This is a genomic window from Streptomyces showdoensis (assembly GCF_039535475.1).
In the GTDB taxonomy this organism is placed as follows: Bacteria; Actinomycetota; Actinomycetes; order Streptomycetales; family Streptomycetaceae; genus Streptomyces; species Streptomyces showdoensis.
In genome coordinates this window covers 1-111,270 of sequence record NZ_BAAAXG010000016.1, presented here as the reverse complement: position 1 = coordinate 111,270, position 111,270 = coordinate 1, and the positions used below count along the sequence as shown (strand labels likewise).

The following is a 111,270-nucleotide window of genomic DNA, read 5'->3' as shown; positions in this document are numbered from 1 at the left end:
GCGCGGAATCCGTGTCGCGCAGCGGATCGAGCACCATGAAGCCATGGATCGTGCCCTGATAGCGCAGGGAGACCACCGGCACGCCGGCCGACCGGAGCAGGTCCGCGTACGCCTCGCCCTCGTCGCGCACCACGTCGGCCTCGCTGGTGACCACCAGCGCCGGAGGAAGTCCGGCGAGCTCGTCGAGGGAGGCCCGCAGCGGTGACGCGGTGGCCAGGCTCCGCTGCCGTGCGTCGGGCAGGTACTGGTCCCAGAACCGGCGCATCGTCGCCCGGTCCAGGAAGTAGCCGTCGGCGAACTCCCGGTACGAGGGGGTGTCGCAGGCGGCGTCCAGGACCGGGCACAGCAGCACCTGCCGCAGCAGGCGCACCCCACCGCGCTCCTTGGCGAGCAGGGTCAGCGCCGCCACCAGGTTCCCGCCCGCCGAGTCGCCCACGGCGACCATCCGGCCGCCGTCCAGGCCGATCTCGCCGCCCTGCGCGCAGATCCAGCGCGCGACCGCGTAACACTGCTCGACGGCGACCGGATACCGCGCCTCCGGGGCGCGCGCGTGGTCGACGAACACCACGGCCGCGTCCGCGCCGAGGGCGAGGGCCCGCGCCAGGCGCCGGTGGGTGTCGGCGTCGCCCAGGGTCCAGCCGAGCCCGTGCAGGAACAGGACGACGGGGGAGCGCACCGGAGGTGTCGGCCGGTCGGACCACCTGAACCCGCACGTGACCCGTCGGGCCACCCGGCAGGGCGTACCACTCCGCTTCGGTGGCCTCCTCGTCGAGAGCGCCGGGGTCGGCGTCCCCCTGGAGGAGTGCGAGGCTGCGCAGGGCATCCTCCGGGTTCTGGGCGGGCGCCGGCCGAGGGCAGGCATGCCGGTCCACGAAGGCGCGCGTCGTGCGGTCCAGGACCGGGGGCCGGGAGGACGGGGGATCGAAGTCGGTCACGCACGGTCTCCTGCCGTCGGGGCCTGAAGCGAAAGGGACGTCCGGAACGCAGGTTCCCGGCCGGACGCGGGCACGCGCCGGAACGACGCCGGATCACCGGAACGCGCCGGAACGCGGCGCACCGCCCGTGGCCCGAGGAGGGCTGCACCGAGCAGGGCCGCGTCGCCGCGGGCACGGGTCGGCCGGCGCGGCTCCGAGCGGGGACCTTACCCGCTGGAACGCGGGAGGTCAGCCCCCTGGTGCTCGCCGTCTCGCGCGGCCCCGGCGTCCCGGTCCGTGCGCAGGGAGCGCCATTCGCGCGGGGGACACGCCGTATTCGGCGCGGAAGGACCGGCTGAAGTGGGCGGGGTTGACGAAGCCCCACCTCTGGGCGACGGCGGACACGGTGGGCGTCGTCCTGCCGCGGCGGGCCAGTTCGCGCCGGCACTCCTCCAGACGCCGCCGCCGGACGAACTGCCCGACCGTCGTTCCCTCACCCTCGAACAGCCGGTGCAGGTAGCGGACCGAGATCCGGTGCTCCCGGGCGATGCGCTCCGGCGACAGGTCCGGGTCGCCCAGGTTCCGGTTGATGTGGTCGAGGACGCGCAGCATCAGGTGGCTGCGCCCGTCCGACTCCGTGCCCCCGTGGTGGGCGCGCTCCGCGATCAGCGTGGAGAGGAGGTCGACGACGTTCCCGGCCAGGCGGTTCGCGACCACCTGCGGGTAGCGGTCGGCGCCGGACGAGGCCAGCGTGGCCAGGAACGGCAGCAGCATCGCGCCGACCCCGTCCGCCGTGCCGATGGCGCTGCCGGTGACCCGTCGGACGTCGTCGTCCGGCACGCCCAGCGTGCGGCGCGGGAGCTGGAAGACGTGGGTCGCGAACCGCTGCGGATAGTCGACGGAGTACGGCCGGGTCGTGTCGCACACCACCAGCTCGCCCTCCGCCACCTCGGCCCGCCTGCCGTCCTGGACGACGGTGGCCGTGCCGGAGATCTGGACCGCGACCGACACCAGGGCCTCGGACGACCCGGCGATCAGCGCCGGCGTACGGCTGACCCGCTCCGCGTCCGCCTCCATGGTGCACACCTGGAGGTAGCCGAGCCGGCCGGAGGCGATCCGGCCGTCGAACGGTCCCTCGCCCCGGGGAGTGACCGTCAGCGGCACCAGCGCCCTGCTGACCGCGTCGTTCCAGTACGCGACCTTCTCCCGGTCCGGCACGGAGGCGGTCGTCAACACCAAGCTCAAGTTGCTCTCCAGTCAGGGGAATCGACTCAGGAGCGCGACCGGGCCGCACGCCGGGGCCCGGGCTCCCGCCCACACCGACCAGCCAAGCAGCGGGCCTTTTCCCCCTCCAGGCAGAACCACAGGCAGAACCGGCAGAACCGGCAGGACCCGCCGAACCGCCGGAACCGGGAGAGCCGCCGGGACCGGCGGAACGGCCGGTCCCGCGGGCAGCCGTGGCAGCCCTGCACGCACGGTCAAGATGCCGTGCGTGCAGGGGCAAAAGACTCCGCTCCCCGGCTCGTAGCGTGACGGCGTCCGGTGCCGGAAGGCGGCGCCGACCAGCCGATTCACAGCAAGGAGACACCCCATGCCGTACATCACCGTGGGCCAGGAGAACACCACCGCCGTCGAGCTCTACTACGAGGACCACGGCACCGGGCAGCCGGTCGTCCTCATCCACGGCTTCCCGCTCGACGGGCACTCGTGGGAGCGGCAGTCCGCCGCGCTGCTCGACGCCGGGCACCGGGTGATCACGTACGACCGCCGCGGCTTCGGCCGTTCCTCGCAGCCGACCGCCGGCTACGACTACGACACCTTCGCGGCGGACCTGAACACCGTGATGGAGACCCTCGACCTGCGCGACGCCGTCCTGGTCGGCTTCTCCATGGGCACCGGCGAGGTCGCCCGTTACGTGTCCACGTACGGTTCGGCGCGCGTGGCGAAGGTCGCGTTCCTGGCCTCGCTCGAGCCGTGCCTGCTGAAGAGCGACGACAACCCGGACGGCGTGGCCCCCAAGGAGTTCTTCGACGGAGTCGTCGACGCGGTCAAGGCCGACCGCTACGCCTACTACACGGCCTTCTTCCAGGACTTCTACAACCTGGACGAGAACCTGGGCACCCGCATCAGCGAGGAGGCCGTCCGCAACAGCTGGAACACCGCGGCCCGGGGCGGCGCCTTCGCCGCGTCCGCCGCACCGGCGACCTGGTACACACCGACTTCCGCGCCGACATCCCGGCCGTGGACGTGCCCGCCCTGATCCTGCACGGCACGGCCGACCGCATCCTCCCGGCCGAGGGCACCGCGCGCCCCTTCCACAAGGCGCTGCCGTCCGCCGACTACGTCGAGATCGAGGGCGCCCCGCACGGCCTGCTGTGGACCCACGCGGAGGAGGTCAACACGGCCCTCCTCGCCTTCCTGGCGAAGTGACGCGCCACGGACGCCGGTCCGGCGGCGGGGTGAGCGCGTAGCGGGCCCCGGCCGGGCGGAGAGCCGGACGCGCGCGCCGGACCGGGCCGGCGACGCGTGGACACAGCGCGACGACGGGCCGGGAACCCTGCGGTTCCCGGCCGTCGTCGCGGTCGATCGCGCCGCGGCGCGGGCCCTCAGCTCAGGGTCTTGACCGCGGCCGCGTCGTACGGCTTCAGCTCGTCGGTCCGGCCCGCGAGGACCTTGGCCGCCCACTCGGGGTCCTGGAGCAGCGCCCGGCCGACCGCGACCATGTCGAACTCGTCGCGCTCCAGACGGTCCAGGAGCTCGTCGATGCCCTGGACCGGCGCGCCCGCGCCCGCGAAGGCGTGGATGAAGTCGCCGTCGAGGCCGACCGAGCCGACGGTGATGGCGGGAAGGCCGGTGAGCTTCTGGGTCCAGCCCGCCAGGTGAGGTCCGAGCCGTCGAACTCGGGGATCCAGTGGCGGCGGGTGGAGGCGTGGAACGCGTCGACACCGGCGGCGGCCAGCGGGGTCAGGATCGCCTCCAGCTCCTCCGGGGTCTCGGCGAGCCGGGCGTCGTAGGCGTCCTGCTTCCACTGCGAGTAGCGGAAGAGCACCGGGAAGTCGGGCGAGACGGACGCGCGGACCGCGGCCACGATCTCGGCCGCGAACTTCGTACGGGCCACGGGGTCGCCGCCGTACGCGTCGGTGCGCCGGTTCGTCCACCGCCCACAGGAACTGGTCGATGAGGTAGCCGTGGGCGCCGTGGAGCTCGACGCCGTCGAAGCCGATGCGCTCGGCGGCCGCGGCGGCCTCGGCGAAGGCGCCGATGACGTCGTCCAGGTCGCTCCGGGTCATCTCCTTGCCCGTGCCCTCGGTGCGTCGGTGCGGATGCCGGACGGGCCCCATGGCCGGGGCGTCGGGGTAGGGCGCCTGGCCCTGCTGGCGCACCATGCCGATGTGCCACAGCTGCGGCACGATCGTGCCGCCCGCCGCGTGCACGTCCTCGGCGACCTTCGCCCACCCCGCCAGCTGCTCCTCGCCGTGGAACCGCGGCACGCGGTCGCTCTGCCCCGCCGAGTCGTGGCCGACGTACGTGCCCTCGGTGACGATCAGGCCCACGCCGGCGGCGGCACGGCGGGCGTAGTACGAGCGGACGTCCTCGCCGGGCACGCCACCGGGGGAGAACATGCGCGTCATCGGCGCCATCACGATGCGGTTCGGGACGGTGAGGCCGTTCAGGGCCACGGGCCGGGAGAGGATCTCGGCCGCGCGGGAGGCGGGGGACGCGGTGGCGGTCACAGGGGCGCTCCTTATGGCGTTTACTTGACAACCTTGATGCTTGAGAACTTCATGCAATACTGAAGAAGGTAGAGCCACATATTTGAGATAGTCAAGTTTCTCGGGATACTGTTGTCCCATGACAGAAGCTCCGCGTGCGCAAGCGCCCGTCGACACCGACCGGCTCATGGAGCAGCTCTCGATGTCCTGGGGCGTCTACCTCGGCGACTTCACCGTCGCGGCGGCGAGCGAGAACCTCACCGCGAGCCAGGCCAAGGCGCTGACCGTGCTGCGCCGCGGGCCCGCCGCGATGCGCGCGCTGGCCGAGACCATGACCTGCGACGCCTCCAACATCACCGGCATCATCGACCGGCTGGAGAAGCGCGGCCTGGTGCGCCGCGAAGCCGACGCGTCCGACCGGCGCGTCAAGAACGTCATCCTCACCGCCGAGGGCGAGCGCGTCACCGACGCGATCCGCGCGAGGATGCGCACCACGCAGGAGGGGCTGGACGGGCTCGGCGCCGAGGAGCGCGACTCCCTCTGCCTCCTCCTGGAGCGCGTCTTCGGCTGCCGCCCCACGCCCTGACCGGGCGGCCTGCGCGGGTTCGCACAGGCCCCCCGGTCACGCCGGTCGCCCCTCGATCCGGTCACGTGGCCATCCGGTCACCCGGGCAGGGCGTCCGGATCGCGGTCAGTGCTCGCAGAGGGAGAACTCCCGCTCGTAGAGCTGCTCGTTGTGCTCGTCGACGAAGAACTTGCGCTCCCGCATGAGCTCCTCGCGGTACTGCTCGGCCTCGGCGAGCGTCATGGTCGAGCTCTCGGCCCAGGGCTGCTGCGGCGGCACGTCGGCCGTCGACACGATCCGCTGCGACGGGTCGACGAGGAAGAACGCGAGGATCTTCCGGTGCCCCGGCCGGGTGGGGTCGGCGAGGCGGAACGAGCCGACTCGGTGCTGCAGGACGTTCGGGAACGCGAGGCAGCGGCCCGCCGGGGTCGACGCGGACCCCAGCCTCTGGTTCAGCGCGTCCTCGTTCTCCAGGCCGTAGACCTCCCGCATGCCGTCGTCGTCGCTCTGCTCGTACTCCGGGTCGTCCAGAGCGCTGCGGAACCCCAGCCGGCTCTCGGTGATGTTCTCGCTGTCCCAGTAGAAGAGGCCGGTCGAGACGATCCGCTCGTTCAGCATCCCCTCGACGTGCCAGGAGCCGCCGGCGTACTCGGGCTTCTCGGGAGTGAGGTGGATGGAGGCCACCTTGACGATGACCTGGAGACGGCGACCGCGCAGGTCGACGCGGGCGGACGCGTCGGGCCGCTCGGGCGCGGTGAACACCGGGGCGTCCGGGACGACCGGGCGACGGTTCTCCCACCACTCGTCGTACGCCTCCGACCAGGCCTGACTCGCCTCCTCGTAGGCCACGTCGTCAGCGAAGGCGGTCCTGTTCGGGCGCACCGGCGCGGATCCGTACCAGCCCCAGGGGTCGGCGTCGATCCGTACGGGCCGCGGGTGGCGCAGGTCGGTGAGCACGTTCTCCAGGAGCGGGCGCATCCGGGCGAAGACGTCCGGCAGGACCGCGAGCAGGTCGCGGTGACGCTCCGGGTGCACGTTGTTCACGTACGACCCGAAGGTGACCCCGCCGTCCTCGTCGACGTCGACCTCCGTCGGCAGCCACTGGAACCTCTCCGAGAACTCGTACTTCGCATAGCGTTCCGCCGGATTCCGCCACGCCTCCTCGGGCGCCCCGCTCACCTCGCGGACCAGGCAGAACAGTGACGGGTGCACCAGGTCCAGGACCTGCCCCTCGGAACCGGGATGCCAGTCGCGCTCCTCCTCGGGGACCTCCTCCAGCACCCGCACCGCCTCGCGCAGCCGTGCCCCGAGCGCGTCGTCGACGAGCGCGTCCGACTGCCACACCCCGTCGACGGCGGACACCTCGACCCCGGTCCGCGCGTCCCGCAGGGCGGCGTAGTGCGCGAGTTCGTCCAGCACGTAACGGACCTGAGCCTCGGTCAGGCCCTGGGCGATCGCCTCCTCGGTCCACCGGGCGACGATCCCGGCGTCGTTCCGCTTGTCGAACCAGTCCGCCTTCGCCCGGATGTGCGCGCTGCACCGCATCATCTCCAGTTCCCGCAAGGTCCTGGGCGGCGTCACGAACGGCCGGGAACGAGGCGAGTGGAAGGGCAGCGGGAAGGGGGGACAGCGCGGTCAATTCTCTCGGTCCTCTGCATCGGTGTGCGGCGACGGGAACGATCGAACACCCCGTCGACTCTGATCGCCGTCAGCATGGCACGAGGAACTGACAACGAGTCCGGCCGGGGCGTACGCGGACACGGCCGGCCGGGAACTCGCCGGCGCCCCGGGGCGGGCACTCCTCGCCTGCGCGAGGTGATGACAGCTGACGACCTGTTGTCCACCACGACACGGCCCGCGGCGAACCGATCGAACTCACCGACACCGGCCTGCGCCGCTGGAAGCCCGCCCGCCCGGCAGCCTGATACCTCCCCGGGACTCGGAGCCGGGGACCGGTCCGTGTGATCAACGGCAGCCGACCAGCCCTTTGCGCCCCCGCCGCGCCCGTGCGACGGGGTGAGCTCCGACTCCCGCGACGCGATGCCGGGCGCGCCGATGAGTTTTCGGGGTGTGGCCGGTCTGTAGGGGTATGAAGACTCAGACGCTTGAGACGGCCGGCGCGGACCTCGTCTATGACGTGCGCGGGCCGCTGCCGACCGCTGATGGACGACCGCCGCTGCTCATGATCGGGCAGCCCATGGACGCCGCCGGCTTCGCCGCGCTCGCGGCGCGCCTTCCCGAGCGGACGGTCGCCACGTACGACCCGCGTGGGATCGGCCGCAGCACGCGCAAGGACGGGCGGGTGGACCACACGCCGCAGGTCCAGGCCGATGACGTGCACGCCGTCATCGAGGCGCTCGGGGCCGGGCCGGTCGAGATGTTCGCGAGCAGCGGGGGCGCGGTCACGGCGCTCGAGCTCGTGGCGAAGTACCCGGGGGACGTGACCACCCTGGTCGCGCACGAGCCGCCGCTCCTCACGCTCACGCCGGACGGCCCGGCGGCCGTGCGGGCGCGGGCTGATGTCCGGGAGGTGTACGAGAAGCGGGGATGGGGGGCCGGCATGGCCGCGTTCGTGGCGATGACCTCGTGGGACGGCGAGTTCACCGACGCGTACTTCGCGCGGCCGGCCGCCGATCCGGCCGCGTTCGGACTGCCCGTGGGCGACGACGGATCGCGCGACGATCCGCTGCTCTCCGACCGGTCGTGGGCCGTCAGCGGCTACCGGCCCGATGCCGAGGCGATCGCCGCGGCGCCGACCCGCGTCGTGATCGCGGTGGGCGAGGAGTCCGGCGGCGTGCTGACCGGACGCACCTCCGTCGCGACCGCCGAGCTGCTCGGGCAGCGGGTGACCGTGTTCCCGAGCCATCACGGCGGCTTCGCCGACGCGGAGTCCGGCTATCCCGGGAAGCCGGACGAGTTCGCGCACCGGCTGCGGGAGGTCCTCGACGGCGCCTCGTGAGCCGACCGCCCGAGGGACGTCGACCCTGCCGGTCCTCGGCCGGTCCGTCGGCGCCGCACCCGGTGACGAGCCGGGTGCGGCGCCGACGGCGGAGGTACCGGGGCGGCGGCCCCGGTACCTCCTCAGGTCACTGCGCGGCCAGGCGCGGCGTGCGCGAGGGCGTCGTGCGGCGGTTGCCGGTCTTCTCGAAGGCAGCCGCGAGGGACAGCAGGGTGTTGTCCTCGTAGGCGCGGCCCGCGAAGGTCAGGCCGACGGGCATGCCGGTGTCCGTCATGGTGCCCATGGGCACGGTCACGGTCGGGATGCCGAGGTGGCGGGGGACCAGGTTGCCGTTGGCGACCCAGACGCCGTTGCGCCAGCCGAGGTCGGCGGACGCCTCGTTGACGTCCATGTCCGCGGGGCCGACGTCGGCGACCGCGGGGAAGACGACCGCGTCCAGGCCCAGGTCGTCCATCCACAGCTCCAGGTCGACGCGGCGCGTCTCCTCCAGCCCGCGCAGCCCCTGCTCGAGGAGCGGCATGTCGGCGAGGGACGCGTACGGGCGCTCGCGCACGAAGCGCGGGTAGTCGCCGATCGTGTCGTCGAAGCCCTCGTACCGGTCCGGCAGCTCGCCCTCCTGCTTGGGCCAGATGCGGGTGGCGTCGACGTCGGCCAGGCTCGACAGCGCCGGGTCCCCGTTGGCGCGCAGGAAGTCGTCCCAGGCCCAGGCGGACAGGTCCTCGATCTCGAAGGTGAGGTACGCGCGGCTGACCAGCCCGCGGGTGAACAGCGAGGGCGCTCCCGGGCGGTCGGACTCGTAGTTCGACACCACGGGGAAGTCGACCTCGACCACCTCCGCGCCGGCGGCCTCCAGGTCACGGCGCGCCGCCTCCCACAGCGCGATCACCGAGGGGCGCGTGACGACGCGCTGCCCGGTCTGGCCGCCGATGCCTCCGTCCGGGTTCGTGCCGGCCTCGGGGTCGGCGTTGATGTACATCCTGGGGACGCCGACGCGCTTGCCGGCGAGCGCCTCGGACGCCGCCCCGGCGTCGGCGGGGGCGAGCGCCGGGTACGAGTCGGGCCGCACCTGCGACGCCGAGGGCAGCTGCACCCACGGCTGCGCACGCCACAGGTCCCCGCGCGTGTCGGAGTCGTCGGCGACGATGACGTCGAGCAGTTCCAGCAGGTCGGCCATGGTGCGGGTGTGCGGGACCACGACGTCCATCGTCGGTACGAGCGGCCAGTTGCCACGGACCGAGATCACGCCGCGGCTGGGGGTGTAGGCGCACAGGGCGTTGTTCGAGGCCGGGGCGCGGCCCGAGGACCAGGTCTCCTCGCCGAGGCCGAAGGCTCCGAACGAGGCCGCGGTCGCGGTGCCCGAGCCGTTGGAGGAGCCGGAGCCGTACGCGCTGGTGAGCCACTCGGCGCTGTACGGGCTCTCGGCGCGGCCGTACACACCGCGCTGCATGCCGCCGTTCGCCATCGGCGGCATGTTGGTCAGGCCGATGAGGACCGCGCCGCCGGCGCGCAGCCGCTCGATCGCGAAGGCGTCGCGCTGGGCGACGAGGTGCTCGAACGCCGGGGAGCCGGACGCGGCCGTGAGCCCCTCGGCGAGGTAGCTGTCCTTGGCGGTGTACGGGATGCCGTCCAGCGGGCCGAGCGTCTCGCCGCGGGCGCGGCGCGCGTCGGAGGCCTCCGCCTCCGCCCGGGCGCGCGGGTTCATCACGACCATCGCGTTCAGCGCGGTGGCCGTGCCGGGCCGGTCGTACGCGTCGATCCGCGCGAGGTAGGCGTCGAGCAGCTCGACCGAGGTGGTCTCGCCCTTCTCCAGCGCCGCGCGCAGGTCGGCGATACAGGTCTCCACGACATCGAATCCGCGCGTCATGTGGGTGTCTCCCGGGTGGTGGGTCATACAGGCAGGCCGCCGGCGGTGGGGCGGCCGCACACGGGCGGCCGCCCCACTCCCAGCACTCTAACTAGATTTTCAGTCTAGACTAGTGGTCTAGATGGCCGGAACCTAGACTTCGGAGTCTGGATTTTCGGAACCGAAGGTGAGCTCATGCCGACGTCAGAGACCGGGCCCGCCCTGCCCGACCGCCCCTCCCCGCCGAAGGGCGTGACCGGGGCGGCGGACGCCGGGAGCCGCGGCGCCTCGCGGCCCGCGGCCCGGGTGCCGACCGACAGGAAGCGCCAGCCCAGCGGGGACGAGGCGCGGGGGCGGGCCATGCGGGCCGCCATCGGCCTCATCGCCGAGAAGGGCACGGCGGCCCTGCGGATGTCCGACATCGCCGCGCGGGCCGGCATGAGCACCGGGCACATCCTGTATCACTTCGGCAAGAAGGACCGGCTCCTGCTCGAAGTCCTCGCCTGGAGCCAGGCGGACCTCTGGGCCCGGTTCCAGGAGGCCGCCGACCGGGCCGCGTCCCCCGCCGAGAAGCTGGACCTGTTCGTCCGCTTCTACCTGCCCCGCCACCAGGGCGACGATCGCTACGCGCTGTGGACGCAGGTACTGGCCCAGCGCCACGACGAAGCGGGCCGGCACGTCCTCACCGAACTGCTGGACGGCTGGGACGAGCGCCTGGAGGCCATCCTCCGGGAGGGCCGGGACCTGGGTCACTTCGCCGACGTGGACATCCCGGAGTTCACCATCCGGGCCGTGGCCATGCTGAGCGGGATCTCCGAGGACGTGATGTTCGGCCGGTCCCGCTGGCAGCACGCCTCCGCGCACGCCTTCGCCCTGGCCGCCCTCGAACGGGAGCTGCGTCCCACCGGGCAGGGCTGACGGGACGCGGAGCGGCCGGCCCCCGACCCCGGGTGACGGGGCGCGGCCGACGCGGCCGGGCCGGCCGCGCCGCCGCACGGAGCCGAGCCCCGGCGTGGACGCGCCCCGCCCGTACGGACACCCGTCGCCGGTGATCGCCGTCCCGGGGATCGGTGCTCCCTGCACCTGGGGCCCGGTGGACGGCGTCCGCCGCCCACCGGGCCCACGGCCGTCTCAGGCCGCCGGGGGTATCACCACAGTCCGCGCATCCTGGAGACGAGGGCGCCGGCGAGGCCGAGGCCGGTGCCGTAGGCAAGGCCGCGGAGGAAGTGCCCGACGGCGGCGTAGCACTGGAGCCGGAGGTACGGGCCGAGGCGGCCGTAGCGAGGCGCGGGGCGACGCCTGGAGGACTGGTGAGGGGTGCGCCTTGTCCGGGGCGTGTGCGGATCCGGCCAGGTCAGCCTCAGTATGGGCCCGGACGCGGTTTCCGCGCCCACCCCTTCGGCAGTGCTCGACGCGGCGCTGGTCAGTATCGGACTGCTCGCAACGGAACTCATGCCCGCATCAACCGGCCTCCAGGCGCGGTCGATGCGGACGCCCTCCGCGTTTCACCCCTCGCGGGGGTCCTCTTCCCCGACACGGGGGAACTTCCTCGTCCATCCGTGGCGGAGCGCATCCGGGGCGGCCGTCCCGCGCCGGCCGGGGACGGCGGTATCGGTGCTCCGGTGTTCTGGGACTCCGGGTCGCCGGGGCTCCGGGTCTCCAGGGCTCCCGGGCTTCAGGGCCCCCGGGTCAGATCCGGGGCAGCGGCTCCGGATCCACCAGGACGCAGCGGGTGCCCGTGTAGATCGTCGGCATGCAACGGTTGCAGTGGACGCACAGCGACGTGCTGCTCGTACCGGCCCGGTAGCGGTTGACCAGGTCGGGCTCGCGGAGCAGGGCGCGCCCCATGGCCACGAAGTCGAAGCCCTCGGCCATGGCACGCCGCGCGGTGGCGAGGTCGGCTATGCCGCCGAGCAGGATCAGCGGCAGGTCCAGTTCCGCGCGGAACTGCCGGGCCGAGTCCAGCAGGTACGCCTCCTCGTAGGGGTACTCGATCAGGAAGCGTCCGCCCAGCGCCAGCACGCCGAGGCGCTGGGGCCGCGGGAAGGTGGCCGCGAAGTCCCGTAGGGGCGCGCCGCCGCGGAAGAGGTACATCGGGTTGAGCAGGGAGCTGCCGGCGGTGAGCTCCAGGGCGTCGACCGTGCCGTCGTCCTGGAGCCAGCGGGCGAGCTGCAGGCTCTCGTCGAGCCAGATGCCGCCGGGGACGCCGTCGTCCATGTTCAGCTTCGCGGTGACGGCGACGCGGTCGCCGACGGCGTCGCGCACGGCGCGGGCGGCGTCCCGAGCGACGGTGGCCCGGTTGGCGAGGCTCCCGCCGTACCGGTCCCGGCGTCGGTTCAGCCGGGGGCTCAGGAACGCGCTCGCGAAGTAGTTGTGCCCCAGATGGATCTCCACGGCGTCGAAGCCCGCGTCGACCGCGAGCCGGGCGGCCTCTCCGTGCGCCGCGATGATCCGCTCGATGTCGGACTCGGTGGCCGCCCGCGTGGTCCGCATGCCGAGCGGACTGAACCGGCGGGTCGGGGCGAGGGCCGGGCGCCGGTTGGAGGCGGCGTTGGCGACCGGTCCGGCGTGCCCGATCTGCGCCGCCACGGCCGCTCCCTCGGCGTGCACGGCCTCCGTCAGCCGGCGCAGCCCCGGAACGGCCTCGGGCCGCATCCAGATCTGGCGCCGCTCGGTCCGTCCCTCCGGGGCCACCGCCAGGTACGCGACGGTCGTCATGCCCACCCCGCCGGCGGCCGGCCCGCGGTGGTAGTCGACCAGCCGGTCGGTGACGAGGCCGTCGGGGGTGGCGCCTTCGAACGTGGCCGCCTTGACGATCCGGTTGCGCAGGGTCAGCGGGCCGAGCCTCGCCGGCGCGAGGACATCGGGTGCGGCGGGTGCGGCGGGTGCGGCGGCCACGCCGGGCACGTCGGGTACGGCGGGAACGTCACGAGGCACTCGGGTGACCATCGGTCAGGCATCCTTCCTGAGCGGGACGGTGGGGCGAGGGCGCGTCGGTTCGAGTCCGCAGGAGAGCACAGTCTCCCCGCACTGTCCATCACGCGTGACCGACGGGTACGCGCACCCTCCGCGCCATTCCGCCAGGACGGTCGTCGTCGGTAGTCTCGGGCGATGACGCAGACTCTCGCCCCCGCTGTCCGCGCCCGGCTCCTCGCCCCCAACATCTGGTACGTCGGCACGGTGTGCCTCGACGGCGCCCCGCAGGTCAGCCCGATGTGGGTGGACCTGGAGGGCGAGGGGAAGCTGGCGTTCAACACGTCCGTGGGCCGGGTGAAGGAGGAGAACCTCCGCAACGACCCCCGCGTCTACCTCTCCCACGTGGACGCCGCCGATCCGTACGACCGCGTGCAGATCAGCGGCGTCGTCTCCCGCTTCGTCGAGGGCGAGGAGGCGCACGAGCGGATGGACCGGATGGCACACAAGTACCTGGGCTGCGAGCGCTATCCGTGGATCATGCCGGGGGAGCGGCGGGTCGCCGTGATCGTGCGGCCGGTCAAGGTGCGCCACATCGTCGGAGTGGAGCGGTTCCGCCCCGGCGGCCCCGTCCCCGCCCCCTGACGCGGCAGGCGGATCGCGGCCGCCGCCCCCGGGCGCGCCCCTACTTGATCAGCGCGTTGGCCACCGCGATCGCCAGCCCGATCGTCGCGTCCGCCAGGCCCACGAGCACGGCCGACCGGCGCCGGTAGCCGGATCTCAGGGCGGCGAAGGTTCCCCAGGCGCCGAGCAGCAGGGTGTTGAGCGTGAGCCCAAACGTCGTGACCGGCGCCTCGCTCCAGTCCGCCGCCCCGGCGACCAGGAGCAGGGCCACGGTGGGCAGGACGGCGACCACCAGGGGCCACTCCTCGCCCAGCGCGGTCACCAGGCGCCGCCAGCGCACGGAGGCGCTGCCGGTGTGGTGGGCGGCCATGTGGTGCGCGTACCCGTGCACCAGACCCGCCGCGATCGCGGTGACCAGGATCCACAACGCGTCGTAGACCGGGGTGAAGCGTTCACCTTCGCTCTGCAACGCCGCGAGCAGTGCGCTGGCCAGGACGGTGCCGTAAATGCCGCCGAACATCCAGTTTCGCATGCTTGGGAACGGTACGGGATATCGGCCGGCGACCTGAACCGGCCGTTATCCCCGCTTTATGTAGGCGTCTTCTGCATGCGTCCTTGTTCATGCGTCCTTGTTCATGCGTCCTTGTTCAAGCGTCGAGCACCGCGCTTCGGTCGCCGTGGCCGGACCGTCCCGTCCGGCCACGTCCCGCCGGACCCTCCCGCCCGGACTCAAGCCGCCTCGAAGGTGCGCAGCAGATCCGCCGCGACGCTGACCGCGATCGTGGCGGGCTCCTTTCCCGCGATGTCCGGCAGGCCGATCGGCGTCTTGATCCGGTCGATGACGGCGTCGTCATGACCGCCCTCGGTGGCGAGGCGCTTGCGGAACCGCGACCACTTGGCCGCCGACCCGATCAGCCCGATGGAGCCGAGATGACCGGTGCGCAGAGCGGCGTCGCACAGCGCGGCGTCCTCGGCGTGGTCGTGGGTCATGATCAGGACGTGGGTGCCGGGCGGCAGTGCCTCCAGGACCTCCTCGGGCAGCAGCGGCGTGTGGTGCACCCGCACCCGGGCCACCGCGTCGTCGAGCACGGCGAGCCGTTGCGCGGTGAGGGTGTCGGCGCGGCTGTCGATCAGGTGGAGGTCCAGGTCGTGGCGGGCCAGGATCCGGGCCAGTTCGAGACCCACGTGCCCGCCCCCGAAGATCGCCACCGCCCGCACCACCGGGAGGGGTTCGAGCAGGACGGACACGGTGCCTCCGCAGCACTGCACCCCGTGGCGGTTGGACACCTTGTCGTTCAGGGCGAAGTCGATGAGCTCCGGCTCCGGCGCGGCCGCGGCGATCATCTCCCGGGCCCGGTCGATCGTGACGGCCTCCACGTTGCCTCCGCCGATCGAGCCCCAGGTCTCGGTCCGCCCGACCACCAGCTTCGCGCCGGCGTTGCGCGGGGCGTGGCCGCGCACGGTCGCGACGGTCACGAGCACGCCGGCCTCCCGGCGTGCCCGCAACCGCGCGACCGCGGCGAACCACGTCATGTCAGGCACCGCTCAGCGCTTCCGCGCCGGCCCGCGTACCGTGCCCGGCACCGCTTCCCGCACCGAATCCGACCCGTTGCCCGGCACCGCCCCGGGCGGCCTGGACCGCCCAGTACACCGCTTCCGGGGTCGCGGGCGAGGCCAGCTCGACGCCGGTCCCGTCCGGCCCGAACGCCGCCGCGGCCTGCCGCAGCGCCTCCCGGACGCAGAAGGCCAGCATCAGCGGGGGCTCGCCCACCGCCTTGGAGCCGTAGACCGCGCCCTCCTCCGCCGCGTTCTGCAGCAGCGCGACGTGGAACTCCTCGGGCATCTCGGAGAAGCTCGGCAGCTTGTACGTGCTCGCCGCCTGGGTCAGCAGGCGCCCGCGGTTCGGTCCGTCACCGGCGTCCCAGCGCAGGTCCTCCAGCGTGAGCCAGCCCGCGCCCTGCACGAAGCCGCCCTCGATCTGGCCGATGTCGATCATCGGGGAGAGGCTGTCGCCGACGTCGTGCACGATGTCCACCCGCCGGATCCGGTACGCGCCGGTGAAGCCGTCCACCTCCACCTCGGCCGCGGCGGCGCCGTGCGCGAAGTACTTGAACGGAGTGCCCTGGAACGACTTCGGGTCCCAGTGCAGCCCCTCGGTGCGGTAGAAACCGGCCGCCGACAGCTGGACGCGCTGCATGTACGCGGTCCGCACCAGCTCGTCCCAGCCGAGCTCCGCGTCGCCGCCCAGGCCGCGCGCGACGCCCTCGACGATGCGGACGTCCGCCGCGCTGGTCCCGAGCCGCGTCGCGGCCACCTGGAGCAGCCGCTCGCGCAGTTGCTCGCAGGCGTTCTTCACCGCCGCCCCGTTGAGGTCCGTTCCCGCGCTGGCGGCGGTCGCGGAGGTGTTGGGCACCTTGTCGGTGCGGGTCGGCGCGAGGCGCACCTTGTGCAGCGGGATGCCGAGCGTCGTGGCCGCCACCTGGAGCATCTTGGTGTGCAGGCCCTGGCCCATCTCGGTGCCGCCGTGGTTGATCAGGACGGACCCGTCCTTGTAGATCAGCACCAGCGCGCCGCCCTGGTTGAAGGCGGTGAGGTTGAAGGAGATGCCGAACTTGAGGGCGGTGAGCGCGAGGGCCCGCTTCGTGTGCGGGTGGGCGGCGTTGAAGGCGGCGATCTCCCGCTGCCGGTCCGCGACGGCGCCGTTCTCCTTGACCTGCTCCCAGACGGCGGAGATCCGTTCCGGCCGGACGACCGGCTGCCCGTACGGCGTGCACTGGCCCGGCCGGTAGAAGTTGCGCTCCCGCAGCTCGGTCGGGTCCAGCCCGAGCAGCGGCGCGCACCGGCCCATGATGTCCTCGATCACCAGCATGCCCTGGGGGCCGCCGAATCCGCGGAAGGCCGTGTTGGAGACCTTGTTGGTCCGGGCGATCCGGCCCGTGACGCGGGCGTTCGGGAGCCAGTACGTGTTGTCGATGTGGCACAGGGCGCGGGCCACCACCGGTTCGGACAGGTCCAGGCTCCAGCCGCCGTCCGCGGTGAGCGTCGCGTCGAGCGCCTGGATGCGGCCCTCGGCGTCGAAGCCGATCCTCCAGGAGGCGTGGAAGCCGTGCCGCTTGCCGGACATCGTCAGGTCCTGGGTGCGGTTGAGCCGGACCCGGACGGGCCGGCCGGTCAGCCGGGCGCCGAGCGCGGCGACGGCCGCGAATCCGTGCGGCTGCATCTCCTTGCCGCCGAAGCCGCCGCCCATGCGCAGGCACTGGACCGTCACCTCGTGACTGTGCAGGCCGAGGACGTGCGCGACGATCTCCTGGGTCTCGGAGGGGTGCTGGGTGCTGCTCTGGACGAAGACCTGGCCGGCCTCGTCGATCAGGGCGAGCGCCGCGTGCGTCTCCAGGTAGAAGTGTTCCTGGTCGGAGAACTGCAGCTCGCCGGTGAAGACGTGTGCCGAGTCGGCGAATCCGGCGTCCAGGTCGCCGGTCTCCATCACGGGCCGGGCGCCGTGGAAGCTCTCCGCCGCGATGGCCTCGGCGAGGGTGATCAGGGAGGGCCGTTCGTCGAGGTCGACCTCGACGGCCGCGGCGCCGAGCCGGGCCGCCTCCAGCGTCTCGCCGAGCACCCAGGCGACCGCGTGCCCGTGGAACATGACCTCGTCGGGGAAGAGGGGTTCGTCGTGCTTCATCCCGGCGTCGTTGACACCGGGCACGTCGGCGCCGGTCAGGACGCGCACCACCCCGGGCACGGCGAGCGCCGGCGCGGTGCGCAGCGCGGTGATCCGGCCGTGGGCCTTCATGACCTGCACCGGGTAGGCGTGCAGGACGTCCTTGGTGCGGTGGATCAGGTCGTCGGTGTAGAGGGCGGTCCCGGTGACGTGCGGGGTCGCGCTCTCGTGCGGCAGGGAGAGGCCGACGACGGGCTTCTCGGGGCGTTCGGACAACTGGCTCATGACGACACCGCCTCGGTGGTTCGCGCGTACAGCTTCAACAGGCTCTGGCCCAGCATCGCGGAGCGGTAGGCGGCACTGGCCCGGTGGTCGTCCATCGGCGTGCCCTCCTCCCGCAGCACCGGCGCGGCGGCCTCGACGGTCTCCGCGGTCCACGGCCGGCCCTCCAGGGCCGCCTCGGTCGCCAGCGCCCGGATCGGGGTGGCGGCGACGCCGCCGAGTCCGATCCGCGCCGTGCGGACGATCCCGTCCTCGACGTCGAGCGCGAAGGCGACGGCCACGCTGGAGATGTCGTCGAACCGCCGCTTGGCGATCTTGTGGAAGGCGGTGACCGGCGACAGCGGCAACGGCACGCGGACGGCACGGATCAGCTCGCCCGGCCGGCGCACGCTCTGCCGGTAGCCGGTGAAGTACGCGGCGAGGGGCACCTCGCGCTCCCCGTCGGCGTCGGCGAGCACCAGGGAGGCGTCGAGCGCGAGCAGCACCGGCGCGCTGTCACCGATGGGGGAGCCGGTGCCCAGGTTGCCGCCGAGGGTGGCCCCGTTGCGGATGAGCCGGGACGCGAACTGCGGGAAGAGCTCGGCCAGCAGCGGCACCCGGCCGCCCAGACGCCGTTCGATCTCGGTGAGGGTCAGCGCCGCCCCGAGTTCCAGGACCTCCGGCCCGAAGCGCAGTTCGCGCAGCTCGGGGAGACGGTCGACGGCGACCACGCAATCGGCGCGCCGGGAGCGGATGTTGACCTCCACACCCCAGTCCGTTGAGCCGGCGACCACCACCGCGTCGGGCCGCTCGCGCAGCAGCCGCAGTGTCTCGGCCAGGGTCTCCTTGCGGACGAACACGCCGCCGCCCTGGGCGTACGAGGTGGCCACCGGCGCGGGCGGAGCCTCGTCGCGGCGCCGGGCGAGGGGGTCGTCGTCGGCGGGCGCCCCGACGGCGAAGGCGGCGTCGCGGATGGGCCGGTACCCCGTGCAGCGGCACAGGTTGCCGCTCAGCGCGTGCAGGTCGAAGCCGTTCGGGCCGTGCTCGGCGTCGCAGGCGGTGCCGGGGCCGGTGCCGGCGTCCGAGCCGGTGTCGTCCCCGCTGCCGGCGGGGGAGCCGGGGCCGGCGAGGGCGCGGCGGCCGGGCCGGTAGTACTCGGCGGCCATGCTGCAGACGAACCCCGGGGTGCAGTAGCCGCACTGGGAACCGCCGCGGACCGCCATCTCCTCCTGGACGGGGTGCAGGGTGGACGGGGTACCGGGGGCCCCGGGGGTGGCGAGGCCTTCGGAGGTGACGAGTTCCTGGCCGTCGAGGGCCGCCGCCGGGACGAGGCAGGCGTTGACCGCCACCCAGTCGGTGGGCTTGTCCACTCCCGGGCGGGCCACCAGCACGGAACAGGCACCGCACTCGCCCTCGGCGCAGCCCTCCTTGGTGCCGGTCAGGCCGCGCTCGCGCAGGAAGTCCAGCACCGTGGTGTGCGGCGGCGCCGGAGCGAGGGGTGTCTCTTCCCCGTTGACGGTGATGCGAGCCTCTACCACGACGGTCCCCCGATGAGGTGCGAGATGGGTGGATGGGTCATGTTCGCCAATGTGGGCAGCTTTCTGTGCTCGGACGCGCCGCAGGACCGGACAGGACCGGACCGGACCGGACAGGGCAGGGCAGGGCAGGACAAGGGTGGGCCTGGCCGGGCGCGGAACGGCACGCGGCCGAGGCGTGCCGGGAAGGCCGAAGGGGGGCACCCGAGGGTGCCCCGGGGCGGGAAGGGCTGGACGGCGCGGTCAGCAGCCGTGGGCGATACGCCCGTGGACCCAGGCCGCGGTGTGGGCGAGGCGACCGAGGTCGGAGCAGGTGTTCATCCGGGGTCGCCTCCTCGCGGTCGTCATGGGTCGATGTCGACCGCAAGTTAGTGCCCGAAGATCACAGCGTCAAGAGCGGTCCGGGCGGTGGCGTCCTCCGAAGGGCCGTGCGCGGCCCTTCGGAGGACGCCACCGCCCGGAAACGGCGGAGAGTCGATACGGCCGCGCGACCAGGGGGCGCGGGGCCGTCGGGGTCATGGCGCGGTCTGCTTGCTCAGCTCCAGGAACCACGGGTCGTCCGGGACACGGAACTCCACCGTTCCCTCGCCGGTCGGGTAGAGCTGGATGCCGTTGGCCTTTCCGGGACCCAGGTCGTCGACGGTCAGGTAGACGAAGTCGCTGGCGGAGCTGTCGACGAACTCCCACCGCCCCCTGAAGTCGGAGGGCTCCTCGGAAGGTTCGGTCGACAGGGACGTGGCGGAGAACGTCCCGTCGGTACCGAGCGTGATCTCTCCGCCGCTCTTGTCGTCGCGGTACCGCCCGGGCAGGTCGTCGGGGTCGGCGGAGTACGCGCACCCCGAGACGAGCACCGAGGAAACCGCCAACACGGTGCCGAGCCACCGTACGCCTCGTCCTTTGATCATCACGGGCGCCAGCGTAACGAGGCTCGGCGTGGTCGTTTCCGCGCCCCCCGGTGCCCGCATCCCGCCGCCACCGTGTTACGGACCGGGATCCGGCCCCTCCGGAAGGGCGAGCAGCAGGGGCGAACCCAGCCGGGCGTCCGGGTGCATGCCGAGCAGATGGTGCACCACCCCGGACAGGCCGGGCATCAGACCGGGGGTGAACGCCTCCTTGGCGAGACCGCCGACCGGGCCCCGCTGTTCGATTCCGGTGAGCAGTTCGCCGTCCGCCTGCGCTGCCGACGGCCCCTCGTGCCCGTCGAGGGCGCGCAGGCGGTGCAGGAGTTCCGACAGGCCGAGGTCGCCGTGGCACAGGGTGTGGCTCCAGCCGAAGCCCTCGCGGAGGCCCGCCGGGCCCGAGCGGAGCGCCGTGCGCAGGTGGCGCGGATCGCCCGTGCGGGCGTGGAGGTCGATCGCGGCCAGCCCGATGCCCGTGCTCCCGTGGCACCAGGCGGTGGGATGGTCCACGTCCCCGCCGATCCGCGCGTCGGCCCAGGCGGCCGCCTCGGGCTCGTACAGCGACTCCTCGAAGTCATGGGCCAGGGAGCCGAGTTCCAGCCATCGCCTCCGGTCGGCCCGGCTCCCGGCCGCGGAGAGGCCGAGCCGGGTCAGCGCCCACCCTGCCCCGGTGGCGCCGTGGGCGAACCCGCCGATGCCCTCGGGGAACATCACGGTGGACCACCGCGCCCCGCGGTCGTTCACGACGGCCGTCCGTTCCAGCTGCCGGCCGGCCTCCGCGGCGATGTCCAACCACCTCGACTCGCCCGTGAGTTCGGCGAGATCGAGGAGCGGTACGGGGACGCCGGCCGCGCCGCTGAGCACGTCCAGCGCCCGGTCCTCGGCCAGGACCTCCGGAGTCAGCAGCGCGGCTCTGGCGCGGGCCCGGTCCAGCAGCCCGGGCGTCCCGAGGAGGCGGTGCAGCGCGGCCCAGGTCCACACCTGGGAGGCGATGCCGGTGAAGCCGCCGAGCTGACGGGTCGGCGTCGTGTCCTCCGTGGCGGCCAGCACCTCCAGGGCGCCGGCCAGGACGGACTCGACGCCGTGCACCCGGTCCGCCCGGCCGGCGCGCTGCTCCCGCAGGTACGCGGCGAGCGCGACGGCGACACCGCCCTGCCCGGTGTAGAGGTCCGCGCCGAGCGGGCGGATCGCCCAGCCGTAGTCGGTGAGCACGGGACTGATCCAGGTCGCGGTGGCGTCGGTGCCGCGCACGGCGGCCGCGCAGACGGTCCCCACCGCTTCGGCCGCCAGGGCGCGGCGGCGCCGGTCCAGGTCCTCGGCGTGGGGGGAGCGGGCGGGCGTCCGCACCCGTCCGGGAAGGCGGCGCTCGTTCAGGTAGGCGCCGACGAGTGCGCTGCGGATGGTGTCCCGCTCGCGTGCGAGGTCCGCGTCCCGCCACCCCGCGAGGAAGGCGGACGACACCTCCGCGTCCACCTCGGTGTCGAACACGGGGACGTCTCCGACCAGGAGGTCCGCGATCTCCAGGTCGATCACCGCCGGCTCGCGGGGCGCGCCCGGCGCGGCGAGGGCGTTGCGGTGGAGGATGTCCCGGGCCCGCGCCCGGGCGGCGTCGGGGTCGTGCAGCGAGGCGGGGTGCCAGAGCATCCGGCCGATGTCCGTGTACGTCTGGGTGGGCCGGCGGATCCGGCGCACCCGGCAGCCGTCGAACCCGCCGACGAGCCGCCCGAGTTCACCCCTCGCGTCGAGCTCGGCCAGGGCTGCGGTGACCGTGTCGAAGCCCGCCAGCACCCGGTCCCAGTGGCGGATCAGTACGGGCTCGGGGCTGGGGTGGTTGCCGGCCGGCGGCAGCTCCACCTCGTCGACCTCCAGGCGCGCGCTGTCCAGCCCTCCGTCGGCGATGACGGGGACGCGGATGCGCGGCTGCTGCCCGGGCAGGCCGCCGGCCGCCGAGAGGTCCACCCCGGCCAGGGCGTAGCCGTCGGTGCGCAGGGGGAGGATGCCGGTCCGCAGCACGGTGGTGCGGATCGTGCGGGCGGCCCGGTCGACGGCGTCGCCGCGCCCGCTCGGCTCGACGTCCACGTCCGGGGTGAACAGGGCCTCGGCGTCGACCACGACGGGCACCGGGCCGTGGGCCACCAGGTTCTCGGCGTGCAGGTCGGTCCCGCCGAGCAGGCGCATCACCGCCAGCCAGCCGCCCAGGCCGCGGTAGAACCGGGCCAGCTCGGCCTCGTCCCGGCAGTAGCGGTGCCCGGTGAACTCGGCCCAGCCGTAGCCGTCCCGGACCACGACCCTGGGCACACCCAGGTCCCCGGCGCCGGGGACGGCCTCGACGAAGGCGCGGAGGGCGGCGTCCACCTCCACGGGCCGCGGCTTGTACATGACGGCGGTGTCCTCGAAGGCCAGCCGGGCCACGGCCCGTCCGCCGTGGTGGGTGTCCCCGCGGGCGAGCTCCAGACCGCGCAACGGCCCCGGATCGGCGCCGAGCAACTCGCTGACGGCCTGGCGGTCCGCGGCGAACCGGCGCCCCAGCTCCACGGCCCCTTCGACCAGCAGCCGTCCGGAGGCGAGGGCCCGTGGATGGAGCGCCGGGTACCGCCGGCGCAGCGCCTCGCCGAAGCCGGGGCCGCAGGCGCGCGCGAGGAAGGCGTCCCAGCGTGCCGCCGGGTCGGCGCCCGGCAGTTCGCCGGCCAGGGAGGCGGCCCGCAGTTCCAGGAGGAGTACGCGGTTGAGCCGGAGCTGGAGGGTACGGCGCAGCGCGTCGCGCGTCGCCGCGCGCAGCACCTCGCGCTCGCCGGCCGCCAGCCCGGTGATCTGCGGCACCCGCCGGTCCAACTCCCCGAACAGAGGCGCTGCGAAGGTGTCCGCCGGACCCGCGAACCAACCGTCGGGGGCGGTCCTCCGGCCGCGCGGTCCGCTGCCACGGGTTCCACCATGCTGAGTCCTCTCCTGACGGCCGGGGCGGAGTGCCGCGCACCGGGCCGGCCGGACCACGCGGGCCGGCCGGCCCGGACCCGGGGAGCCCGTGGCGGGTTCCCCGGGGTGGTGCGTGTGCTGGGGTGCGACGGCTCGTCAGCAGCAGTAGCTGTGCCAGGAGCCGGTACAGCTGCTGCACCCCGTCAGCAGGGCCTCGGTGCCGTCGGTGAGCGCGGCCTCGCCGGCGGCGCCGCCGACGTAGAGCGGGCCGGCCGGGTTGTCGGCGCCGAAGGCCGTCTCGGCGCCCTGGAGCCAGGCGGTGACGATGTCGTCCGTACGCGTCGTGGACATGACAGGCATGGATTCCTCCTGTGATTCGCCGGAATGGCGCAGGCCTCCAGAATCCACCGGAGGCACACCATCCGGGATCCGCCAGAACCGGCCAATCACCCGACGGCGGTCCACACGGCACCACACCGTCCCGCCCGCGGCCAGACGCCGCCGACACACCGCTGCCGACGGACGATGGCGCCGGAGACACACCGTGGTCGCGGGCTTCCGCCCCCACCGGACCACCGAACCCGACCCCACCACCGCCCGGCCCCGGACGCACGGCGCCCCCGCCCGTCAAGGCCCGCGGTCCACGTACATCCGGCCAAACGCCGTCCGCCAGGCGAACACCCCGGCAGCCCGGCCACCGGGCGCCGACCCGCCATCCGGAAGAACGGCGCGTGAGCCGACGGACGGGTACGGGCGGCCGCCTAACCCTCCGGGAGCAGCTCGGGCATGCCTCCCACCAGGACCACGACCCCCACCACCTCGCCGCCGTCGGAGCGGCCGACCCAGACGGGAAAGGTCCCGTCCCCGGTCGTCGCGAAGGCCGCCAGCTCGCCGCCGGAGGCCCGGTCCCGGGCGCGCAGGAGGAACATGGCGTCGTCGAAGTCCTCGTACACGGACGGGTCCGGGTCCGGGTCTCCGTGGATCAGGCCCTTCTCGAACAGCGCGAGGAGCGGCTCCCAGGCGCCGGCGTCGGCGAAGCAGCCCGTAGCGCCGTCGGTGTCGAAGCCGAAGATCTCGTTCTCGCGGAGCAGACGGGGGTCGTCGTCGAGGCGCCGGGCCATCTCCCAGGTCGCGACGGGGGCCTCGCCGACGCGCACGCGCACGGCCGTGGTGTCCGTACGCGTGACCTCCTTCCCCTCCCATGCGCAGGGGTAGCTGTGGCGGACCTGCGCCTCCTCCAGCACGTACTCCCCGGGCGGCAGCGGCACTGTGATGTGCGGCCCGTCTCCGTGACCGATGTCCGGCCCCGAGACGGCCAGCAGCCCGCTCGGCACGCACAGCGTGCCGATGCGCCTGGGCTCGACGACGGTCATCTCCGGGTGGTAGCCGTCGGTCACGCGGACCCCGGGCCGGAACAGCTCGCCGACGGGCCCGGGCCGCGCGGGGCGGGGAGGGCGCCAGCAGCCGGCCGGCGCGGGGCCGCCACCGCCGTCGGCCGCCTCGCCTACCTCGAAGACCAGCGGTTCCGTCAGCCCGTGGACCCGGGCCGAGAGCAGCGGCCATTCCCCGAAGGCGGGCCGTTCCGTCCAGCGCTCGTCGTCGCGCACCCTGGGCACGGTCACGGAGGAACCGCCGCGCCCGCCCTCGCGTTCCTCCGTCCGCCGGCCCTTCCCGTCCGGGAAGAGCTCCACGGTGACGCGCGGACACGAGGCGTCGAACTCCGGCATCTCGGGGCCGGTGTACCTCCAGGCGACGGTGCACCGGCACAACAGCCGTGCAGGGTCGTCCAGCAGTCGCATGTCCACCTCGTGGGTGCGACGGCCCCGGGCGTCGTAGACCCAGAGCCCGACGTAGTGGTCCCGCCAGCAGACGAGCCGGACCTCCAGCGGGGCAGCCCGGCCCGCCACCCGGTACACCGCCACGTACGGAAGCCCGGAGGCATCCCGCTCGCGGGCCTCCTCCGCCGACATCGGCCGCCAGGGTCTGCGGGTCTCCAGGTCCCACGCCCGCGCGTACCCCACCTCGACCACCATCGCCGCTCCCCGCTCCCGTTCCCATGCCGAGCCGCAATCTAACGGCCGCCTGTGACAACGGCCCTGTCGGGCGTGGCCCGGTCACGCGCCCCCGCTCCGCCGCTGCCGGCGGACGGGGTGGTCGTCGCGGGCGCCGGTGAGCCAGGAGCCGTCGCCCAGAGGCACGAGTTCGTACGGGTCGGCCGCGTCGACGGAGATCTCCTCGCCGGGCGTCCCCGTGCGGACGTCGACCAGGTGGTGGCGGAACCACTCCTCCTCGTCCGGGCCCTCGCCGCCCAGGGTGACGAGGGCCAGGTCCGGGGTCAGGTAGCCGCCGCTCCACTCCACGAACGTCTCCTCCGGGTCGTAGCCGAAGGCTTCGGCGGACAGGGTGAAGAGAACGTCCCCGCTGGGATGATGGTGGAAGGAGACGTCCGCCTGGCCGTGGTCGACGGTCATGAACTGCCGACCGTCCGGCGCCAGGCCGATCAGGCAGCGGTCCGGCCACGGGTAGGTCACCCAATCCGGCTCGCCCGAAGCTCCCGCCGCGGCCCGGAGGATGACGGAGCCGTCCTGGCCCTCACCGACGTTGAGGTAGATGCTGCCGTCCACCGGGTGCACGTACTGGAAGGCGCCGTGCCCGACGGTCTCCAGCGCCCTGCGGGCCAGGACCGCGCCACTGTCGGCGTCGTGCACCACCCACTGGTCCGCGTCCCCGCGTCCCGCCATCGCGTCGGGCCGGTAGACCCACACGCTGCGTCCGTCCAGCGAGAGCGCGCAGCCGGGCCGGTGAAGGTGGGCCCGAGCCGAGGGCGGCTCGAAATCGGACGCCCACACCAGGTCACCGGCACGTGTGAGGCACACGACGCCGTTGAGCGTCGTGTACACGGCTCGCTCCAGATCGGGCCCGACCACCGACTCCACGACCTCGTCTCCGGGCCGCGTCCGGAACACCGCGACGGGCTGGAGCACGCCGAGCGTGCCGGAGTCCGGCACGTACGCGTGGATCGCCCCGTCGTGATGGCGTGTGATCACGTGCGAAGGCCGCGAGGGAATCATGCGCCGAGGCTAACGCCCGGCTCGGACAGCGTCCCCGTCCTCTCAGGGGCCGTACGTGTTCCGGCAGAGCACGGGGATGCCGTACGGGATCCGGACGCGCTCGGCGTCCCGGCAGAGCCGGGCCATGTCGGCGGGCCGGGACCCGGGGCCGCCGGCGGTCTGCCGGTGGGGCCGAGTCTTCGCCCTGCCCTGCGGGCTCTCGGGTGCGGGCTTCGCCGGCTTCGGCGTCCTGCCGGCCGGGCGCCGCTCCGACCGGGGGAGCGAGTGGTGCGCCGGGGGCCGGGCGGCGGGGCGCTCGCCGGCCGCAAGTCGGCCGGGTACGGGTGGCGGGACCGCCGGAGGCGTGGCCGGAAGGGGGCCGGCGGCATCGAGGGCCTCGCGGGGCGCGGCCTGCGAGGGCATCGGCCACTCGCCGGGCAGGGGAGCCGGTGCCCGGTCGGCCGCGGGAGCGAGTGCGGCCGGTGGACGTACGGCGGCCGGGGTGGGGCTGGGGACGGCGACGCAGCCGGTCAGGGCGAGCGACAAGGCGCTGAGCAGGAGCATTCTGCGGCAGGGGTGCATGGGGCCACGATCGCGGAGCGCGGATCGGGTGGGCCGAAGGCCCGCGGCCGGTCCACCGGGACGAGTGAACCGGCGACGGGCCCGCCCGGAACGGCCGGCCGTCGTCACGCGCGGTCCGCCGCGACCGGCGGTCAGCCGATCCGTTCCGCCAGGGCGACGATGATGCCGGACGGCCCGCGGAGGTAGCAGAGCCGGTAGACGTCCTTGTACTGCGCTACCTGCCCGAGGAGTTCGGCTCCATGGGGGCGCAGACGGGCGATGGTGTCGTCGATGTCGTCGACGGCGAACATGACCCGGTGCAGGCCCACGGTGTTCGGCGGAGGGGCCTCCGGTCCGCTCCTGATCGCCGGGGGAGTGTGGTAGCGCGCGAGTTCCAGCTTGGCGTTGCCGTCCGGGGTCCGCATCATCGCGATGTCGCTGCGGATGCCGTCGAGGCCCACGGCCTGGTCCGCGAAGCTGCCGTCGATGTGCGCCGCTCCTTCGAGCTCCAGGCCCAGTTCCGTGAAGAAGGCGACGGCGGCGTCCAGGTCTTCGACGACGATGCCGACGTTGTCCATCCGCTGAAGCGTCATGACGGTTCTCCCTCTGCCGTGCGCGGCCCCTCAAGGCCCCAGGTATACCGAGGACGGAGCCGACGGTCCCGTCCCGACACCCGCGAAGCCGCCGGGTTTCCCCGGCGCGCCCGACATCGGCGCGACCCGGTCCCTACGAAGCCCGCTCCCAGCCGCGCCGTGCCGACCGGCCCGTCGGCCGCTTCGGGTCGCGCCGGCGGTAGACCACGTACGGTCGGGCCAGGTACTTCACCGGCGCCGAGAACATGTGGACGAGGCGCGAGTACGGGATCAGCGCGAACAGCGTGAAGCCGAACAGGATGTGCAGCTTGAAGGCGAGCGGGGCGCCGGCCATGAGGTGGTAGTCCGGGGTGAAGGTGAACAGGCCGCGGAACCAGACCGAGATGCCCTCGCGGTAGTCGTAGCCGCCCGTCTGCCCGGTGGAGTTCAGGACCGTGGCGGTCAGGCCCAGCACCATCGCGCCCAGGAGGAACGTGTACATCAGGTGGTCGCTCTTCAGCGTCGCCTTGCGTACGGCGGGAACCTTGAAGCGGCGGTACACCAGGATCCCGATCCCGACGGCTGCCGCGGCGCCCGCGACCATGCCGGTGGACACGGCCAGCAGGTGGTACGCGTGGTCGCTCAGGCCCACGGCGTCGGTCCAGCTCATCGGGATCAGCAGGCCGACGACGTGCCCCAGCACCACGAACAGCATGCCGAAGTGGAAGAGCGGCGAACCGATGCGCAGCAGACGCGACTCGTGCAGCTGCGTGGAGTGGCTGGTCCAGCCGAACGCGTCGTAGCGGGCCCGCCACACCGTGCCCGCGATCAGCAGCGCGACCGAGACGTACGGGAGCACGCCCCACAGGATGAGGTCCATCAGGTCGTCCGCCTCTCGGGTGCGGGTGCGGGTGCGGGTGCGGGTGCGGGTACGGCGGCTGCGGGTGCGGCACCGGGCGCCCGCGCGGGTGCGGACGGCGCTCCGGCGCCTCCGGGCCACGGAAGATCGGCGACCCGGCTCCCAGGCAGGTCCTCAGGCGGTTCGAGGCCCGGGCCGAAGGGCTCCAGGGCGGTGCCCGCGCCCACCAGTTCCTGGGGCGGCCCGTTGCGGGCCAGCGCCTTCGCCTCCGCCTTCGTGGCGGGCGATGCCCCGGGCAGCGTCGTGCAGACGGCCTCCAGCACCGCGGCGTACGGACTCCCGGTTTCGATCAGGGCCAGCCGCAGCAGTTCCAGCCCGGCCCGGTGCTCCTGGAGCAGTTCGGTGCCGGCCTCCTCGCGCAGGGCCGCGAACTCCAGGGCCGCCGGGAGGAAGTCGGGCAGCTCCTCGCTCGTGAACTCCAGCCCGAAGTCCCGGTAGATGCGCTTGAGCCGCACCAGGGAGAGACCGCGGCGGCGGGTGTCGCCGTCGGTCCACCAGGTGAGGTAGAGGCAGCGCCGGTTGCGGGTGTCGAAGGTGCCGGTGTACTCGGCGCACAGCTCGATCGGACCGAGGGAGCCGGTGTGGCCGAGGAAGCCGTCGAGCAGGGCGGCGGGTCCGGCGGGTGCCCCGGCGAGGGTCGCGCGGAGTGCGGGGAGCTCGTCGTGGAAGCCGTCGCCGGGGTACTGCAGGACGCGGGCGGCGACCAGCCGGACCAGGGCGTCGCCGCTCAGCGGGCGCGCGGTCACGAGACCCTCCTGGTGGGGCCGAGGTTGAGCATGACGCGGGGCTCGGGCCGGTCGCCGACCGGGCACGGCGCGTCCAGCGGATGCGTGTCGGCGAGCGCGTCCGCCTCGGCGCGGGCGGCCGAGGGGACCACGAAGCGGTCCTCGATCTTGGCGATGGCGAGGAGCCGGAACATGTCCTCCATCTCCGTGCCGGTCAGGCCGACGGCCCGCGCGACCGACTCGTCCGGCCGCTCGCCGAGGTTGATCGCGCGCATGTGGGCGCGCATCGCGGCCATCCGCCGCAGCACCGCCTCGACGGCGTACGTGTCGCCCGCCGTGAGGATCTCCGCGAGGTACTCGACGGGGATGCGCAGCGCGTCGATGGCCCCGAAGAGGTTGCCCGCGTCCTCGCCGTCGCTGCCGGTGGCGGCGACCGCCTCGACGACGGGGGAGAGCGGCGGCACGTACCAGACCATCGGCATGGTCCGGTATTCCGGATGGAGGGGGAGGGCCACCTGGTAGGTGGCGATCAGGTCGTAGACCGGGGAGTTCCGCGCGGCCTCGATCCACTCGTGCGTGATGCCGGCGGCCCGTGCGGCGGCGGCCACGGCCGGGTCGTGCGGGTCGAGGAAGCAGTCCACCTGGGCGGGGTAGAGGTCGTGCTCGTCCTCGACCGCCGCGGCCTCGCCGACCTTGTCGGCGTCGTACAGCATCACCCCGAGGTAGCGCATGCGGCCCACGCAGGTCTCGGAGCAGACGGTCGGCATGCCGACCTCGATGCGCGGGAAGCAGAAGGTGCACTTCTCGGCCTTGCCGGTGGCGTGGTTGAAGTACACCTTCTTGTACGGGCAGCCGGTCACGCACATCCGCCAGCCGCGGCAGGCGTCCTGGTCGGCGAGGACGATGCCGTCCTCCTCGCGCTTGTACATGGCGCCGGACGGACAGGACGAGACGCACGCCGGGTTGAGGCAGTGCTCGCAGATCCGCGGCAGGTAGAACATGAAGCTCTGCTCGAACTCGAAGCGGATCCGCTCGCCCACCTCGTCCCGGATCTTCTCCACGACCGGGTCCTTCGGCGCGTGCGCGGGGGCGCCTCCGAGGTTGTCGTCCCAGTTCGGGCCCCATGCGATGGTGTCGACGGGCTCACCGGTGATCTGGGAGACCGGGCGGGCGGTGGGCAGGTCGTCGCCCGCCGGCGCCTCGGTGAGGTTCTTGTACTCGTAGGTCCACGGCTGGTAGTAGTCGCCGAGCTCCGGCAGGTGGGGGTTGGCGAAGAGGCCGCCCAGCTTCTTCAGCCGGCCGCCCGCCCTCAGCCGGAGCCGGCCCGAGCGGGTCCGCTCCCAGCCGCCCCTCCACTTCTCCTGGTCCTCCCAGCGGCGCGGATAGCCCTGGCCGGGGAGGGTCTCGACGTTGTTGAACCAGACGTACTCGGTGCCCTGCCGGTTGGTCCACGCCTGCTTGCAGGTGACCGAGCAGGTGTGGCAGCCGATGCACTTGTCGAGGTTCATCACCATCGCCACCTGGGCCATGACACGCATCAGAACTCCACCTCCTGGGAGCGGCGGCGGATGACCGTCACCTCGTCGCGCTGGTTGCCGGTCGGGCCGAGGTAGTTGAAGGCCCAGGTCAGCTGCGCGTAACCGCCGACGAGATGGGTGGGCTTGAGCATCACCCGGGTCAGCGAGTTGTGGATGCCGCCGCGGCGGCCGGTCTTCTGCGTCTTCGGGACGCCGACCGTGCGCTCCTGCGCGTGATTCATGTAGACCGTCCCCGGCGGCATCTTGTGGGAGACGATCGCGCGGGCGGTGACCACGCCGTTGCGGTTGACCGCCTCGATCCAGTCGTTGTCGGCCACCCCGATCGCGTCGGCGTCCTGCGGCGACATCCACACGGTCTGGCCGCCGCGGCCGAGCGTCATCATGTAGAGGTTGTCCTGGTACTGGCTGTGGATCGCCCACTTGTTGTGCGGGGTCAGGTACCGGACCGCCACCGTCCGCTCGTCGACGACGCCGAGCTCGGGTTCCCCGTACAGGGCGTGCATGTTCAGCGGCGGCTTGAAGACGGGCAGCGACTCGCCGACCTCGTGCAGCCAGTCGTGGTCGAGGAAGAAGTGCTGACGGCCGGTGAGGGTGTGCCAGGGCTTGAGGTGCTCGGTGTTGACGGTGAAGGCGGTGTAGCGGCGCCCGCCGGCCTCGCTGCCGGACCACTCCGGCGAGGTGATCACCGGGACCGGGCGGGCCTGGGTGTCGGCGAAGGTGATCCGCTTGCCCTCGGCCTCCGCGGCCAGATGGGCCATGGGCGTGCCGACCTTCTTCTCCAGGGTCTCGAAGCCCTGCGTGGCGAGGCGTCCGTTGGAGGTGCCGGAGAGGGCGAGGATCGCCTCGCAGGCGCGCCGCGCGGTGTCGAGGCGGGGCCGGCCGTCGGCGACCCCGCCGCGGACCAGGCCGTTCTTCCTGCCGAGGTAGGCGACCTCCTCCGTCACGTCGTACGTGACGGCCTTCGTCGTCACGCCGAGCCCCTCGGCCAGCGGGCCGAGCGCGGCGAACTTCTCGCCGACCGCGCCGTAGTCGCGCTCGACGACGCTCAGGTCGTACATCGTCCGGCCCGGCACCGGCTCGCACTCGCCCTTCGACCAGTCCAGCGCGACCCCGCCCGGCTGGGCCATCTCGCCGCCCGGGGTGTCGTGCTGGAGGGCGGTGGCGACCAGGTCCCGGCGCACGCCCAGGTGCGTCCCGGCCAGCTCGCCGAAGCGGCGGGCGAGCGCGAGGAAGGCGTCGTAGTCGGAGCGGGCCTGCCAGGGCGGGTCCACGGCCGGGGTGAAGGCGTGCAGGAAGGGGTGCATGTCCGTGGACGACAGGTCGTGCTTCTCGTACCAGGTCGCCGCCGGCAGGACCACGTCGGACAGGAGCGTCGTGGACGTCATCCGGAAGTCCATGCTCATGAGGAGGTCCAGCTTCCCCTCCACGTCCTCGTCCCGGTACGCGACGTCCCTGGGGGTGCAGCGCGGTCCGTCCTCGGGCAGGTTGGAGTGGGTGCCGAGGAGGTGCTTGAGGAAGTACTCGTTGCCCTTGGAGCTGGAACCGAGGAGGTTGGCCCGCCACACGTTCAGCACCCGCGGCCAGTTGCGCGGCGCGTCCGGATCCTCACCGGCGAAGCCGAGCGATCCTTCCTTCAGCCGCCGGACCGCCTCGGCGACCGGGTCCTCGGCCGCGCCGAGGTCGAGCGGATTGCGGTCGAAGGTCGGGTACGAGGGCATCCAGCCCATCCGCGCGCTCGCCGCGAGGCAGTCGGCGCCCGTCATGCCCGCGAAGGCGCCCGTGCCCAGCGGGGAGGCCAGCGCCTCGGCGGGCAGGGTGTCGTACCGCCACTGGTCGGTGTGCAGGTAGAACCAGGCGGCGCCGATCATCTGGCGCGGCGGACGCGACCAGTCGGAGGCGGCGGCGAGGGTGGCCCAGCCGGTGACCGGCCGGCACTTCTCCTGGCCGACGTAGTGCCCCCAGCCGCCGCCGTTGCGCCCCTGGCAGCCGGTGAGGGTGAGGAGGGCGAGGAAGGAGCGGTAGATGGTCTCGGAGTGGAACCAGTGGTTGGTGCCCGCGCCCATGAGGATCATGCACCGGCCCCGCGACTGCTCGGCCGTCCGCGCGAACTCCCGTGCGACACGCGTCGCCTGGGCCGCCGGGACCGAGGTCAGCGTCTCCTGCCAGCCGGGGGTCCCGGACTGCGAGGCGTCCTCGTAACCCGTGGGCCACTCACCGGGCAGACCCTCGCGCCCGACTCCGTACTGGGCGAGCATCAGATCGAAGACGGTGGTGACGAGCCGGTCCCCGATCCGGCGCACGGGGACCCCGCGCCGCACCCAGGCGTCCGGCGCGTCGTCCTCGAAGCGCGGAAGCAGGACCTCGGCGCTCGCGCCGGAGCCGGAGGCCGCGCCGTCGCCGTCGCCCTCGCCGAGGAGGGAGAGCCGGGGCACGGTGTCCCCGAGGTCGAGGTTCCACTCGGGCGTCTCGCCGCTGCCCCAGCGATGGCCGAGGGTCCCGTTCGGGACGACGGGTTCGCCGGTGGCGTCGTCGACGAGGACCGTCTTCCACTCGGCGTTCTCGACGTCCTGGCCGAGATCGGCGGCGGTGACGAACTTCCCGGGCACCAGCCCGCGTTCCGTCTCCCTCAGCGACACGAGGAAGGGAAGGTCGGTGTACGTGCGCACGTAGTCCGCGAAGAACGGCGTCTGCCGCTCGACGAAGAACTCCTTGAGGATCACATGGCCCATCGCCAGGGCCAGCGCCCCGTCCGTGCCGGGGTGCGGGTGCATCCACTCGTCGGCGAACTTCGTGTTGTCCGCGTAGTCGGGGGAGACGGCGACGACCTTCTGCCCCCGGTAGCGGGCCTCCGCCATCCAGTGCGCGTCCGGCGTACGGGTGACGGGGACGTTGGACCCCCACATCATCAGGTACGCCGCGTCCCACCAGTCACCGGACTCGGGTACGTCGGTCTGGTCGCCGAACACCTGCGGCGAGGCCACGGGCAGGTCGGCGTACCAGTCGTAGAAGCTCAGCATGGGCGCGCCGATGAGCGAGTGGAACCGGGCGCCCGCCGCGTGCGAGGCCATCGACATCGCGGGGATCGGCGAGAAGCCGGCGACGCGGTCCGGGCCGTGCTCCTTGATCGTGTGGACGTGAGCGGCGGCGACGATCTCGACCGCCTCCTCCCACGTCGCCCGGACCAGCCCGCCCTTGCCGCGCGCCCGCTGGTAGGACCGGCGGCGTTCCGGGTCGCCCTGGACGTCGGCCCACGCGGCGACGGGGTCGCCGAGCCGCTCCTTCGCCTCGCGGTACAGCGACAGCAGCGTGCCGCGCACGTACGGGTGCCGGACCCGGGTGGGGGAGTAGGAGTACCAGGAGAAGGACGCGCCCCGGGGACACCCGCGCGGCTCGTACTCCGGCCGGTCCGGGCCGACGGACGGATAGTCGGTGGCCTGCGTCTCCCAGGTGATGATCCCGTCCTTGACGAAGACCTTCCAGCGGCACGAGCCGGTGCAGTTCACCCCGTGCGTCGAATGCACGACCTTGTCGTGACTCCACCGGTCCCGGTAGAAGGCCTCACCCGCGCGCCCACCGGTCCGGTGCACGGTCCGCAGATCCTCGGACACCTCGGCCCGGGCGAAGAAGCGGCTCGCCCTGACGAGCTGCTCCGCGGGGTCCTGACGCTTGTGCACGGCGACGCTCCAGGCCGAAATCGACGATGAGCTTCGACGCTACGCCCGCGGAATGCGCGGATACGGTGACAAAGGTCCCGTGCGCGTATGACTAAATCCCGGGATTTCCGGGCCCGATCGGACCCTGATCCGGCCGCGGGGCCAGGCCGGCGGACCGAACGGAGCGGCCCCGCACCGGAACTCCGGTGCGGGGCCGCCGTCCACTCCTGCCCGCTCTGTGCCCGGCGCGGCTAGTGCCGCGAGGCGCCCCGGCCGCGCTTCCGCCACAGCAGGGCCGCGCCCGCCGCCGCGAGGAGTGCGGCGAGTCCGGTGATCAGGCCGACCGGGGTGCTGGAACCGGTGTCGGCGAGGTTGCCGCCGCCCGAGCCGCCACCGTTCGTTCCCTGCTCGCCCGGCCTGTTCGGGGCGGGCGTGGTGGCGGGCGGCGTGGTGGACGGGTGGCCGCCGGGCTTCGACGGCCCCGGGGTCGGGCCGGTCGGGGTCGGCTTGGGCCCCGCCTTGCGTACGGCCGTGTCACCGCCGAGCAGGCTGGTGCCGGACTCCTTGTAGCCGAGCACCTCGGCCCGGGAGCCCTTGGTGACGTCCGACAGGTTCGGCTTCTCCGCGGCGAACTGGGTGCGGGTGATGTTCTTCTTGGGCGACTTGGAGAAGTCGACGCCGCCGACGGTCAGCGTGTAGACGTACTCGCCCTCCTTGTACTCGTACTTGTAGTCGCCCTCCATGAACGACTTGCGGTAGTTCTTCCAGACCTCGTACGAGTCCCACTTGGCGCCCCGGATCGGCCAGCGGCTCGCGTCGTCGCTGCCGATGATCCGGTGGAACTCGCCGGGCTTCTTCGCGTCCTGCTGCTTGACCCACTCGGCCGCCACGCGGGAGGCGTAGACGCGCCGCAGGTCGGCGTAGGCCGGGCCCTCGGCGATCTTCTTCTCCACGATCGGGACGAGGAGCCGCTCGACGAGCCGCTGGTTGTGCTGGATCTCCGCCTCGGTGAGGGTGCACTGCTCGCCCGGCGGCTGGGTCCTGGTCTCCTGCGGGACCGAGTTGACCTTGAGCGGCGCGTCCAGGATGAAGATGCCGCCGTCCTGCTCGCGCACCTTGGCCGGCTGCGGGGTGATCCAGTTGCGGATTCCGTGCAGGCAGATCCGGTTGTTCTTGTGGGTCAGGTTCTTCCAGAACTCGGCGCCCGCCGGGGTCTTGGGGTCCATGGCCCGCGAGAAGTCGTGTTTCATCTCCAGGTCCGCGTCGAGCAGCACCCGCCCCGCGTCGGTCTTGCCGAAGGCGCGGTCCATGATCCGGTCCGGCTCGTCCGGGTTGAGGTTCACCCAGAACTTCTCCGGCTTGAGCGCCAGCCAGGTGAAGAAGGCGTCGGACGCCATCTGCGCCTTCTCCTTGCCGCCGAAGCCCGGGTTCTCCTCCTCGTCGGTGTTCTTCGCGGAGAAGGAGTAGTTGAGGCTGCCGGTCTCGTTCTGACCGACGTACCGCAGCTCCAGGCTGGTGAAGTCGACGCCGCCGGGGCCGCGCAGGGCGTTCTTGCCGTTCTGCTGGAACGGGCGCGCCGCCTCCTGGCGCCGCCGGACGTCCTCGGGCGTCGGCATGGAGCGGCTGATCAGGTCGTTCCCGGCACCGGTCGACGGCCTGGCCGGGTTCGCGGAGAACAGGCCCGGGAACCGGGACTTGTACTGGTTCCCCGGGGCGTACGGGGCGGGAGTGGCGCCGTGCCGGTAGTAGTCGATCCCGGCCGCCCGGTACATGGCCTTGATCTTGTCCGTGGGGTCCTGGCCGTGGATGTAGACCACGCGCCAGCCGCGCCGCACGAGTTCCGCGTCGACCTTCAGCTGACCGGGCTTGGGGTCGATGCCCGACTTGAACTCGTAGACGGTCTTGGTCCGCGGGTCGACCGCGTCGAAGCGCCGCCCGTTCGGTCCGACGACCTTGTCGCCCAGCACCTGCCGCAGCTCCTTGTCGAGCCGCGGGTCGATGTCCCGCAGGTAGGTCTCGCACAGCCAGTTGACGCCGCCGAGCTTGAAGTGGCGCACCACCTCGCGCTCGTAGCCGCCGCCGCGCCGGTTGCGGGCGTTGTTCTCGATGTAGACGTCCTGCAGCCAGAACTCGAAGTTGCCCTTGTACGGGTTCCGGCTCGCCTGGCGGTTGTTCCAGGACGCGAACGCGTGCTCAGGGGTGCCGATCTTGTACTTGCCGGTGTCCGTGCCGTACTTGGCGACGTCGCCCGGCACCTTCAGGTCGGTGACGTTGAGCGTCGGCTGCTCGAAGTCGTAGAAGAGCTTCTCCGCGTCGGGCGTCTGCCACTGGTCCGGCCCGGCCGGCTTGTAGCCGGGCAGCGTGTTGCGCGGCGGTTCCGTCGGGCTGGTGCCGAACTTGTCCTGGCAGCGCTTGACCGGAGCGGCCTGGGCCTCCGGCTGGGCTCCGGAGAGCCCCACCGGCAGGCCGACGGCGAGCAGGGAGGTGCCGAGCACGACCGCCGCGAGGCGGACGCGCAGGCGCCCCGGTGGGGTTGATATGTGTGAACTCACGGTTGCTGATCCCTCATGGGGGCAGAGGAGTCGTCGTGTCACGGGCGGTGCACGGCCCCCGTTGCTGTCACCACCCCGGAACGCCCCACCCTAGGCCGCCGATGCCCCCTTGGCGCGAGCATTACAGGGCTGCAACTGTGAAGTTTCTGTGGGAAGTTGGTCCTGACGATCAGCCGAACCACACGTCGTTCAGGTCCGCCGCGGCCCGCTGGGTGCGCCGGACCCGGAACAGCGAAGGTCGCAACCGCGACCGGTCGCCGTCGGTGACCTGCCGCCCCAGCGCCAGCAGCCCGTACGCGTCCCAGTCGACGTACCGCGGCTCCTCGGCCAGGTCGACGTCGGCGTCGCCGTGACCGTCCGGGTCGACACCGAGCGCACGCAACTGCCCGGCCGGGTCGCCGCTCACCGTCCACTCCTCGTCGTCGCCCCAGCCGCCCCACCCGCAGCGCCGGCCCGCCCGGCAGGTCGAGCAGGAACTCGCGGTACTCCTCCCCGGCGTCGAGCCGCACCGACCCGGCGATCCGCGCCTCCGGATGCAGCGCCCGCTGCCGGTCCACCTCCTCGGCCATCGCCGCCACCACGGCGTCCCCGGCGAGCGCCGGGTCGACGACGAGCACCGTCCCGCCCCAGCACCCGACGGCGACGACATCGAGACCGGCCCGGGTCTCGGGCGCAGGCAGCCGGTCGAGCCCCCGCGAGGGCAGCTCCTCCAGGACCTCCGCGACCGTACCGAGCGACTCGACCACCCGCCGCGCCCACTCCGGATCGTGCGGCGGCGCCTCGGGACCCGCGTCACGGGTGAACGGCGGGAAGAGCAACAGCAGTTCGTAGTGGCCCCACTTGTCCACCGGGGTGTCATCCGTCATGCCCGCCACGGTACCGACGACCGGCCCGGGGCCGCCGTTCCCCTCGCGGTACGGTGCTGTCATGCCTCGATCAGCCACCACCGGTCCCGTCGTGCCTCCCGTCACCGCGGACGACGTCGCCCTCGCCGTGCGGCTCGCCGCGGAGCTGCTGCGCGGGGCACCCGAGGCAGGGTGGGGCGGAAAGGCCGGCTCGCTGTCGTGGGACTGCTGGGAGACCGCCGAGCACCTCGCCAACGACCTCCTCTACTACGCCGTCCAGCTGGGACCGCAGACCCCACCGCTGGACACCCACGTGCCCATCGCGTTGAGCCGCAGGAGGCCGGACGGACCCACGGTCTTCATCCACGCGGACCGTGACGCGGGCCCGGCCGGCCTGGTGCAGGTGCTGGAGGCGTGCGGCGCGCTGCTGGTCGCCATGGTGCGCACCACGCCGTCCCACGTCCGCGCCCACCACGCCGCCGGGGTGGCGGACCCCGAGGGCTTCGCGGCGCTGGCGCTGCAGGAGACGCTGGTGCACATGCACGACCTGGCCGAAGGCCTCGGACTCGCCTGGACCCCGCCCTCGGACCTGTGCTCACGGGTGCTCGCCCGCCTCTTCCCGGAGGCTCCGGACGGCGCCGACCCCTGGCCCACCCTGCTGTGGGCCACCGGCCGCGCCGCACTGCCCGGGCGCCCGCGTCTCATCACGTGGCGCTCGGACAGCACGGCGCGGTCCTAGGAGCGACCGGCCTCGGCCGCGATGCCCGCCCACGCCTCGGGCGGTGACGAGGGGTCGGTGACCAGCGGGTTCAGCGGAGCCGGGTGCCAGTGGCGACCCTCGGCCCGCTCGGCCGAAAGGTATCGTCGAGTGGTTTTGATCTACTCCGCTCGGGCCCGGTCGGCGCACGCCGGCTCCGCTTCCGAGCGGCTCGACCAACGAGGAGGGGGCCACTCCATGCGGAGACGCAAGGCGTTCACTCTATTGCTGGCGTTGCTGGTCGCACTGGGGGTGGTGCAGCCGGCCGTGGCCGACGCGCCGTCACCGAGCACCGCACCGGTCGTCCGGTTCCTGAGCTACAACATCTGCGGAAACAGTGACAACAAGGACGCCTGCTCTCTGACCCGGGAGGTCGAGCAGCGGCGTGACAAGGTGGTGCAGGAGGCACGCGCCTGGAAGGCGGACCTGATCTTCCTGCAGGAGGTCTGCCGCCAGCAGTACGACGGGATCCTGGGCTCGCTCATGCCGGAGGGGTACGACGGCTACTTCGTCCCCACGCTCACCCGCTCCGACGTGTGCAACGTGAAGGGCCTGAACGGTACCGTCACCAACGGTGCGTACGGGATCGCCGTCCTGGCCAAGGGGCCCCTCACCGGTGGCACGGGCGTGCGCCTCGACCCGGACGACGCCTACACCAACACGTACTCCGGCCCGGAGGAGTGGTACGCGGCGTGCGTCGAGGCGAGGATCCAGTCCGTCAGGACACGCGCCTGCTCCGTCCACCTCTACCCCCAGTACGCGAAGACCAACGAGCACCCGGTCGTCCCCGCGGACATCAACGCCACGCAGGCGAAGAACCTGGCCGCGAACCCCTGGCTGAACGCGGGAACCCCCGTGGTGCTGGGCGGCGACTTCAACCCGGTCAACCGCAACACGGGCGGTAGCAGGGCGAACGCCCCGCGGTCCTCGGACCTCGACCCGTTCTACCGCCCCGCCCTGGGCGGGACGGGACGCTTCATCGAGACCGACGAGACGGACGCCGACCACTTCGACTGCGCGGCACCGCTCCCGGGCAACTGCCGGTCGGGTGAGTTCACGAACTACGACGCCAGCCGCGGCTCGCAGGCCAAGCTGGACTACGTCTTCGTCGACGAGGCCCACTTCAAGAACGTGGCAGCCGACGCCAAGGAGCGCGACCCCCGCATCTCCGACCACTATCCGTACCTCGGAGCCGCGACGTTCTCGCACTGCAACAACCCCGCCGACGGCAAGGCCGACATGCTGCGCCGCGACGCCGCGGGCGACCTGTGGAGGCACTTCGGCCGCGCGGACGGCAAGATCGCGGCCGACCCGTGCAAGATCGGTGTCGGGTGGGCCGGCATGCAGCACATCGCCCGCACGGGAGCCGCGGGCGCGGGGGGCGTCGAGAACCTCTACGCCATCGACGGCGCCGGCAACCTGCGCTTCTACCCCGGTGACCCCACCGAGCTGTACTTCCGGGCACCCCGCACCCTCGGTGGCGGATGGGCCGACGTCCGCACGATGGCCGTCAGCCCCGACTCCGACGGCGACGGCAACCCCGAGCTGATCATCCGGCGCGACAACGGAACCCTGTGGCGCGTCCCGACCCGGCAGGACGGCACCGTCGGCACCCCGGTGAGCCTCGCCGGCGCCGAAGGCTGGGGTACGGGGACCTACGACACGATCCTGGCGCCGGGCGACATCGACGGCGACAGCCGCCCCGACATCCTCGCCCGGACCCCGGCAGGCGACCTGTTCCTCTACGCCGGCCGGACCGACGGCACCCTGGCGGCCCGCACCCGGATCGGAACCGGCTGGAACATCTACAACACGATCGTGGCCCCGGGGAACTTCGACGGCGACGGCAACGGCCGCCCGGACCTCCTCGGCCGCAAGCCGAACGGCGACGTCTTCTTCTACGCCGGCACCGGGAACGCGGCCGCACCCTTCGTGAACCCGCCGTGGCCCCACCAGAACGCCGACCGGAGCGGCTGGGGCTTCGACCCCACCGACCTGCTCTTCTGACGCGACCCGCCACTCCTTGCGGCTGACCCCGTACGCCGCAAGGAGTGATCGGGCCACCGGGCTCCGCCGGCTGCGGGCCAAGACACCTAGGCGCCCTTCAGGGCCTTGATCACGTGGTCGAGATCCGGCGGCATGACCGCGATGGAGATCTTTCCGTCGGAAGACTCGCATTCCACGATCCGGGAGGCCGGATTGATGGACATCCCTTCGCGCATGGACGGCGAGCGCAGCTCGGCCTGACGGAGATCGGCCGGCAGAGCGGTCTCCTTCCTGCCGAACGAGGGCTTCCAGACGAGGGGGCCGGCCCCGATCAGCAGACGCCCCGCCTTCCAGCGGGATCCCCGCTCGGCGAACTTGAGCATGCAGTGCACCCCGGCCTGCTGTCCGGAGGCGATGGCGCTCGATCTCTGCTGCTGCTTCCGGTGTATCAGCCATCCGACGAGGGCCGCGCCGGCCATGCCCACCACTACTTCGATCACTCGGTCATTCAACCAAACGGGGCGCGGCACGGTGCCGGGCCGGGTGGGCCGGCCCGCGGCCTACCAGCCTTCGATCACGTCGCGGGCGGTGGCGAAGGCGCCGCCGCCCCGGCCTGACCAGGCCTTCAGGGTCCCGGTGGTGTCGTCCCGGGCAAGGATGTCGGCGTGGCCGTCGCCGTCGAGGTCGGGGACCGCGGTGGTCTGGCCGAAGTTCCAGCCGCCGGTGACGGTGGTCGGGGCCTCGAAGTAGCCGCCCTTGTTGTGGATCCAGATCCTGAGGCGGTTCGTGGCGGGCTCACGGGCGATGATGTCGGCCGCGCCGTCGCCGTCGAAGTCCGCCGCGGTGGTCTGGGTGAGGTTCCAGCCGCCGGTGACCTGCCACGGGCCCCGGAACGTGCCGGTGCCGAGGCCGGACCAGATCTTCAGGTTGCCGGCGCTGTCGCGGGCGATCAGGTCGGTCGTGTGGTTGCCGTCGAAATCGGCGGCGGTGGTCTGGGTGAACTCCCAGTGCTCGGTGACCGTCGTGGGCGCGTTGAAGGACCCGTCGCCCCGGTTGGTCCACATGCGCAGGGTGCCCCTGGGAGGTGCGTTCTCATCGACGGGGCCGTCGTAGCGCGCGAGGATGTCCGCCTTGCCGTCGCCGTTGAAGTCGCCGGCGACGGTCTGGGAGAAGTGCTGCCAGCCGTGGGCCACGTGGGTGGGAGCGGCGAAGGTGCCGTCGCCGAGGCCGAGCCGCAGCTGCAGCGCGCCCGTAGGGTCGTGCCGGGCCAGGATGTCGGAGATCGCGTCGCCGTTGAAGTCGGCGGACACGGTTTCCCCCATCGGCAGCGGCACGCCGTGGGAGCGGTCGGCGAGGGTACGGGCGAGGAGTTCCGTGCCTGCGTCGTTGAAGTGCAGCCAGTCGGTGTCCTTCTCCTTCTCCGTGATCGCGTACGTGCCTCGCAGCGCGTAGGGGTCGTCCGTGTCCCGGGTGGCGCGGTCGAAGTCGACGAAGGCGTCGATGTCGCCCGTGGTGCGGATGTACGCGTTCACCGACTGGCGGACCGCTTCGTGGACGCGGAAGTTCGAGGACGCGTGGAGGGCGGGGTAGGCGGTGTAGCCGGAGAACCCGGGGATGGTGGCGACGGTGACGCGGATCCCGCGTGCGCGTGCCTGAGCGGCGATCTTCTGGATGCCTTGCGTGATGTCGGCGGCCGACGATCCCTCGTGGACGATGTCGTTGACACCCTCGTAGAGGACGACTTCGCGGACGTTGGGCTGGGCGAAGACGTCACGGTCGAGGCGGCTCAGCGCACTGGGTCCCTTGACGTTGTCCGGGGAGGTCTCGAAGTTCCTGAGGAGCCGGTTGGAATTGATGCCGGCGTTGAGGACCCCGCTGCCGTCGCCCTTCGCCCTGAGGAAGGCCGCGTAGAAGTCGGGCCAACGGCGGTTGGCGTTCGTGGTGCTGTGCGCGGCATCGGTCTGGGAGTCACCGAGGGCGACGACGGTTCCGGGGTTGTCGCCGGTGGCGACGTCGATTCCGCTGAGCAGCCCCCAGAAGGTGAGGTCCTTCCGGGTGAAAGCCGCCTCGCTCACGTCAGCGGTGTGATCACCACCCTGCCAGGCGGTGGTGTACGAGGTCGCTTTGGCGTACCCGTGATAGGCGAACATCTTCACGGACGTCGGCAGGTGATAGCTGACGAGCAGGTTCTTCCCGGCCGTGACCGGGAAGGGAACCGGATCGCTGACGAGCTCGCCACCCGCGGGAATGATCGCCTGCCGGCTGCCACGGAAGGTCAGGGTGGCCGGAGTCTGCGTGGCGCTTCCCCCGGTGGCCTGGGTCGCCACGGTGACGTGCCCGAGCCTCAGGGGACTGGGGGAGAAGGTGTTGGCGAACCGCAGGCGGGCCGTCGCACCGCTCGTATGGGGACTGACGACCATGCGGAAGGTCTGGTTCGTCCAGTCGGGATATCCGTCCCCCATCGTGGTCGTGGTGTACGCGGAGCTGAAGGCCGTGCCCCAGCTCCCGGTCCAGAAGCCGCCGCCGGGCGCCGCCGGGGTGCTCCGCACCGCGGCGGAGAAGACGTGGAGGCGCCTCGCCCCGGTGGCGGCCGGCAAGGTGACGGCGTCGACGGTCTTGCCCGCGGCTATCGGCACGGTGACCGCGTACAGCTTCACCGGGGTGGTGCCGCGCGCCGAGCGGCTCAGGACGACGGCGGCCTCGACGGAGCTGCCCTTGGCCCAGTCCCCGATCTCTTCGAGCTCGTAGGCCGAGGTGGTGCCGTCGCCGTAGTGCACGGTCCCCGAGCCGCCCCCGGCCTCCTGGTCACCGGTCGCGGTGACCAGGAGACCGAGGGCGTTGCCCGCGCCGGACACGGGGACGGTCTGCCCGTCGGCGACGATGTTGTCCGGCCGGCCGGGCGCCACGTCGGGGAGGGTGTAGGTGGTCGCGTTGACCGTGACGCTCGCACCGCGGGTCCAGCCGGCGGCGTTGAGCGCATCGGCGGACAGGCTGTTGCCCGCGCCGTCGAGGTCGGCGATGCCCGGATCGGCGTTCGTCGCGATACCGGCGTTGTTGAAGGCGCTGCTGAACGAGGGATAGACCGCGTCCGCGGCGCTCGCGGGGGTCGCCACGACTCCGCCGGCGGTGAGACCGAACGCGAGGGCGGTCGCGACCGCCCTCGTCCTCGCGCCTCCGAATGATGTGCCTAGCATGACAAGAACTGCCTTTCGTCGCTTCGTCGACAGCGCGGCCGCCGCTGGTGCGGGGCCCGTCGGCGAAGGGCGGGTGGCGGAGACCGGCCGTCGCCCTTACCGGCGGCGTCGGTTGCTCAGGGCCCCCGCGGATCCCCGTACGAGGCCCGGCTGAACTCGCCGTGACCTCCGGAACAGCCGTACGCCGCACGGGGCGACGACCTGCACGTCGGCTCGGCCGCGAGTCAGGCTACCGCCGATCATGGACGAGGAGGTCGGCGAGGTGGTGGTCGCGCGGCGGCGCGCCGGCCCTCGGTGCGCGACGACCGCACCCCGCGTCGGCGCATGGAACCCCGGCCGGTGCCGGGGCCGCCCGTCGCGGGGGTTCCCCTGTGCGGGGAGCGGCGGGATTCTGGCCGTATGAAGACGACGGGGCGGGTCATCGCGCGGTGGGTGTGCGCGGGAGCAGGGATCTGGGTGGCGGCCGAGGTGGTGGACCGGTTACGGGTCGCCCCGGATGTGGCCGGCCTCGACCGGGTGGTGGCGGTGGCGGTGGTCGCGGCTGTGCTCACAGCCGCCGTCGCGCTCGTCCCCCTGCCCCTGCAGCGGTGGCTCGGGCGGGCCGTCGCCGCCGACCAGCGCAGGCTGGCCGAGGAGTTCGACAACGGCTCCGACGCGCGGTTCCTGGCGCTGATCGGCAGGCAGTTCGCCTTCGCCGGGCTCGGGCTGCTCCTGTCCGTGTTCGTGATCGCCGTGGTCGGGCCGGTCGGACTGTGGGCCGGGATCAAAGGGGCGGCCGGGCTGGGGTTCGACGTCGAACTCGGCGGAGGTGCCCGCGAGTTCGTGGCGGCGGCACTCGTGGTGGCAGCGGTGCAGCGGGTGTTGCTGCTCGTGCTCGACATACCGGTGAAGCGCCGCACCGCCGCGGCGCTGCGCGCCCTGGCCGGCTACCTCGCCTGTCTGGGCGGCCTGGCTCTCGCCGTGCTGTGGCTGGACGGCGTGACCGCCGACACCCCGCAGTGGACGGCCCTCACCGTCGTCGTCGCCGTCTTCCAGCTGCGCCCGGTTCTGTCGCTGGCCCTCCCCCTGCCGGGGGTCGCCTCGTTCGTCCTGGTAACCGTCAACGCCCTGGTGCTCGGGCTCATCGCCTGGCTCACCGGTCTGCTGGACATCGCGGGCTTCTGGCCGCTGGCCGGGACGGCCGCCCTGATGTGGGCGGCGGAATGGCCGGTCCGCCTGGTGTCGGCGGTGGCCGAGGCCCGCAGGAACCGGCAGTCCCCGCAGCCGCCGCCCGACCCCTTCTGGCCCGACAGCCAGATGCCGCACGCGCCGCTGTACTGACCGGTCACGGACCGTGCCGCGGGCGCCACCTCGGTAGTCACTCGAATGGGTGCATCCGAATGGTGGTACCGGACCGGGCGGCCCTACGGTCGGTGGAGATCTCGTTCCGAGACAGGGGGCCGGCAAGGAAGGTCAATCATGAACCGACTTCGCACCCTCGCCGTCGCGGCCGTTCCCGCGGCGTTGCTGATCGGCCTGGCGACTCCGGCTTCCGCCGCGGCCGGGCCGCAGGCGCCGGCGATACCGGCGGCCAGCTGTTACAGGCCGGGAGCCGATCAGGTCCTCACGGCCCAGGAAGGCATCGCGCTCGTCAGCGCCTGCAAGGCCAAGCGCGACGACCCCTCATGGCACTGGATGGGCAACTACGGCTCGGTCTACGACGTGGTCAACGTGGCCAACAGCAGGGGCGTCGGCCCCGGCGGGCTGGTCACCATACCGAACGCCAGCGGCGGCGGCCTGATCCCCACGTTCATGTACTACTGAACCGGAGACCGGGAGCGATCACCGGTAGACCGTCGACGCACCATCGAACGTGTGGCCACGGACACGGCGGGCAGTCTTCTACGGATCACGGAGCCGCCTACGCTCCGCGATCCTCGGAGGAGACGCATGCCCGTCGTGCCCGCGTCCGCGGTCGACCCGGCCCGGGGCGTGAGGCATCACCCTCCGGGTCGGCACCGATGACGGGGGACGCGGGTGGGAGGACCGGGGGATCAGGCGGCGCTGCGGTGTCCGGGATCGAAGCTGGAGTTCGACGGCCACACCCTGACCGTGACGCGAGGGTGGTGCCCCGCCCCCGGTCCGCGCACGCGGCGCTTCCGGCTCACGGAGATCGTCCACGCTGCCGCGCACACCCCGGACCATGACCACGAAAGCCCGCTGGGCTACCGCTTCGTCGTGGAGACCACCAGGCGGACCCGTCCGTACCGGGTCTGGTGCCGGCGGCCCTTCGCCATCCAGGAGACGTCCCGTACCCGGCACTCGCCGCGCCTGGTCCACGTCATCGCGAGAGCGATTCGGCAGGCGCAGACCGAGCGGCAGCGCGCGGTGCCGGCCGTCACGTACGGCCTGGGGCCGTGGCCGGAGGAGACCCGGCGCGAGATAGGGCACCGCGCACCCGGGCCGGAGGAGCCGGCCCCGCGAGGTGACCACCGCGCGGCCGTCGAGGAGACCCTGGCCGACTGGCGCGGAGAACCCCGGCCCCACCCCCTCGGCCGCCCGGCGTCCCGTACTCCGCCGTCGACCGAACCGCCCTGGCCGACCTCGCACCGCCCCGGCTTCACCGGCCCCACGCCATGCCGCGCCCTCGTCGACGGACTGGACGCCCAGGCGGGAATCGAGGCGACGCCCCAGCGGCAGACGTACCTCGCGGAGCTGATGCACGGCGCCCGAACCCCCTTGCGGGAGGCGCACGAGGACCGTACCCCCCTGCGTAGACGACTCCTGAACGGCTGGTGACCGTGCCGGCGCGCACAGCTCGTACGCAAGGCGTTCCCGTCCCGCCCGGGACATGTCGATCGGAAGGAAGAAACGTGTTACGAAGTCTGGTGACCGCGACGCTCGTCGCCACGCTGGCCGCCACCTCACTGGGCGCTGCCCAGGCCGCGGAGATCTCGCCCCCGGACGCTAGGTCGGGCCCCGTGATGCACCTGCTGCCGTACCCCGAGGGGCACGTCGCGGCCAACGCGGAGCTGATCAACGACGCGGGGCAGATCGTCGGTTCGACGACCGACGGACGCGGGACCTACACGGCCACGCGATGGGACGCGGACCTGTCCATCACGCCGCTCAAGGCGCTCGACGGCACCGGCACGCTGGTCATCACCAAGGCGCTGGCACCCGACGGCACCGTCGCGGGGGCCGCCGACACCGGCGACCGGGTCGACCACGCCGTCACCTGGGACGCGTCGGGCACGCCGAAGCGCCTCCAAGAACCGGCCGGCTACGTGAACAGCACCGCCAACGACATCAACGCCGCTCACGTCGCCGTGGGCGTGGCGTCGGACAACAGGGCGGCCCGCGCCGTCCGCTGGGGACGCGACGGACGGGCCACCCTGCTGCCGCTGCCGCCCCTCACCGGCTACAGCGAGGCCCTGTACGTCGACGACCGGGGCGTGGCCTACGGCTGGGCCAGCAACAGCTCGGGCGCCAACAAGCAGGCCGTGCGCTGGGACACCTCGGGCAACGTGACGAGCCTGGGCACCTTCGGCGGCCAGTGGTCCGAAGTCCGCGACGTCAACGACCAGGGCACCGCCGTCGGCTCCGCCGGCGCGCCCGGCTACGAATCCTGGGCCGCCGTCGCCCCGCCGTCCGGCACCTACCAGCAGCTGCCGGGTGGCGTCCACGCCAGCACGGCCTTCGCCGTGAACAACCACGGCGACGCCCTGGGGGCCGTGAACGCGCAGCGCGTGCTGTGGAGGAACGGCGCCATGACCCCGCTGCGCCCCCTGCCCGACACCCGGTCCCTGGAGGCGTACGACCTCGACGACTCCGGCAGGGCGGTGGGCAAGTCGGGCGACTTCGCCACGGTGTGGGACACGGGCGGGGCACCGACCGCCCTGCCGACGGGGCCGAGGGTCGACTACAGCTACGGCTTCAGGATCAACAACTCGGGCCAGGTCCTCGGATGGGCCTCCACCTGGGACTACGGCAGGCAGGCCGTCGTCTGGCGCTGAGCCGGGGCGGAGAGCCGAGGCGGGGCGGGACGCCGAGCGAGCCGCCGGCTCGTGAACCGGCCCGCCGCCGCGAGGTCAGCGCTCGTACGGGTTGCTGCCCGTCGCCTTGACGGACGTGCGGGTGCGGCCGGTGTCGGATCCCGGGCGGACGGCCGGGGTCCCGGCCGTGCACCGTCGCTGTTGATCACCACCGGGATTCGGCGTACGTGCGCAGCATGTGATGCACGTCGCCCATCGTGCCGTGCCCCGGGCTGCGATGGCCGGTGAGTCCCTGACTGATCTCGTCGAGAACGGCACGGCCGCGTCCGTCTCCGCGTGCGGCCAGTGCGCCGGCCGCCTGGATCCGCACGTCGATGCCGACCTCCGCGTCGTCGAGGCGGTCGGCGAGCACGCCCCGTAGGGCGGGTGTGTCCACTCGGGAGCGGTACAGGGCATGGATCGCGGTGGTCCGGACGGCCGGTTCCGGGTCCCCTGCCAGGTGCAGCACGGCGGTGAGGATCCGCGGCTCGACGTCGTCGCGATGCGCTAGGGAGCCGACGAACGCACACGTGGCCGTTCGGCGCACCTCCGGGTCCGGGTCCGCGGCACGCCGGAGCAACGCCGTCACGAGGTCGCGGTCCAGCTCTGCCACGGGGCGTACGAGGGCACCCGCCGCGGCGTGCACGGCCGCCCTCCTCACCGCCGCGTCCGCGTGCGCGAGGTACGGCAGGGCAGCCAGGTGATCGTGCCAACCGTGCATCGACAGGGCGTGCAGCACGGTCTTCAGCGCGTACGTGTCCCGCTCGGTGCCGAGCAGCGGCCGGAGGAACGCGACGGCAGCCTCCGAGAACGCGCGCTCGCTGTCCTCGTCTTCGTCGTCCGAGACGTCGAGGCCGAAACCGAGGTTGAGAAGGGCGTCGAGAGCGAAGCGGCGACCGGCGAGCGACGGTGCGTCCTGGGCGCGGGCGCCCGCCCAGTCGAGGAGTGCGCGGCCGCCGCGCCGGGCGATGACCAACAGCGACTCCTCCCAGTCCGCGTGGCCAGGATCAGCGTGCACCAGCGCACGCGCCATCAACTCGTCCGGGGACGTGACGATGCCGAGGTCGAACTCCACCATGCTGATCACCGCCCGGCGGGCTTCCGGACCGGCGGGGTCGGCGGCGAGGGCCGCCTCGGCGACGCGCAGCGCACGCCGGCGGAGCAGCAACCCCGCGTCCGTCCCACTGAGCAGGCATCGCAGCACCTCGACGTGGCCGCGCCCGGCGGCCCACCCGACCGGGTCGACACCACCTGACCACGGCCGGGAGGCGTCGACGCCCCGCAGACCGACGAGTTCGCGCACCGCCTCGGCACGACCCGCCCGGGCAGCGGCCTCCAGCAACGCGATGCCCTCAGGGCCCGCGAGTTCCTCATCGGAGACATGGTCGAGGAGCTGGGCGAACTCGGCCTCGTCGCCGTCGGTGAGGGCACGGGTCAGTGCAGTGCGGTCCATGCGCGCGAGTCTGCCGGGAGGAGCCTGCGCCGTCGAACGGATTCCCGCCGGCACGCGTCATCGCGTCGAGCCGCACGCGATCCCCGAGCGGCACCTCAGACGAGGCTCGTCAGCAGCTCCGCGAAGCCACGAGGCCGGCTGAAGTACCCGACGTGCGGGGCCGCGAGCGTGTGCACGTCGAAGGGATGGTGCGGGGTCAGTGCGTCGGCGGTGCGGATCATGTGGGCCTGGACGGCCGGGGGAAGGCTGCGGTCGTCGGAGAGCCGCACGTGGCTGTGCGGCACCCGCCCCCACGTCTCAGCCCGGACCGACGCTCCCGGCTCCAGCGCCGAATCGGTCTCGTCCGGGTCCAGGGAGTCGAGCGGCAGCCGGAACTGGTGGTCGGTCGAGTCGGCCATGATGGCGGCCTTCAACGCGGCGAACAGGCCCGGATCGGCTTGCACCGCACGCCAGTTGAGCCGAACGACGCCCGGGTCGCCTGCACGCGGCACGGCGATCCGCGCCACTGCGGCGTCCAGCAGGTTGTCGTCGGCCACGTCCCACGGCTCGGTGAGCATGGCCGGATCGGCGAGACGGAGCGCGGACAGGTAGACCACCCGGTCGAGCAGGTCCGGTGCGGCGTTGGCCACGGCGCTGATCGTCAGCCCGCCGAGGCTGTTGCCGACCAGCACGATCGGCCCCGACGCGGCGAGCCGCCGCACGATGCCCACCACATGGCGGACGTTGTCCGCCAGCGTGACACCGCGCAGCGGGGACGGTGCGGCGGCGAGTGCCGCCACGTCCTGGGGCTGCTGGTAGTAGGCGGCCGGGAGGTCGGCGAGGTCGCCGTGACCGGGCAGGTCGACGGCGTGCGAACGGTACCCGAGCAGGGCCGGCTCGTTCTGCAGCGGTCCCCAGGACCGGGCGTTGCCGGAGCCGCCGTGAACGCATACGAAGCCCTTTGCGGAACGCGGCGCCCCGGAGCGGTGCTCAGCACCCGATGGGCCGCCACGTTTGATCTGGCTCAGGCAGAGCGAGAAAGTGGCTGCCGTGAGCGCCGGGGCTTGAGTCTCCAGCGGGGGGAGACCTGAAGGTGGGGACATGAACGGCCGCACTCTCTACTCCATCGGCGAGCTGGCCCGGCGAACCGCTACCACCGTCAAGACCATCCGGTTCTACTCCGACTGCGGGCTCATACCGCCCACCGACCGCAGCCCGGCCGGCTACCGCCTCTACGACGACGGTGCCGTCGCACGCCTGGAGCTCGTCCGGACCCTGCGCGACCTCGGGCTGGACCTTGCCGCCATCCGGAAGGTCATGGACCGGGAAGTCACGCTGTCGGAAGTCGCCGCGACACACGCCGAGGCGTTGGACGTGCAGATCCGGGTCCTGCGGCTGCGGCGCGCGGTCCTGACCGCCGTGGCGAGGCGTGGCTCCACCCCTGAGGAGACGAATCTGATGCACAAGCTGGCACAGCTGTCCGAAGCGGAACGCCGACGGCTGATCGACGACTTCCTCGACGCCGCCTTCGGCGGCGTGGGAAGCGGCTCGGAGTTCGCGGGGGTCATGCGCTCGATGACCCCGCACCTGCCGGACGACCCCGATGCGGAGCAGGTCCAGGCGTGGGTCGAACTGGCCGGAATGGCCGAGGACCCGGATTTCCGTGCCCATGTGCGGCGGCTCGCGGAGGACCAGACGGCCGGACGCATTCCGGACACGCCCCCCAGCAGGCAGAGCGACGTGGCCGCGATCGTCCGCGACCTCGTCTCCCCGGCCGTGGCAGCCGGGATCGAACCGGCCTCACCCCGGGCCGACCCGTTCGTGTCGGCCCTGATGACCCGCTGCGCACCTGTCCTCGAACGCCGGTGCGACGCCGAGCCCCAGGGGCAGCTCCTGACCCTTCTCGAACGCATGAATGACCCGCGCAGAGAGCGGTACTCCTCGCTGCTCGCGGTGATCAACGGCTGGCCCGGCCCCGAGAGCCTTCAGCCGGTGCTCGACTGGTCCATCCAGGCCCTGCGGGCCCGGAGAGGGCGATGACGGGGCGGTCGCGGGACGGCATCGACCGGATCGATCCGATCACGCCGATCGCAGACCGAAGCGCTGCTGCCTACGATCCGGCCATGAACCCTTCTCTCACCCTCGATGCCGCCGCGACACCGACCGCTCCCGCGCTCACCCTCCGCCCCTGGTGCGCGGAAGACGTCGCCGCGCTGGTCGACGCGTATCGGGACCCGGATCTGCGGCGTTGGACGACCACCCCCATCGAGGGCACGGACCAAGGCCTGCGATGGGTGCGGGACCAGGAGCAGGCCTGGGCCGCGGGCACCAGGTTCGCCTTCGCCGTACTCGAGAAGGCCCTTGACGCGGAGCCGCCGCGGCTGGTGGGCAACGTGGTGCTCAAGGGAGCCGGATCCGGCGGGCCCTCCGCCGAGGTCGGCTACTGGACGGCAGCGCCGGCGCGTGGACGAGGCGTGGCCCCGAGAGCCCTGGAAGCCCTCACCGCCTGGGCCTTCGACACCTTCCGAACGGAGGGCCTGAACCGCCTTGAACTCCTCCACCAGGTCGACAACCCGGCGTCCTGCCGCGTGGCCGAGAAGAGCGGCTACACGTTCGACAGCACCCTGCCCGCGGCTCCTCCCTCCTACCCGCGCGACGGACACCTGCACGTACGGCACGCGGCTGCCTGAGCCCGTTGCGCCCCGCTCCACGAGACGCCGCTCGGCAGGCGCACTACGATGGCCGCCGCAGAGCCGGAGGGGGACACGTGGACCAGTCGAACGGCCCGCGACCGGAGCCAGTCTGGTTGGTGGCCGCGAACGTCGTGGCATGGCGCCGATGCGGAGTCGGCGGCCAGGAGCTGCGCCCCGGGACGAAGTGTTTCAAGGGCGGGGCGAAGGTGTACGTCGCCGACGCCTACTGGGGTCCGGGGGGTGATCGGATCACGTCCGTGGGACGCGAGCGGCACACCGGGCGGTGGGTGGTCATCGACATCGCGACGCGCCACCTCCACAGCTTCCGGCCGAAGCTCGTTCACACGCCGCGGGTCCTGCACCGACTGCGAGAGGCCCGACGCGCACGTGGGTTCAGCTCGGCGGAATACGCGGCGGACGTCTCCGCGACGCTGGAGCGGTACGCATGCCGGTACCGAGCCGGGATGGCGCCGTACGCTCCTCACCCGGACCGATGCCTGTGTCACGCCTGCCTCACCGGTGAGGCAGGGTGACGCGTGCGCGTGGACTCGGCATCAACCCGCCCCAGGGCCCGGGCGAGGCGACCATCGCGCCGCGGCCCGACGGACAGTTCGATGTCTTCCAGGAGATGATCTCCAGGTTGCCGCCCCAGCTGATTCCTTCGACCACCCGGTCGGCGTGGTGCCAGGACCACCCCTCGGCGGGTTCCATCTCCGGTTCCGAGTCGCAGGTGTGCGGGTCCTCCCAGGGGCGGTTGACGTCCCCGGAGGTGCTCGGCGGAGTGAGCTCGTACGCCCCCGACGTGAACAACGCCACCCGGAGGGAGTCGGCGGTCGACGGGTGCATCGCGCCGGCCGTCCGAGCTCGACCATCACCGAGGCGCCGTGGTAGCCGACGATGCCCAGGTTCCGCAGGAACAGCAGCAGGTTGGTGTTGTCGCTGTAGCCGATGAACGGCTTGGGGTGGGCACGGAGAAGATCGGGGTCGAGGTGGATCCGTCATCCGACGAGCTCAGGAGCCGACGGCCCTGGCGCCGCGGGGATTGTTCCAGTGCTTGATCTTCAGCGGCCTTGCGCACCGGCTCGCCGCCGTCGCTTGCCCAGGGACGCGGCGGCATCCGCAGAGACGCTCGGCCGATCCGCTCCAGAAGCGCGCCCGGGGCGCGCCCGGGTGCTTCGGGATCATGGGCGTGGTGCTGCGCACGACGAGCCCGCCGAGATGGAGATCCCCGTGGATGAATAGAGTCAGAGGCATGGCGACACCAGTGCTTCAGGCAGTTGAGGCGAACGGCACGACCTGGGACGACCCTTCCGAGGACCAGCTGCACGACCTGTTGGCCGACATGAGTCTCGGGTCACGGTTCGTCGTCGTGCGGCGGCTTGACCGGGAGCCCGCGGATCAGCACTACATGCAGGTCTATCTCAACGACGACCTGAGCTACCAGGTGGAATACCGTGAGGGTGGGCCGGACAGGCACTTCCAGGCATGGGTACCCCGCACGCACGAGGTCTTCGCGGTGGAACCCGTGGCCCAGGTGCTCCAGGGCTGGGCCTGCGGGCGACCTGGCTGGCGTGACGCTCTTTCCTGGGTTCCGTGGTCACCCGCGGAGTCATGCGCCCGTCACCATCCCTCCACGGCCACTCGTTGATCGCTCCCACCAGAACGGTCGCTTCGTAGCGGACGGCTGGATGGGCCTGGGCTGCCGCCGTCGAGCAGGTGCCGGTGCCGGGCCGCGGCTCAGGGGGCATCCGTGTACACGGGCAGGCGGGAGACTCCGCCGATCAGTGACCCGCCGGGGAACGGCAGCGCGGTGGCGGGTTCCGCGAGCCGCAGTGCCGGCACCCGGCCGGCCAGGGCGCCGATCGCGGTCCGCAGTTCGAGCCGCGCGAGGCCGGCGCCGATGCAGTGGTGCGGCCCGTGCCCGAACGCGAGGTGGGGGCCCGGCGGGCGGGTGATGTCGAAGCTGTCGGGCCGGTCGAAGACGGCGGGGTCGCGGCCGGCATGGGCGTGGGAGGGGACGACCGCCTCCCCGGCCCTGACGAGGGTCGCCCCGACGGTCACGTCCGCCACGGCCAGGCGCGGCAGTCCCACGTCGGCGATCGTGTCGAAGCGGAGGATCTCCTCGACGGCGGGTCCGAGGAGCCTCCGGTCGCGGCGGAGGGCCTGCCACTGGTCCGGGTGGTTGAGCAGCGCCAGGACGCCGTTGGTGAGGGTGGCGGCCGTGGTGGCGTGCCCGGCCACGAACAGGTTGACGGCCGTGGCCAGGAGCTCCGGCCGGCTCAGCCCACCGCCCAGGTGGGCGTCCCGCAGCCGGTGGAACAGCCCGCCCGGCACCAGGGCATCGCCCCCGCGCGCCGGGAAGAACAGCCCCTCGTAGTGGGCGCGCAGCGCCAGGTGCCCGGCCCGGGCCTGTTCCGGCGGCAGCGCGGTCAGCGACAGCTTCCGGCGTGCCCAACGGGCCAGCGGAGCACGTTGTACGGAGCTGACGCCGAGCACGTCGAACAGGACGGCCTCGGCCAGCGGGAGCGCCACCGTCGCGAGCAGGTCGACCGGCGCCCGCCCGGCGCCCGCGGCGAGGAGCCCGTCGAGCAGCCGGCCCACATGGCGGTCGACCGCACCGGCGAGCCCGTCGACGCCGTCGTGGCGGAACGCGGGCGCGCAGAGCCGCCGGACCCGCGTGTGGTCGGGCGGATCGAGCCCCAGGAGGCTGGGCTCCTCGAGGTCGGCGAGGGTCCAGCGGGGGCCGCCGGGCGTGCTGAGCATGGCCCGGCGACTGAGCCGGCGGTCGGTCAGGACCCGTACGACGTCGGCGTGGCGCACCGCGAGGTGGGCCGGATCGCCGCTGGGCAGGGTGATGCGGGCCAGGCCCGGCTCGGCCAGGAGCCCGGTGTGCGGCAGCGGCGAGAGACAGTGCTCCCGGTCGAAGGGGTAGGGCAGGCGGTCGCGGTGCGGGGAAGGTCCGGTCATGACGACGCCTCCATGGTCTGCGGTGCGGACGGTGGACCTGCCGCGGGCAGGCCGCAGGCCGCGCGGGGGTGGAGGTGCGGGGGACGGGGGTGGTGCGCGAGGTGCTCGCGCCAGAGCCCGCGCACGGCCTGGTCGACGGGGAGCCCCAGCCAGGCCAGAACGCGGGCCGTGGTCCCCACCGGATCGGCCACCAGATCCGTGAAGCGGACCGGCAGACACCGGTCGGCGACCGACGGGTCGCCGGTGAACGCGTACAGCCTCGCGAGACCGGTGCGCGTGGCGGCGGGTCATCTCCCGGCCGATCTCCACGGGGTCGACCCCGGCGCTGCGCCGGCGCCGGGCCGCGACCACCAGCCCGCAGACGGAGCCGATCGCCTCCTCGACGTCCCGTTCGAGGACGACGAACCGCGCGCCGGGGTACACCCGGTCCAACGAGGGCAGATGCCACAGGTGCGAGGGGCTCTTCAGGACGAGCCGCGCGCCGGCCGGGGCCGGACGCCGGGCCAGCACGTGGGCGAGTTGCGCCCGGTGGAGCTCGTACGCGGACGTCAGATCCTGCGCCAGGAGCCAGGAGGCGTAGCTCGGGACGCGGTAACTGAGCAGCCCGAGGACGCTGTTGCGGAAGTCCGCGTTCATCAGGTGCTCGCACTCCTCCGGCTCGTACGCCCCGGTGGGGTGGACGCGGGCCAGCTCGGGCGCCGTCCGGTGCAGGTCGGCCACGTACCGCTCGGCCTCCGCGACCGGATCGCCCGCCCCGACGGCTCCGGGCGGAGCGACCGGTGAGAGGAGCTCCCACAGGCACGGCGCCCGCAGTGCCGGATGGAGGGCGAGCAGCCGGTGCAGCACCGTGCTGCCGGTCCGGGGCAGCCCGACGAGGACGACGGGCGGCCGCTGCTCCACGGCGGATACGGCGGGCACGGGGCGCGCGTGCAGCCACAGGCGGGTGCGCAGCGCGCGGAGGAGGGTGCCCCGTACCTCGGCCCGACCGGCCGGCTGTGAGCGCGGCCTCGGTCTCCAGCGCCGATACGAGCAGGTCCAGGGCGGGTACGTGACCGGGGGCGCCGAAGTCGTCCAGACCGGCGCCGCGCACGGCCTCGGCCCGTAGGACGTCCGCGTCGAGAGGCTCGGCCCACCCGTCCCGGTCACCGTTCCCCTCTCCCGCGGGCCCTCCTCGCACCGGCCGCCCGGCGATCACGCCGTGCCCCCCGGCCGCTCACGGGACCCGGCACGAGCCGTCCACAGCTCGGCGATCCGGTCGACGACGCCACGCACCCCGTCCCGTTCCACACGCGGATTGATCACGCACAGCCGGAACACCCGACGGCCGCCCACGCCGACGGGGACGACCATGGCGCGTCCCTCCGCCCGCAGATCACGGCAGACCTCCTCGACCAGCCCGTCGACCTCCGCCGGACTCCGCGGCGGGGCGTCGGCCGGCGGAACCCCCCGGAAGGTGACGACAGCCAGCGAGGGCCCCGTGACCACCTCGAACTCGGGCCGGCAGCGGATGTACGCGGCGGTGTCGTCGGCCGTCCGCATGCCGCGCTCCACGGCGGCACGGAAGGCGTCCGCGCCGAACACCTTCAGCGACATCCACAGGCGCAGCGCCCGGAACTCCCGCGTCTGCTCCACCCCCCACTGCAGGTAGTCCACCTCCCCGTCTCCGTCAGCGGTGGCGCCCGCCTCCAGATAGCCGGGGAGGGCGACACCGAACGCGTGGCCCCAGGCGGGCGGGGTCGCGGAGCAGCACGCACCCCGTTCCGGCGGGCTGGAACAGCCACTTGTGCGGGTCGACGCTCACCGAATCCGCCGCGTCCAGGCCCGCCAGCGCGGCACGACCGCGGGCGGTCAGCGCGGCGGGCGCGCCGAAGGCGCCGTCCACGTGCAGCCACAGGCCCTCGTCGCGGCAGAAGGCGGCCAGTTCGGGCAAGGGGTCGACGTCTCCGGTGGCCGTGGTGCCCGCGTTGGCCACCACGAGGAAGGGCCGCAGCCCGTCGCGGCGGTCCCGGGCCACGCGGCGGACCAGGTCGGCCACGGGGATCCGCCGCTGTGCGTCCGCGGGCAGGACCCGGACGCGGTCCCGGCCGATGCCCAGGACGTGGAGCGCGCGGGGGACGGAGAGGTGCGTCTGATCGGAGAAGTAGGCCGTGGCGCCGGGGGCCTCCGTGCCCACGAGGGCGTCGCGGGCCGCGGTCAGGGCGGTCAGGTTGGCGGTCGAGCCCCCGGACACGAACAAGCCCGAGTACCGCGGGGACAGCCCCAGCAGCTCGACCAGCCATCGGACGGCGGCCGACTCGATCGCGCTGGAGACCGCCCCGGTGAACCGCCACCCGGTCGGCACCGCGAACCCGGCGGCCAGGGCGGCGCCGAGCACCCCGGTGACGGTCCCGGGGGAGGGCACGAACGCGAGGAAGTCCGGGTGGTCGGGGTGCGCGTTGCCCTCGCGCAGCAGCCGGCCGACAGCGTCCACCAGGGCGAGCGGATCGCCGGCGGCCGCCTCCGGCAAGGGCTCCCCACGCAGCCCGGCCGCCAGCCCACGCGCCCCGGGCGAAGCCACCGGAAGGGCCCGTTCGACCGCGCGCCCTTGCGTCGCCCGTTCCTTCCCCGCCCCCTGCCCCGCCGCGTCCCCGTGCTCCGAGACGAGCTCCCAGACCCGGCGCCCCAACTCGGCGACCACGTCCGCGGGCAGGGTGAGCGACCCGTCCACCACGCCGCTCGCCGCGGCCGACCGCAGCTGCTGCGGCGGTCGGCCACCCACGAGGTCAGGCACGGCGACCAGCTGCCCGGAAGTCACGCATGGCGTCCATGGAGTCACACTGTGATGCCTGCGCGGCGAGGCGACAAGGCCGCGTGGACGTGCGCCGGCCCGGGCGTCGCGGCTCAGCGCCTCGTCTCGTACCTGGTCAGGACCACGCCGCCGGGAAACGTCCGGGTCTCCACCAGGTTCAGCTTCACCCAGCCGTCCAGCGCGGTGAAGAACGGCGTGCCGCTGCCCACCAGGACCGGATGGGTCGCGATCGCGTACTCGTCGACGAGCCCCGCGCGCACGGCCGCCCCGGCGAGCGTCGCGCCGCCGATGGTCATCGGGCCGCCGTCCTCGGCCTTGAGCCGGGTGATCTCGGCGAGCGCGTCGCCGGTGACCAGGCGGGCGTTCCCGTCGACCTGGTCGAGCGTCGAGGAGAACACCACCTTCGGCGTGTCACGCCAGTTCCGCGCGAACCGGATCTCCGCCGGGGTGGCGCCGGGCTGCTGGTCGCCGGTCGGCCAGTAGGCGCTCATCGTCTCCCACAGCTTGCGCCCGTAGAGGGTCAGGTCGCTCTGCTGCTCGTAGTCGAGCCACCACTGGAACAGTTCCTCGCTCGGCGGTCCGCTCCAGCCGATGTCGTCGCCGGGCGCGGCGATGTAGCCGTCCAGGGTCAGGTTCATGCCGTAGATCAGTTTCCGCATGGCCCAGCCTTCAGTCCGTCGGTGTCCGGATATGCCGACCCGGCGTCGCGGGAAACCCGCCGGCGCGCCGTCCGGGGCTCGCCGGGGGTCCTCGTGCCCCCGCGCCGTCGTGGAGTGCTCGTCGACTCGGGCGAGGCGTCCGATCTCGGCCCCACCCGCGCGAAGAATGCCACGGATACGAGACTGATCGCGGGTGGCAACGCCGCTGCGCGGGCGACGCCGTCGGCGGCCCGGCGGTGAGACCGACGTCTACGCCGTGTCGGCCGGGACGCCGAGCAGCTCCGCGACCGCGGTGAGCGTCGACCCCAAGGGGAGGGCGACCCGGGTGACCGCGTGGGCGTCCCCGCGTGTCGGATCCCGGTTGACGATCAGCACCGGCTTGCCCGCCTCGGCGGCCTGACGGACGAAGCGGAGCCCCGACATCACCGTCAGCGAGGAGCCGAGGACCAGCAGTGAGGCGGCCTCCCGGACCAGCCGGCGGCAGTGTTCGACGCGGTCCGGAGGGACGTTCTCGCCGAAGAACACCACGTCGGGTTTGAGGATCCCGCCGCAGCTCTCGCAGGGCAGCACCCGGAAGCCCGCGACCTGCTCGTCGTCGAGGTCGGCGTCACCGTCGGGGTTGATCCCGGCGGCCACCGGCGCGAAGCCCGGGTTGGCCTCCTCCAGGCGTCGGGCCAGCTCGCGGCGCGGGCTGCGGGCGCCGCACGCGAGGCACACGACCCGGTCCAGGCTGCCGTGCAGCTCCACGACCCCGTCGCTGCCCGCGGCCTGGTGCAGGTTGTCCACGTTCTGCGTGATGACGCCCGAAAGCAGGCCCCGGCGGCCGAACGCGGCGACGGCCCGGTGCCCGGCGTTGGGGCGGGCCCGGCCGAAGGTGCGCCAGCCGAGGTGGCTGCGCGCCCAGTACCGGCGCCGGGCGTTCGGAGCTGCGAGGAAGTCCTGATAGGTCATCGGGGTGTGCCGGCTCAGGCTGCCGCCCTCGCCCCGGTAGTCGGGGATCCCCGATTCCGTGGAGATCCCCGCCCCGCTCAGCACCAGCACCCCGCCCCGACCGAGAGCGTCCGCGATCGGCCGCGGATCCGTGGTGCCCGGCGGCAGACCGGCGGGCGGCGTCCAGGTGAGTGTCGGGCGCATGCGCATACTGACAGGGTACGGACGGCGCACCCGGAACACCGCGACCCGTCCCGACCCGCCAGGCCTCCGCGTGCGGAAACGCCCCGACGTACGCCCCGACGTACGCCCCGACGTGGCTCTGGCAGTGATCCGGTTCGGCTACCTGGCGTCGCCTGCCGGGGCCGGCAGGCGGGACCTGGCGATGTTGCGGATGCGCCGGGTGCGGCCGCCCTCGGCCAGGGTCGCCAGGATGGTCACGGCCGATGACTCCTCTGCAGAGCGGAGCTGGAGCCAGTTGGAGGCGACGAGCAGGGTCTCGGCATCCCATGGATCGCCCAAGGTCATCGCCCGCAGCAGAGTCCACTCGCGCAGGCGCCGGGCAGAAAAGTCGTCCACCGCCACGGGACCGGTCAGCTCCCGGCACCAGGAGGGATAGCCGGGGTCCGTGAGCAGTTCAGCGGCCCGTCGGTCGAGGTACTCGCAGACGGCGCTGTTCGCCATGCCCGCATCGGGGTCGGTGAGCACACGGGTGACGAGGGCGGCTGCGTCCTCGTCGGACACCTTGTCGAACACCTCGCGGTAGCGGGCAAACCGCACGTGCTCGTCCGGTTCCCAGTCCGGATCGTCAGCCGAGGCCGCGTCGCCCAAGGTCATCGTTCCCTTTCGGCCTATGGAAGAGAGAAGCCTGCCACCACCGTGGTGGCTGAGCACCCATCGAACCATGACGATCTTCGGCTACGGAAGTCTTGCCAGAGACCCCGACGTACGCCCCGACGTACGCACCGACGCGCCGGAGCCCCCACCTGCCCGGGCGGGCGCCCGGCCGCGAGGACCCGCCCGCCCCCGGACGCGCCGCGGCGCCGTGCCACGGGCCCTCGACCGTGGCACGGCGCCGCCGCCCCCCCCCCGTGCGCCGGCCCCCTCCGGCGGGTTCTGTTCAGGTCCGGCGGGTGCTCCTGCGGCGCAGCGCCGTCAGGGCGTAGCAGACCAGGAGCACGGCGGTGAACGCCAGCCCGATGCCCGCCGCCTGCCGCATGTCCGGGACCTCGATCGCGGTGGCGGCGACGGCCAGCACTCCGACCCCGGCCACCAGCGCGAGCTTGCTGCCCCCGGGGACGCTGAAGCCCGAGAACTCCGTCGGATGCGCGTCCCGGTGGCGTCGGAAGGCCACGTACGAGGCGAGGATCAGGAGCCAGACGAGCAGCACCGCGAAGAGGGCGATCGACATCAGGATGCCGAAGATGCCCCCGACGTCGTAGAAGGCGAGCAGCGCCGCCGCCGCGATGCCCAGGGTAGAGGCGGCCAGCGCCGCGGCAGGGACACCGCGCGTGGTGAGCCGTGCCAGGGGTGCCGGGGCGAGGCCGTCGTCGCCGAGGGAGTGCAGGAGCCGGGAGGCGCCGTACAGGTGGGCGTTGGCGGCGGAGATCGCGGCGACGAGCACCACGAGGTTGGTGAGGGTCGCCGCCGCCGGCACGCCGACGTCGGAGAAGACCCGTACGAACGGACTCGCCTCGACGCTGCCGTCGCTCTCCGCGAGCCGCCGCCACGGGATCAGCGCGACGACCAGCGTGATGGCCAGCACGTAGAAGACGCTGAGCCGCCACGCGAGCTGGCGCATCGCGGTCCTGATGGACCGCTGGGGGTCGGTGGCCTCGGCCGAGGCGATGGCGACGACCTCGAAACCGGCGTACGCGAACATCACCACCGACATCGCGATCCAGACGGACTCGGCGCCGTGCGGCATGAACCCGCCGTCGTCGGTGAGGTGCGCGAAACCGGTGGCCTGCGTGTCCGGGAGACCGAAGAAGACGAGCAGCGCCGCGCACAGGATGAAGGCGCACAGCGCGGTCACCTTGATCGTGGAGAGCCAGAACTCCGTGGTCCCGAAGGACTTCACGTTGATGATGTTCACCGCGAGGACCACCGCCGCCACGGCCAGGATCGCCGCCGACATCGGTACCCCCGGCCACCACCACCGGATGTACAGCGCGGAGGCGACGACCTCCGTGCCGATGACCACGACCGCGCTGAACCAGTACATCCAGCGGGTGACGAAGCCCGCCCACGGCCCGAGGTACTTGTGCGCGATCGCACCGAACGAGCCCTGTACGGGATGGGCCGCGGACATCTCGCCGAGCAGGACCGCGATGACGGCCACCAGCACGGCGCCGATCGCGTACGCGATGATCACGGCCGGTCCGGCGGCGGATATCGCCGACCCGGAGCCGAGGAACAGACCGGTGCCGAGCGCGGATCCCAGGCCGATCATGGTGGTCTGGCGGGGGGTCAGGGAGCGGACGAGGCCGCCGTCCCGGGTACCGGGGTCGGATGCGGGGCCGGGGACCGGGACGGGTCTTTCCTGAGTGGCCATGGCGGGTTTCCTTCTGTGCGTGCCCGTACGGGGGCGGGGCGGCGGGGCTGGGGGTGCGGGGGGGAGAGGCGAGCCGGGCAAGGCTCAGAACGCGCTGTTGCGGAACGGCTCGGCCGGGCGGTCGAGGTCCGGCTCGCCGAGGACCTTCGGCGAGGACAGCGCGTAGATGCCGTGGTTGGTCAGCACCCAGGCGATGTTCCGGTCCCACTCCACGTACACGCCGTGCGTCTGGTTGCCGTACGCGTAGTCCGGGGTGCCGTTGCCGTACGCCTTCGGGACGAAGTAGGCCTCGATCTCCGGCCGGGCGGGGTTCGAGACGTCGAAGAACTGCACGCCCGCGTTGTAGAAGCCGTAGCCGAGCACCCCCGGGGTGTGCCGGCCCGGATTGGTGTAGGAGCCGGTGCGCTTGGGGCCGAAGCTGCCGCGCCGCTGGCAGAAGTCCGTGATGCCGGACGCCTTCGGCGGGACCGGGCGGGGCAGGGCGCCGACGAGCCGCGGGTTCCTCGGGTCCTTGACGTCGATCTGGTAGACGTCCTTGTAGGGCTCGTAACAGTCCTCGGTGAGCGGGTAGCCGGAGTAGTAGACGATGCCGGTGCGCTCGTACTGGGACACGTCGATGTTGTCGCCCTCGGTGCCCGCGACGGACGGCGGCAGGTCGAGGTGGCTCACCGTCCGCAGGTTCGCCGGGTCCGAGATGTCGAGCACGGTCAGGCCGTAGCCGCCCATCGCGGCGAACGCGTAACGCCCGCCCTTCTCCACGGGCCTGGGCACGAACAGCGGCATGCGCGCACCCATCCAGCTCGTGCGGTTGCCGCAGCGCGGGTTCTTCCGGTACTCCGCGTCCTCACCGGTCCGCTGCCCCGGCAGGTGCCAGGTGTCGAGCAGCTTCGGGTGGGCCGGGTCGGCCATGTCCCAGGACTGGTAGCCGGCCGAGTGGAGGTTGGTCGGGTACTCGGTGCGGGAGTAGGTGTCGTCCGGCGCCGTCGCGATGAACATGTACCGGTCGCCCGTCCAGTACGGCGTGTCGAGCGAACCGGAGCCCTGCTGGGCCGTGCCGGTGTCGCTGCGCAGGGGGTCCTTCTGGGTGGCGTCGGTGGACACCGTCGCGAGCAGCTTCCAGTCCTTCTTCCGGGGGCCGTCCAGCCGGAAGACCTTGAAGCCCTTCAGGCCCGGCTTGGCGCGCACCTTCCGGACGCCCTCCGGGTTGGCGTACTTGTCCTGCGCCGGGTCGTCGGTGAGCTCGTGGATCTGCCGCTTGTTCTCGAAGCTCTGGACCATGACGTACGCGCGGAGCTTCTTGTTCCACTGGATGGTGGAGGCGCCCCAGTAGTCGTTGGCCGCCCAGTCGCCGTTGGCCTTCGTCTCGTCGCCGTCCACGTCCCCGCGGCTCAGGCGCTCGACGACCCGCACCTTCTTCACGTCGGTGATGTCGTAGACCCGGCCCTCGGAGCGGTCGTACTGGAACATGTAGCGCCGGCCGTCGAAGTCGACGATGTTCTGCCAGGTGTGGAAGTAGTCGGGAGTGAAGTCCGGTCCCTCGTAGGCGGCTTCGACCTTCATGTTCTTGATGTACGAGCGGGTGTCGTACTCCGCGTTGCGGCCCGGGAAGGAGTGCTCGTGCTCTTCGTCGAGCGGGGTGAGGGCGGGGTGCCGGAAGGTCCCGTCCAGCTGCATGCCGTACGCGCCGGGGTCGGCCGGCCCGGGACGGCGGTCGGCGCAGACCTCCGGGATGTTCGGGTCGGTCGCGCGGGCGGCGGCGGCCGCGGAGGCCGCGCCGGACCCGCCGGGCACGAGCAGGGTCGCGGTGGCGGCGGCGACCGCCGTGGCCAGGGCCGCCTTCGTACGCAGTGATCGCATGGGGGTCCTCGGGGTGCTCGGGTTCTCGGCGGTGAGAAACGGGTGGGAGAGACGTGCGAGGGTTCCGGCCCGCGCGGCGGCCGACCGCCCGGGGCGGCGGCTTGGCAGCGGCCCTGCGACGGCCTGGCGTCGGCTCGGGGATCGCGCGGACCGGCTGTGGGTGGGTGTGCGGGGGAGGTCCGGGGACCTCAGGTGACCGTCGGCCGCTGCTGGTGCTCCGCGGCCAGGTGGGCCCCGGAGGTCACGATCGACCGCAGCTCGCCCACCGCGTGCAGGACGTCCGCGTGGGTGAGGTAGAGGGCGTTGAATCCGAAGCGCAGCAGGTCCGGGGCGCGCATGTCCCCGATGACGCCGCGCGCGGTGAGCGCGGCGATCAGCGGGTACGCCTCCGGGTGCCGCAGCGCGACCTGGCTGCCCCGGCGGGCGGGCTCGCGCGGGGTGGCCATCGTGAAGCCGAGGCCGTCGAGCAGGGAGTCCGCGCACTCCTGGAAGAAGCCGGTCAGGGAGAGGCTCTTGGCCCGCAGCGCCTCCATGTCCACGCCCTCGTAGGCCGTCAGCGCGGCCTCCAGGGCGATCAGCGAGAGGAGCGGCGGGGTGCCGATCCGGGCACGGGTGATCCCTGGGGCGGGGGCGTACGCACCGGACATCGCGAACGGCTCCGCGTGCCCGTGCCAGCCGGTCAGCGGGTGGTCGAACTCCGCCTGGTGGCGGTGGGCGACGTACCCGAACGCGGGGGCGCCGGGGCCGCCGGAGAGGTACTTGTAGCCGCAGCCGACGGCGAAGTCGGCCCCGATCGCGTCCAGCCGCACGGGCAGGGCGCCCGCCGCGTGGCACAGGTCCCAGTGGACCAGGGCCCCGGCCGCGTGCGCGGCGGCCGTGAGTGCCGCCATGTCGTGCAGCTCACCGGTGCGGTAGTCCACCGGGGCGTACGCGGCGACGGCGACGTCCGGGCCCTCGGCGGCCAGCACGGCGGCGGCCTCGCGGGCCGGCACCCGGCGGACGTCGAGGCCGAGCAGCCGGCCCACCGAGTCGGCGATGTACTGGTCGGTGGGGAAGTGGTCGGGGTCGGTCAGGAGCAGCCGGCGGCCGGGGCGCAGCCGGGCGGCGGCGAGCAGGGTGTTGAACAGCTGGACGCTGGTGGAGTCCCCGGCGACCACCTGGCCCGGGGCGGCGCCGACGAGCCGGCCGATGGCGTCGCCCGTCCGCACGGGCGCCTCCCACCAGCCGTTGGCGTTCCAGGAGCGGATCAGGTCGGTGCCCCACTGGCGGTGCACCGCGTCCTCGACGGCGGCGGGCACGGCCGCGGGGAGGGCCCCGAGGGAGTTCCCGTCGAGGTAGACGACCCCCTCGGGGAGGAGGAAGCGGTCCCGGACGTGAGCGAGGGCGTCGGCGGCGTCGAGCGCGGCGGCGCGGTCGGCGAGCGTCGTGGACGTGGGCGTGGGCGTGGGCGGGGTCGGCATGGCGGTCACTCCGTCGTGACGTGGGCGGGAGAGAGGGAGGGGGAGGCGGCGGGGTGGGCGGCGGGGGGAGTGGAGCCGGCGGCGGGCGGGGGTCCGGCCGGACCTCGCCCTGCGACGAGGTCCAGCGCGATGTCCGCGAGCAGGTCCTCCTGCCCGCCGACGAGCCGCCGCCGTCCCGCCTCGACCAGCAGGTCACGGGTGTCGAGCCCGTGGCGCAGGGCGGTGGCCTCCGCGTGCCGCAGGAAGCTGGAGTACACCCCGGCGTAGCCGAGGGTCAGCGTCTCCCGGTCGACCCGCACGGGCCTGTCCTGCGTCGGTCGTACGAGCTCCTCGGCCGCGTCCATCAGCGGGAACAGCGAGCAGCCGTGCTCCCAGCCCAGCAGGTCGAAGACGGCCACCGTGGGTTCGAGCGGGGCGTTGCCCGCTCCGGCGCCCTGGCCCGCGAGCGAGGCGTCGACACGGTACGCGCCCGCCTCCACGGCGGTGATGCTGTTGGCGACGCCCAGGCCCAGGTTGTGGTGGGCGTGGATGCCGATCTCGGTGGCCGGGTCGAGCACGTCGCGGTAGGCGCGGACCCGGTCCCGTACGCCGTCCATGGTGAGCCGGCCGCCCGAGTCCGTGACGTAGACGCAGTGCGCTCCGTACGACTCCATGAGCCGGGCCTGGGCGGCCAGTTCGGCCGGCGGGGCCATGTGGGACATCATCAGGAAGCCGGACACGTCCATGCCGAGTTCCCGGGCGAGGCCGATGTGCTGGGCGGCGATGTCGGCCTCGGTGCAGTGCGTCGCGACCCGCACGGAGGTGACGCCGAGGGAGTGCGCGCGCCGGAGGTCCTCGGCCGTGCCCACCCCGGGCAGCAGAAGGGTGGTGAGCCGTGCGCGGTCGAGCACCCCGGCCGCCGCCTCCAGCCACTCCCAGTCGGTGTGCGCGCCGGGGCCGTAGGTGACGGAGGAGCCGGAGAGCCCGTCGCCGTGGGCGACCTCGACGGCGTCGACGCCGGCGGCCTCCAGGGCGGCGGCGACGGCCCGGACCTGGTCGAGGGTGTAGCGGTGCGACACGGCGTGCATGCCGTCCCGCAGGGTGACGTCCTGGACGTAGACGGAGGTCATCGGGCCGGGCTCCGTTCGGCCAGGCGCTCGGCGGTGCGCAGCGCGGCGGAGGTCATGATGTCGAGGTTTCCGGCGTAGGCCGGGAGGTAGTGGGCGGCGCCCTCCACCTCCAGGTACACGGAGACGAGGAGCCGTGCGCCGCCGCCGGTCCGTGGGCCGCCGGCGAGCCGGGCGAGCGGGTCGTCCTCGCGGATCCGGCGGAACTGCGGTTCCTGCTTGAGCCGGTAGCCGGGGACGTACGCGGCGACGGACTCGGCCATCGCGCGCACGGAGGCGGCCACCCGCTCGGTGTCGCAGTCATCGACGAGGCAGTGGACGGTGTCCCGCATGAGCAGCGCGGGCTCCGCCGGATTCAGGATGATGATGGCCTTGCCCCGGGCGGCGCCGCCGACCCGCTCCAGGGCGCGGGAGGTGGTCTCGGTGAACTCGTCGATGTTGGCCCGGGTGCCGGGGCCCGCCGACCGCGAGGCGATCGAGGCGACGATCTCCGCGTAGTGCACGGGCGCCACCGCCGAGACGGCGGAGACGATCGGGACCGTGGCCTGACCGCCGCAGGTGACCATGTTGAGGTTGGGGGCGTCGAGGTGCTCGTCGAGGTTGACGGGCGGGACCACGTACGGACCGATGGCCGCCGGGGTCAGGTCGACGATCCGCTTGCCGTACGGGGCGAGCGCGGCGGCGTTGCGGTGGTGCGCGGCGGCGGAGGTGGCGTCGAAGACGAGGTCGATCGAGTCGAACTCGTCGAGGGCGATGAGCCCCGCGACGCCGTCCGCGCTGGTCGCGACGGACAGCCTGCGGGCCCGGGCGAGCCCGTCGGACTCCGGGTCGATGCCGATCATCGCGGCGGCGGTGACCGCCCCCGAGCCCCGGATCATCTTGATGAGCAGGTCGGTGCCGATGTTGCCCGACCCGATCACGGCGGCCCTCATCGGACGGCCCCCTTCCCCGCGGGGGTGAGCGCGGCGGCGGAAGCCGGGGCCGGCGCGGGCGCGGGCGTGAGACCGAAGAAGCGCACGGCGTTGCCGCCGAGGATCGCGTCCCGCTCCTCCGGGGTGAGCCCGCTCTCCCGGACCAGCCGGCCGATCTCCTCCTCGCCGAGCGGGAAGGGGTGGTCGGAGCCCAGCAGCACCCGCTCCGCGCCCATCACGTCCACGAGCAGCCGCAGCGCGCCGGGGTCGAAGACCGCCGAGTCGACGGAGAACCGGTCGGTGTAGTGCGAGGGCGGGTGCGGGCTGTCCGCTCGGACCAGGTCACGGCGGTGCCACGCGTTGTCGGCGCGGCCCAGGAGGTACGGGAAGCTGCCGCCGCCGTGCGCGAAGAGCAGGCGCAGCGAGGCCGGCAGCCGCTCGAAGGCGCCGGAGAGGATCAGCGAAAGGATCGTCAGATGGGTCTCGCCCGCCATGCCCGCGAGCCAGGCCAGCATGTAGCGCGAGTACCGGGGGCCGGACGGCAGGTCCCAGGGGTGCACCAGGACGGCCGCGTCCTCCTCGGCGCAGTGCGCGAGGAACTCGACGAGCGCCCCGTGGTCGAGGTCGAGGTCGCCGAGGTGGTTGCCGATGTGGACGCCGTGGAAGCCCTGGGCCATCGCCTCGGTGACCATCGCGCAGGCCGCCTCGGTGTCCTGGAGCGGCACCTGGCACAGCGGGGCCAGCCGGTGCGGGGCGTGGGAGCCGTACGCGAGGAGGTGGGAGTTGACGGTACGGCACCAGTCGACGGCCCGCCCGGTCTCCAGCTGGTAGCCGAAGAGCAGCGGCGTGCTGGACACCACCTGGACGTCCACCCCGAGCCGGTCCAGGTCGGCGACGCGCTCCGCCGGGTCCCACAGGGTGCGCCGGACCGGCCGGTACTCGGCGGACCCGGCCATCATCATCCCCGCGTCCGGACCGTCCGTGGTCCGCAGCCAGGGGGCCTCGTCGGAGCCGGTGAGGCGCCGGGCCTCGGCACGGCCGATCTCCGGAAAGACGTGGGCGTGGATGTCGACGACGGTCATATCAGGCCCGCCTCGTCGCGGCGGGTGCGCGGCCGCAGCTCCTCGGGCCAGTCCTTGCCCGGGTGCACGGCTCCGCAGTTCGGGCAGACGCGGGCGGCCTCGTCGCCGTAGAACGCCTCGAACACCGGCGGCAGGTCGTCGACGATCGAGCCGAGCTGCAACTCGCTGCGGTGCACCAGGTGGTGGCACTCCATGCAGTACCACTCGAAGGCGTCGCGCGCCCCCTGCGGCCGGACGTACTCGACGACCAGGCCCACGCTGTCGTCCTCCGGCCGCTGGGGGGAGTGCCGCACGTGCGCGGGGAGCAGGAAGACGTCGCCCTCGCGGATGTGGATGTCGTGCGGCGGCCGCCCCTCCTCGTCCATGACGCGGAGCAGCATGTCGCCCTTGAGCTGGTAGAAGAACTCCTCGGTCGGGTCGTCGTGGAAGTCGGTGCGACGGTTGGGGCCGCCCACGACCGTCACCATCAGATCGGAGTCCTGCCAGATCTGGACGTTGCCGACCGGCGGCCTGAGCAGGTGGCGGTGCTCCTCGATCCAGGCGTGGAGGTTGAACGGTTTCATGGTCATCTGGGTGGTTCCTTGTCCTGCGGAATGTGGGCCACGGCGCTGATCTCGATCAGCAGGTGCGGATGGGGAAGCTGGTGGACGGCGACGGTGGTGCGGGTCGGGCCGGTCTCGTCGAAGTACTCGGCGTACACCTCGTTGTAGCCGCCGAAGTCGTTCATGCTGACCAGGTACGTCGTGACGGAGACCAGGTCCTTCAGGCCCCCTCCGGCGGCGGCGAGGAGGCGGCCGACGGTCTCGATCACCGCCCGGGTCTGGGCGCGGATGTCGAGGTCCGTGACCCCCATCGGGTCGGCGCTCGCCCCCACGAAGGTGCCGTCGGGCCGGCGGGAGCTGGTGCCGGAGACGTAGACGAGGTCGCCGGCGCGCCGGACGTGCGGGAAACGGCCGCGTGGCGGCGCGGCACCGGGCACGATCACGCGTCCCCCTCGGCGGTCTCGGCGTCGGCAGCGGTCGTGGCGGACTCCGTGCCCCCGGCGTGCCCAGCGGCTTCGGCGAACACCGCGCCCTCGCCGGACTTCGCGTCCCCGGCGGCCGCCGTGGTGAGGGCGACCGTGCCGAGCCCCGCGACCGTGGCCCGTACGTACGTGCCCGGCGGCAGCGGCACGGCCGCCGTCGCCGCGCCCGCGAGGATCACCGTGCCGGGCTCCAGCGGACCGCCGAGCCGGGCCGCGGCGGCCAGCGCGCGCAGCGGGTGCCCGAGGATCGCGGCGGTCGACCCGGTCTCCGCGGTCCGCCCGTCGAGCTCCAGGAGGACGCCGAGACCGCCCAGTTCGCGCGGGGCCCGCCAGGCGCCCACGGCGTAGTGCGCCGCCGAGGTGTTGTCGGCGACGACCTCGGGGAGCGAGAAGCGGAAGCCGTCGTAGCGGGAGTCGATGACCTCGAGGGCCGGGGCCACGGCCGCGACCGCCGCCATCGGGTCCCCGCCCGGGACCAGCCGGTCTCCGAGCAGGAACGCCACCTCGGGCTCCACCCGGGGGTGGATGAGCCCGGAGACGTCGAGCCGCCCCCCGTCCGGTACCTCCATCCGGTCCGTCAGCCGCCCGTGGATCAGATCGGAGACCCCCATCTGCCGCATCTTCGCCACGCTCGTGAAGCCCAGCTTGAAGCCGGTCAGCCGCTCGCCCCTGGCCAGCCGCCGCGCGACCAGGGCGCCCTGGACCGCGTACGCCGCGGCCGTGTCCGTCAGACCGCTGCCGCCGCCGGCCAGCGGGCGGCCGTCCCGTGCCGCGCCGTCGAGGGCCTCGGCCAGTGCGCCGGCGTTCATCGGGCGTCCCCTTCCGGCGCGGGGCGGCCGAAGGCCGCGCGGACCGAACCGAGACCGTCGATACGGGCTTCGAGGACGTCGCCGGGTTCGACGGCGGTCATCGGGCCGAGCGCCCCCGTGAGCACGGTGTCCCCGGCCCGCAGCGGTCGGCCGAGCCGCGCCAGCGTGTCCGCGAGCCAGACGGCCGCGTGCAGCGGATTGCCCAGACAGGCCGCGCCCGCCCCGGTGGAGACCGGCTCGCCGCGCCGTTCGAGGACCATCCCGGCGGTCCGCAGGTCGAGTTCCCGCAGGAGTGCGGGGCGGGTGCCCAGGACGTACACGCCGCTGGAGGCGTTGTCGGCGATGGTGTCCACGGCCGTGATGTCCCAGTCGCGGATCCGGCTGCCGACCACCTCGACGGCGGGCAGCGCGAAGGCCGTCGCCCGGATCACGTCGGCCACGGTGTGCCGCTCGTGCGGGAGGTCGTGGCCGAGGACGAGGGCGACCTCGGCCTCGGCGCGGGGCTGGAGCACCGCGCCCCAGGGGATCTCGGCCCCGTCAGGGACGGCCGTGTCGTCGAACAGCGGGCCGAAGTCCGGTGTGTCGACACCCAGTTGGGCCTGCACCGCCGGTGAGGTCAGCCCGATCTTCCAGCCGGTGATCCGGCGCCCGGAGGCGACCAGCCGGTCGCTCAGCAGGGTCTGGACGGCATAGGCGGCGTCCAGGTCCCCGGGCGGCAGCAGGTCACGGACCGGGGCGCACGGCACGCCCGTCCGGCGCGCCGTGTCGAGGCGCTCGGCGGCCGACTCCACCGCCGGGTCGACGGCAGGCGCGTCCGCGGTACTCGCGCTGCTCGCCGTGCGCGTGGTGCTCGTGGTGTTCGCGGCGACGGTGTTCACAGCTTCACGCACACATTCATCGGTTCGGAGAAGAAGTCGAGGGAATGGTCGCCGCCCTCACGGCCGATGCCGGACGCCTTCACGCCGCCGAAGGGGGTGCGCAGATCGCGCAGGTTCCAGGTGTTGACCCAGGCGATGCCGACGTCGAGGGCCGGGGCGACCCGGTGCGCCCGGCTCACGTCGCCCGTCCACACCGTGGCGGCCAGCCCGTAGGGTCCGGCGTTGGCGAGCGCCAGCGCCTCCTCCTCGGTGTCGAACGGCGCCAGGTGCACGACGGGACCGAAGATCTCCTCCCGTACCGCCGGGTGGTCCTCGGGCAGTCCGGTCAGCACGGTCGGCTCCACCCAGAAGCCGCCGTCCCGGTCGTCCCCGAACCGCGGCACCCCGCCGCCCGCGAGGATCCGGCCGTCGGCCGCCGCCTTCCCGAGGTAGCCGAGCACCTTGTCGCGGTGCGCGGCGGAGACCATCGGGCCGTAGCCGGTCAACTCCCGCGCCCCGGCCGCCAGCGCCTCGGCGAACGCGTCGAACACCGGCCGCTCCACGTACACCCGCTCGGTGCACAGGCACACCTGCCCGCTGTGGGTGAACGCCGAGCGGAGGGTGCCCTCCACCGCCCGCTCCAGATCCGCGTCGGCGAAGACGAGCCCGGCGTTCTTGCCGCCCAGCTCGAAGGAGACGGGGGCCAGCCGCCCGGCGACGGCCCGCATGATCGTCGAACCGGTGCGGGACTCCCCGGTGAACGCGACGGCGTCCACCCCCGGGTGCTCGGTGAGCCACTGGCCGGCGGCGTCCCCGCCACCGCCGTGCACGAGGTTGAAGACACCCGGCGGCAGCTCCGCCCCGGCCATCACCTCCGCCAGCAGGCAGGCCGTGCCCGGGGTGAGTTCGGAGGGCTTGGCGACCACGGTGTTGCCCGTCGCGAGCGCCGGGGCCACCTTCCAGGTGAGGAGGAGCAGGGGCAGGTTCCACGGCGAGATCACCGCGACCACGCCGAGCGGCTTGTGCACCGTGTAGTTCAGGGCGCCGCGCCCGTCGGGCGTGGGCGTGTTCCAGGACCGCTCGGCACGGCCGACGAGCAGGTCGGCGTACGAGCGGAAGTTGGCGACGGCGCGCGGGATGTCGACCGTCGAGGCCAGCTCCCGGGGCTTGCCCGTGTCGGCGCACTCGGCGTCGACGAACTCCTCGAACCGCGCTTCGATGCCGTCGGCGATCCGGTGCAGCAGCCGGGCGCGCTCGGCCGGGCTCCAGGAGGCCCACGGTCCGCTCAGAGCGGCGCGGGCCGCGTCGACCGCGCGGTCCACCAGCTCCCGGGAGGCCGCGGGCGCCTCGCCCGCGGTGGTGCCCCGGACCGGGTCGACGAGCGGGAACGGCACGCCCGAGCCGTCGAACCCGCCCCCTACGTAATGCCGCACAGGTGAGCGCACCTTGCAGACCTCCGTTGCGATACCAGGCCGGGACTTCGGATCAGGTGTCCCGGCGCGTGCCGGTATCATGCGCCCATCAAGCTATGCCGAACCAATGCCAAAAAGCGCTCTTCCCATACCGAGATCGCTATGGCAGGGGAGTGGCGCCCCTCCCGCCCCCCCCACCCCTCCCGCGAGGAGCCCCGCAGATGGACCTCCTGGACGGCCGCCTGAAGTTCCGTCACCTGACCCTGCTCGTCGCGATCGTCGACCAGGGCAGCGTGGCGAGGGCCGCCGAGACCCTCCACCTCACCCAGCCCGCCGCCACCCGCACCCTGCGCGAGCTGGAGGCCATCGCCGACCTGCCGCTCTTCGTCCGCGTCCCCCGCGGCATGCGGCCCACGCTCTACGGCCAGGCCCTCACCGAACACGCCCGCGCCGTCCTCGCCGAGATGCGGCGCGCCGCCGAACACCTCACCGGACTGCGCCAGGGCCAGGACGGCACGGTGACCGTCGGCGCGCTCCTCGCGGGCACCAACGTCCTGTTGCCCCGGGCCGTCGCCCGGCTGAAGCGGGAGCGGCCCCGGCTCACGGTCGTCGTCCGCGAGGGCACTCCGGACGTCCTCCACCCGGCGCTCCTCGCGGGCGAACTCGACGTCATCGTGGGCCGGGTGGGCCCCGCGCCGAAGGAAGGTGACGGACTCCGCCAGCGCCGGCTCTACCGGGAACGCATCCGGCTCGCCGTCCGCTCCGGCCACCCCCTGCTCGACGACCCCTGCGTCACCCTCACCGACACCCTCGGCCACCCGTGGATCCTGCCCGTCGAACAGACCGCGCTGCGCCAGGAACTCGGGGCGCTCTTCGCCGACCGGGGTCTCGAGCTCCCCGGCGACCGGGTCGAGTGCACGTCGATCCTCACCATGAGGGCCCTGCTCCTCCAGACCGACATGGTCGCCCTGCTCCCCGAACTGGTCCTCCGCGACGACGAGCAGCTCGCCGCCCTCCCGGTCGAACTCCCCTCGGTGGGCCGCACCGTCGGAACGACCGAGGTCGCCCACCGCACCCGCAGCCCCGCCCTCCAGGCCCTGCTCCAGCACCTCGACGAGGAAGCGGCCCACCTGCGCGAAGCCCTCTGCGGGCCCCGGGCGAGGAGCTGACCGGAGCCCGGAAGAACCGGGCGGTGACCGGGGTCGCCGGTCACCGCCCGTACGCACGTCAGCTCACGCGGATGTGATCCACCGCCCAGTACCAGTTGTTCCCGGCGTCGTACATCCGGAACCGGAGCGTCACCGTCCGAGCCCCCGCCGGGACGACGAGGTCCTTGCCGACCGCCGTGTTCTCGGCGTCCGGCGAGCCCGGGCCGTACCGCAGCACGATCTGCTCCTCGCCCGTGTCGAAGACCGCGCGGACCTCGGCCTTCTGATCGGCCTCCTGCCGGTAGTGGGAGTCGAAGTCCACCCGGAGGGCCGTGCGTCCGGCCGCGATCGGGACCGCGGGCGAGACCAGGGTCGAGTCGAAGCGGCCCTTGCTCGCGGGCGCGCCCGTGTCGTCCCAGTCGTCGGGGTCGGCGACCGCGATGATGCCGAGGCCCCGGGTGAAGTTCGGCCGGTTCTGGGCCCCGGCCGACCAGGCGCGCCGGGTGTGGAAGGTCCAGCCCTGGAACATCGGCGTGCCCTTGGGCATCGCGGCCGCGTTGACGACCGACCAGCCTTCCGGCGCCGTCGCCGTCCAGCCGAGCACCTGGCCGCGCGGGACCAGCTTCCCGGCGAGCGACTGGAAGTCCTCCGCGAGCAGGTGCCCGCTCATGGAGGGGGCGATGCGGGCCTGGATCTCGCCGTCCGCGAGGCGCAGACCGTCCGCCGCGCGGCCCCGGGCGACCGCGAGCAGCCGGGCGGAGCCGTACGCGGGGGCGTCGGCCGACGCGGTGACGTCCCAGCTCGCGACGTAGGAGGAACCGGAGGCCAAGGTCCGCGGCGGGGCGTCCGCGACCGGCTTCGCCGTCCATCCGGACGGCACGGTGAGGGCGACGGTCACGTCGTGGAGCTCGACGGGCCCGCGGTTGGTCACGGTGGCGCTGAACCGGGCCGTGGTCCCGCCCGCGACGACCGGCTCGTCACCGGCGGCCGTGGTGAGCTCGGCGACGAGGGCGTCGGCGAGACCCATCGCCGGGTCGGTGACGCCCCGGGTGCGGCCCCCGCCGCGGCCCGGGTGCCGGTCCTGGTGCCGGTTCTCGTGCCGGTCGGCGAAACGGCCGGCGAAGCGGCGCAGGAACCGCGGGTCGTCGGCTGCGCTCACGGCGACGTCGTACCAGCGCTCGGCCGGCACCCGCAGCTTCACGCTGCGCTCGTCGCGCGCCCCGACCCGGACCTCACGGACGCCGCCGCCGTACGCCAGATCGCCGACGAGGACGGTACGGGAGCGCCGGCCGCGGTTCTCGATCTCGATCTCCACGTACGCGCGGTCGCCGTCCGACTCCTCCTTCAGCCGGGCCTCCAGAGCGTCGTCGGCGTCTCCGCGCAGCGCCCACAGGGAACCGTTGGGGCCGTGGACCCGCAGGTCGTAACCGCCGTCCTGGAGCGCGCGGGCGCCGGAGAGCCGCTCGCCCGCACCGACGGTGTAGAAGTCGGGGGTGCTGCCGGGCTCCGCGTACACCTGGAAGACGGCCGCCTGGCGGCCCTTGTTGCGGAGATCGAGTTCGACCTCGCCGTCGCGGACCCGGGAGCGCAGCGACAGGGCGTACGGCACGGGCCGGGCGGGCCGGGTGCCGCGCGCCTGGCGGGGGAAGAACTGCGGCGAGGGGACGGCGATCGACGGCTTCCCGGCGGCCGCGTCGGCCTTCGCCACGTTGCCGCTGGTGTCGGGCAGTTCGGGCCAGACGATGTTCTCGCCGGAGAAGTCGAAGACGGACGTCAGGTCACCGGAGACGGAGCGGCGCCAGGCGCTGATGTTGGGCTCGCGCACCCCGAAGCGGCGCTCCAGGAAGCGGATCACGGAGGTGTGGTCGAGGACCGTGGAGTCGACGACGCCGCCGCGGGTCCACGGGGACACGACGAGCATCGGCACCCGCAGGCCGAGACCCATGGCGTGCGGTCCGGAGACCAGGGTCTCCCCGGCCGGCAGGGTGTCCGACCAGGCGAGGGAGCCGTCGGCCGCACGGACCCGGTAGCGGCCGTCCTGGGAGACGACGCGCATCGCGACGGCGCCGTCGGTGCGCTTGACCCGGACGACGACCTCGCCGTCCACGGACATGGTCGCCTTGCCCCGGTCGGCGGAGAGCGGCGGCACCGGCGGCATGCAGTGGTCGAAGAAGCCGCCGTGCTCGTCGTAGTTGAGGATGAAGACGGTCTTGGCCCACACCTCGGGGTGGTCCGCGAGCGCCTCGATCAGGCGCGCGGTGAGGTGCTCGCCGAACGGCGGGGGCCAGCTGGCGTGCTCGGAGAGGGCCTCCGGGGCGACGATCCAGGACACCTGCGGCAGGCGGTCGGCGGCGACGTCGGCGCGGAACGCCTCGACGAGCGCGTCGCCCATCTTGTGGCCGTCGCCCTGGTCGGCCGCGGCGCCGACCATCGCCATGCCCCGGTCATGGAGCGGCTCGCCGGGCCTGGCCTGCTGGAACGGCCGGAACCAGGCGAGGGCGTTGTCGTCGTAGTTGTCCCGGGCCTGGTACGTCTTCCAGGTGACGCCGGCGCTCTGGAGCCGCTCGGCGTACGTGGTCCAGGTGTAACCGCCCGGTATGTAGCTGTTGTTGTAGACGACGGTGTCGTTGACCGTGCCACCGCTCGTGCCGGTCATGAAGTGGTCGCGGTTGGTGTTCGTGTTGCACTGGACCGACGCGTGGTACTGGTCGCAGATCGTGAAGGTGCTGGCGAGGGCGTTGTAGAACGGCATGTCGGCAAGCTCGTAGAACCCGTGCCCGAGCCAGCCGCTGCTGCGCCCGGTCACGTAGCCGTCGGCCCGCCCGTCGTTCCAGAGGGGGAGGGAGTCGACGAACCCGAAGGCGGGGGCGCCGTTGCGGTAGGCGTTGGTGTGGGCCGCGTTCATCGCGAAGGGGACGAGGTGGCCCTCGGTGCGCGAGGGGTCGGGCTGGTGGAAGACCGACCTGCCGTTGACGCCGCGCACGGCGACGCGGTCGCCGACGCCGCGGACGCCGGGGAGGGTTCCGAAGTAGTGGTCGAAGGAACGGTTCTCCTGCATCAGGACGACGACATGCGCGATGTCTTCCAGCCGGCCGGGGCGGGCGGGCGCGGCGAGCGCCTCGCGCACGCTGAACGGCAGCGAGGCGAGCACGGCGGCACCGGCGGCGCCGCCGAGCAGCGTGCGGCGGGAGACGTCGGGGGAGGGAGGCATGACGGGGGGACTCCTTGGGTCTTTCGCGTCCGGACCTCCGTGGTCCAGACCCGTTATGTTTAGGAGATACCGGAGGCATGCATTCAGGTTGTTGGTGAACAGAAGGCGAACACCACCGCGGAATAGGCGGATTCCGTCCGGATCCGGCCAGGGGTCGCACACGTTCACCCGCCCCGGTCGGCTACGAGAACGGGGCGGTGCCGGAGCGGACCGGCAAGAGGCGGCTCCGGACCGAGGGCCTGTGGGCCGTGCGGCGCAAGGCGTGTCGCTCGTGTGAAGGCGAGCGAACGTTTCCCCCGTTCCTCTCCACCGCCCCTCCGGCCCAGGATCGTCGTGCCTGCCGGACCCGGCAAAGGCTCCGGTCCGTCGCTGTTCTGCCTTCCCGGAGGTCCTCCCTCGTGTGGCTCGTCATCATCGTCGCCGTCCTCGCCCTGCTCGCTGGGCTGGCCGCGAACCGCTTCCTGCGCCCCAGACTGCTCGCCGAGGACGATGACTCCGGCATGGCCGTCAAAGACCTCGTCGGCCCCCTGCTCACCCTGACCGTGCTCCTCCTCGCCTTCGTCCTCGTGACCGCGAACAGCTCCTACGGCAAGGCCGAGGTCTCCTCCCGGGGTGAGGCCCGCGCCCTGGACCAGCTCGTCGAGACCGCCGAATACGCCCCCGAGCTCCAGCGGGCCCGGATCCAGGCCGACGCCGTCTGCTACGCCCGCGCCGTGCGCACCCAGGAGTGGCCGGCCATGGCGGACGGCACCGGCTCGCCCGCCCCCAGCGTCTGGTCGACCGACTTCCGGACCGTCTTCAAGACGCTGGAGGGCAAGCCGGCCTTCGGCATGCTGATCGCCGCCGACAACAGGCGCTCCGACGAACGCGAGGAGCGGCTGACCCAGGCCACCGCCAGCATTCCGTCGGCGATCTTCTGGTTCCTGCTCGCCACCCTGACCATCACCGTGATCGGCCTCGGCATCTGCCTGCCGCGCAGGAACAACCGCGGCCAGGTGATCACCCTGGTGGTCATCACCGCGCTGCTGACCACCACGCTGTGCATCATCCGGGACGTCGACCGGCCGTTCGGCGGCATCATCAACGTCGAACCCACCGCGATCAGCGAGGCCGAACGGCAGGCGGAGCGCGACTTCACCGCCAACCACCCGGCCGCCGAACTCCCCTGCGACGACCAGGGAAACCGCCGCACCGTCTAGAAGCCCGCGTGACCGGCCGGTCCGCTCCAGGCAGCCCCACCTCGCCGGCGACGGCCGACGAGCGGGCCCCGGGCGCTCAGGAGTCGAGTGAGTGTCCGGTCGTCGCGTCCACGTGGTCCGGTACCTCCTCGTGGCGATCGCCCACGCTCAGTGTCCCGCTGGGCTCGAACATGAGGATGGCGGCGCCGGACGGAGCGTACGGCTTGTGCTCGACGCCCCGGGGGACGGTGAAGACGGCCCCCTGCGGGAGCAGGACCGTGCGCTCGCCGTCGGGCTCGCGCAAGGAGATGTGCAGTTCGCCTTCGATGACGAGGAAGAACTCGTCGGTGTCGTCATGGGCGTGCCAGACGTGTTCGCCCGCGACCTTGGCGATCCGGACGTCGTAGTCGTTGACGCGCGTGACGATGCGGGGGCTCCACAAGGCGTCGAAGGAGGCCAGAGCCTTGCCGAGGAGAAGGGGTTCGTTGCTCATGGGCCCATCCTGATCCGTTCCGCACCACCGGCGTGAGTGCTAGGAATCGCATATGACGAAAGAATCCTCGCAACCGGCTCCCTCGGCGGGCGTACACCGGGTCGTCGTGATCGTCGACGAGAACTCGAACCCCTTCGAACTCGGCTGCGCGACCGAGGTCTTCGGTCTGCGCAGACCGGAGATCGGTCGCGACCTCTACGACTTCAGGCTGTGCTCTCCCGAGCCCCGCACCCTGATGCGAGACGGGTTCTTCACGCTCACCGGGGTCGCCGGGCTGGAAGCGGCCGACGCGGCGGACACCTTGATCGTCCCCAACCGCCCGGACACCGACACGCCCCACCGTCCGGCCGTGCTCGACGCCGTCAGGCGGGCGCACGCACGCGGCGCCCGCCTCGTCGGCTTCTGCAGCGGAGCCTTCACGCTGGCCGAGGCCGGAGTCCTCGACGGCCGCCGGGCCACCGCCCACTGGCAGTGGGCGGATTCCTTCCGCGCCCGCTTCCCCTCGGTCCACCTCGCGTCGGACGTGCTGTTCGTCGACGACGGCGACATCCTCACGGCGGCGGGGAGCGCGGCCGCACTCGACCTCGGGCTGCACGTGGTCCGCCGCGACCACGGCGCGGAGGTCGCCAACTCCGTGAGCCGGCGGCTCGTGTTCGCCGCGCACAGGGACGGCGGCCAGCGGCAGTTCGTGGAGCGCCCCATGCCGGACCTGCCGGACCAGTCCCTGGCTCCCGTCCTGGCCTGGGCACAGGAACACCTGGACACCCCCCTCACGGTCCCCGACCTCGCCGCACGCGCGGCGGTCAGCCCGGCAACGCTGCACCGCCGCTTCCGCGAACAGCTGGGCACGACACCGCTGACATGGCTCACCGGAGAACGACTCGCCCTGGCATGCCGCTTGATCGAGCGGGGCGAGCTCCGCTTCGAGACGGTCGCACGGCGCAGCGGCCTGGGCACCGCTGCCAACCTGCGCGCGCTGATGCGCCGCGAGACCGGCATCACCCCGTCGGCGTACAAGGCCCGGTTCGGGCCGCAGGCGCCATGACAAGGAGTCGCCCACTTCGCCCTCCCGGCGGTGGAGAGCGGGACATCGTGAGCGAGGACGAACGCTTTCACCCGGGCGCTCGCCACGGGGAGGCACTGTCCCTCCATGTCAGGTGCCATGGAGGGATGACAGAGGACCGGTCACGCCACCGCCTGGACAGCCGCCGTCCGCATGCCTGGGAAGGCCGTCGGCGCGGGTCGAAGACATCCGCGTGGCTCATCGCCGGCTCGCTCCTTCCGGGCCTCGCTGCCGCCGCCGCGCTGATCTTCACCTGGAGACAGGGCACCGACACCCTTGAGCAGGGCAACAGGGAACTGCGGATCGCCGAGCAGGGCCAGATCACCGAGCGTTTCACGGCGGCGATCGAGCAGCTCGGCGAGGACGACGAGGAGCTGACCTTCGGTGGCGTCTACGCGCTGGAGCGGATCATGGAGGACTCGGCCAGGGACCAGCCGCGCATCGTGTCGGTGCTCTCCGCGTTCATCCGGTCCCATGCTGCCGTCCCTGCCGCCGGCTTCGCCAAGCAGACCCCGGGTGCCGCACCTCCCGCGCTGCCGCCCGCCGTCCTGGCCGTGGTCGGTGTGCTTGCCGACCGCCCGTCCGGGCGCGACGGGTCCGCGGTCGTCGACTGGTCACGCAGCGACCTGCGCGGACTGAGGCTGGCAGCGGAGAGCGATGTGTCGGGCGGGCCTCCCTCGACGTCCCGGCTGCCGTTCAGCGGGATCAGGCTGAGGAACGCCGACCTACGCGGCGGCCAGTTCACCGCGGTGGACCTGAGCCGGGCCCTGCTCAACGACGCTCAGCTGGCCGACGCCGCCTTCACCCGGGTGAACCTCACTCGGGCCGACCTGACAGGAGTGAAAGCGGAGACAGCGCAGGTACGGGTACGCGACTCCGTACTGAAGGACGCCGTGCTCCGCCGCGCGATCCTCCCCGAGGCCACATTCATTCGGGCCGACCTGACGGGCGCACACCTTGAGGAGGCGAACCTGCAGGGGGCTCGATTCTCCTCCGTCGACGACAAAGCCGGCTCCGGCAGCACGGGAGGTCAGCTCGCCGGGGCCCACCTGGACAACGCGAACATGACGGGTGCCGCCCTCTTCAACGCGGATCTGACGGGAGCCGAACTCACCAACACCGATTTCACGTCCGCCGACCTGGGCGGAGCGAACCTCTGCAACGCCGACCTGAACAACGCGGAACTGTCGTACCCGCCCAACCTCTCGGAAGGCGACGCCAGGATCGGCGCCAACCTGACGGGTGCCGACCTTCGAGGGGCCGACCTCACCCACGCGAACTTCACGGGCGCTCTGCTGACGGGCGCCGACCTTCGTGGGGCCACCTTGCTCAGCACGAATTTCACGGGGGCGTCACTGGGCGGCGCCGATCTGACGGGCGTCGACCTGAGCAACGCGATCGGGCTCCCTCCCGGCGCGGGCAAGGACAAGCCGCTGGAGCCACCCCGGCCCCGCCGCCCTTGTCCAGCCCCGACGGACACGAGCCCGGGCGCCCCGGCCGGCATCAGGAACGGGTGATCGTTCAGGTAGCGGTATCCCCGTGCAGGGACGTCGTCTGCGCGGTGGTGCCGTTCAGGCATCGGTCGAGGAGCGTGTGCATGCGGGGGACGGGGAGGGACGGGTTGGACGCGGCACCTTCCGCCGTGCGGGGGTCGGTGAGGAGGGCTTCCAGGGCTTCCGGCGCCAGGCTCGGGTTGGCGGCGGCTGCCCGGCGTACCGACGCGTCGGAGTCCTCCACCGGAGGGTCGGGCAGGGCCGGATCGGCTGCGGCCAGGGCGCGTACCTCGGGATCCGGGTGATCGATGAGGTGGGCCCAGCCGGTGCGGGGGAACGCACGCAGCGTCAGCAGGTGCGGCCGGTGGGCCGGGCGACTGACGAAGACGTCCTGAAGGAGCTCGGGCGGAGCCAGCGGCTGGTGGCAGGCCAGCCGGATCCGCACCTCCTCGTCGTCGTCCCGCGACAGTCTCTCGACGAGTTCCGCCGGCAGTCCGGGCCGGCTCGCGGCGACCCGGCGGAGCACCGGTTCCTCTGAGGTCGCACAAGCGGCGAACCAGTCGGAGGACGGCTCGTCGGCCGGCTCGGCGATCGGGCAGGTGCAGTCCGGACCGTGCCCGACGACCCGCTCGATGGCCCAGTACTCGGCCCAGGTACGGGGGAAGGGGCGCAGGCGGGCGCGCATCCGCACACCCTGGTCCGGGTCATCCTTCAGCGCGGTGACCAGGTCCGGTCCCAGATCGGGCCGGGCGGCGACCATCTCGCGCACCCTCGCCTCGGGATGACGGGCGAGCCGCGCCACGGCATCGGCCGGAGTGTGGCGGTTCCAGGTCAGCGGGTACACCGTGCCGTTCGCGAAGCACTGCTCGACGACCGCGGGGGACAGGGCGCACGTGCCGAGCACGTGCGACTTGCTGAGCGAGCCGATGGACGGGAGCCGGGCCTCCACCGCCTCCGGGTCCAGCTCCCAGCTGCTCTTCCCGGCGGCCTCCCGTACCGCGGGGTCGGGGTCGTCGAGCAGGGCCTCGCGCTGCGCGGGAGTGAGCGACTGCCATCCCCAGGCGGCCCGTACACGGATTCCGGGGTGCTCGTGGCCGGCCATGGACCGAGCGAAGGACCGGGGGATCTGCCGCGAGGAACTGAGCTCCGCGACGATCTCGTCCTCGGTCACCAGGCCGTCCTCACCCCCGTCCCGGGCGGTCAGGAGGGTGACGAGAATGTCCTCGGGGAGCGGTCTGACCCATCGCAGGAGGAAGCGAGGGCGGGGCCCGCCGGCGAGCCACCCGCGGACTATCCCGGACGGATCCGTGGCCAAGGGGGCGAGCAGCGCGGGGTCGACGTGCCGGTTGCAGGCGAGCGCGCGGCGGATCCTCCGGTCCGGGTGGCGGAGAACCGCGTCCACGACATCGTCGGGCAGGTCACGACCCTCGCACATCAACGGACCGGCCTCACCGGCCGCTTGCTCCAACAGGCGTATCAGCACGCCGGAGGGCGCCGCCGGATTGAAGGCGAGGCCGCGCAGCCACAGTTCAGGAAGGGAGTCGGACACCGCCTCATCCTTCCACCGTGTCCCTCGGGCTCGTTCCCGACCTGCCGGGCGGGTGGGTGCGGAGGGGCGGCTCGGCTGCACCCGCGGCAGGCGGCCCCGCCGAGCACGCAGAGCCCTGTGGGCGGGCCGCTGCTGTGGAACGCGGCAATTGCTGTGGTGCGTCAGCCGAGCTGGTGGTGGCTTCCACGGGTTTCGGCGCGGAGTTGCCTGCGGGTGCGCATGAGGATGCGGCCCAGCATGTTCTTGCCGGTCCCGGTTCTGCCGCGGCCCCAGTAGTGGTCGGTGCCGGTGTTCTCGACGATCTCCTCGTCGGCGGTGGACAGCAGGATGCCGCGGATGTCCGCGTGGGCCCGGAACTTGGCCGCCACGGCACGGCGCATCACGTCGTCCTTGACGCGCTCCCAGTCCCGCCGCAGCGGTCTGGACGGGTCACGGCCGAGCTCGGCGGCCCGCAGCGGCGTGCGGGCCCGACGGATGAGATCGGCATGGCGGGTGCCGATGAACTTCTGGGCCTGGAAGTAGTGCTCCGAGGTGGGCCATACCTGCCCGTCGAGCTCCAGGTCGTGGGCGGAGAAGTTGGAGAAGCAGCCGTAGGGGACTTCGTCCGCGCCATAGAAGTAGATCGTCATCCGAGCCTCGTCGCAGTTGCGGGAGCCCGCACGGTCTCAGGCACCGGGCCGCACCCGCAACCGGTTTCGCTCGCTCCGCACGGCCTTCGGCGCGTCCCACCGGTTCAGGCGCCGGTACGCGGCGGGGGATCGGTGTCCCCGTGCTGGTTCCCCGGATCGGCCGGTGCCTGATCCGGCGCCCCGGATCCACCCGGCGCTGGACGCCCCGTCCCGACAGCCCCCGCATCCGATGGCCCACTGGCGGACGCTCAGATCTGGCCGGAGAGACCCTTCCCACCGGCTTCCGCCTACCGGGCCGCTCAGCCTGCGCAGGCACCACGACGCCGGCCGTCAAGCCGACCTAGCCGATGAGGGCCTCGGCGATCTGGCGGGTGGTCTGCGCGGCGACCCGGGGGTTGACGGCGGCGTAGTGGACGTAGGCGTTCAGGCCCGTGGCCAGCGCCCAGCCGCGGCCCCGGATCCAGGTGGCGTCGTCCACGCCGAGCGCGGTACGGAAGGTGGCCCGGCTCCCAGCCGACATCAGGGTGAAGGCGATCACCAGGTCGCAGGCCGGGTCGCCGATTCCGAGTCCGCCGAAGTCGATGACCGCGCTGAGGCGTCCGTCGACGGTCAGCAGGTTGCCGGTGTGGAAGTCGCCGTGGAACCAGACCGGTGGGCCGTCCCGGTCGGGGGCGCTCAGCGCCGCCTCCCACAGCTCGGTCATGGCAGCGGTGTCGAACGGGCCGTCGACCGCGGAGATGGCGGCGCGCGTAGCCCGGTCCCGTGCAACCAGCGGCGGGGCGGTGAGGTCCGCGCGAACGCCCTGGGCCGAGATCTCCCCCGGGGTCGAACCGTTGGAGAGCGGTCAGGAACCCGGCCAGTTCGACGGCGGCCTCGGACGAGTCGCCCAGTGCCCCTACGGTCGCCACCTCGCCGTCCAGCCAGCGGGAGACCGCCCAAGGCCGCGGATAGCCAAAGCCGGGCTTCCCCACTCCCACGGGCACGGGAACGGCCAGTGGCAGGTGCGGGGCGAGCCGCGGCAGCCACTCGGACTCCTTCCTGGCCTGCCCGATGGCGCCGGCATGTCGGGGCATCCGGACGGACAGCCCCTCGCCGAGCCGGTAGATCACGTGGTCCGAGCCGGCCGGGTCAAGCAACTCCGAGGGCAGCTCGGCCCACTGCGGGAACTGCGTAGCGACCAGCCGCCTGACCAGTGCGGCATCGATCGAGGGACGGGCGTCCGCGGTTCTCCCGGTTGCCAAGAGCAGCTCCTGCTGTCGGCCCGCCCCGCGCGGCAGGCAGCAGGAGCCATCACAGTGCGTCGCGGGGTGCCTGTCGAACGGATTTCCCACCGGCGTCCGGATTTCCCACCGGCGCGTCATCGCTAGAGGACTGCGCGCGCAGCTTCTCGAAGCGGGTCCCGGGCTGTCGGGTCGTCCCTGATGTGTGGTCAGGGACGTTTCAGGGATGTGTGGTCAGGGACGGTTCAGGGGGAGCCGGGCCCGGCCACCTGGCAGGCGACGGCGGCGAGGTGGTCGACGTCAACGTACGCGGCGGGCTGCCCGCGAGCACGACCGCTGCTGTGGGGCAGGACCGGATCGGATCCGGGTACCGCAGCGGCGTCTTCGCCTCCCCGGATCTCAGCTTGCGCGCGGTCTACGCGGTGGGCACAGCCGGACCCGTCCCCGGCGTCCTGCCGTCGCCCAACGACTGGACCTGACGGCATTCGGCAGCTGCCCGGCTCGTGCGCGGCTCACGCCGGCTGTCCGGCACCATGACCGGATGACCTCCGCACCAGCGAATCCCGACCGCGAGTCCCCGGACCGCGAGTCCCCGGACCGCGAGTCCCCGGACCGCGAGTCCCCCGACCGCGCCGCACCGGACCGCGCCGCACCGGATCGTGCCTCCGCCCGCCCGGCCCGTACCCGCGCGGCTGCGGTGGCGGCAGCCGCGCTGACCGTCGGCGCGGGCCTGGGGCTCAGGGCGACGGCGGCGGGGGACGTGGCCAAGTACGGCGGCGACGCGCTGTACACCGTCCTGCTTCTGACGCTCGTCGTCGCGGTCGCCCCACGGCTGTCGCCCGCGCGTGCCGCCGCGATCGCGCTCGCCGTCAGCTGGGCGGTCGAGTTCCTCCAGCTCGGTCCCGTGCCCGCGGAGCTCTCCCGGCGCAGCACCCTCGCCCGTCTGGTGCTCGGCTCCACGTTCAACGCGCCCGACCTCGCCTGGTACGCCGTCGGCGCCGCCGCGGGCTGGCTCGTCCACGCCGCACTGCGGCGGGCCCGGACCGGTAGGGGCAGCGGGGCGGGATAGGCCGTTTGTTCCCGCCCGATCCGCGCGCGTCTGCTGTCGGCCCGTCGTGTCACCGGCGCGCTCATCGGTGTGTCCCTCCAGCCGCTGCCGCCGGTGAGCTGACGGCCACGGCTCGAAGCGGCCGCGTGGCAGCGTCACGGGCCTGTTGTGGATACGGTGCGAGCGCTGGGACCGGTACGTCGACCTTGGACGTCGGGCAGGTACGGGCGGGGAGGCGCAAGGATGGGTTTTCGGTTGGCGGCGTATGCCGTGTGCATCGACGGTGGGCGTGTGTTGCTCGCCCGCCATGTCCCGCAGACGGGGGAGGGCACCTGGACTCTTCCGGGCGGCAGGGTGGAGCACGGCGAAGACCCGTTCGATGCGGTGATCAGGGAGGTCGCCGAGGAGACGGGCTGCACGGCGGTGGTGGACCGTCTGCTCGGTGTGGACTCGCGGGTCATTCCCGCGGCCGAGGCCCGCGCGGGGACCGAGCACCACAACGTCGGTGTCTTCTACCGCGTCCGCGTCACCGGCGGCCGACTCCGGCCCGAGCCGAACGGCGAGGTCGCCGAGTCTGTCTGGACCAGGGTCCCCGACGTCGCCCGCTTGCGCCGGTCATCGCTGGTCGACATCGGCCTCTCCCTGGCCCGGACCCTTCCGGCAACCGGCCACGTCGCCCCGGTGCCGGTGGGCGGTCTGATCCAGCACTAGGCATCGTCCGGTCCCCGCACCGGGCCGCCCCGGGAACGTCGCGCCGTCCACCCGTCGCGGAGGGCGGCACCGGTCGAGGGTACGCCGACATGTGGACGTACCCTCGACGGCCCCGCCGCGTCCACCGGAATCCCGGTCGGCATGTGACGGAGGTTGCCCTCGGCCTGAGGACCGCGCTCCTGGGGTCAGACGACCGCCCCCGTCCCCCTCTCCTTCTTCCTCCGCGCCTCCGACGAGCCGTACCTGCCGGAGACCTCCTCCTCGGCCCGGCGACCCCGTGCCGGAGGGGCCGTCGGGTTGCGGCGCTCCAGGGCGATCGCGATCGGGACCGCGGTGAAGACGGTCGAGGCGGTGCCGACCAGGACGCCCGCGATCAGCGCCACGGAGAAGTCCGCCAGCGAGTCGCCGCCCAGGATCGCCAGTGCGGTCAGGATGAACAGGGCTCCCATGCCCGTGTTGACCGTGCGCGGGAGCGTCTGGACCACCGCCTGGTTGGCCGTCCTCTCCAGGTTGCCTCGCGGGTCCCGGCGGCGTGCCTCGCGGACGCGGTCGAAGACGACCACCGTGTCGTTCACGGAGTAGCCGATGACCGTGAGCAGCGCCGCCAGGAAGACGCTGTCCACCGGCCTGCCCAGCCAGGCGAACAGGCCCACCACGAGGAGGACGTCGTGGACCATCGCGGAGACCGCCGCCGCCGCGAGCGTCCAGCGGAACCGCACGCTGAGGTACACCAGTTGGGCGGCCACCGCGATGCCCAGGGCCAGGAGCGCCTTCTGGCGCAGTTCGTTGCCGAGGCTCGGACCGATCCGCTCGTCACGTTCCACGGTGACGGTTCCGCCGGGCTTCTCCAAGGCCGCCGTGACGCGCCGCTGTTCGTCGTCGGTGAGCCTCTCCGTGCGTACGGTGATGTCGCCGTCGCCGGACTCCTGCACCACCGCGCGCGGGAACCCCGCGTCGGAGACGGCGTTCCGGGCCGTGTCCGCGTCGACGGACCTGCTGGTGCTGTACTCGACGAGGCGGCCGCCGGTGAACTCCACGCCGAAGTCCAGGCCACGGACGAGGATTCCGGCGACGGCCACCGCCACCAGGAGTGTGCTCGCGCCGAGCCGGCGGCGACGGTGGCGGACCAGGTCCGGCTTGCGGCGGGCCAGCCACGTGCGGACCCGGCCCGTCGAGGCGATGCCCGTCAGACCGGGGCGCTGGCGTACGAAGCTGCGGGCGACGGCGAAGTCCGCGAGCGCGCGGGTGATCACGAGCGCCGTGAGCATGGATGCCAGGACGCCGATCGACACGGTGACCCCGAAGCCCTTGACCGGGCCCGTGGCGAAGAAGAACAGCAGTCCGGCGGCGAGCAGCGTCGTCACGTTCGAGTCGATCACCGCGCTCCATGCCCTGGCGAAGCCCGTCCGCACCGGCTTCGCCAGGTCCTGGGAACGGACGCCCAGGTACTCCTCCCTGGCCCGTTCGAAGACCAGGACGTTCGCGTCCACCGCCATGCCGATCGCCAGGACGAACCCGGCGAGCCCCGGCAGCGTGAGCGTCGCGCCGAGCGCCACCAGCGCGGCGTACGAGACGAGGCCGTACAGCGCGAGGGCCAGGGCCGCGAGCGCACCGAGGAGCCGGTAGACGACGGTGATGAACAGCGCGGTCAGGGCGATGCCGATGAGCGCGGCCTTGATGCTGGCCTCGATCGCGTCGGCGCCGAGCGTCGGGCCGACCGTGCGCTGCTCCACGACGTCGAGGGGCACCGGCAGCGCGCCGCCCTTCACGAGCGCCGCCAGGTCGCGTGCCTCGGACTGGTCGAACTGGCCGCTGATCTGCGTGGAGCCGCCGGTGATGCCAACCCCGCACGCCACGTCCGCGTTGACGCCGGGCGCCGAGATGATCTTGTTGTCGAGGGTGATGGCGACACGGCGTTCCGGGGCACCCTGAGGCGCGCAGGCCGCGTCCGAGGTGATCTTCGCCCAGGTGTCGCCCGCGCCCTTGCGGAAGTCGAGGGAGACCATCCAGCCGTTGAGGAACTGCTGGTCCAGCACCGCCTCGGCATCCTTGACCCCTTCGCCGGTGAGGGCGGTGGGACCCAGCTTCAGGTAGGTGCCCGGCCGGTCCGGGTCGGGCAGGGTGCGCGATCCGTCGGCCGAGGGCTTCGCGGAGCCCCGCTCGGCCGTCGCCCCGGTCACCGGGTGGACCGTGAGCTGTGCGGTACGGCCGATGACGTCGGCGGCCTTGCGGGGGTCCTGCACTTCGGGCAGTTCGACGATGATCCGCTTCTCGCCGGAGCGTGCGATGCCGGGTTCGGACACGCCGAGGGCGTCGACGCGCTGCCTGAGGACTTCCAGAGCACGGTCGGTGGAGGCGGCGTCGGCTTTGACGGTGGGTGAGTCCCGGGTCTCCAGGACGAGCTGGGTGCCCCCTCGCAGATCGAGGCCGAGGCGGGCGGATTGGGTGAGGGCGATGAAGAGGGACAGGGCGACCGCCGCCAGGGCGACGATCCCCCTCCACAAGGGTGCGCGAGACATGCGTACTCCACGATGAGGGCAGGACGGAGGGACGCGTGACCGGCCCCGCGCGGTGTGCGCCGGGGCAGGACGGTCAGGCGTCGAGGACGGTCTGCGTGCTCATCGGTGGGGAGGGCCGCGCGGAGCGGCGGACTCGGCCGGCCTGTGCGGTGGCGCGAGTACGGTGCCGGGACCCGTGTCGGGCCCGCCCAAGGCGCGGCGCGGAGCCGTGTCGACGGCCGTACGCGCGGGGCCGGCGGGCTGCGGGCCCGGGATGTGGACGTCGGGCCGGTGCGTGACCGCGACCTGCTGCGCCGGGACGTCGTCCCGTCCTGCCCCCTGTCCGGGGTACCCGGCCACCGCGTGGTGCGCGAGCGGCCTGTCGGCGGGCAGGGGCACGCCTCGCGCCCCGGCCCCCGGGGCGAACAGCGCGAGGACGGTGACGACGAGGGCCAGCGCGGACGCGGCCAGGCGCGCGGAGCGGCTCTGCTGCGGCACGCGTCCCCCGCCCCTTCGGTGCTCGTCGGGTGCGCACGGCGTGGCCCCGCCCCGCTCAACGTACGGGGCGGCCCGGTCGGTTCCGCGTCCTCGTCGGATGCCCTCGGGGATTCTTTGTGCTTCCCGGTTGCCTCCCCCGGCAAGTTGTCGGCTGCCCGCCAATTCACAACCATGGAGCTCTGCTTATCGGCCGCGCGCGCATGCGCCCCTAAGAGGTCCTTGGGGCCGCCTCAGCGGTGTGTCGTCCCCTCGTCCAGGAGCCGAGCCGGACGGTGGACGCTTCGGTGGGGTGGTCGTCATCGCTGTGGGCGCGGAACGCTGCGACGGGCTGCCCGGTCCAGCGCCGGACGGCTCGATGTAGGCCGCCGGGGCCTGCGTAGCCGGCGTGTCTGGCGACGGAGCCGAGGGTCATGTCGGTGGAGGTGAGCAGGCGGAGGGCTCGTTCGCTGCGGACGGTCTGGAGTTCGTCCGGCCAGGTCGTGCGGTGTTCTCCCAGGCGGCGCTGGAGCGTTCGGGTGCTGAGGGGCAGGCGTTGGGCGGTGGCGCGCAGGGTGGGAACCTCCGCGTCCGGTGTCGCTCGGAGGACGGTGCGGAACGTGTCGAGCCAGGTGTGGAGCGGGACGGCCTCGGCCGGCGTCCGGTCGGCGTGTCTGCGCAGCAGGGCGGACAAGGCCGGGGGTGGGGCTGCGGTGCGGTGAGGTCGGCGGCCTCGAACGTCGGAGAGTTGAACGGGCCGCCGAAGGTGATGGCGCGGGTGCCGTACGGCTCGATGAGGGATTGGCCATGAGGAGCGCAGGGTCATGAGTTCCCAGAGGCGGATGTTGGTGGATGCCGGAGTGCGGTAAAGGTCGCCTGTCAAGGGGCCGTACCGAGCAGGTCTGCGTACTCGGCGGGAGTGATGCCGAGCCGTCGGGCGGCCGCGGTGTTGACGCGGGTGAAGGCCGCAGGCGTCGTGCTGTGGGGCGTCCGGGACGCCCAGGATGCCCTGCTCGCCGGGACGGCACGGTTTTTTCGTGGCGCGTCAGGCCCCCTTCGTGGCGCGCGGGGTCCCTCCGGCGGCCGACAGGTTCGGTCTAGCGTCATGTCTGTCCTTGTGCACGGGGGCTGCGGTGCCGATCCGCCGTGGTGTGTCGCACGATGCGCCGCTGGGGCGGGTGGTCTGCCGGCCCTGCTTCCGCCGCCGTCGCCCGTGCCTGGAGGACGGCGGCGGTGGAACTCGCCCGCCGGTGCCTGCCGTGTCGGTTCGTATCGAATCTAAATGTCAACCGGGTCGCGGAATTCCCGGTGAGGGAATTCCTGGGAAGTGTGAAGGACATCAATTGCGCCTTATGAGAAGAATTGCCACGCTGGGTGGGGTTGCGGCGATGGGAGCGGCGGCCCTCGTAGCCGCCCTCTCGAATCCGGCCGCGGGGGCGTCGAACGCTTCTGTCGCGGAGGAGATTCCGGGGTTCGCGGTGGAGGACTTCCGCTACCCGAATGCGGACGCAATTCTGCGGGACAAGGGGATTGTGCTGAAGCGCGGGGACGGGCACATCACCCTCGCCGACTGCGGGAGCGAGCCGGGACTTCTCCAGATCATGCGGCGCCCCGAGGACGCGGTGCCGGTCTGCTTCAAGGTGACCGGCGACTCCGGCTTCCTGACCATGGAGATCCCTTCCGTCTACGGGGTCAAGGGCAACGCCTACGACGCCACGGTCGACATGACTGTGGGCACCGAGAAGAAGTCGTTCGCCGTCACGCCGAACCAGTGGACGGCCGTGGGCGAGACGACGGACCCGGAGGCACGCGAGTACATGCTCGTCGAGATCCGGACGCAGAAGTAGCCCCACGATCCGCTGGGTGCTCGGGCCGGACGGCCCGCTCGGCATCACCTCGTCGGCTCGGCCGGCACGGTGTGCCTCGGCGGGCGGTTCCCGTGGCCCGGTTCGCCCTCGACGGGCAACCGACGGTCTTGAAGCCCTCGCCTCGGGGGCGTCCTCTTCGCGTGCCCTGACCCTCCGGCATCTGGACCATTCGACCGAACGAAGGTGCTTTCGTGCAGACAACCTTCTGGAGTCGTCGGCGTTTCGTCACCGTCGTGACAGCCACCGCGGCCGCCGCTTCCACTCCAGCCTTCCTCAGTCCACCGGCTCGCGCGGCCGCCACTTCCGGCGGAACCGGCGGCCTGCTCGACCTTCCCGACACTCCGCGGGCCCGAGCGGTGCGCGCCTACATGCTCGGCGGCAAGGCAACCCGGGCCGCCGCAGGCCAGGCACTGAGCGGCACTGACAGCGACATCTCCGTCTTCCTCACCGAGGCGCTTCCCAAGACGACGGCGGAGGACAACCGCGTCGCGGTGTTCTCGTACCTCGCCCGTGGCGGGAAGGCCATCCGCCGTGATGCCTCTGCTGCTCTCGACGGAGGCGACGCGACCATCGCGGCCTTCGTGCAGGCAGGCTATCGATCGGCCATCACCGAAGACCTCCGTGTCGCGACTCTCGCGGTGGTCAACAACGGTGGAAAGGCCGTCAGACGCGATGGCTCGGCCGCCATCGACGCTGGCACCCAGAGCGCGCTGGAGACGTTTCTGGCGACCGGCCAGTACACCGCACGACTCGAGGACATGCGCATAGAGGTCACGGCGAGCCTCGTCAATGCGGGGCCGGAGGTCACTAAGTACGCGAACCGTGCCCTCAGTGGCAGCGCCGACGACATTCAGTGGTACCTCGACACGGGCCAGCACATCGCGCGTGCCCGGGACCAAGAGGCGGCCTCGATCGAGCAACTCGTAGCCGTCGTGATGCGCGAGGCGCAGCGCGCCCAGGCCAAGACCGATCTCGCCGTCGAGGCGTCGGAACGGGCCGTCACGGCCGCGGCCAAGGCCAAGGCGGCGGCGGATACGGCCGCCGCCGAGGCGGCGCTGGCGAAGGACAACGTGACCAAGTCGGCCGCCGCGGCGACGAAGGCGGCCACGGCCGCTCAGGGCGCGGCCTCGGCCGCCAAGACGGCGATCCGCTCCTCGAACGCGGCGGTCGAGGCCTCGCGCCGTGCCTCCTCGGCGGCCACGGCCGCGTCCCAGGCGGCGGCCACTGCCGGAGCGGCTGCCTCCCGCGCCTACAACGCGGCCATCGCCGCCTCTAAGGACGCCTCCAAGAGTGGCGAAGCCAAGAACGCCGCGGTTGCGGCCCGCAACGCGGCCGCCCAGGCGCGCAACTCAGCCGCGGCGGCGGACCAGGCCGCCATCGCCTCACAGCAGTCGGCCAGCGCGGGTGCGTCGGCCGCCTCGGCCGCTCGCAACGCGGCCGCTGCCGCCACCGCCTCCGCCCAGGCCGCAGCGGCGGCCGGCGCGGCTCAGGGGCAGGCCGCGGAGGCCAAGCACCAGGCTCAGCTGGCCGGCACCGCCGCTCAGCAGGCGACCGACGCCGCGGTCGCGGCCCAGACCCTGGCCACCACCGCGGCCACGTCGGCGCGCGCCTCCCGTGACGCGGCGAATGCGGCGGCCGACCACGCGGAGAAGGCGGCCGCCGCCGCCGAGGAGGCGGTCAAGTACGCAGGTCAGGCCATCGACTTCGCCAACAAGTCCACCGCCTTTGCCGCTGAGGCGGTCAAGGCGGCCGATGCGGCCACCAAGGCCGTCATGGACGCCGAGAAGGTGGAGCAGAAGGCCCGCGAAGCCGAGTTCGCCAACCTGGAGGCGGACAAGAAGCAGGCCGTGCAGGAAGCGGCCGTGCTGGCCGCGGCGGACGCCGCCGACCGGGCTGCCGCCGCCGGCAGGCGAGCCCAGCAGCAGCAGGTGGACGCGGCCACCAGGGACGTGATCGCCCAGGCGGAGCAGGCTTTGAACGGCGGCGATATGAACCTCGCCGCCACGCTCGGCCGCAAGGCCGCCATCGCCTTGCTCGACGCGAAGGGCACCTGGACCCGCGAGGCGGCGCAGTTCGCGCTCTCGGGCAGCGACTGGGACGTCTACTCCTGGATCGACCTCGACCGCTCGCTCGCCGAAGCGCAGGACGACCGCGAGACCGCCCTGTACATCGCCCAGGTCTCCGACCCCACGGTCGCCGCCGCGGCCGCCGCGGCTCTGGCCAACGGCAGCGCGCAGGCGGTCGGCGACTTCAACACGTCAGGCGTGCTGAGGGCCCGCGCGACCGAGAACCGCATCAACATCTTCCGCATCCTGAACGCGAATCCGGGAAAGGCCGTCGCGCGTGCGGGCAACGACGCCCTCAACTCCAACACTCCGCAATCGCTTCAGAAGTTCTTCGACACCGAGCTGGAGACCGCGGTGCGGGAGGACGATTCCGTCACCGCCACCAATCTGCTGACCACCGGCGGCCCCTACACCCGCTCGTACTCCGAGGTCGCGCTGGAGGGGCCCGGCTGGATGAAGCGAGTCCTGGTCGACAGCCTCCAGCACAAGGCCGCCCAGCTCGACCACGACTCCCTGAGCCACCAATCGGCGATGAAGGGCGCGATTTCCGCCGCTTACAAGGTCGCGCTGGAGGCCCAGCGGGACGCGGCCCTCGCCTCCGAGGTCGCAGCGGTCGCCCGCAAGGCAGGTCAGGAGGCCCAGGAATGGGCGGCCAAGGCCGTCACCGCGAACCAGGAGGCCTCCACCTACGCCGGGCAGGCCAAGGCCAACGCCGACGCCGCGGACAAGTCGGCGGCTGATGCCCAGGCGTCCGCCGCCAAGGCCAAGACCGCGGCCACCACCGCACAGGGCGCTTCCCGCGCGGCGAACTACTCCGCCAACCGCGCCATCGATGCCGCGCGCAGCGCCGTGGCGTCGTCCGCCCAGGCCCGGGGCTCGGCGACCAGCGCACACAATGCGTCCGTGACGGCGGGCCAGAACGCCAACGCGGCAGCCAACGCGGCGAGTCAGGCCCGGCAGATCGAGCTCAACGTGCGCGCCCGCGAGGTGGCGGAAGCGGCCGCCAAGGCTGCCGAACAGGCGAAGAAGGACCGGGACACCAAGACCAACCCATCCGACGCTCCACAGAACGACCAGGTCAATCCGAACGGATCGCAGACCGAGGAGGAGCAGTGGTGGGAGGACGCGAAGTGGTGGGCTGACACCGCCGGAAAGGTCGGCACGGCCACCGGCCTTCTCGCGGCCGGCTTCGGTGTCGCATCCCTCTTCCTCCCGGCCGCGCCGATCACCGTCACCATCGGTGCCGTCCTCGCGGGCATCTCGCTCGTGGCCGGCGGCATCAGCGTCGTCGCCACAGGCATCGAGTACGGATTCACCAGCAGCGAGTTCATGAATTCCGCCGGAGGGTTCGCGCTCAACCTCATCACCCGCGGAGGCGGCGGCGTCGTCGTCCCGGCCGTGAAGTCCGTCGCGAAGAAGGCGGGCGAGGTCTTCGAAGACGTCGTGTCCCCGGTCCTCGCCGAGTTCGCCCGCCGATGACCGACTCGCCGGCCACTGAGCTCGTGCCCCGCCTCCGGCCCGGCCGGGGCCGGCTCCGGCCGGCGTCCACGCTCGATTGTGGGCCTCGGCTCAAACCTTCAGCATCTTTTCGGAGAGAACACATGTCACAGTTCACGAGACGCGCCCAGGTCTCCGCCGCCCTCGCCTTCGGTGCCGTGGGCCTGAGCCTGGTCGGTTTCCCTTCCCAGGCCTTGCAGGGCCCCGACGCCAACGCGGCCTACAACTTCACCGCTCGCATCCTCGTCGGCGACTCCGAGCGCGCCTGCACCGGGACGCTCGTCTCCCAGCGCTGGGTCCTGACCGCGGCCTCCTGCTTCGCCGCCGACGGCAAGCCCCCAGCGGGCAAGCCGGCCGTCGCCACCACGGTCACCGTCGGACGTACCAACCTGACCCAGACCACGACCGGCGCCGTGCGCAGCGCCGTGGAGCTCGTCCCGCACCCCAACCGCGACCTCGTCCTGGTCAAGCTGAACGCCGGAGTCGCCGGTGTGAAGCCCCTCGCCCTGGCCGCCACCCCCGTCACGCCCGGCCAGGCCGTCACGGCGGCCGGCTTCGGCCAGACGAAGACCACCTGGGTCCCCGATACGCTGCACACCGGTGCGTTCACCGCCACGGGAGACAGCTCCGCGAACGTCACCTTGGCCCCGGACGGCGACGCGGCGATATGTAAGGGCGATGCCGGTGGACCGATCGTGCGCACCAACGGCCAGACCCGAGAGCTCGTCGCGGTCGCCAGCAGGTCCTGGCAGGGCGGCTGCCTGGGCACCCCCGCCACCGAGACCCGTACCGGCGCCGTTGCCACGCGCGTCGACGACGTACGCACCTGGATCACCGGCAATGTCACCCCCGTCGCGGGTGACATGAACGGCGACAACAAGCCGGATCTCGTCGCCGTAGAGGACACCGGGAAGCTCTTCCTGTACCCGGGCACCGGCACCGGCGCGCTGGGTGCCCGGATCCAGATCGGCACCGGAGGGTGGGGCGGCGCCTCGGTGACCCATCGCGGCGACTGGACCGGTGACGGTATGGAGGACATCGTCGCCGTCGTCGGCGGCGAACTGCGCGTCTACCCCAACCGCGGCGACGGAACACTCGCCGCACCGATCAAGATCGGCACGCTGCCCACCACCGCCCGCATCGTCGGCGTCGGCGACACCACCCTCGACGGCCAGCCCGACCTCCTGGCCACCTACGACGACAAGCTCTACCGATACGCCGGCACCAGTGCGCCCACCCCATCCGTGAGCGCTCCGCTGCTCATCGGCACGGGCGGCTGGAACGTCATGACGCTGACCGCCCCGGGTGACGCGGACAAGGACGGGCGCGTCGACCTCCTCGCCCGTGACACCCGCGACGGCATCTTCTACAGCTACCTCGGCCAGGCCAACGGTACGTTCAGCGACCGCACCGAGTTCGGCCGCGGCTACACCGTCACCAACCGGCCGCTGATCGCCGGAGCCGCAGACGCCGACCGAAACGGGGTCGCCGACCTGTGGGCGACCGCCGGCGACGGCACCCTGAAGTTCTACAAGGGCGGCGCCGACATCCACGGCCCGATCGACGGCCCGAGCATCGAGGTCGGCAGCGGCGGCTGGGGCACCATCCAGTCCATCAGCTAGCCCGTTTCCGCTCGGATCCGGATGATGTCTCGCGCCGTGACGATCGCGGCGCGAGACGTCACGGAAAAGGTGACCAGAGCACCACGCTGGGGTCGCACTGAACACGACAGGCGTACGTTGCCCGGGCTGGCATCGGTGGCTGGTAGCCGGTAGGAGCACCGAATTCCGGGCTCGGCACCTGGGAGACCAGGATCGAACTCACCGCCCCAGGCGGTCGCAACCACACCAGCCGCCGATTCGGCCGTCCGAGGCGGGCTCCGTTGCTTCATGCCGTTCTGCGGCGTGGGCGGCACCGCCGGCACCCCACCTCCTCTGTCGGCCGAGACTGACGGCCCCACCCGGATAGTGCCGTCGCGTTCTTGCACGCGGGCGGTTCAGGGCTCACCCGCCGCGCGCCACCGCTTCCGCCGTGACCGTGACGTCTCCGTCGAGGTCGGCCGATCCGAGGGGGAAACCTCACCCTTCCCATTTTGATTTCGGCCGGGCGCATTCCCTTCCTGTCGGCCCGCCCACACATCGCGTTGCGACAGCGATCAGGGACAGGCCTGAGCCGGAAACCCAGTACCGAGTGAATTCGCACGTTTCACCAGACGGTTCAGCGACACCTGATCGCGTAGCCGATCAGGTGTCGCTGGGGTGACTTCCCACCGAGAGAAGACATGATTCCATCACGCGCGAGACGGATACTTTCCAGCCTCCTCCTTGTAGTGACTCTCACGGCGGCAGCGGCCGGGACCGCCACTGCCGGCAGTAGCCAGCCCATCCAGCCCGATTCGCAGACTTCCCCCGCCCGGAATGATGCTGAAACGTCGCCATCGAGCCGGTCGACGGATTCGTTCCTCCGTAAGGTCGGCAGAATCGCCTCGAGCGATCGGACCCACCTGCCCGCCCCGACCAAGACCCGCCCTGCCAAGGCGAGCTCCAAGGAGACTTGCGAGCCCACGCCGGCCGGATCCCGCGAGCGCAGGGCGGGCGCCGTGCAGGCCTGCGTCACGACGAGCACCACACCCGTGCCCCTGAGTGGGCCACGGGCCTTCGCTGCGCAGCCCTCCGCCGCCGACTCGGGCTCGTGCACGATCATCGACCCCGGCAAGTGGTGGTTCGGCCGCTTCGGATACTGCATCTACGGCCTGACCGTTCTGTACACGCTGAAGGACAGCAACGGCAAGGTGATCGGCACCGGAACGCTCAACGTGTCGAGCAGCGCCGTCCTGTCCGCCACGGACACCAAGTGGAACGAACTCGTCACGGTCACGATGACGGAGGCAACCGGGGCGGTCACCACCTTGAACGTCAAGTTCAGGGCCATCTGCACAGCCGGTTGCACGGTGACCAAACCCGCTCCGTGGCTCGGGACGACCGGGACCTTGATCAAGGGCAAGGTCGCCAGCGGCAACGTGTCCTACTCCTCCAGCCCGGCCGCCGGCACCAAGGTCGACTTCACCACGTCGTACGAGATGTACGTGACCGCTCCGGGTACCCAGGTCACGGACCCGAACGCCTCCTGGAGCAACCCGGAGAAGATCCGCTGCGACGACGCCGTCCGGGACACCACCAATCCCACCGGCACGCCTGCCCCCGGCTGTGTCGTGCCCGGCGTCATGCCGGTCGTCAGGATGAGCGATGCGCCGGGCGCCCCGGGCGCGGGGGCCGCAGCGGCCGGCTACCTGTGGGCGCAGAACAAGCTCGCCGACGGCTGGGGACGGGCCAAGCCGCTGACCCGGGCGAAGAACGACGTGGATGCCCGAGCCGCTCGGACCTGCGGATCCTTCAAGGCCCGCACGGACATCATCCCGACGGACACCTGTGACGCATTCCCTTTCGCGGCCACCCATGAAGGGGGACTGGACGGCGCTGTCTGTGCCGAGGTCATCCCGAGCTACAGCACCGGCGGGTGGGACATCTACGAACTCAAGGGAGATGCGAACGCGCCTTGCCTGCGCGCCCACGTCCCAGCCGCGGACAAGCAGGCTGCCGCGAGCCAGCTCTCCGAGGGCTACACAAGCCAGCGAGTGCTGGAAGCCGAACAGTTCAAGGTCGATGTCTCGGGTTCGACTGCCGAGCCGCAGGCCGCCTGCCTGAACAATGCCCCAGCCGGAGCGCTGCCGTCGGGCAACGGGTGGATCAGGAACAGCACGAATCCCGTCCTGCAGGTCAACAAGACCACCACGCCGCCCGGTCCTCCTGGCACTCGGGCGGCCACGGCACAGGCCTGCCTGGGCGTGGCGACCGGCGACGGCTCTCCCGCAGCGGGGGACATCACGGGCTGGCAGGACGCACAGGAGTTCGCCCGCCTGAACTCGCCGGGGACGCAGCTGGCCCGGTGCCATCTGATAGCCAACATTCTTGGCGGGAAGGGCGGAACCGCGGATGGCGGACCGGATAATCTCGTCCCCTGCTGGCAGTACGGGATGAACACCGGAACACCCAGCATGCGAACCTACGAAGCCGTCGCCCAGAAGGCCGTGAAGGAACCGAAGGACGGCGGAATCCTCGGCCCCAACGACGCCGTCTTCTACCAGGTGACGCCCGACTATCGGGACAGTTCCAGCACTATTCCCCAGGGGGTAACCATGACCGCCAGGGTCGAGCGCTCGGACGGAACCTCGCAGCCGCTGTTCCCGGACATCTACATCACCAACACCAAGGGCAACACCGGACTGCTGGACCTCGGAAACTAGCCCCAGCCCCGCATCACCGCCATCGGGAGCCAGAATGAGCCGTACCACCCCGCCACGCACGGTCGACGTCGCAGTGGTGTTCCCCCAACTGGCCCCGCTGGCACGCACGGCGACCCGTCTGCATCCCCGCCCCGGGTCACCGGCACCGCACGAGAGCTCTGTCGGCGGGCCATTTCTATGGCCCGCCGATGAACCGTGGCCGTACTGCCAGGAGGTACACGAATGGCACGACGGCCGGGTTGACGACTGGCCCGCAGGGTGGCACGAGGGACCGAACGCGATGCTGCCCCTGCTCCAGTTGTACGTACGCGACGTACCCCTGCTGCGACCGCCCGGGCAGGCTGACCTGCTCCAGGTGTTGTGGTGCCCCTGCGAGCACCCGCCGGAGCACAAGCCGCCGACCGCGCTGTTCTGGCGATCCTCGACCGATGTCACCGACATCCTCGCCACGCCACCAAAGACGTTCGCGGTGGAGTACGACGAGTACGTACCAGAGCCGTGCGTGCTCGCTCCGGAACAGGTCGCCGAATACCCCAACCTGCTCGAGTTGACCGACGAGTTGCGGCACCAGTTGGGCGACTGGAGCAGGTGGCAGGCAGCGGGGAGCGGTGTGGACAGCTCGTACGCCCCCTACCCCGAAGCGTTCTACACTAGCGAGCTGTCCGTGGCTCCCGGCTGGAAGGTCGGCGGCTGGCCCCCCTGGGGTCTTACCGATCCCGTCGCCCGATTCTGCACCGTGTGTGACTCGAGGATGGCCCCGCTGCTCACCATCTCCTCGAACGAATGGGACAGCAGTAATCACGGCTGGATCCCGTACGAAGACCGAGCCCTTGCCGAGATTCCCAAAGCCGGCGTGACGAACTCGCCCAGGGTTCAGGTTTCTCAAGGCAACCATCTGCAGCTTTACGTCTGCCCGACCTCCCCAGATCATCCGCACACGGACCTGATCCAATAGCGCTGGGCAGGTGGCCATCTGGGCCCTGCCCACTCGATCAGCGAACCCGCCGGGCCGGTCTCAAGGCCCGAGGCCGGGAGCCGTATCACGGCCTGGCACAGGGCGGCCTGGCTCATCATCACCATCCTGCTGATCATCCTTCAGGACGCGCACAGGTACGTCCTCGCCCTCGCCACATGACCGGCCCGGCCCGAAATCAGCCTCGAACTGCACAGATATGACCTTCTTCAGCACGCCGTAGGGCGGTCTACGGCGCAATCTCGAACGTGGGCGGCCGGAGCCCCGCGAGGCAACGCGTGTCCGGCGCGCCCGGACGGTCGAAGAACGCGACGGTGATCGTCTGCGCGCACGTCGAGTCGGCGAAGACCACGTGCGCGACGTACGGAACCGTCACGGCGGTCGACCGGCTCAGCGTCCGGGCGGCGTACGCCCCGTTGCTCGGAGCGGTCTGCGCGTCGAACCCGCCGGACAGGACGAGGGTCGGGATGTCGCTGTACGTCCGCTGCCGGACCGAGGGGTCCGCCGGGGGGACGTCCCAGGCGCGGCAGTCCGGGTGGAGCCAGGAGAGGAACGGAGCGTTGACCAGTACCGAGCGGGGGAACGACGGGAACAGGCGCCGCCCCGCCCGGACGATGTCGGCCTCGCTCTCGTACGGTGTCCACTCCCTGCAGAACACGCCGTAGGCGAGCCCGTGGGACGTCCTTCCGATTGCCTGCGGGCTGAGCTTGCCGCCCGCCCACTGCGCGGCGATCCGCTGCGGGTTGCCGTGGGCCAGCTCGTCGATGGAGCGGGGCACTCCGGCCGCCACATGGGTGGCCGAGGCCAGCCAGTTCACCAGGACTCCGCCGTCCAGCACGACCTTCACCGGCCGGGACCGGCCGGGAACCGTGACGCTGGTGGTGACCGGTCGTGCCTCGACCTCGCTCACGAGGCGCTCGAACGTGCCCTTGAGGTGCGGGTAGCGGTTGTTGCAGGCGGGCTGCTCCTCACAGGCCCTGAACAGGCCGTCGTAGCCCTCGCGTGCGGCCTTCCACGTCACGGCCCCGCCGGACAGAGCAGGCGGCAGCACGCCGTCGATGCCCACCGAGCGGATGCCCTCCGGGTGCAGGCGCATGTAGTGGAGCGCCAGGTTGGTGCCGTACGAGATGCCGAACACGTTCCACTGCATGATGCCGAGTGCCTTGCGCAGGGCGTCGTAGTCCGCGGCGCTCTCGGGTCCGTCGTAGGCGCTGGGGTCGGCCCCGCGGTTGACCACCCGGTCCCGGCACTTCCTCGTCTCCCGGACGTGCAGGCGTCCGGTGGACGGCGCGCCGAAGGCGAGGCCGAGGGAGTCCGCGGCGAACTCGTCGACGTTCGGGCAGGTGAGCTGCGGGTCGGCCGAGTAGGTTCCGCGCTGGGACATGAAGATCACGTCGCGGTCGCGGTTCAGGCCGCCGGCGACCGCCATCGGGATCTCGGAGACCGCGTCGTCACCCGGCCCGCCCGCGAGCCACACGATCGGGTCGGACGCCGGTCTCCTGCCCACCGCCGGGATGATCGCGACCGCGAGGGTGATCCTTCGCCCGTGGCGGCGGGAACGGTTCTCGGGCACGGTGAGCGTTCCGCAGTGCGCGCGCGCCAGATCGGGGATCGGGTCCGCCGTCCTCGGGCAGGGGCCCGGCTCGAAGTGGCCGCCGCCCGCCGTCCGGGCAACCGTGCCGAGCGGCGCTCCGGCGCCGGACTCGGCCCGGGCGGGCAGCGCGGCGAGGCCGACGACGAGGGCGCCGGCCGTGGCTCCGGCCAGCACGGCCGGGAGCCGGCGCGAGGGACGCGCGGGCCGGCGCGGGGTGGGGGACGTCATCGGGTCTCCAGCTTGGGTGTGATGGTGAAGGATGCCGGCGTGAGTCCTGCCACGCAGCCGGTGTCGGGCGCGGACGGACGGGTGAGGAAGGACGCCAGGACGCGCTGCGCGCACGGCGACTGGGGGACCACGAAGTGGCCGATCCCGGGGATCGGCACGGCGGTCGAGCGGGGCAGCGTACGGCCGGTGTACGGTCCCCAGCTCGCCCCCGTCTTCGCGTCGAAGGTTCCGGAGATGATCAGGGTCGGCACCGTGCTGAAGGTGGCCACCCGCTGGATCGCGGTGCGGTCCGGGACGTTCCAGACGCGGCACAGGTCGTACTCGAAGGGGAGCTGCGGCGCGTGGGCCAGGACCGTGTCCGGCCAGCCGGGGAACGCCCGGCGCCCGGCCTCCAGGACGTCGGCCTTCGTGAAGCCCGGCGCCCATTCGCCGCACGCCACCGAGTGGGTCAGACCGTGCGCGAACTCGCCGATGGCGGGCGTCGCGCCGGCCGCCTGGGCCCGGGCGAAGCGCTCCGGGTTCCCGTGGGCGAGTTCGTCGAGTGCCGCGGGGACGTCGACCGACGGCAGGGCGCCGCCGTCCGAGACCAGCAGGTTGACCAGCGTGCCGCCGTCGAGGACGACCTTCACCGGACCGCCGCCTCCGGGCGGCTGCACCGTCAGCCTCAAGGGGTTCGCCTCAAGGCGCCGGACCTGCTCGGTCAGCGTGCGGGAGAGCTCCGGGTAGCGGCTCTTGCAGGCCGGCTGGGCCTCGCATGCCGCGAAGATCGCACGGATTCCCTCCTGCGCGCTGTCCCAGGCCCAGGGCAGGCTCACGATCTGCGGCGGCACGACCGAGTCGATCGTCACCGAACGGATCCCCTCGGGGTACCGGCGCAGATAGGTGAGGGCCAGGTCGGTCCCGTAGGAGTAGCCGTAGACGTTCCACTTCCTGATGCCGAGTGCCGTGCGCAGGTCGGCGAAGTCCGCGGCGTTCTCGGTGGTGTTGTAGTTCCTCAGCCGGACTCCGTCCGCCGTCAGACGGTCCCGGCACTCCTCCGCGGCGCGCACCAGGAGCCGCCCGGTCGAGGGTGCGTCGTAGCGCAGCCCGACGGCCTTCGCGTTGAACCGGTCCATCTCCGGGCAGGCGAGGTTCGGCTGCGAGTACAGCGCTCCGCGCTGGGTCATGACGATCAGGTCGCGGTCCCGGTTCACGCCGGAGCCGACCAGGAAGGGGATGGCGCTGATCGCCTCGCCGCCGGGGCCTCCCTCCATGAACACCACCGGGTCCTGCGCCGGAGCCGCCGACACGGCCGGAACGACGGCGACCGTGAGCCTGATGGTCCGTCCGTCGCGGTGGGCCCGGTTCTCGGGCACCTCCAGGGTTCCGCAGTCTCCGGGGACCGGCTCGGGCGTGGCCGGGCAGGGACCGGGGACGAACCGTGCCGGACCTCCCGGACGGGGTTCGACGGCGGGGGGCGACACGGCACCGCTCGGCGTCGTGCCGACCGCGCCCAGGAGTGCCAGACCGGCCGCGACGACCACCGTCCCGGCGGGCGACCGCCGGGCGGGACGTGGCGCGCGGGACCGCAGCCTCCGCCTTCGTACGCGCCTGCCGCTCCCGCGAGCGAACGGCAGGCAGTCTGTTCCGACGTCCTGTTCCGCCATGTGGTCCCGTCCTTCCGAGGACCTCGGCCGCGCCGAGACCCGACGACGATGCGGCGCGGCTCCGCGCACCCCGTGCGGCGGGGCCGTCCACCGCCAGGCCAGCCTCGGCCGCCGTCAGGACCCCCACCACCGGGGCGCGCCAGTCGGAGCAGTCCGCGTACATCTCTCTGCGCCGGCCGCCCCGGGTAACCGCAGCGGGGGACCTGGGACCCGGAGTCGGCAGGATCCCGCGTCCGAGGTCGGCCGACCCGTGCCGCTCGCAGCGGGTCAGGCCGGGTGGAGCGCGCCGTGGAGGGTGTCGACGGCCAGAGCGATGGCGGTCCGGGCCCCTTGCGTGGGGCGCAGAGCGTGGAGCATCACGAAGTCGTGGATGACGCCCTGGACGCGGACGGCGGTCACGGCTACGCCCGCGGCGCGCAGCTTGGCGGCGTACGCCTCGCCCTCGTCGCGCGGGACGTCGGCCTCTGCGGTGATGATCAGCGCCGGCGGTAGGCCGAGGAGCTGGTCGGTGGTGGCCCGCAGCGGGGAGGCGGTGATCTGAGCGCGGTCCGCCTCGCCGGGGGCGTACTGGTCCCAGAACCACTGCATGGCGTCGCGGCGCAGGAAGTGGCCGACGGCGAACTGGTGGTAGGAGTCGGTGTCGAAGCTCGCGTCGGTGACCGGGTAGAACAGGACCTGCTGGAGCAGAACCACGTCGCCGCGCTCCTTGGCCATCAGCGTCAGCGCCGCGCTCATGTTGCCTCCCACGCAGTCGCCGGCCACGGCCAGTCGCGTCCCGTCCAGATCCTTGTCGGCCCCCTGGGCGGCGATCCACCGGGCGACGGCGTAGTTCTGCTCGATGGCCACCGGGTAGCGGGCTTCCGGTGAGAGGGCGTACTCGGGAAAGACCACTGCGGCACGGGCGCCCACCGCCAGCTCGCGGACCAGCCGGTCGTGGGTGCGGGCGTTGCCGAAGACCCATCCGGAGCCGTGGAGGTAGAGGATCACCGGCATCGGACCGGTGGATCCCGTCGGCCGCACGATCCTCGCCCGGACACGGCCGGTGGGGCCACCCACGACGGTGACCCACTCCTCGTCGACCGCCGGGAGTTCGACCTCAGCCGACTGGACCTCGTCCACGGCCTTGCGGCCTTCGACCGGATCCAGGGTGAACAGGTACGGCGGGTGGGCCGTCGCCGCGGCGAACGCCAGGGCCTCGGGTTCGAGCAAGGGCTCGACACGAGTCGTCGCATCAGACATCCGCAGCTCCTCGCGAGGGGGAACACCTTCCTGATCACCACGCTAGAGGCGGCCACCACGGGTCACTTTTCCGTCGGCGCACCGTGGCTGTCACCGCAGTGTGCTTCGGACCGACCTTGGAGTTGCCATGCACGCGGCGTCATACCGTAGGCCGCGCGAAAGACCCGGCTGAAATGACTGGGGCTCACGAAACCCCAGCGCTGGGCGATTGCCGCCACCCCCGCCTGCGCGGCCCTGGGCCGGAGGAGTTCCCGTCGGCACCGCTCGAGTCGCTGCGTCCGGATCCACCCTCCCAAGGTCTGGCCCTCGAGCTGGAACAGTTTGTGCAGGTAGCGGACCGACATGAAATGCGCGTCGGCGATCGTGGACGGTGACAGGTCGGGATCACCGAGGTTGCGCAGGACGTGTTCCTTCACGCGCTCAAGAGAGGCGGCGGCGACAGGCGACCCCTCGGAAGCCGAGCGTCCGCGGCGCTCGTCGATGAGCATCACCATCAGATCGAGCGCGGTGGCGGAGACCCGGCGGCCGACACCCTCGTCGAACCCCTCGGCTTCACGCGCCACGCGCGCGAGATAGGTCGCCAGCAGTGCGGCGCTGCCCTCCTCGCCGGTGAAGGTGGTGGCGGTCAGCGCCCGCAGATCCGCGTCCCGCACGGGAAGTTCTTCGCGAGGGAAATGGAACGAGGTGAAGGCGAATTCCTCTTCGAGTTTGATCCTGAACAAACGGGACGAGTCACTGATGGAGAATTCACCCGGCCCTATGACGGTTTCCCTCCCGTCCTGCTCCTTCGTCGCGGTGCCCCGTTGCTGGAGGCTGACGATGAGCGACGCGCGATCGTCACGCGCGATGTGGCGCTTGGTGCGCCTCACTACCTGTGGTCCCGCTTGAACACGGGAGATGTCCAGGGTGCCGAGCCGGTTGCTGACGATCTTTCCGGGCGACGGCTCCCGCTCCAGCAGATTCACGTCCATCGGCATGAAGGTGCCGGAGACCACCTCGTGCCAGCGCTCCGCCCGGTCGGCAGCTGTCAGCGGCGCGGTGGAGAGAACAGTGGGCACGGACTTCCTCCTGGGACGGGCACGCGGTTGAAGATCCGTACGAGCGTCGCTCGCCTGCGCCGCCGGCGTGGAACCCGCTCGTCGGGGCCGGACTGCAGATCGGATCTGGCTGTGCCCCAGCCTGCCGGGAGACCGGGGCGGGCGCATCAGTCGGTCGACTGGTCCGTTCCTCACGCCCGGCAGCGGGTCACGTTCCGCTGGGGCGAGCAGCCTTCGTCCCAGGGCGCCACTCCGACTCCACGTCATACGTGCCGTCTCCACGCCTCACGCGTGGGGACTCGTCTTGGCGTCTCGGCAGAATGGGCCTCAATTCATGGCCCCCGATGAGGCAATAGTATGTTCTTTCTTCCGGTTGGCGGAGCCGGGAGCGCGGTGCACTTCCGATGCTGCCGATACGGGGGAATCACACCATGAACGAGCCGACCGGGTCTGGCTGCGTGCCCGCTCCCCGGCCGTCGTCAACGGCGGCGCACCGTGGGAATTAGGCAGAGCACGACGAGCCGACCGGAGCCCGTGGGCGGGCTCACGGGCCGGGAAACGGAAGTCGACCGGATCCTGGACGCGATCGCGCGAGGTCGCAGCACCCCGCGAGCCCTGCTCGTCACCGGCGAGGCGGGGAGCGGCAAGACTTCGCTGCTGGACGTCGCGGCCGAGCACGCCCGGGAGACCGGAGCGCAGGTCCTGACGGCTCGAGGATTCGACGGCGAGTCGGAGCAGTCGTTCGCGGCCCTCCACCAGTTGTTGCTTCCGCTCATTCCAGGCGCTGCCGATCTCCCCGGCCATCTGCGGGAGGTTCTGGAGACCGCGTTCGGCCTCGCCCCGATCACCAGACCCGCAGAACCGATGGTGCTGCGCGTCGCCGTCCTCACGCTGCTGGCCGAGGCCTCACGCCGTCGGCCCGTCGTGATGCTGGGCGACGACGTTCAGCTCTTCGACCGGGACTCCCTCGACGTCCTGGGGTTCGTGCTCCGCCGTTTCGCAGCCGAGCCGGTGACGGTTCTCCTCGCAGCCAGGGGGCTGACGGCTCCCGACCCCGCCGTCGCACACCTGCCCGTCCTGTCACTGGGACCGCTGACGGTCCAAGCAGCGGCCCGCCTGCTGGACGCACAGCCCGATTCCCCCACCGGCAGGGCCCGGACCGAGGTTCTGGACCAGGCCGACGGCAATCCCCTCGCCATCATCGAACTGTGCCGTTCCGTGCGGTCGGGCAGCCCTCTCGGCCAGGCCGACGGCAGACTGCCCCGGACCCAGCGGATCCAGGAGATGTTCGCCGCCCAGCTGCGCGCGCTGCCGGCCGTCACCCAGCGGATGGTGCTCTACGCGGCTGCCTCCTCGGACCAGGAGGACCTGCAGACCCTCATGTCCGCGGCGGGAGTCGACGCGGACCTGTCCGTATGGGCGTCAGCGGAGGAGGCCGGGCTGATCACGATCGCGGGTCGCCAGGTGGGTTTCCGCCACCCGCTCGTGCGCGCGGGCGCCTACCAGAGCGCCCCGGCACACCTGCGCCAACAGGCGCACGCCGACCTCGCGGCCGCGCACAAGGACGATCCGGCGCGCCAGGCCTGGCACCTGGCCGCGGCCTGCATCGGCCAGGACGAATCCGTGGCGGCGACGCTGGAGGACACCGCCGAACTCGTCGAACAGCGTGGCGGGTTCTACGCGGCCGCACGAGCCCTGGAACGGTCCGCCGAGTGCAGTCCCGCCCCCGAGGATCGGGCACGCCGCTACGCCAAGGCATTGCGAGCCGCCAACAACGCGGGCGACACTTTTTGGGTACGCGAGCTCTACGCCAAGGTCACCGCCCTGACCGAGGACCGCGACCTGCTCGGCGTCGCCGTGAACGGGGCCGGTCTGGCTCTCTCCATGTCCGGCCATCAGCGGGAGGCGTTCCAGCTCCTGATGGGCGCCCTGGAACCGGACCTGCCGCAGGACGCCAGGACGACCCTCGCGGTCACCGCCGTGATCGGCGCGGTCGCCTTCCAGTCGGGCCTGCCCGAGGTCAGGCGCCCCCTGGTTCCCCTCCTCGACGCCATCGAGACCGGTACCGTCAGTACGCCCTACTCCGAGCTGGTCGCGGACGAGGCCGTCAACGCCCTGCGGGCCGTCATCCTCTGCGAAGCGGACCCGGTCGCGAACGCCCCCGCCCTGCTGAGCCGAACCAGGCGGCCGAGCCTGCTGGAGCCGCTGACGGGCATCGCGGAGATGATCCGACTCCAGACGCTGGGGGCGGTCGCCTGGTGGGCCGACGAGTCCGACCTGTGCGTGGACACCTTCCGTCGGGCGTTCGCCATGCTCCGCTCCTACGGAGCCATCGGAACGGGCGCGATCGCCCTCTCGGCCATGGGCTCCGCCCTGATCGACGTCGGGCGCTGGGCGGAGGCCGACGAGCTCCTGGACGAGGCGGCGACCCTGGCGGCCGTCCAGAAGATGAAGCACATCGAAGTCGACATCGAAGCCCTCCGCGTCACGCTCCAAGCCCTGCGAGGAGACTCCACCGGCGCCGGGATCCTGACGGACCCCGCCTGGACGGCGCTCGACCTGGAGGAGAACACCGCCACCCACGCACGCCTGCTGCGCGCGGCAGGCACCGTCGCCGCGGCGGCGGGAGACCACGACGGGGCGCTGCGCCACTTCCGGCGGCTGTTTCACCACGACGGGACCCCCCTGCACTACTTCCTCTCTCAGGCATCCATCGTCGACCTCGCCGCCGCCGCCCAGCGGACCGGCCGGCAGACGGAGGTCGAGCCCGTCGTCGCGGCGGTACGCACGGCACTGCGGCCTCATCCGACCACCCGCATGACGCTGCTCCTGCACCACGCCACCGCGCTGGTCGGCGACCCCGCGCAGGCTGAGCACCACTTCCGGCTGGCGCTGGTCAACCCGGCCGGCGACCAGTGGCCGCTCGCCCGTGCGCAGGCCCGGCTGCACTACGCCCAGTGGCTGCGCCGACGCCGGCGCCCACTGGATGCCCGCCCGATCCTGGCCTCGGCCATGGAGGCGTTCTCCCGGCTCGGTGCCGCCGCTCTGGCCGACGAGGCGCGCGCCGAGCTTCGGGCGAGCGGTGTCGCCGCACCGTCCGACCGACCCGATCCACTGGCGGAACTGACCGCTCAGCAGCAGCAGATTGTACGGATGGCCGCGCAGGGCCTGGGCAACAAGGAGATCGGGGAGCGGCTCCAGCTGTCCCCCCGCACGATCGGCTCGCATCTCTACCAGGTGTATCCGAAACTCGGCGTCAGCAGCCGCCACCAGCTGCGTGACGTCCTCGCTGCCCAGTGACCGAACGCAAGCCGTCCGGCACACAGGATTCCGTTCGCTACGAGGAATGAGAGGTGAGGCGCGTGGATGACGAGCCCGCCACCGACGGAGGCGGGCCCGACCGCCCGGCCGTGGTCCTCGACCCCGTCGTGCAGAAGCTGGTCGACGCCTCGGCGGACCCGCCGTACCTGCATCAACTCGGCCCGGTCGACGGCCGCGAAGCACTCCTGGAAGCCCAGGGGCGCCTGTTCGACGACTTCGGGGTGGACACCGAGTTCTGGGCGGCACCTGTCGGCCCCTCCGGACTGGTCGGCTTCTGGACCTTCCGCCCCGCGGCGCGGAGCGGCCCCCTCCCCATGGTCCTCTACGTCCACGGGGGCAGGTGGATGCTCGGCGACGCACAGACCCACACCCGGATGATCTGCGAACTCGTGACCGCCAGTGAGGCCATGTTCGTGGTTCCCGAGTACACGCGCACTCCCGAGGCCCGGTACCCGGTAGCGCTCGAAGAGCTCTACGCCGTCCTCTCCTGGCTGACCGACAACGCCCCGGACTTCGCCCTGGACGCTCGGAGACTGGCGGTGGCCGGCGACTGCGCGGGTGCCACCATGGCCACGGCGCTCACCCTCATGGCCAAGCAACGCGGCGGTCCCCGCCTGCGCGCACAACTGCTCTACTACCCGACGACCGCCCCGCACTGCGACACCGCCTCGCGCGCACACTTCGGGTCCGGCTACCTCCTCACCACCAAGGCCCTGGAGTGGTACTGGCAGCAGTACACGGACGACGACGGGGAACTTGCGCAAGCCACGGCCGCCCCGCTGCGGGCGACAGCCGCCCAACTCGCCGGCCTGCCTCCCGCACTGGTCGTCACGGCCGAGGCCGACGTCGTCCGGGACGAGGCGGAACAGTACGCATGCCGGCTACGGCAAGCAGGCGTGGCCGTGACCGCCGTCCGCTACCTCGGAACGGTCCACGACTTCGCGTCGCTCAACGCTCTCCGCGACAGTCCGCCCACCAAAGCCGCCATCCGCCAAGGCGGCGCCTACCTCAAAGCCGCTCTCGCCGCCGGCCAGTGACAGCCCGGAACCGGATCGCCCGTGGGCAGGCGGGGACGAGGGCCGGGCGCTGCACGAAACCCTGAGGAGGGTTTCGTCTGAGCCCCTTGAGGTGATGCGTACGCCGCCCGCAGGGCTGAGCGGACTTAGAGGTGAACGAGCGGCGGGTGTCCACCACTTCGGGGCGCGTCTCGGTCAGGTCCCGTTCGATGCCTGCTGGTCCGGGTGTTGCCGACCTCCGGCGAGGACCAGGCCTGTCTCGTAGGCGAGTATGACCAGTTGCGCGCGGTCACGGACGCCGAGCTTGGAGATCGCGCGGGTGACGTGGGTCTTGGCGGTGAACGGGCTGATGAAGAGCTGTGCAGCGATCTGTTCGTTGGACAGGCCGGTCGCGATCAGGCGGGTCACTTCGCGTTCCCGCGGGGTGAGCACGGCGAGCTGTTCGCCGGTGTCGGCCGGGGTTGCCGGGCGGTGCGCGAACTGCTCGATCACCCGTCGGGTCGCGCCCGGCGGACCCCCTTCTGGAGTGAACCTTATGGGCATAAATGGACCAGTTCCGGACAAGGCAAGCGGGAGAATCGTGCCGACAGGCCAAGAGCATGCGTTCGAAGAAGGACAGTCGTCCCAGCGCGCCGCGCGGGGCTAAGGATCGCTGGCAGGGTCTCTCGACGACGCCCATCGTGAGGCCGAGGACCGACTAGACCGGGACACGAGCGCCTTACCGCCGTTCTGTGATGAAGGCGCATAGCCGGGACGCCGGGTGCGCCTTCGCGGTTTCCGGCCGGGGCGGGGTCCATAACCGGGGGCGGCGCCCCTCGCGGGGTTTCCGTACTGTGGCCCATGCCCGTACTCGAACGACTGCGATCCACCACGCGGCCGCCCTCTCGCGTTCGATGCTGGGGAACAGGGCCTTTCTTCGCCGCCTCGTGCCCGACCGTGGCGACGCGTGTACTTCGAGGCTTCGACGCCGGGGGCCACCGTGGGCGCTGGCTCGACGAGCGGAGAGCGGGGGGATCGCCTTCCACGTGCTGGTCGCGGGACGGGGATATCCTCGGCCGGTTCAACCTGGTGGACCATGGACGTGCAGGGCGCGGGAGCTTTCGGTGTACCGGCTCGTCGGAGAAGGCCACTCGTGGGCGGTGGCTCGCGACCCTGGGTGCGCGAGCTGTGCCGGTTTGGCCTCGGGGATACGGGCTGAGCCGGCTCACCGCGAAACGACCCTCGGCAATGGGTCCGTTCGGGCGGTGCTTTGTGTGCCGGGTCGGCTTTGGTTGCGTGGTGTCGGTAGGTGACCCTGCCAGTCGGCCCGCGGGGGCAGCGGGGGCTTTCGTGGCTGATGCCTGGGGGATGTGGTCTACGAGCTGGACCTCGGCGGCACTTCGGCCGGGAGTGGGTCGCGGCAGCCTCCTCGTAGCCGGGTGGGCTACGCGGCGGGGGTCTCGTCGAGCGGTGCGCAGGGCGATGTGCTACGGCGTCGTCGAGCTGGTCGTTAATCGCCCCTCGCCCAGTCGATCGGTGGCGCAGAGCTGTGAGGGGTTCCGGGCTCACCCGTGGTTCTCGTGCCAGCCGTACTTCGGGGAAACCAGGCCGAGTGTTCCCAATGCGTCACGGGTGTGATCTGGGTGCACTGTCGCCGAGCCGTGTTGCGGCCCCGTCTTCGCCGACGACGCGCCCCAGGTGCGCTGGCCGACCACCGCGTCCCGAGCCCGAGCAGCTTGAACGCGCGGTGATCATGTCGCCGTCGGAGGAGTGGCCTCCGTCGGCGAGGGCGACGACCGGGGTCCGCGCGGGCGCGTTGTGAGCCGTACGAGACTGGCTGGGCTGTTGCGGGTGAGGTCCCAGCCCAGATCCGCCGTGGTCAGGCTTCTCTAGTCACCAGCTCGCTGATGTGGTCACAGTCCGCGGCGTTGGCAATAGCCCGGACGTCCGTACGATCGGGCCGGCCGGGAGACGCTCCATTTGCTTCAGGGCGCGGTTTGAACTGGCCCAGCCGGACCGCGCCATGTCGGGGATGTGCAGATGCCGCAAGCGGCCGCATATCACACGTGAGGTGTATCTTCTCTC

At 72.5% G+C, this 111,270-nt stretch carries 83 protein-coding genes and 6 pseudogenes; 29 read left to right on the top strand and 60 right to left on the bottom strand.

Features of this window, described 5'->3' with window-relative positions; all coding sequences use genetic code 11:
• Positions 1-676 (bottom strand): alpha/beta hydrolase (locus tag ABD981_RS10705; protein ID WP_345528895.1); only part of this gene is annotated, 676 nt, incomplete at its 3' end.
• A gap of 487 nt (positions 677-1,163) precedes the next feature.
• Positions 1,164-2,150, bottom strand: a complete 987-nt coding sequence (locus tag ABD981_RS10700) for an AraC-like ligand-binding domain-containing protein (RefSeq protein ID WP_345528902.1) — start codon at positions 2,148-2,150, stop codon at positions 1,164-1,166.
• 355 nt (positions 2,151-2,505) lie between these two features.
• Between ABD981_RS10700 and ABD981_RS10695 the strand changes: the two are divergent.
• Positions 2,506-3,344, top strand: a pseudogene (locus tag ABD981_RS10695) (alpha/beta fold hydrolase).
• A gap of 176 nt (positions 3,345-3,520) precedes the next feature.
• On the opposite strand, the pseudogene ABD981_RS10690 reads toward ABD981_RS10695, so the two are convergent.
• Positions 3,521-4,648: pseudogene (locus ABD981_RS10690) on the bottom strand (NADH:flavin oxidoreductase).
• 118 nt (positions 4,649-4,766) lie between these two features.
• On the opposite strand from ABD981_RS10690, the gene ABD981_RS10685 reads away from it, so the two are divergent.
• Positions 4,767-5,213, top strand: coding sequence for a MarR family winged helix-turn-helix transcriptional regulator (locus ABD981_RS10685; RefSeq protein ID WP_046906136.1), 447 nt, complete (start codon positions 4,767-4,769; stop codon positions 5,211-5,213).
• 105 nt (positions 5,214-5,318) lie between these two features.
• Here the strand turns inward: ABD981_RS10685 and ABD981_RS10680 are convergent, their stop codons facing one another.
• Entirely contained in the window at positions 5,319-6,806 is a 1,488-nt protein-coding gene (locus ABD981_RS10680) for a DUF4246 domain-containing protein (protein ID WP_486389393.1), read from the bottom strand.
• A gap of 475 nt (positions 6,807-7,281) precedes the next feature.
• Here ABD981_RS10680 and ABD981_RS10675 point away from each other — a divergent pair, with 475 nt between their 5' ends.
• Positions 7,282-8,151, top strand: a complete 870-nt coding sequence (locus tag ABD981_RS10675; RefSeq protein ID WP_046906134.1) for an alpha/beta fold hydrolase — start codon at positions 7,282-7,284, stop codon at positions 8,149-8,151.
• 127 nt (positions 8,152-8,278) lie between these two features.
• Here the strand turns inward: ABD981_RS10675 and ABD981_RS10670 are convergent, their stop codons facing one another.
• Positions 8,279-10,015, bottom strand: coding sequence for an amidase (locus ABD981_RS10670; protein WP_046906133.1), 1,737 nt, complete (start codon positions 10,013-10,015; stop codon positions 8,279-8,281).
• Between the two features lie 174 nt (positions 10,016-10,189).
• Here ABD981_RS10670 and ABD981_RS10665 point away from each other — a divergent pair, with 174 nt between their 5' ends.
• The gene (locus tag ABD981_RS10665; RefSeq protein WP_240495108.1) at positions 10,190-10,912 is read left to right on the top strand and encodes a TetR/AcrR family transcriptional regulator; all 723 of its coding nucleotides are present in this window, start codon (positions 10,190-10,192) and stop codon (positions 10,910-10,912) included.
• A gap of 771 nt (positions 10,913-11,683) precedes the next feature.
• On the opposite strand, the gene ABD981_RS10660 is transcribed toward ABD981_RS10665, so the two are convergent.
• Positions 11,684-12,943, bottom strand: coding sequence for an NADH:flavin oxidoreductase (locus tag ABD981_RS10660; protein WP_123954209.1), 1,260 nt, complete (start codon positions 12,941-12,943; stop codon positions 11,684-11,686).
• Between the two features lie 162 nt (positions 12,944-13,105).
• Here ABD981_RS10660 and ABD981_RS10655 point away from each other — a divergent pair, with 162 nt between their 5' ends.
• Positions 13,106-13,552 (top strand): TIGR03618 family F420-dependent PPOX class oxidoreductase, encoded by a 447-nt coding sequence (locus ABD981_RS10655; RefSeq protein ID WP_046906131.1) that lies wholly within the window; start codon positions 13,106-13,108, stop codon positions 13,550-13,552.
• Between the two features lie 40 nt (positions 13,553-13,592).
• Here the strand turns inward: ABD981_RS10655 and ABD981_RS10650 are convergent, their stop codons facing one another.
• The 18 genes and pseudogenes from ABD981_RS10650 to ABD981_RS38860 form a co-directional block, all read right to left on the bottom strand.
• A complete protein-coding gene (locus tag ABD981_RS10650) occupies positions 13,593-14,063 on the bottom strand; it encodes a hypothetical protein (RefSeq protein ID WP_046906130.1) in 471 nt (156 codons plus the stop codon).
• A gap of 197 nt (positions 14,064-14,260) precedes the next feature.
• Positions 14,261-15,064: a xanthine dehydrogenase accessory protein XdhC gene (xdhC, locus tag ABD981_RS10645; RefSeq protein ID WP_046906129.1), complete on the bottom strand. Its 804-nt coding sequence runs from the start codon at positions 15,062-15,064 to the stop codon at positions 14,261-14,263.
• A 1-nt stretch (position 15,065) separates the two neighbouring features.
• The gene (xdhB, locus tag ABD981_RS10640) at positions 15,066-17,474 is read right to left on the bottom strand and encodes a xanthine dehydrogenase molybdopterin binding subunit (protein ID WP_046906128.1); all 2,409 of its coding nucleotides are present in this window, start codon (positions 17,472-17,474) and stop codon (positions 15,066-15,068) included.
• On the bottom strand, positions 17,471-18,988 hold the full coding sequence (locus tag ABD981_RS10635) for a xanthine dehydrogenase small subunit (RefSeq protein ID WP_046906127.1): 1,518 nt from the start codon (positions 18,986-18,988) through the stop codon (positions 17,471-17,473). The genes xdhB and ABD981_RS10635 overlap by 4 nt, the downstream gene beginning before the upstream one ends.
• A 512-nt stretch (positions 18,989-19,500) precedes the next feature.
• Positions 19,501-19,890, bottom strand: coding sequence for a hypothetical protein (locus tag ABD981_RS10630; RefSeq protein ID WP_046906249.1), 390 nt, complete (start codon positions 19,888-19,890; stop codon positions 19,501-19,503).
• A 75-nt stretch (positions 19,891-19,965) separates the two neighbouring features.
• Positions 19,966-22,704 carry a type 2 lanthipeptide synthetase LanM family protein gene (locus ABD981_RS10625; protein WP_165590897.1) on the bottom strand — a complete coding sequence of 913 codons (2,739 nt, stop codon included), beginning with the start codon at positions 22,702-22,704 and terminating at the stop codon, positions 19,966-19,968.
• A gap of 249 nt (positions 22,705-22,953) precedes the next feature.
• A complete protein-coding gene (locus ABD981_RS10620) occupies positions 22,954-23,157 on the bottom strand; it encodes a DUF6229 family protein (protein ID WP_123954207.1) in 204 nt (67 codons plus the stop codon).
• Between the two features lie 401 nt (positions 23,158-23,558).
• Entirely contained in the window at positions 23,559-24,830 is a 1,272-nt protein-coding gene (locus ABD981_RS10615) for a DUF4241 domain-containing protein (RefSeq protein ID WP_046906125.1), read from the bottom strand.
• Positions 24,831-24,911: 81 nt separating this feature from the next.
• Positions 24,912-25,868: a hypothetical protein gene (locus ABD981_RS10610; protein WP_046906124.1), complete on the bottom strand. Its 957-nt coding sequence runs from the start codon at positions 25,866-25,868 to the stop codon at positions 24,912-24,914.
• Positions 25,869-25,910: 42 nt separating this feature from the next.
• A complete protein-coding gene (locus ABD981_RS10605) occupies positions 25,911-26,429 on the bottom strand; it encodes a hypothetical protein (protein ID WP_131723828.1) in 519 nt (172 codons plus the stop codon).
• A gap of 131 nt (positions 26,430-26,560) precedes the next feature.
• A complete protein-coding gene (locus ABD981_RS10600; protein ID WP_046906122.1) occupies positions 26,561-27,001 on the bottom strand; it encodes a VOC family protein in 441 nt (146 codons plus the stop codon).
• Between the two features lie 133 nt (positions 27,002-27,134).
• Positions 27,135-27,860 (bottom strand): respiratory nitrate reductase subunit gamma, encoded by a 726-nt coding sequence (gene narI, locus ABD981_RS10595; RefSeq protein ID WP_046906247.1) that lies wholly within the window; start codon positions 27,858-27,860, stop codon positions 27,135-27,137.
• Entirely contained in the window at positions 27,860-28,645 is a 786-nt protein-coding gene (gene narJ / locus ABD981_RS10590; RefSeq protein WP_338058625.1) for a nitrate reductase molybdenum cofactor assembly chaperone, read from the bottom strand. Before narJ ends, narI begins: the two co-directional genes overlap by 1 nt.
• The gene (gene narH / locus ABD981_RS10585; RefSeq protein ID WP_046906121.1) at positions 28,642-30,162 is read right to left on the bottom strand and encodes a nitrate reductase subunit beta; all 1,521 of its coding nucleotides are present in this window, start codon (positions 30,160-30,162) and stop codon (positions 28,642-28,644) included. The genes narJ and narH overlap by 4 nt, the downstream gene beginning before the upstream one ends.
• The gene (locus tag ABD981_RS10580; protein WP_046906120.1) at positions 30,162-33,836 is read right to left on the bottom strand and encodes a nitrate reductase subunit alpha; all 3,675 of its coding nucleotides are present in this window, start codon (positions 33,834-33,836) and stop codon (positions 30,162-30,164) included. Before ABD981_RS10580 ends, narH begins: the two co-directional genes overlap by 1 nt.
• 230 nt (positions 33,837-34,066) lie before the next feature.
• Positions 34,067-36,367: an LPXTG cell wall anchor domain-containing protein gene (locus tag ABD981_RS10575; RefSeq protein WP_131723827.1), complete on the bottom strand. Its 2,301-nt coding sequence runs from the start codon at positions 36,365-36,367 to the stop codon at positions 34,067-34,069.
• A gap of 169 nt (positions 36,368-36,536) precedes the next feature.
• Positions 36,537-36,902, bottom strand: coding sequence for a DUF6333 family protein (locus tag ABD981_RS10570; RefSeq protein WP_425586402.1), 366 nt, complete (start codon positions 36,900-36,902; stop codon positions 36,537-36,539).
• Positions 36,820-37,233: pseudogene (locus tag ABD981_RS38860) on the bottom strand (DUF6333 family protein); the annotation flags it as partial. The gene ABD981_RS10570 and the pseudogene ABD981_RS38860, both read right to left, overlap by 83 nt.
• 61 nt (positions 37,234-37,294) lie before the next feature.
• On the opposite strand from ABD981_RS38860, the gene ABD981_RS10565 reads away from it, so the two are divergent.
• Both ABD981_RS10565 and ABD981_RS10560 read left to right on the top strand, forming a co-directional pair.
• Positions 37,295-37,951 carry a hypothetical protein gene (locus ABD981_RS10565; RefSeq protein WP_046906118.1) on the top strand — a complete coding sequence of 219 codons (657 nt, stop codon included), beginning with the start codon at positions 37,295-37,297 and terminating at the stop codon, positions 37,949-37,951.
• Positions 37,952-38,167: 216 nt separating this feature from the next.
• Entirely contained in the window at positions 38,168-39,976 is a 1,809-nt protein-coding gene (locus ABD981_RS10560; protein WP_123954205.1) for an endonuclease/exonuclease/phosphatase family protein, read from the top strand.
• A gap of 86 nt (positions 39,977-40,062) precedes the next feature.
• On the opposite strand, the gene ABD981_RS10555 is transcribed toward ABD981_RS10560, so the two are convergent.
• Positions 40,063-40,455, bottom strand: a complete 393-nt coding sequence (locus ABD981_RS10555; protein WP_131723825.1) for a hypothetical protein — start codon at positions 40,453-40,455, stop codon at positions 40,063-40,065.
• A gap of 60 nt (positions 40,456-40,515) precedes the next feature.
• The gene (locus tag ABD981_RS10550) at positions 40,516-43,068 is read right to left on the bottom strand and encodes an FG-GAP-like repeat-containing protein (protein WP_123954203.1); all 2,553 of its coding nucleotides are present in this window, start codon (positions 43,066-43,068) and stop codon (positions 40,516-40,518) included.
• Positions 43,069-43,548: 480 nt separating this feature from the next.
• Between ABD981_RS10550 and ABD981_RS10545 the strand changes: the two genes are divergently transcribed.
• The 4 genes from ABD981_RS10545 to ABD981_RS10530 all read left to right on the top strand — a co-directional run bounded on the left by ABD981_RS10545 (position 43,549) and on the right by ABD981_RS10530 (position 47,144).
• Entirely contained in the window at positions 43,549-44,469 is a 921-nt protein-coding gene (locus ABD981_RS10545) for a hypothetical protein (protein WP_131723824.1), read from the top strand.
• Between the two features lie 138 nt (positions 44,470-44,607).
• Positions 44,608-44,952, top strand: coding sequence for a hypothetical protein (locus tag ABD981_RS10540; RefSeq protein WP_123954202.1), 345 nt, complete (start codon positions 44,608-44,610; stop codon positions 44,950-44,952).
• A 288-nt stretch (positions 44,953-45,240) separates the two neighbouring features.
• Positions 45,241-45,927, top strand: a complete 687-nt coding sequence (locus tag ABD981_RS10535; protein ID WP_131723823.1) for a hypothetical protein — start codon at positions 45,241-45,243, stop codon at positions 45,925-45,927.
• Between the two features lie 74 nt (positions 45,928-46,001).
• Positions 46,002-47,144 carry a hypothetical protein gene (locus tag ABD981_RS10530; RefSeq protein WP_131723822.1) on the top strand — a complete coding sequence of 381 codons (1,143 nt, stop codon included), beginning with the start codon at positions 46,002-46,004 and terminating at the stop codon, positions 47,142-47,144.
• A 184-nt stretch (positions 47,145-47,328) separates the two neighbouring features.
• Here the strand turns inward: ABD981_RS10530 and ABD981_RS10525 are convergent, their stop codons facing one another.
• Positions 47,329-48,615 carry a sister chromatid cohesion protein PDS5 gene (locus ABD981_RS10525; RefSeq protein WP_046906113.1) on the bottom strand — a complete coding sequence of 429 codons (1,287 nt, stop codon included), beginning with the start codon at positions 48,613-48,615 and terminating at the stop codon, positions 47,329-47,331.
• Between the two features lie 95 nt (positions 48,616-48,710).
• Entirely contained in the window at positions 48,711-49,697 is a 987-nt protein-coding gene (locus ABD981_RS10520) for an alpha/beta hydrolase (RefSeq protein WP_123954201.1), read from the bottom strand.
• On the opposite strand from ABD981_RS10520, the gene ABD981_RS10515 reads away from it, so the two are divergent.
• Both ABD981_RS10515 and ABD981_RS10510 read left to right on the top strand, forming a co-directional pair.
• A complete protein-coding gene (locus tag ABD981_RS10515) occupies positions 49,696-50,634 on the top strand; it encodes a MerR family transcriptional regulator (protein ID WP_046906112.1) in 939 nt (312 codons plus the stop codon). The two genes, ABD981_RS10520 and ABD981_RS10515, sit on opposite strands and share 2 nt — an antisense overlap.
• 83 nt (positions 50,635-50,717) lie before the next feature.
• Complete coding sequence (locus tag ABD981_RS10510; RefSeq protein ID WP_046906240.1) at positions 50,718-51,284, top strand: GNAT family N-acetyltransferase; 567 nt, start codon at positions 50,718-50,720, stop codon at positions 51,282-51,284.
• 624 nt (positions 51,285-51,908) lie between these two features.
• Here ABD981_RS10510 and ABD981_RS10505 read toward each other — a convergent pair.
• A pseudogene (locus tag ABD981_RS10505) lies at positions 51,909-52,279 on the bottom strand (LD-carboxypeptidase); the annotation flags it as partial.
• Positions 52,280-52,539: 260 nt separating this feature from the next.
• Between ABD981_RS10505 and ABD981_RS10500 the strand changes: the two are divergent.
• On the top strand, positions 52,540-52,935 hold the full coding sequence (locus tag ABD981_RS10500; RefSeq protein WP_046906109.1) for a hypothetical protein: 396 nt from the start codon (positions 52,540-52,542) through the stop codon (positions 52,933-52,935).
• Positions 52,936-53,024: 89 nt separating this feature from the next.
• Here ABD981_RS10500 and ABD981_RS38855 read toward each other — a convergent pair whose 3' ends face one another.
• Positions 53,025-55,172: a cytochrome P450 gene (locus ABD981_RS38855; protein ID WP_425586401.1), complete on the bottom strand. Its 2,148-nt coding sequence runs from the start codon at positions 55,170-55,172 to the stop codon at positions 53,025-53,027.
• A gap of 46 nt (positions 55,173-55,218) precedes the next feature.
• Between ABD981_RS38855 and ABD981_RS10480 the strand changes: the two genes are divergently transcribed.
• On the top strand, positions 55,219-55,359 hold the full coding sequence (locus tag ABD981_RS10480) for a hypothetical protein (protein ID WP_345528869.1): 141 nt from the start codon (positions 55,219-55,221) through the stop codon (positions 55,357-55,359).
• Positions 55,360-55,445: 86 nt separating this feature from the next.
• Here ABD981_RS10480 and ABD981_RS10475 read toward each other — a convergent pair whose 3' ends face one another.
• From ABD981_RS10475 to ABD981_RS10400, 16 genes are all read right to left on the bottom strand, one after another.
• Entirely contained in the window at positions 55,446-55,907 is a 462-nt protein-coding gene (locus ABD981_RS10475; protein ID WP_345528867.1) for a pyridoxal-dependent decarboxylase, read from the bottom strand.
• Between the two features lie 13 nt (positions 55,908-55,920).
• Positions 55,921-57,048 carry a pyridoxal phosphate-dependent decarboxylase family protein gene (locus tag ABD981_RS10470; RefSeq protein ID WP_345528865.1) on the bottom strand — a complete coding sequence of 376 codons (1,128 nt, stop codon included), beginning with the start codon at positions 57,046-57,048 and terminating at the stop codon, positions 55,921-55,923.
• Between the two features lie 86 nt (positions 57,049-57,134).
• Complete coding sequence (locus ABD981_RS10465; protein WP_046906107.1) at positions 57,135-57,701, bottom strand: dihydrofolate reductase family protein; 567 nt, start codon at positions 57,699-57,701, stop codon at positions 57,135-57,137.
• A 249-nt stretch (positions 57,702-57,950) separates the two neighbouring features.
• Positions 57,951-58,841 (bottom strand): NAD-dependent protein deacetylase, encoded by an 891-nt coding sequence (locus ABD981_RS10460; RefSeq protein ID WP_046906106.1) that lies wholly within the window; start codon positions 58,839-58,841, stop codon positions 57,951-57,953.
• Between the two features lie 132 nt (positions 58,842-58,973).
• Positions 58,974-59,468, bottom strand: a complete 495-nt coding sequence (locus tag ABD981_RS10455; protein WP_046906105.1) for a hypothetical protein — start codon at positions 59,466-59,468, stop codon at positions 58,974-58,976.
• Between the two features lie 283 nt (positions 59,469-59,751).
• A complete protein-coding gene (locus tag ABD981_RS10450; RefSeq protein WP_046906104.1) occupies positions 59,752-61,185 on the bottom strand; it encodes an amino acid permease in 1,434 nt (477 codons plus the stop codon).
• An 84-nt stretch (positions 61,186-61,269) separates the two neighbouring features.
• Positions 61,270-63,042, bottom strand: coding sequence for an LVIVD repeat-containing protein (locus tag ABD981_RS10445; RefSeq protein WP_046906103.1), 1,773 nt, complete (start codon positions 63,040-63,042; stop codon positions 61,270-61,272).
• Positions 63,043-63,230: 188 nt separating this feature from the next.
• Positions 63,231-64,502, bottom strand: coding sequence for a kynureninase (gene kynU / locus ABD981_RS10440; protein ID WP_046906102.1), 1,272 nt, complete (start codon positions 64,500-64,502; stop codon positions 63,231-63,233).
• 5 nt (positions 64,503-64,507) lie between these two features.
• Positions 64,508-65,611 (bottom strand): 4-hydroxy-2-oxovalerate aldolase, encoded by a 1,104-nt coding sequence (dmpG, locus tag ABD981_RS10435; protein WP_345528858.1) that lies wholly within the window; start codon positions 65,609-65,611, stop codon positions 64,508-64,510.
• A complete protein-coding gene (locus ABD981_RS10430) occupies positions 65,608-66,540 on the bottom strand; it encodes an acetaldehyde dehydrogenase (acetylating) (RefSeq protein WP_046908731.1) in 933 nt (310 codons plus the stop codon). The genes dmpG and ABD981_RS10430 overlap by 4 nt, the downstream gene beginning before the upstream one ends.
• Positions 66,537-67,601 carry an amidohydrolase family protein gene (locus ABD981_RS10425; protein ID WP_046908732.1) on the bottom strand — a complete coding sequence of 355 codons (1,065 nt, stop codon included), beginning with the start codon at positions 67,599-67,601 and terminating at the stop codon, positions 66,537-66,539. The genes ABD981_RS10430 and ABD981_RS10425 overlap by 4 nt, the downstream gene beginning before the upstream one ends.
• Complete coding sequence (locus ABD981_RS10420; RefSeq protein WP_046908733.1) at positions 67,598-68,170, bottom strand: 3-hydroxyanthranilate 3,4-dioxygenase; 573 nt, start codon at positions 68,168-68,170, stop codon at positions 67,598-67,600. Before ABD981_RS10420 ends, ABD981_RS10425 begins: the two co-directional genes overlap by 4 nt.
• On the bottom strand, positions 68,167-68,586 hold the full coding sequence (locus ABD981_RS10415) for a RidA family protein (RefSeq protein WP_046908734.1): 420 nt from the start codon (positions 68,584-68,586) through the stop codon (positions 68,167-68,169). The genes ABD981_RS10420 and ABD981_RS10415 overlap by 4 nt, the downstream gene beginning before the upstream one ends.
• A complete protein-coding gene (locus ABD981_RS10410) occupies positions 68,583-69,434 on the bottom strand; it encodes a 2-keto-4-pentenoate hydratase (protein WP_240495282.1) in 852 nt (283 codons plus the stop codon). Before ABD981_RS10410 ends, ABD981_RS10415 begins: the two co-directional genes overlap by 4 nt.
• Positions 69,431-70,225 (bottom strand): 2-keto-4-pentenoate hydratase, encoded by a 795-nt coding sequence (locus tag ABD981_RS10405; protein ID WP_046908793.1) that lies wholly within the window; start codon positions 70,223-70,225, stop codon positions 69,431-69,433. The genes ABD981_RS10410 and ABD981_RS10405 overlap by 4 nt, the downstream gene beginning before the upstream one ends.
• Before the next feature lie 83 nt (positions 70,226-70,308).
• The gene (locus ABD981_RS10400) at positions 70,309-71,724 is read right to left on the bottom strand and encodes a 2-hydroxymuconic semialdehyde dehydrogenase (protein WP_382747408.1); all 1,416 of its coding nucleotides are present in this window, start codon (positions 71,722-71,724) and stop codon (positions 70,309-70,311) included.
• Positions 71,725-71,924: 200 nt separating this feature from the next.
• On the opposite strand from ABD981_RS10400, the gene ABD981_RS10395 reads away from it, so the two are divergent.
• Positions 71,925-72,872, top strand: a complete 948-nt coding sequence (locus tag ABD981_RS10395; protein ID WP_046908736.1) for a LysR substrate-binding domain-containing protein — start codon at positions 71,925-71,927, stop codon at positions 72,870-72,872.
• Between the two features lie 58 nt (positions 72,873-72,930).
• On the opposite strand, the gene ABD981_RS10390 is transcribed toward ABD981_RS10395, so the two are convergent.
• On the bottom strand, positions 72,931-76,062 hold the full coding sequence (locus tag ABD981_RS10390; protein ID WP_123954607.1) for a phosphocholine-specific phospholipase C: 3,132 nt from the start codon (positions 76,060-76,062) through the stop codon (positions 72,931-72,933).
• A gap of 398 nt (positions 76,063-76,460) precedes the next feature.
• Here ABD981_RS10390 and ABD981_RS10385 point away from each other — a divergent pair, with 398 nt between their 5' ends.
• Positions 76,461-77,261: a bestrophin-like domain gene (locus ABD981_RS10385; protein ID WP_046908737.1), complete on the top strand. Its 801-nt coding sequence runs from the start codon at positions 76,461-76,463 to the stop codon at positions 77,259-77,261.
• Positions 77,262-77,337: 76 nt separating this feature from the next.
• Here ABD981_RS10385 and ABD981_RS10380 read toward each other — a convergent pair whose 3' ends face one another.
• Positions 77,338-77,733, bottom strand: coding sequence for a cupin domain-containing protein (locus tag ABD981_RS10380; RefSeq protein ID WP_046908738.1), 396 nt, complete (start codon positions 77,731-77,733; stop codon positions 77,338-77,340).
• A gap of 52 nt (positions 77,734-77,785) precedes the next feature.
• On the opposite strand from ABD981_RS10380, the gene ABD981_RS10375 reads away from it, so the two are divergent.
• Both ABD981_RS10375 and ABD981_RS10370 read left to right on the top strand, forming a co-directional pair.
• On the top strand, positions 77,786-78,778 hold the full coding sequence (locus ABD981_RS10375; RefSeq protein WP_046908739.1) for a GlxA family transcriptional regulator: 993 nt from the start codon (positions 77,786-77,788) through the stop codon (positions 78,776-78,778).
• Between the two features lie 47 nt (positions 78,779-78,825).
• Entirely contained in the window at positions 78,826-80,313 is a 1,488-nt protein-coding gene (locus ABD981_RS10370) for a pentapeptide repeat-containing protein (RefSeq protein ID WP_165590951.1), read from the top strand.
• Positions 80,314-80,317: 4 nt separating this feature from the next.
• Here the strand turns inward: ABD981_RS10370 and ABD981_RS10365 are convergent, their stop codons facing one another.
• The 4 genes and pseudogenes from ABD981_RS10365 to ABD981_RS38845 form a co-directional block, all read right to left on the bottom strand.
• Entirely contained in the window at positions 80,318-81,838 is a 1,521-nt protein-coding gene (locus tag ABD981_RS10365) for a hypothetical protein (RefSeq protein WP_046908740.1), read from the bottom strand.
• Between the two features lie 161 nt (positions 81,839-81,999).
• A complete protein-coding gene (ybiA, locus tag ABD981_RS10360; protein WP_046908741.1) occupies positions 82,000-82,467 on the bottom strand; it encodes a riboflavin biosynthesis intermediates N-glycosidase in 468 nt (155 codons plus the stop codon).
• 340 nt (positions 82,468-82,807) lie between these two features.
• Positions 82,808-83,206, bottom strand: a complete 399-nt coding sequence (locus ABD981_RS38850) for a phosphotransferase (protein WP_382747613.1) — start codon at positions 83,204-83,206, stop codon at positions 82,808-82,810.
• Between the two features lie 112 nt (positions 83,207-83,318).
• A pseudogene (locus tag ABD981_RS38845) lies at positions 83,319-83,540 on the bottom strand (phosphotransferase); the annotation flags it as partial.
• Between the two features lie 437 nt (positions 83,541-83,977).
• Between ABD981_RS38845 and ABD981_RS10350 the strand changes: the two are divergent.
• The 3 genes from ABD981_RS10350 to ABD981_RS10340 all read left to right on the top strand — a co-directional run bounded on the left by ABD981_RS10350 (position 83,978) and on the right by ABD981_RS10340 (position 85,446).
• A complete protein-coding gene (locus ABD981_RS10350) occupies positions 83,978-84,166 on the top strand; it encodes a hypothetical protein (protein ID WP_345528850.1) in 189 nt (62 codons plus the stop codon).
• Positions 84,167-84,228: 62 nt separating this feature from the next.
• Positions 84,229-84,756 (top strand): ribosomal maturation YjgA family protein, encoded by a 528-nt coding sequence (locus ABD981_RS10345; protein ID WP_123954609.1) that lies wholly within the window; start codon positions 84,229-84,231, stop codon positions 84,754-84,756.
• A gap of 222 nt (positions 84,757-84,978) precedes the next feature.
• Entirely contained in the window at positions 84,979-85,446 is a 468-nt protein-coding gene (locus ABD981_RS10340; protein WP_046908742.1) for an NUDIX hydrolase, read from the top strand.
• A gap of 185 nt (positions 85,447-85,631) precedes the next feature.
• On the opposite strand, the gene secD is transcribed toward ABD981_RS10340, so the two are convergent.
• The 3 genes from secD to ABD981_RS10325 all read right to left on the bottom strand — a co-directional run bounded on the left by secD (position 85,632) and on the right by ABD981_RS10325 (position 89,112).
• On the bottom strand, positions 85,632-87,965 hold the full coding sequence (gene secD, locus ABD981_RS10335; RefSeq protein ID WP_046908743.1) for a protein translocase subunit SecD: 2,334 nt from the start codon (positions 87,963-87,965) through the stop codon (positions 85,632-85,634).
• A 99-nt stretch (positions 87,966-88,064) separates the two neighbouring features.
• Positions 88,065-88,442: a hypothetical protein gene (locus tag ABD981_RS10330; RefSeq protein WP_046908744.1), complete on the bottom strand. Its 378-nt coding sequence runs from the start codon at positions 88,440-88,442 to the stop codon at positions 88,065-88,067.
• Between the two features lie 208 nt (positions 88,443-88,650).
• A complete protein-coding gene (locus ABD981_RS10325) occupies positions 88,651-89,112 on the bottom strand; it encodes a helix-turn-helix domain-containing protein (protein ID WP_165590952.1) in 462 nt (153 codons plus the stop codon).
• Between the two features lie 838 nt (positions 89,113-89,950).
• On the opposite strand from ABD981_RS10325, the gene ABD981_RS10320 reads away from it, so the two are divergent.
• The 5 genes from ABD981_RS10320 (at position 89,951) to ABD981_RS10300 (ending at position 99,107) form a co-directional block, all read left to right on the top strand.
• On the top strand, positions 89,951-90,265 hold the full coding sequence (locus ABD981_RS10320; protein ID WP_338058638.1) for a hypothetical protein: 315 nt from the start codon (positions 89,951-89,953) through the stop codon (positions 90,263-90,265).
• Between the two features lie 212 nt (positions 90,266-90,477).
• On the top strand, positions 90,478-93,831 hold the full coding sequence (locus ABD981_RS10315) for an ALF repeat-containing protein (RefSeq protein WP_131723883.1): 3,354 nt from the start codon (positions 90,478-90,480) through the stop codon (positions 93,829-93,831).
• A gap of 122 nt (positions 93,832-93,953) precedes the next feature.
• Positions 93,954-95,471: a trypsin-like serine protease gene (locus ABD981_RS10310; protein ID WP_165590953.1), complete on the top strand. Its 1,518-nt coding sequence runs from the start codon at positions 93,954-93,956 to the stop codon at positions 95,469-95,471.
• A 977-nt stretch (positions 95,472-96,448) separates the two neighbouring features.
• On the top strand, positions 96,449-98,152 hold the full coding sequence (locus tag ABD981_RS10305) for a DNA/RNA non-specific endonuclease (protein WP_240495283.1): 1,704 nt from the start codon (positions 96,449-96,451) through the stop codon (positions 98,150-98,152).
• Positions 98,153-98,186: 34 nt separating this feature from the next.
• Positions 98,187-99,107: a hypothetical protein gene (locus ABD981_RS10300; RefSeq protein WP_046908746.1), complete on the top strand. Its 921-nt coding sequence runs from the start codon at positions 98,187-98,189 to the stop codon at positions 99,105-99,107.
• Between the two features lie 247 nt (positions 99,108-99,354).
• Here ABD981_RS10300 and ABD981_RS10295 read toward each other — a convergent pair whose 3' ends face one another.
• From ABD981_RS10295 to ABD981_RS10280, 4 genes are all read right to left on the bottom strand, one after another.
• Entirely contained in the window at positions 99,355-100,947 is a 1,593-nt protein-coding gene (locus ABD981_RS10295; protein ID WP_046908747.1) for an alpha/beta fold hydrolase, read from the bottom strand.
• Positions 100,944-102,302, bottom strand: coding sequence for an alpha/beta fold hydrolase (locus tag ABD981_RS10290; RefSeq protein ID WP_046908801.1), 1,359 nt, complete (start codon positions 102,300-102,302; stop codon positions 100,944-100,946). Before ABD981_RS10290 ends, ABD981_RS10295 begins: the two co-directional genes overlap by 4 nt.
• 558 nt (positions 102,303-102,860) lie before the next feature.
• Positions 102,861-103,832, bottom strand: coding sequence for an alpha/beta hydrolase (locus tag ABD981_RS10285; RefSeq protein ID WP_046908748.1), 972 nt, complete (start codon positions 103,830-103,832; stop codon positions 102,861-102,863).
• Positions 103,833-103,894: 62 nt separating this feature from the next.
• Complete coding sequence (locus ABD981_RS10280) at positions 103,895-104,890, bottom strand: AraC-like ligand-binding domain-containing protein (RefSeq protein ID WP_046908749.1); 996 nt, start codon at positions 104,888-104,890, stop codon at positions 103,895-103,897.
• A 513-nt stretch (positions 104,891-105,403) separates the two neighbouring features.
• On the opposite strand from ABD981_RS10280, the gene ABD981_RS10275 reads away from it, so the two are divergent.
• Together ABD981_RS10275 and ABD981_RS10270 are read left to right on the top strand one after the other, a co-directional pair.
• Positions 105,404-108,169 carry a helix-turn-helix transcriptional regulator gene (locus tag ABD981_RS10275; RefSeq protein ID WP_123954613.1) on the top strand — a complete coding sequence of 922 codons (2,766 nt, stop codon included), beginning with the start codon at positions 105,404-105,406 and terminating at the stop codon, positions 108,167-108,169.
• 62 nt (positions 108,170-108,231) lie between these two features.
• Positions 108,232-109,227, top strand: coding sequence for an alpha/beta hydrolase (locus tag ABD981_RS10270; protein ID WP_205628197.1), 996 nt, complete (start codon positions 108,232-108,234; stop codon positions 109,225-109,227).
• Between the two features lie 174 nt (positions 109,228-109,401).
• Here the strand turns inward: ABD981_RS10270 and ABD981_RS10265 are convergent.
• Positions 109,402-109,716: pseudogene (locus ABD981_RS10265) on the bottom strand (response regulator transcription factor); the annotation flags it as partial.
• Positions 109,717-111,270: the final 1,554 nt, after the last annotated feature.

What these genes read in the sequence shown, in the direction of transcription:
- ABD981_RS10665 (WP_240495108.1), top strand. Translation starts at nt 10,190, where the DNA reads ATGCCGACGTCAGAGACCGGGCCCGCCCTGCCCGACCGCCCCTCCCCG.
- ABD981_RS10560 (WP_123954205.1), top strand. Translation starts at nt 38,168, where the DNA reads ATGCGGAGACGCAAGGCGTTCACTCTATTGCTGGCGTTGCTGGTCGCA.
- ABD981_RS10465 (WP_046906107.1), bottom strand. Translation starts at nt 57,701, where the DNA reads ATGCGGAAACTGATCTACGGCATGAACCTGACCCTGGACGGCTACATC.
- ABD981_RS10520 (WP_123954201.1), bottom strand. Translation starts at nt 49,697, where the DNA reads ATGTCCCCACCTTCAGGTCTCCCCCCGCTGGAGACTCAAGCCCCGGCG.
- ABD981_RS10525 (WP_046906113.1), bottom strand. Translation starts at nt 48,615, where the DNA reads ATGGACCGCACTGCACTGACCCGTGCCCTCACCGACGGCGACGAGGCC.
- kynU (WP_046906102.1), bottom strand. Translation starts at nt 64,502, where the DNA reads ATGCCGACCCCGCCCACGCCCACGCCCACGTCCACGACGCTCGCCGAC.
- ABD981_RS10610 (WP_046906124.1), bottom strand. Translation starts at nt 25,868, where the DNA reads ATGATTCCCTCGCGGCCTTCGCACGTGATCACACGCCATCACGACGGG.
- ABD981_RS10300 (WP_046908746.1), top strand. Translation starts at nt 98,187, where the DNA reads ATGAGCCGTACCACCCCGCCACGCACGGTCGACGTCGCAGTGGTGTTC.
- ABD981_RS10340 (WP_046908742.1), top strand. Translation starts at nt 84,979, where the DNA reads ATGGGTTTTCGGTTGGCGGCGTATGCCGTGTGCATCGACGGTGGGCGT.
- ABD981_RS10430 (WP_046908731.1), bottom strand. Translation starts at nt 66,540, where the DNA reads ATGAGGGCCGCCGTGATCGGGTCGGGCAACATCGGCACCGACCTGCTC.
- ABD981_RS10445 (WP_046906103.1), bottom strand. Translation starts at nt 63,042, where the DNA reads ATGCGATCACTGCGTACGAAGGCGGCCCTGGCCACGGCGGTCGCCGCC.
- ABD981_RS10455 (WP_046906105.1), bottom strand. Translation starts at nt 59,468, where the DNA reads ATGACCTTGGGCGACGCGGCCTCGGCTGACGATCCGGACTGGGAACCG.
- xdhB (WP_046906128.1), bottom strand. Translation starts at nt 17,474, where the DNA reads ATGAGCCAGTTGTCCGAACGCCCCGAGAAGCCCGTCGTCGGCCTCTCC.
- ABD981_RS10545 (WP_131723824.1), top strand. Translation starts at nt 43,549, where the DNA reads ATGAAGACGACGGGGCGGGTCATCGCGCGGTGGGTGTGCGCGGGAGCA.
- ABD981_RS10425 (WP_046908732.1), bottom strand. Translation starts at nt 67,601, where the DNA reads ATGACCGTCGTCGACATCCACGCCCACGTCTTTCCGGAGATCGGCCGT.
- ABD981_RS10295 (WP_046908747.1), bottom strand. Translation starts at nt 100,947, where the DNA reads ATGACGTCCCCCACCCCGCGCCGGCCCGCGCGTCCCTCGCGCCGGCTC.
- ABD981_RS10600 (WP_046906122.1), bottom strand. Translation starts at nt 27,001, where the DNA reads ATGACGCTTCAGCGGATGGACAACGTCGGCATCGTCGTCGAAGACCTG.
- ABD981_RS10565 (WP_046906118.1), top strand. Translation starts at nt 37,295, where the DNA reads ATGCCTCGATCAGCCACCACCGGTCCCGTCGTGCCTCCCGTCACCGCG.
- narI (WP_046906247.1), bottom strand. Translation starts at nt 27,860, where the DNA reads ATGGACCTCATCCTGTGGGGCGTGCTCCCGTACGTCTCGGTCGCGCTG.
- ABD981_RS10285 (WP_046908748.1), bottom strand. Translation starts at nt 103,832, where the DNA reads ATGTCTGATGCGACGACTCGTGTCGAGCCCTTGCTCGAACCCGAGGCC.
- ABD981_RS10540 (WP_123954202.1), top strand. Translation starts at nt 44,608, where the DNA reads ATGAACCGACTTCGCACCCTCGCCGTCGCGGCCGTTCCCGCGGCGTTG.
- secD (WP_046908743.1), bottom strand. Translation starts at nt 87,965, where the DNA reads ATGTCTCGCGCACCCTTGTGGAGGGGGATCGTCGCCCTGGCGGCGGTC.
- ABD981_RS10515 (WP_046906112.1), top strand. Translation starts at nt 49,696, where the DNA reads ATGAACGGCCGCACTCTCTACTCCATCGGCGAGCTGGCCCGGCGAACC.
- ABD981_RS10670 (WP_046906133.1), bottom strand. Translation starts at nt 10,015, where the DNA reads ATGACGCGCGGATTCGATGTCGTGGAGACCTGTATCGCCGACCTGCGC.
- ybiA (WP_046908741.1), bottom strand. Translation starts at nt 82,467, where the DNA reads ATGACGATCTACTTCTATGGCGCGGACGAAGTCCCCTACGGCTGCTTC.
- xdhC (WP_046906129.1), bottom strand. Translation starts at nt 15,064, where the DNA reads ATGACGTGGTTCGCCGCGGTCGCGCGGTTGCGGGCACGCCGGGAGGCC.
- ABD981_RS10380 (WP_046908738.1), bottom strand. Translation starts at nt 77,733, where the DNA reads ATGAGCAACGAACCCCTTCTCCTCGGCAAGGCTCTGGCCTCCTTCGAC.
- ABD981_RS10630 (WP_046906249.1), bottom strand. Translation starts at nt 19,890, where the DNA reads ATGATCAAAGGACGAGGCGTACGGTGGCTCGGCACCGTGTTGGCGGTT.
- ABD981_RS10420 (WP_046908733.1), bottom strand. Translation starts at nt 68,170, where the DNA reads ATGACCATGAAACCGTTCAACCTCCACGCCTGGATCGAGGAGCACCGC.
- ABD981_RS10660 (WP_123954209.1), bottom strand. Translation starts at nt 12,943, where the DNA reads ATGGTCACCCGAGTGCCTCGTGACGTTCCCGCCGTACCCGACGTGCCC.
- ABD981_RS10375 (WP_046908739.1), top strand. Translation starts at nt 77,786, where the DNA reads ATGACGAAAGAATCCTCGCAACCGGCTCCCTCGGCGGGCGTACACCGG.
- ABD981_RS10345 (WP_123954609.1), top strand. Translation starts at nt 84,229, where the DNA reads ATGACCTCCGCACCAGCGAATCCCGACCGCGAGTCCCCGGACCGCGAG.
- ABD981_RS10390 (WP_123954607.1), bottom strand. Translation starts at nt 76,062, where the DNA reads ATGCCTCCCTCCCCCGACGTCTCCCGCCGCACGCTGCTCGGCGGCGCC.
- ABD981_RS10615 (WP_046906125.1), bottom strand. Translation starts at nt 24,830, where the DNA reads ATGGTGGTCGAGGTGGGGTACGCGCGGGCGTGGGACCTGGAGACCCGC.
- ABD981_RS10410 (WP_240495282.1), bottom strand. Translation starts at nt 69,434, where the DNA reads ATGAACGCCGGCGCACTGGCCGAGGCCCTCGACGGCGCGGCACGGGAC.
- ABD981_RS10655 (WP_046906131.1), top strand. Translation starts at nt 13,106, where the DNA reads ATGACGCAGACTCTCGCCCCCGCTGTCCGCGCCCGGCTCCTCGCCCCC.
- ABD981_RS10460 (WP_046906106.1), bottom strand. Translation starts at nt 58,841, where the DNA reads ATGCGCATGCGCCCGACACTCACCTGGACGCCGCCCGCCGGTCTGCCG.
- ABD981_RS10450 (WP_046906104.1), bottom strand. Translation starts at nt 61,185, where the DNA reads ATGGCCACTCAGGAAAGACCCGTCCCGGTCCCCGGCCCCGCATCCGAC.
- ABD981_RS10605 (WP_131723828.1), bottom strand. Translation starts at nt 26,429, where the DNA reads ATGCACCCCTGCCGCAGAATGCTCCTGCTCAGCGCCTTGTCGCTCGCC.
- ABD981_RS10650 (WP_046906130.1), bottom strand. Translation starts at nt 14,063, where the DNA reads ATGCGAAACTGGATGTTCGGCGGCATTTACGGCACCGTCCTGGCCAGC.
- ABD981_RS10675 (WP_046906134.1), top strand. Translation starts at nt 7,282, where the DNA reads ATGAAGACTCAGACGCTTGAGACGGCCGGCGCGGACCTCGTCTATGAC.
- ABD981_RS10685 (WP_046906136.1), top strand. Translation starts at nt 4,767, where the DNA reads ATGACAGAAGCTCCGCGTGCGCAAGCGCCCGTCGACACCGACCGGCTC.
- dmpG (WP_345528858.1), bottom strand. Translation starts at nt 65,611, where the DNA reads ATGACCTCCGTCTACGTCCAGGACGTCACCCTGCGGGACGGCATGCAC.
- narH (WP_046906121.1), bottom strand. Translation starts at nt 30,162, where the DNA reads ATGCGTGTCATGGCCCAGGTGGCGATGGTGATGAACCTCGACAAGTGC.
- ABD981_RS10620 (WP_123954207.1), bottom strand. Translation starts at nt 23,157, where the DNA reads ATGCCTGTCATGTCCACGACGCGTACGGACGACATCGTCACCGCCTGG.
- ABD981_RS10310 (WP_165590953.1), top strand. Translation starts at nt 93,954, where the DNA reads ATGTCACAGTTCACGAGACGCGCCCAGGTCTCCGCCGCCCTCGCCTTC.
- ABD981_RS10395 (WP_046908736.1), top strand. Translation starts at nt 71,925, where the DNA reads ATGGACCTCCTGGACGGCCGCCTGAAGTTCCGTCACCTGACCCTGCTC.
- ABD981_RS10510 (WP_046906240.1), top strand. Translation starts at nt 50,718, where the DNA reads ATGAACCCTTCTCTCACCCTCGATGCCGCCGCGACACCGACCGCTCCC.
- ABD981_RS10500 (WP_046906109.1), top strand. Translation starts at nt 52,540, where the DNA reads ATGGCGACACCAGTGCTTCAGGCAGTTGAGGCGAACGGCACGACCTGG.